The organism is Lacrimispora indolis DSM 755, assembly GCF_000526995.1.
GTDB lineage: Bacteria > Bacillota > Clostridia > Lachnospirales > Lachnospiraceae > Lacrimispora > Lacrimispora indolis.
Genome location: NZ_AZUI01000001.1, coordinates 807,400 through 922,742, shown reverse-complemented (window position 1 = coordinate 922,742; position 115,343 = coordinate 807,400). Strand labels below are relative to the sequence as shown.

Annotated in this window: 107 protein-coding genes, 3 tRNA genes and 3 rRNA genes (2 of these 113 only partly in view); 81 read left to right on the top strand and 32 right to left on the bottom strand. The window is 43.5% G+C overall.

What is annotated here, in order from left to right; genetic code table 11:
- The 4 genes in view from arcC to aguA are tightly spaced (at most 34 nt apart) and all read left to right on the top strand, a layout consistent with a single transcriptional unit that may run on beyond the window.
- On the top strand, window positions 1-436 hold the end of the coding sequence (gene arcC, locus K401_RS0104425) for a carbamate kinase (protein WP_024291825.1). It extends 509 nt beyond the left edge of the window; the window shows 436 of its 945 coding nt (coding positions 510-945); its start codon lies off the left edge, out of view; the stop codon is at window positions 434-436.
- A gap of 34 nt (window positions 437-470) precedes the next feature.
- The gene (gene ptcA, locus K401_RS0104420; RefSeq protein WP_024291824.1) at window positions 471-1,499 is read left to right on the top strand and encodes a putrescine carbamoyltransferase; all 1,029 of its coding nucleotides are present in this window, start codon (window positions 471-473) and stop codon (window positions 1,497-1,499) included.
- 10 nt (window positions 1,500-1,509) lie between these two features.
- Window positions 1,510-2,871, top strand: coding sequence for an APC family permease (locus K401_RS31010; RefSeq protein ID WP_051464008.1), 1,362 nt, complete (start codon window positions 1,510-1,512; stop codon window positions 2,869-2,871).
- A gap of 19 nt (window positions 2,872-2,890) precedes the next feature.
- The gene (gene aguA / locus K401_RS0104410; RefSeq protein ID WP_024291823.1) at window positions 2,891-3,991 is read left to right on the top strand and encodes an agmatine deiminase; all 1,101 of its coding nucleotides are present in this window, start codon (window positions 2,891-2,893) and stop codon (window positions 3,989-3,991) included.
- A 76-nt stretch (window positions 3,992-4,067) separates the two neighbouring features.
- Here the strand turns inward: aguA and K401_RS0104405 are convergent, their stop codons facing one another.
- A complete protein-coding gene (locus tag K401_RS0104405; RefSeq protein ID WP_027352188.1) occupies window positions 4,068-5,234 on the bottom strand; it encodes a M23 family metallopeptidase in 1,167 nt (388 codons plus the stop codon).
- A 309-nt stretch (window positions 5,235-5,543) separates the two neighbouring features.
- Here K401_RS0104405 and K401_RS0104395 point away from each other — a divergent pair, with 309 nt between their 5' ends.
- Entirely contained in the window at window positions 5,544-6,731 is a 1,188-nt protein-coding gene (locus tag K401_RS0104395; protein WP_024291821.1) for an iron-containing alcohol dehydrogenase, read from the top strand.
- Between the two features lie 332 nt (window positions 6,732-7,063).
- Here K401_RS0104395 and K401_RS0104390 read toward each other — a convergent pair whose 3' ends face one another.
- Window positions 7,064-7,360: a hypothetical protein gene (locus K401_RS0104390; RefSeq protein ID WP_024291820.1), complete on the bottom strand. Its 297-nt coding sequence runs from the start codon at window positions 7,358-7,360 to the stop codon at window positions 7,064-7,066.
- Window positions 7,361-7,952: 592 nt separating this feature from the next.
- On the opposite strand from K401_RS0104390, the gene K401_RS0104385 reads away from it, so the two are divergent.
- The 9 genes from K401_RS0104385 (at window position 7,953) to K401_RS0104345 (ending at window position 15,929) form a co-directional block, all read left to right on the top strand.
- Window positions 7,953-8,591, top strand: a complete 639-nt coding sequence (locus K401_RS0104385; protein ID WP_024291819.1) for a response regulator transcription factor — start codon at window positions 7,953-7,955, stop codon at window positions 8,589-8,591.
- A gap of 133 nt (window positions 8,592-8,724) precedes the next feature.
- On the top strand, window positions 8,725-9,153 hold the full coding sequence (locus K401_RS33135) for a hypothetical protein (protein ID WP_024291818.1): 429 nt from the start codon (window positions 8,725-8,727) through the stop codon (window positions 9,151-9,153).
- The gene (locus K401_RS0104375; RefSeq protein ID WP_024291817.1) at window positions 9,150-10,814 is read left to right on the top strand and encodes a sensor histidine kinase; all 1,665 of its coding nucleotides are present in this window, start codon (window positions 9,150-9,152) and stop codon (window positions 10,812-10,814) included. The genes K401_RS33135 and K401_RS0104375 overlap by 4 nt, the downstream gene beginning before the upstream one ends.
- On the top strand, window positions 10,795-11,490 hold the full coding sequence (locus K401_RS0104370; protein ID WP_024291816.1) for a LuxR C-terminal-related transcriptional regulator: 696 nt from the start codon (window positions 10,795-10,797) through the stop codon (window positions 11,488-11,490). The genes K401_RS0104375 and K401_RS0104370 overlap by 20 nt, the downstream gene beginning before the upstream one ends.
- Window positions 11,459-12,211, top strand: coding sequence for a SipW-dependent-type signal peptide-containing protein (locus K401_RS0104365; RefSeq protein ID WP_024291815.1), 753 nt, complete (start codon window positions 11,459-11,461; stop codon window positions 12,209-12,211). The genes K401_RS0104370 and K401_RS0104365 overlap by 32 nt, the downstream gene beginning before the upstream one ends.
- Before the next feature lies 1 nt (window position 12,212).
- Window positions 12,213-12,545 (top strand): hypothetical protein, encoded by a 333-nt coding sequence (locus tag K401_RS0104360; RefSeq protein WP_024291814.1) that lies wholly within the window; start codon window positions 12,213-12,215, stop codon window positions 12,543-12,545.
- Entirely contained in the window at window positions 12,497-13,699 is a 1,203-nt protein-coding gene (locus tag K401_RS0104355) for a signal peptidase I (protein ID WP_024291813.1), read from the top strand. Before K401_RS0104360 ends, K401_RS0104355 begins: the two co-directional genes overlap by 49 nt.
- Window positions 13,680-14,810, top strand: coding sequence for a DUF5305 family protein (locus K401_RS0104350; RefSeq protein WP_024291812.1), 1,131 nt, complete (start codon window positions 13,680-13,682; stop codon window positions 14,808-14,810). The genes K401_RS0104355 and K401_RS0104350 overlap by 20 nt, the downstream gene beginning before the upstream one ends.
- Window positions 14,811-14,912: 102 nt before the next feature.
- Window positions 14,913-15,929: a hypothetical protein gene (locus K401_RS0104345; RefSeq protein WP_024291811.1), complete on the top strand. Its 1,017-nt coding sequence runs from the start codon at window positions 14,913-14,915 to the stop codon at window positions 15,927-15,929.
- Window positions 15,930-16,120: 191 nt separating this feature from the next.
- On the opposite strand, the gene ygiD is transcribed toward K401_RS0104345, so the two are convergent.
- On the bottom strand, window positions 16,121-16,810 hold the full coding sequence (gene ygiD, locus K401_RS31005) for a 4,5-DOPA-extradiol-dioxygenase (protein WP_330363131.1): 690 nt from the start codon (window positions 16,808-16,810) through the stop codon (window positions 16,121-16,123).
- Between the two features lie 312 nt (window positions 16,811-17,122).
- Here ygiD and K401_RS0104330 point away from each other — a divergent pair, with 312 nt between their 5' ends.
- The 8 genes from K401_RS0104330 (at window position 17,123) to K401_RS0104290 (ending at window position 27,671) form a co-directional block, all read left to right on the top strand.
- Window positions 17,123-19,408 (top strand): helix-turn-helix domain-containing protein, encoded by a 2,286-nt coding sequence (locus K401_RS0104330; protein ID WP_024291809.1) that lies wholly within the window; start codon window positions 17,123-17,125, stop codon window positions 19,406-19,408.
- A gap of 164 nt (window positions 19,409-19,572) precedes the next feature.
- Window positions 19,573-21,246: a type 2 periplasmic-binding domain-containing protein gene (locus K401_RS0104325; RefSeq protein WP_024291808.1), complete on the top strand. Its 1,674-nt coding sequence runs from the start codon at window positions 19,573-19,575 to the stop codon at window positions 21,244-21,246.
- Between the two features lie 134 nt (window positions 21,247-21,380).
- A complete protein-coding gene (locus K401_RS0104320) occupies window positions 21,381-22,301 on the top strand; it encodes an ABC transporter permease (RefSeq protein WP_024291807.1) in 921 nt (306 codons plus the stop codon).
- Between the two features lie 12 nt (window positions 22,302-22,313).
- On the top strand, window positions 22,314-23,192 hold the full coding sequence (locus K401_RS0104315) for a carbohydrate ABC transporter permease (protein WP_024291806.1): 879 nt from the start codon (window positions 22,314-22,316) through the stop codon (window positions 23,190-23,192).
- A gap of 38 nt (window positions 23,193-23,230) precedes the next feature.
- Window positions 23,231-24,409 carry a glycoside hydrolase family 88 protein gene (locus tag K401_RS0104310; protein ID WP_024291805.1) on the top strand — a complete coding sequence of 393 codons (1,179 nt, stop codon included), beginning with the start codon at window positions 23,231-23,233 and terminating at the stop codon, window positions 24,407-24,409.
- Window positions 24,410-24,422: 13 nt separating this feature from the next.
- Window positions 24,423-26,447 carry a heparinase II/III family protein gene (locus tag K401_RS0104305; RefSeq protein ID WP_024291804.1) on the top strand — a complete coding sequence of 675 codons (2,025 nt, stop codon included), beginning with the start codon at window positions 24,423-24,425 and terminating at the stop codon, window positions 26,445-26,447.
- A 431-nt stretch (window positions 26,448-26,878) separates the two neighbouring features.
- On the top strand, window positions 26,879-27,346 hold the full coding sequence (locus K401_RS0104295; RefSeq protein WP_024291803.1) for a cupin domain-containing protein: 468 nt from the start codon (window positions 26,879-26,881) through the stop codon (window positions 27,344-27,346).
- A gap of 58 nt (window positions 27,347-27,404) precedes the next feature.
- Complete coding sequence (locus tag K401_RS0104290; RefSeq protein WP_024291802.1) at window positions 27,405-27,671, top strand: hypothetical protein; 267 nt, start codon at window positions 27,405-27,407, stop codon at window positions 27,669-27,671.
- Here K401_RS0104290 and K401_RS0104285 read toward each other — a convergent pair.
- From K401_RS0104285 to K401_RS0104255, 7 genes are all read right to left on the bottom strand, one after another.
- Complete coding sequence (locus tag K401_RS0104285) at window positions 27,664-28,602, bottom strand: UbiA family prenyltransferase (RefSeq protein ID WP_024291801.1); 939 nt, start codon at window positions 28,600-28,602, stop codon at window positions 27,664-27,666. The genes K401_RS0104290 and K401_RS0104285 overlap by 8 nt on opposite strands.
- A 308-nt stretch (window positions 28,603-28,910) precedes the next feature.
- Complete coding sequence (locus K401_RS0104280) at window positions 28,911-30,887, bottom strand: FtsX-like permease family protein (protein ID WP_024291800.1); 1,977 nt, start codon at window positions 30,885-30,887, stop codon at window positions 28,911-28,913.
- Window positions 30,877-31,641 (bottom strand): ABC transporter ATP-binding protein, encoded by a 765-nt coding sequence (locus tag K401_RS0104275; protein ID WP_024291799.1) that lies wholly within the window; start codon window positions 31,639-31,641, stop codon window positions 30,877-30,879. Before K401_RS0104275 ends, K401_RS0104280 begins: the two co-directional genes overlap by 11 nt.
- Window positions 31,642-31,658: 17 nt before the next feature.
- Entirely contained in the window at window positions 31,659-32,471 is an 813-nt protein-coding gene (locus K401_RS0104270) for a TraX family protein (RefSeq protein WP_024291798.1), read from the bottom strand.
- Window positions 32,472-32,505: 34 nt separating this feature from the next.
- On the bottom strand, window positions 32,506-33,135 hold the full coding sequence (locus K401_RS0104265; RefSeq protein ID WP_024291797.1) for a biosynthetic peptidoglycan transglycosylase: 630 nt from the start codon (window positions 33,133-33,135) through the stop codon (window positions 32,506-32,508).
- 131 nt (window positions 33,136-33,266) lie between these two features.
- Window positions 33,267-34,277 carry a sensor histidine kinase gene (locus K401_RS0104260; protein WP_024291796.1) on the bottom strand — a complete coding sequence of 337 codons (1,011 nt, stop codon included), beginning with the start codon at window positions 34,275-34,277 and terminating at the stop codon, window positions 33,267-33,269.
- On the bottom strand, window positions 34,274-34,942 hold the full coding sequence (locus K401_RS0104255; protein WP_334291486.1) for a response regulator transcription factor: 669 nt from the start codon (window positions 34,940-34,942) through the stop codon (window positions 34,274-34,276). Before K401_RS0104255 ends, K401_RS0104260 begins: the two co-directional genes overlap by 4 nt.
- Before the next feature lie 287 nt (window positions 34,943-35,229).
- Between K401_RS0104255 and K401_RS0104250 the strand changes: the two genes are divergently transcribed.
- Window positions 35,230-35,619 carry a RidA family protein gene (locus K401_RS0104250; protein WP_242842293.1) on the top strand — a complete coding sequence of 130 codons (390 nt, stop codon included), beginning with the start codon at window positions 35,230-35,232 and terminating at the stop codon, window positions 35,617-35,619.
- A gap of 427 nt (window positions 35,620-36,046) precedes the next feature.
- On the opposite strand, the gene K401_RS32265 is transcribed toward K401_RS0104250, so the two are convergent.
- Both K401_RS32265 and K401_RS0104240 read right to left on the bottom strand, forming a co-directional pair.
- Entirely contained in the window at window positions 36,047-38,371 is a 2,325-nt protein-coding gene (locus K401_RS32265) for an ABC transporter permease (RefSeq protein WP_024291793.1), read from the bottom strand.
- Complete coding sequence (locus K401_RS0104240) at window positions 38,365-39,066, bottom strand: ABC transporter ATP-binding protein (RefSeq protein ID WP_024291792.1); 702 nt, start codon at window positions 39,064-39,066, stop codon at window positions 38,365-38,367. The genes K401_RS32265 and K401_RS0104240 overlap by 7 nt, the downstream gene beginning before the upstream one ends.
- Before the next feature lie 143 nt (window positions 39,067-39,209).
- Here K401_RS0104240 and K401_RS0104235 point away from each other — a divergent pair, with 143 nt between their 5' ends.
- The 17 genes from K401_RS0104235 to K401_RS0104155 all read left to right on the top strand — a co-directional run bounded on the left by K401_RS0104235 (window position 39,210) and on the right by K401_RS0104155 (window position 55,359).
- Window positions 39,210-39,806: a TetR/AcrR family transcriptional regulator gene (locus K401_RS0104235; RefSeq protein ID WP_024291791.1), complete on the top strand. Its 597-nt coding sequence runs from the start codon at window positions 39,210-39,212 to the stop codon at window positions 39,804-39,806.
- 391 nt (window positions 39,807-40,197) lie between these two features.
- Window positions 40,198-40,818 carry a TetR/AcrR family transcriptional regulator gene (locus K401_RS31725; RefSeq protein ID WP_051464007.1) on the top strand — a complete coding sequence of 207 codons (621 nt, stop codon included), beginning with the start codon at window positions 40,198-40,200 and terminating at the stop codon, window positions 40,816-40,818.
- A 9-nt stretch (window positions 40,819-40,827) separates the two neighbouring features.
- Entirely contained in the window at window positions 40,828-42,342 is a 1,515-nt protein-coding gene (locus tag K401_RS0104225; RefSeq protein WP_024291790.1) for an ABC transporter ATP-binding protein, read from the top strand.
- Window positions 42,343-42,345: 3 nt separating this feature from the next.
- A complete protein-coding gene (locus K401_RS0104220; RefSeq protein ID WP_024291789.1) occupies window positions 42,346-43,407 on the top strand; it encodes an ABC transporter permease in 1,062 nt (353 codons plus the stop codon).
- Complete coding sequence (locus tag K401_RS0104215) at window positions 43,407-44,348, top strand: ABC transporter permease (protein WP_024348247.1); 942 nt, start codon at window positions 43,407-43,409, stop codon at window positions 44,346-44,348. Before K401_RS0104220 ends, K401_RS0104215 begins: the two co-directional genes overlap by 1 nt.
- Window positions 44,349-44,412: 64 nt before the next feature.
- Window positions 44,413-45,477 (top strand): BMP family protein, encoded by a 1,065-nt coding sequence (locus K401_RS0104210; RefSeq protein ID WP_024291787.1) that lies wholly within the window; start codon window positions 44,413-44,415, stop codon window positions 45,475-45,477.
- Window positions 45,478-45,781: 304 nt separating this feature from the next.
- Window positions 45,782-47,719 (top strand): fructose-bisphosphatase class III, encoded by a 1,938-nt coding sequence (locus tag K401_RS0104205; protein ID WP_024291786.1) that lies wholly within the window; start codon window positions 45,782-45,784, stop codon window positions 47,717-47,719.
- 109 nt (window positions 47,720-47,828) lie between these two features.
- Window positions 47,829-48,302 carry a DUF1700 domain-containing protein gene (locus K401_RS0104200; RefSeq protein ID WP_024291785.1) on the top strand — a complete coding sequence of 158 codons (474 nt, stop codon included), beginning with the start codon at window positions 47,829-47,831 and terminating at the stop codon, window positions 48,300-48,302.
- A gap of 196 nt (window positions 48,303-48,498) precedes the next feature.
- Window positions 48,499-49,191 carry a C40 family peptidase gene (locus K401_RS0104195; RefSeq protein WP_024291784.1) on the top strand — a complete coding sequence of 231 codons (693 nt, stop codon included), beginning with the start codon at window positions 48,499-48,501 and terminating at the stop codon, window positions 49,189-49,191.
- A gap of 132 nt (window positions 49,192-49,323) precedes the next feature.
- Window positions 49,324-50,055, top strand: coding sequence for a C40 family peptidase (locus tag K401_RS0104190; protein ID WP_024291783.1), 732 nt, complete (start codon window positions 49,324-49,326; stop codon window positions 50,053-50,055).
- 314 nt (window positions 50,056-50,369) lie between these two features.
- On the top strand, window positions 50,370-50,603 hold the full coding sequence (locus K401_RS0104185; RefSeq protein ID WP_198018317.1) for a hypothetical protein: 234 nt from the start codon (window positions 50,370-50,372) through the stop codon (window positions 50,601-50,603).
- Window positions 50,604-50,757: 154 nt separating this feature from the next.
- Window positions 50,758-51,066 carry a rhodanese-like domain-containing protein gene (locus K401_RS0104180; RefSeq protein WP_024291781.1) on the top strand — a complete coding sequence of 103 codons (309 nt, stop codon included), beginning with the start codon at window positions 50,758-50,760 and terminating at the stop codon, window positions 51,064-51,066.
- 72 nt (window positions 51,067-51,138) lie between these two features.
- Window positions 51,139-51,687: a phosphodiesterase gene (yfcE, locus tag K401_RS0104175; protein ID WP_024291780.1), complete on the top strand. Its 549-nt coding sequence runs from the start codon at window positions 51,139-51,141 to the stop codon at window positions 51,685-51,687.
- 1 nt (window position 51,688) lies between these two features.
- Window positions 51,689-52,858, top strand: a complete 1,170-nt coding sequence (locus K401_RS0104170; protein WP_024291779.1) for a THUMP domain-containing class I SAM-dependent RNA methyltransferase — start codon at window positions 51,689-51,691, stop codon at window positions 52,856-52,858.
- Entirely contained in the window at window positions 52,848-54,230 is a 1,383-nt protein-coding gene (locus K401_RS0104165) for a lectin like domain-containing protein (RefSeq protein WP_024291778.1), read from the top strand. Before K401_RS0104170 ends, K401_RS0104165 begins: the two co-directional genes overlap by 11 nt.
- 24 nt (window positions 54,231-54,254) lie before the next feature.
- On the top strand, window positions 54,255-54,890 hold the full coding sequence (gene rdgB, locus K401_RS0104160; protein ID WP_024291777.1) for an RdgB/HAM1 family non-canonical purine NTP pyrophosphatase: 636 nt from the start codon (window positions 54,255-54,257) through the stop codon (window positions 54,888-54,890).
- A complete protein-coding gene (locus K401_RS0104155) occupies window positions 54,868-55,359 on the top strand; it encodes a metallophosphoesterase family protein (protein ID WP_024291776.1) in 492 nt (163 codons plus the stop codon). The genes rdgB and K401_RS0104155 overlap by 23 nt, the downstream gene beginning before the upstream one ends.
- A 182-nt stretch (window positions 55,360-55,541) precedes the next feature.
- Here the strand turns inward: K401_RS0104155 and K401_RS0104150 are convergent, their stop codons facing one another.
- Window positions 55,542-56,939: an alpha-glucosidase/alpha-galactosidase gene (locus K401_RS0104150; protein ID WP_024291775.1), complete on the bottom strand. Its 1,398-nt coding sequence runs from the start codon at window positions 56,937-56,939 to the stop codon at window positions 55,542-55,544.
- Window positions 56,940-57,184: 245 nt separating this feature from the next.
- On the opposite strand from K401_RS0104150, the gene K401_RS0104145 reads away from it, so the two are divergent.
- The gene (locus tag K401_RS0104145; protein ID WP_024291774.1) at window positions 57,185-58,045 is read left to right on the top strand and encodes an AraC family transcriptional regulator; all 861 of its coding nucleotides are present in this window, start codon (window positions 57,185-57,187) and stop codon (window positions 58,043-58,045) included.
- Window positions 58,046-58,064: 19 nt separating this feature from the next.
- On the opposite strand, the gene K401_RS0104140 is transcribed toward K401_RS0104145, so the two are convergent.
- From K401_RS0104140 to K401_RS0104130, 3 genes are all read right to left on the bottom strand, one after another.
- A complete protein-coding gene (locus K401_RS0104140; RefSeq protein WP_084492784.1) occupies window positions 58,065-59,186 on the bottom strand; it encodes a glycoside hydrolase family 88/105 protein in 1,122 nt (373 codons plus the stop codon).
- A gap of 26 nt (window positions 59,187-59,212) precedes the next feature.
- Window positions 59,213-60,724 carry a response regulator transcription factor gene (locus K401_RS0104135; RefSeq protein ID WP_024291772.1) on the bottom strand — a complete coding sequence of 504 codons (1,512 nt, stop codon included), beginning with the start codon at window positions 60,722-60,724 and terminating at the stop codon, window positions 59,213-59,215.
- A 72-nt stretch (window positions 60,725-60,796) separates the two neighbouring features.
- Window positions 60,797-62,590, bottom strand: a complete 1,794-nt coding sequence (locus K401_RS0104130; RefSeq protein WP_024291771.1) for a sensor histidine kinase — start codon at window positions 62,588-62,590, stop codon at window positions 60,797-60,799.
- A 185-nt stretch (window positions 62,591-62,775) separates the two neighbouring features.
- Here K401_RS0104130 and K401_RS0104125 point away from each other — a divergent pair, with 185 nt between their 5' ends.
- The 6 genes from K401_RS0104125 to K401_RS0104090 all read left to right on the top strand — a co-directional run bounded on the left by K401_RS0104125 (window position 62,776) and on the right by K401_RS0104090 (window position 73,099).
- A complete protein-coding gene (locus tag K401_RS0104125) occupies window positions 62,776-64,125 on the top strand; it encodes an ABC transporter substrate-binding protein (RefSeq protein WP_024291770.1) in 1,350 nt (449 codons plus the stop codon).
- A gap of 27 nt (window positions 64,126-64,152) precedes the next feature.
- Window positions 64,153-65,082 carry a carbohydrate ABC transporter permease gene (locus K401_RS0104120; RefSeq protein ID WP_084492782.1) on the top strand — a complete coding sequence of 310 codons (930 nt, stop codon included), beginning with the start codon at window positions 64,153-64,155 and terminating at the stop codon, window positions 65,080-65,082.
- A 114-nt stretch (window positions 65,083-65,196) separates the two neighbouring features.
- Entirely contained in the window at window positions 65,197-66,051 is an 855-nt protein-coding gene (locus K401_RS0104110) for a carbohydrate ABC transporter permease (protein ID WP_024291768.1), read from the top strand.
- Window positions 66,052-66,229: 178 nt separating this feature from the next.
- Window positions 66,230-70,483: a hemoblobin-interacting domain-containing protein gene (locus K401_RS0104105; RefSeq protein ID WP_024291767.1), complete on the top strand. Its 4,254-nt coding sequence runs from the start codon at window positions 66,230-66,232 to the stop codon at window positions 70,481-70,483.
- A gap of 459 nt (window positions 70,484-70,942) precedes the next feature.
- Entirely contained in the window at window positions 70,943-72,616 is a 1,674-nt protein-coding gene (locus K401_RS0104095; protein ID WP_024291766.1) for a S8 family peptidase, read from the top strand.
- 189 nt (window positions 72,617-72,805) lie between these two features.
- Entirely contained in the window at window positions 72,806-73,099 is a 294-nt protein-coding gene (locus K401_RS0104090) for a phage holin family protein (protein WP_024291765.1), read from the top strand.
- Between the two features lie 96 nt (window positions 73,100-73,195).
- Here K401_RS0104090 and K401_RS0104085 read toward each other — a convergent pair whose 3' ends face one another.
- The 3 genes from K401_RS0104085 to K401_RS0104070 all read right to left on the bottom strand — a co-directional run bounded on the left by K401_RS0104085 (window position 73,196) and on the right by K401_RS0104070 (window position 75,969).
- Complete coding sequence (locus K401_RS0104085; RefSeq protein ID WP_024291764.1) at window positions 73,196-73,378, bottom strand: hypothetical protein; 183 nt, start codon at window positions 73,376-73,378, stop codon at window positions 73,196-73,198.
- A gap of 132 nt (window positions 73,379-73,510) precedes the next feature.
- A complete protein-coding gene (locus K401_RS0104080) occupies window positions 73,511-75,181 on the bottom strand; it encodes a S8 family peptidase (protein ID WP_024291763.1) in 1,671 nt (556 codons plus the stop codon).
- A 269-nt stretch (window positions 75,182-75,450) separates the two neighbouring features.
- Window positions 75,451-75,969 carry a 2'-5' RNA ligase family protein gene (locus K401_RS0104070; protein WP_029700643.1) on the bottom strand — a complete coding sequence of 173 codons (519 nt, stop codon included), beginning with the start codon at window positions 75,967-75,969 and terminating at the stop codon, window positions 75,451-75,453.
- 220 nt (window positions 75,970-76,189) lie between these two features.
- On the opposite strand from K401_RS0104070, the gene K401_RS0104065 reads away from it, so the two are divergent.
- Window positions 76,190-76,807: an NUDIX hydrolase N-terminal domain-containing protein gene (locus tag K401_RS0104065; protein ID WP_029700642.1), complete on the top strand. Its 618-nt coding sequence runs from the start codon at window positions 76,190-76,192 to the stop codon at window positions 76,805-76,807.
- A 16-nt stretch (window positions 76,808-76,823) separates the two neighbouring features.
- On the opposite strand, the gene K401_RS0104060 is transcribed toward K401_RS0104065, so the two are convergent.
- The 4 genes from K401_RS0104060 to K401_RS34395 form a co-directional block, all read right to left on the bottom strand.
- Window positions 76,824-77,804: a dimethylarginine dimethylaminohydrolase family protein gene (locus tag K401_RS0104060; protein WP_024291759.1), complete on the bottom strand. Its 981-nt coding sequence runs from the start codon at window positions 77,802-77,804 to the stop codon at window positions 76,824-76,826.
- Window positions 77,805-77,931: 127 nt separating this feature from the next.
- Window positions 77,932-78,801, bottom strand: coding sequence for an aminoglycoside 6-adenylyltransferase (locus K401_RS0104055; RefSeq protein ID WP_024291758.1), 870 nt, complete (start codon window positions 78,799-78,801; stop codon window positions 77,932-77,934).
- Between the two features lie 243 nt (window positions 78,802-79,044).
- On the bottom strand, window positions 79,045-80,649 hold the full coding sequence (locus K401_RS0104050; RefSeq protein WP_278246355.1) for a S8 family peptidase: 1,605 nt from the start codon (window positions 80,647-80,649) through the stop codon (window positions 79,045-79,047).
- A 557-nt stretch (window positions 80,650-81,206) separates the two neighbouring features.
- On the bottom strand, window positions 81,207-81,371 hold the full coding sequence (locus K401_RS34395) for a glycine zipper domain-containing protein (RefSeq protein ID WP_496196609.1): 165 nt from the start codon (window positions 81,369-81,371) through the stop codon (window positions 81,207-81,209).
- Between the two features lie 302 nt (window positions 81,372-81,673).
- Here K401_RS34395 and K401_RS0104035 point away from each other — a divergent pair, with 302 nt between their 5' ends.
- A complete protein-coding gene (locus tag K401_RS0104035) occupies window positions 81,674-82,201 on the top strand; it encodes a cysteine hydrolase family protein (RefSeq protein ID WP_024291756.1) in 528 nt (175 codons plus the stop codon).
- A gap of 133 nt (window positions 82,202-82,334) precedes the next feature.
- Here the strand turns inward: K401_RS0104035 and K401_RS34040 are convergent, their stop codons facing one another.
- The 5 genes from K401_RS34040 to K401_RS30985 all read right to left on the bottom strand — a co-directional run bounded on the left by K401_RS34040 (window position 82,335) and on the right by K401_RS30985 (window position 84,804).
- A complete protein-coding gene (locus tag K401_RS34040) occupies window positions 82,335-82,736 on the bottom strand; it encodes a tyrosine-type recombinase/integrase (protein WP_156945246.1) in 402 nt (133 codons plus the stop codon).
- Between the two features lie 561 nt (window positions 82,737-83,297).
- Entirely contained in the window at window positions 83,298-83,465 is a 168-nt protein-coding gene (locus tag K401_RS32730; protein WP_156945245.1) for a lipoprotein, read from the bottom strand.
- Between the two features lie 41 nt (window positions 83,466-83,506).
- Window positions 83,507-84,157: a hypothetical protein gene (locus K401_RS0104025; protein WP_024291755.1), complete on the bottom strand. Its 651-nt coding sequence runs from the start codon at window positions 84,155-84,157 to the stop codon at window positions 83,507-83,509.
- Window positions 84,158-84,204: 47 nt separating this feature from the next.
- A complete protein-coding gene (locus K401_RS0104020; protein ID WP_024291754.1) occupies window positions 84,205-84,423 on the bottom strand; it encodes a hypothetical protein in 219 nt (72 codons plus the stop codon).
- Window positions 84,424-84,450: 27 nt separating this feature from the next.
- Complete coding sequence (locus K401_RS30985; protein ID WP_024291753.1) at window positions 84,451-84,804, bottom strand: helix-turn-helix domain-containing protein; 354 nt, start codon at window positions 84,802-84,804, stop codon at window positions 84,451-84,453.
- Between the two features lie 663 nt (window positions 84,805-85,467).
- Here K401_RS30985 and K401_RS31720 point away from each other — a divergent pair.
- From K401_RS31720 to K401_RS33470, 13 genes are all read left to right on the top strand, one after another.
- Window positions 85,468-86,391: a hypothetical protein gene (locus tag K401_RS31720; RefSeq protein WP_024291752.1), complete on the top strand. Its 924-nt coding sequence runs from the start codon at window positions 85,468-85,470 to the stop codon at window positions 86,389-86,391.
- A complete protein-coding gene (locus K401_RS32260) occupies window positions 86,382-86,549 on the top strand; it encodes a hypothetical protein (protein WP_207641453.1) in 168 nt (55 codons plus the stop codon). The genes K401_RS31720 and K401_RS32260 overlap by 10 nt, the downstream gene beginning before the upstream one ends.
- A 217-nt stretch (window positions 86,550-86,766) precedes the next feature.
- A complete protein-coding gene (locus K401_RS32725; RefSeq protein WP_156945244.1) occupies window positions 86,767-86,928 on the top strand; it encodes a hypothetical protein in 162 nt (53 codons plus the stop codon).
- A 514-nt stretch (window positions 86,929-87,442) separates the two neighbouring features.
- On the top strand, window positions 87,443-87,964 hold the full coding sequence (locus tag K401_RS30975) for a histidine phosphatase family protein (RefSeq protein ID WP_034619960.1): 522 nt from the start codon (window positions 87,443-87,445) through the stop codon (window positions 87,962-87,964).
- 79 nt (window positions 87,965-88,043) lie between these two features.
- Entirely contained in the window at window positions 88,044-88,319 is a 276-nt protein-coding gene (locus tag K401_RS0103970; RefSeq protein WP_024291750.1) for a hypothetical protein, read from the top strand.
- 36 nt (window positions 88,320-88,355) lie between these two features.
- Window positions 88,356-88,598 (top strand): hypothetical protein, encoded by a 243-nt coding sequence (locus K401_RS0103965; protein ID WP_024291749.1) that lies wholly within the window; start codon window positions 88,356-88,358, stop codon window positions 88,596-88,598.
- 4 nt (window positions 88,599-88,602) lie between these two features.
- Complete coding sequence (locus K401_RS30970; RefSeq protein WP_242842292.1) at window positions 88,603-89,007, top strand: helix-turn-helix domain-containing protein; 405 nt, start codon at window positions 88,603-88,605, stop codon at window positions 89,005-89,007.
- 373 nt (window positions 89,008-89,380) lie between these two features.
- Window positions 89,381-89,866, top strand: coding sequence for a hypothetical protein (locus tag K401_RS31715; protein ID WP_024291748.1), 486 nt, complete (start codon window positions 89,381-89,383; stop codon window positions 89,864-89,866).
- Between the two features lie 102 nt (window positions 89,867-89,968).
- Window positions 89,969-90,487 (top strand): hypothetical protein, encoded by a 519-nt coding sequence (locus tag K401_RS0103950; RefSeq protein WP_024291747.1) that lies wholly within the window; start codon window positions 89,969-89,971, stop codon window positions 90,485-90,487.
- An 84-nt stretch (window positions 90,488-90,571) separates the two neighbouring features.
- Window positions 90,572-91,000 carry a phage terminase small subunit gene (gene terS, locus K401_RS32255; protein WP_024291746.1) on the top strand — a complete coding sequence of 143 codons (429 nt, stop codon included), beginning with the start codon at window positions 90,572-90,574 and terminating at the stop codon, window positions 90,998-91,000.
- 109 nt (window positions 91,001-91,109) lie between these two features.
- Window positions 91,110-91,244 (top strand): hypothetical protein, encoded by a 135-nt coding sequence (locus K401_RS33825; protein WP_278246354.1) that lies wholly within the window; start codon window positions 91,110-91,112, stop codon window positions 91,242-91,244.
- A 219-nt stretch (window positions 91,245-91,463) separates the two neighbouring features.
- Window positions 91,464-91,676, top strand: a complete 213-nt coding sequence (locus K401_RS33475; protein ID WP_278246387.1) for a phage portal protein — start codon at window positions 91,464-91,466, stop codon at window positions 91,674-91,676.
- A complete protein-coding gene (locus tag K401_RS33470; protein ID WP_330363197.1) occupies window positions 91,661-92,419 on the top strand; it encodes an Ig-like domain-containing protein in 759 nt (252 codons plus the stop codon). Before K401_RS33475 ends, K401_RS33470 begins: the two co-directional genes overlap by 16 nt.
- 272 nt (window positions 92,420-92,691) lie before the next feature.
- Here the strand turns inward: K401_RS33470 and K401_RS0103935 are convergent.
- Window positions 92,692-92,771, bottom strand: a tRNA-Leu gene (locus tag K401_RS0103935).
- Between the two features lie 1,106 nt (window positions 92,772-93,877).
- Here K401_RS0103935 and K401_RS0103920 point away from each other — a divergent pair.
- From K401_RS0103920 to K401_RS0103835, 17 genes are all read left to right on the top strand, one after another.
- Window positions 93,878-95,409, top strand: a 16S ribosomal RNA gene (locus tag K401_RS0103920).
- A 100-nt stretch (window positions 95,410-95,509) separates the two neighbouring features.
- Window positions 95,510-95,627: ribosomal RNA gene (rrf, locus tag K401_RS0103915) — 5S ribosomal RNA — on the top strand.
- A 7-nt stretch (window positions 95,628-95,634) separates the two neighbouring features.
- Window positions 95,635-95,707 (top strand) — tRNA-Ala (locus tag K401_RS0103910).
- A 376-nt stretch (window positions 95,708-96,083) separates the two neighbouring features.
- Window positions 96,084-98,977, top strand: a 23S ribosomal RNA gene (locus K401_RS0103905).
- The 16S, 23S and 5S rRNA genes sit together here with 2 tRNA genes alongside, the layout of an rRNA operon.
- 103 nt (window positions 98,978-99,080) lie before the next feature.
- Window positions 99,081-99,153, top strand: a tRNA-Gly gene (locus tag K401_RS0103900).
- A gap of 816 nt (window positions 99,154-99,969) precedes the next feature.
- Window positions 99,970-101,238, top strand: a complete 1,269-nt coding sequence (locus K401_RS0103890; RefSeq protein ID WP_024291743.1) for an L-cysteine desulfidase family protein — start codon at window positions 99,970-99,972, stop codon at window positions 101,236-101,238.
- Window positions 101,239-101,276: 38 nt separating this feature from the next.
- A complete protein-coding gene (locus K401_RS0103885; RefSeq protein WP_024291742.1) occupies window positions 101,277-102,473 on the top strand; it encodes an ABC transporter substrate-binding protein in 1,197 nt (398 codons plus the stop codon).
- A gap of 49 nt (window positions 102,474-102,522) precedes the next feature.
- Window positions 102,523-103,398 (top strand): branched-chain amino acid ABC transporter permease, encoded by an 876-nt coding sequence (locus K401_RS0103880; RefSeq protein ID WP_024291741.1) that lies wholly within the window; start codon window positions 102,523-102,525, stop codon window positions 103,396-103,398.
- A 3-nt stretch (window positions 103,399-103,401) separates the two neighbouring features.
- The gene (locus tag K401_RS0103875) at window positions 103,402-104,451 is read left to right on the top strand and encodes a branched-chain amino acid ABC transporter permease (protein ID WP_024291740.1); all 1,050 of its coding nucleotides are present in this window, start codon (window positions 103,402-103,404) and stop codon (window positions 104,449-104,451) included.
- Window positions 104,444-105,232 (top strand): ABC transporter ATP-binding protein, encoded by a 789-nt coding sequence (locus K401_RS0103870; protein ID WP_024291739.1) that lies wholly within the window; start codon window positions 104,444-104,446, stop codon window positions 105,230-105,232. The genes K401_RS0103875 and K401_RS0103870 overlap by 8 nt, the downstream gene beginning before the upstream one ends.
- Window positions 105,216-105,923 (top strand): ABC transporter ATP-binding protein, encoded by a 708-nt coding sequence (locus K401_RS0103865; RefSeq protein ID WP_024291738.1) that lies wholly within the window; start codon window positions 105,216-105,218, stop codon window positions 105,921-105,923. The genes K401_RS0103870 and K401_RS0103865 overlap by 17 nt, the downstream gene beginning before the upstream one ends.
- 10 nt (window positions 105,924-105,933) lie before the next feature.
- The gene (gene dhaK / locus K401_RS0103860) at window positions 105,934-106,920 is read left to right on the top strand and encodes a dihydroxyacetone kinase subunit DhaK (protein WP_024291737.1); all 987 of its coding nucleotides are present in this window, start codon (window positions 105,934-105,936) and stop codon (window positions 106,918-106,920) included.
- Window positions 106,921-106,931: 11 nt separating this feature from the next.
- Window positions 106,932-107,582: a dihydroxyacetone kinase subunit DhaL gene (gene dhaL, locus K401_RS0103855; protein WP_024291736.1), complete on the top strand. Its 651-nt coding sequence runs from the start codon at window positions 106,932-106,934 to the stop codon at window positions 107,580-107,582.
- Window positions 107,583-107,594: 12 nt separating this feature from the next.
- On the top strand, window positions 107,595-108,080 hold the full coding sequence (locus K401_RS0103850; protein WP_024291735.1) for an L-2-amino-thiazoline-4-carboxylic acid hydrolase: 486 nt from the start codon (window positions 107,595-107,597) through the stop codon (window positions 108,078-108,080).
- A 94-nt stretch (window positions 108,081-108,174) separates the two neighbouring features.
- The gene (locus tag K401_RS0103845) at window positions 108,175-109,857 is read left to right on the top strand and encodes a GAF domain-containing protein (RefSeq protein WP_024291734.1); all 1,683 of its coding nucleotides are present in this window, start codon (window positions 108,175-108,177) and stop codon (window positions 109,855-109,857) included.
- A 143-nt stretch (window positions 109,858-110,000) separates the two neighbouring features.
- Entirely contained in the window at window positions 110,001-110,285 is a 285-nt protein-coding gene (locus tag K401_RS34175) for an AraC family ligand binding domain-containing protein (protein WP_367401696.1), read from the top strand.
- Window positions 110,203-111,330 carry an ABC transporter substrate-binding protein gene (locus K401_RS0103835; protein ID WP_024291732.1) on the top strand — a complete coding sequence of 376 codons (1,128 nt, stop codon included), beginning with the start codon at window positions 110,203-110,205 and terminating at the stop codon, window positions 111,328-111,330. The genes K401_RS34175 and K401_RS0103835 overlap by 83 nt, the downstream gene beginning before the upstream one ends.
- A gap of 377 nt (window positions 111,331-111,707) precedes the next feature.
- Here the strand turns inward: K401_RS0103835 and K401_RS0103825 are convergent, their stop codons facing one another.
- The 3 genes from K401_RS0103825 to K401_RS0103815 are packed head-to-tail and all read right to left on the bottom strand — an operon-like array spanning window position 111,708 to window position 113,552.
- Window positions 111,708-112,328 (bottom strand): hypothetical protein, encoded by a 621-nt coding sequence (locus K401_RS0103825; protein ID WP_024291730.1) that lies wholly within the window; start codon window positions 112,326-112,328, stop codon window positions 111,708-111,710.
- Window positions 112,318-112,950, bottom strand: coding sequence for an RNA polymerase sigma factor (locus K401_RS0103820; RefSeq protein WP_024291729.1), 633 nt, complete (start codon window positions 112,948-112,950; stop codon window positions 112,318-112,320). The genes K401_RS0103825 and K401_RS0103820 overlap by 11 nt, the downstream gene beginning before the upstream one ends.
- A complete protein-coding gene (locus tag K401_RS0103815) occupies window positions 112,896-113,552 on the bottom strand; it encodes a hypothetical protein (protein ID WP_024291728.1) in 657 nt (218 codons plus the stop codon). The genes K401_RS0103820 and K401_RS0103815 overlap by 55 nt, the downstream gene beginning before the upstream one ends.
- A 265-nt stretch (window positions 113,553-113,817) precedes the next feature.
- Between K401_RS0103815 and K401_RS0103810 the strand changes: the two genes are divergently transcribed.
- Entirely contained in the window at window positions 113,818-114,633 is an 816-nt protein-coding gene (locus tag K401_RS0103810; protein WP_024291727.1) for a MerR family transcriptional regulator, read from the top strand.
- A 248-nt stretch (window positions 114,634-114,881) separates the two neighbouring features.
- Window positions 114,882-115,343: the 5' portion of an FtsH protease activity modulator HflK gene (hflK, locus tag K401_RS0103805; RefSeq protein WP_024291726.1), read on the top strand. 537 nt of this gene lie beyond the right edge of the window; only the first 462 of its 999 coding nucleotides appear in the window; its start codon is at window positions 114,882-114,884; its stop codon lies beyond the right edge, outside the window.

Sequence of the window (115,343 nt, the reverse complement as noted above, 5' to 3'; positions counted from 1 at the left end):
GATTGTGGAGATTGAGGCGGTAAAGGAGTTATGGCCAAAGGCAATTGTCATCACCTGCGGAGGAGGCGGAATTCCGGTCATTGAAGACGCAGCCGGTGCCCTCCATGGAACGGCAGCAGTGATTGATAAGGATTTTGCAGCAGAGCTTCTGGCAGAACAGGTGGAAGCAGATATCCTGCTGATTTTGACGGAAGTGGAAAAGGTGGCAGTCAATTACAAGAAACCGGATCAGAAGAATCTGGATCATCTAAGCCTTATGGAAGCAAAACGGTATTGTGAGGAAGGACAGTTTGCTCCGGGAAGCATGCTTCCAAAGGTTCAGGCAGCCATGAAGTTTGTAAGGTCCGATCCTTCAAAACGTGCGATCATCACCTCCCTTGACAATGCGGTAGAAGCGCTGGACGGAAGGACAGGAACCATATTCACTTTTAACTGATTTACAATAAAAATTTATATAAGGAGACTTTACCATGAAAGCAAACGGAATTACACATTTTATTGACACCAACGATTTCACCAAGGAGCAGTTATTAGACATCATTGAACTGTCTCTGGCAATTAAAAGAAGCATTAAGGCAGGCTATAACCCTCCGCTGTTAAAAGGAAAAACACTGGGAATGATTTTTCAGCAGTCCTCAACAAGGACCCGTGTTTCCTTTGAAACAGCTATGGAGCAGCTTGGCGGGCATGCCCAGTATTTAGGGCCTGGAATGATCCAGCTTGGCGGACATGAAACCATCGGTGATACAGGAAGAGTGCTTTCCCAGCTGATCGATGTGGTAATGGCCAGAGTGGTTGAACATAACACTGTGATGGAGTTAGCCAAAGCATGCACCATCCCTGTATTAAATGGTATGAGTGACTACAATCATCCGACTCAGGAAATCGGAGACCTTTGTACAATCGCAGAGCATCTTCCAAGGGGCAAAAAACTGGAAGACTGCAAGGTTGTTTTCGTAGGAGACGGAACCCAGGTATGTGCTTCTCTCGGATTTATCACAACAAAGCTTGGTATGCATTTTGTTCATTACGGCCCAAAGAACAATCAGCTTTTAGAAGAGCACAAGAAGATCATGGAAGAGAACTGCAGGATCTCCGGCGGTACATGGGAAGTAACCGATAACCGTGACAGCGTAAAGGGAGCAGATTTCATTTACACAGATGTGTGGTACGGACTGTATGAAAACGAGACTCCAAAGGAAGAGCGGGTTGCTACATTTAAGGATTATCAGGTAAACAGAGATTTAATGTCTCTGGGCAATATCGGCTGCAAATTCATGCACTGCCTGCCAGCTACCAGAGGGGAAGACGTGACTGATGAGGTTCTTGACAGCGACAGCTCCATTGCGTTCTTAGAGGCAGGAAACCGCTTAACAGCAATGAGAGGTCTGCTTGTTTATCTGACACAGTATCAGAGAGAGCAGGCGCCAAGCCCGCTTAAAGTTGCAGCAGCTAAGGAACAGTTGGAGAAATTCATGGACGATAGAAATATCAGATAGGGGGAGAATTATGTCTGATGCGCCAAAGAAGAAATTTCGGTTAATTGATGCCATAATGACGGTAATATGCGTTGTATTTGTGGCAGAAGCAGCAAGTCCGGTGGCAGCAATTGGTAATTCCCAGTATTTCTGGTGGATTTTCCTCTTAATAGCATTTTTGCTGCCATATGGCTTGATCTCCTCAGAATTAGGGACAACCTATGAGGGTGACGGTGGATTATATGACTGGGTGTCAAAAGCATTTGGTAAAAAATGGGGAGGAAGGGTGTCCTGGTACTACTGGATCAACTTTCCGCTTTGGATGGCTTCTTTGGCGCTTATGTTCCCTGAGGTCATTAATCTCTTGACAGGAGGAGAACTGGGATTTTTCCCGTCCTTGATCATAGAGCTTACCTTTGTATGGATCATTGTTTTTATCAGCTTTTTTTCGGTTTGTGACAGTGCCTGGATATTAAACGGAGCTGCAGTCATTAAGATTCTCATAGCAGTGATTCTGGGATGTCTTGGCATCTATGGTGCGCTTACTCATGGAGTTGCAAATGAATATACCCTGGCTTCCTTGATTCCAAACTTTAATTTAAACAGCTTATCCTACATATCGGTTATATTATTTAACTGCCTTGGATTTGAAGTTGTTTGTACCTTTGCAGATGATATGGAAAACCCCAAGAAGCAGATTCCCCAGGCCATTATAGCAGGCGGGATTGTCATTGCTGCTATCTATATCTTTATGGCATTCGGAATCGGAGTTGCAATTCCGGCCGACCAGATCAGCACCAGTACCGGGCTGGTTGCAAGTGTCCAGCTTTTGACCGGCAGCACCAGAGGAATCATCGTAACAGTGGTTGCCATTGGTTTTCTGCTCACACTTTTTGGAAATATGGTTTCCTGGTCACTGGGGGTGAACAATGTGGCGGCCTATTCGGCAGAAAATGGGGATATGCCGGCGGTATTTAAGATAAGAAGCAAGAAGAATGATATGCCCATTGGCGCCGCCATTATGAATGGAATCGTAGCCAGCACGGTTTTGATCATCGCTCCGCTCATACCCAATCAGGATTTGTTCTGGTGCTTCTTCGCGTTGAATCTGGTCATGTTTCTGCTTTCCTATATTCCTGTATTTCCGGCCTTTTTAAAGCTCAGGGAGATAGATCCGGATACAGAACGGCCCTTTAAGGTTCCGGGAAGCAATGGCTTTTTAAGGGTTCTGGCATTCGTCCCAATGACCCTGATCATCGTTGCGCTGGTCTTTACCGCAGTTCCATTAAGCTTTGATCCGGAGACCCTGGCGGGAGTCCTTCCCATCACCATCGGAGCAGTGATATTCCTCATACTTGGTGAGCTGATCGTAAACAGAAAAAGAGAAAAATAAGAAAGAGAAGGGATAAATTATGGCAAAGAGAATTGAAAATACAACTCCAAAGCAGGACGGATACCGTATGCCTGCAGAGTTTGAAGAGCAGGAACAGATTTGGATGCTATGGCCGGAAAGGCCGGATAACTGGAGAAACGGTGCAAAGCCTGCACAGTCTGTATTTACCCAGGTTGCGAAGGCAATCCTTCAGTTTGAGCCTGTTACCGTATGCGTTTCTCCGGCACAGTACCAGAACTGCCGTGCTCATCTTCCCGCTGAAATAAGAGTGGTTGAAATGACCAGCAATGACTCCTGGATCCGTGACTGCGGACCTACCTTTGTTATCAATGATAACGGTGGAATCAGGGGCTGTGACTGGACCTTTAATGCATGGGGCGGCCTGGTAGACGGACTTTATTTCCCCTGGGATCAGGATGATCTTGTGGCTCATAAGGTATGTGAGATAGAAGACATTGATTCCTACCGTACGGAAGGCTTTGTTCTGGAAGGAGGTTCCTTCCATGTAGATGGAGAAGGAACAGTGATCACCACGGAAATGTGCCTGTTAAGTGAAGGAAGAAATCCTCATATGACAAAAGAAGAGATCGAAGAGATGCTGGATGAATACTTAAACTGCCAGAAGGTCATCTGGATTAAGGATGGCATTGATCCTAACGAGACCAACGGACATGTTGACGATGTTGCACAGTATGTAAGACCGGGTGAAGTTGCCTGCATCTGGACGGAAGATAAAGATAATCCTTTTTATAGAGAAGCTCAGGAAGCCTATAGGACATTATCAGAGGCAGTGGACGCAAAGGGCCGTAAATTAAAGGTACATAAACTCTGCCTGACTAAGAAACCGGTTCTGCTCCATGGTGCAGAGGCAATTGATATGGTAGAAGGAACTCTTCCAAGAGAGGATGGGGAGGTTTCCATCGCTTCCTATATGAATTTCCTTGTAGTAAACGGGGGGGTGATCGTACCTCAGTATGGCGATGAAAACGATGCATTGGCCTTACAGCAGATCCAGGAAATGTATCCGGACCGCAAAGTGGTTGGGGTACGCACTGAAGAGGTTGCATTTGGCGGCGGAAATATCCACTGCATTACCCAGCAGCAGCCAAAAGCAAAATAAAGCGTTACCACAAATCTCCTCAAATGTATATAAGGGCTGTTGCACTTGCCGCAACAGCCCTTTTGCTGTGGAATGATCAATTTTCTTCCTTGGGAGGCTCCGGCGGAACGAAATTGTCAGGGATTCCAGGATCCCTCATGTCATACACCCGGTTATACTCCTTTGTTTCCTGGTTTTTAAGCGTCTGGGAACGGTTCATGGAAAGGAATTTAGTGAGCTCATAGCAGCTCACCCAGATCTCATTGTTTCCCTCTTTCTGGGACTCGTCAAAAATCAGCTGAAGCCCAAAGTGAAGATGAGGCTCATTGATATTGTTGGTATTTTCATTCCGGCTGTATCCGGTACGCCCCAGATAGCCGATCACATCTCCGGCCGTGACAATGCTGCCCTGGCTTAAGGATTTATGATAAGGATAATTTTTTCTTAAATGAGCGTAATAGTAATACCGTTTTCCATCAAAGCTGCGGATCCCCAAACGCCATCCGCCGTACTGGTTCCAGCCGATGGCCTCTACATAGCCGCTTTCCACCGCAATTACGGGAGTTCCCACCTGACCCATCATATCATGCCCCAGATGCTGCCTTCTGTAGCCATAAGAGCGGGCAACTCCAAAATCGTCGAAATCATTATAGGGAAACCCCTTGGCAATGGGGGAAAACCCTTTCAACCCATACTTTTTTACCCATACCCGGTCCGGATCCAGGCTGCCGTCAGGAAGGAGGGCAGGAGTAGCATAAAGGGGAGCATTTTCAGAGGAGATCTGAATTTCATACTGTCCCACAAGGCCATCCAATACAGCTCCATAGGCCTCTCTGTAATAGGAGTAATGAGTCATTTTTGCAGTCAGTTCTTCCATAGTCTTACCGGAAAGAAGCTGTTCAGCCAGCCCATCCAAGTCTTTGGTGGAATATCTGGAAAAGTCCCCTCCGTACTTGGCCCCAAGATAAGCCAGCAGCTCCACCCAGTTTAAATGAGGCTCAGACTGGCAGGTGTTGACATCATACCGGAAGGCTTCCTGCATGGCCTTTGCAGTCACGTCAAAATCCACCCATTTAATAAACTTTTTTGCTTCAGAGGGACTGGCGTTTTTGTCCTGATTAGCTACCGGAAATGAGAACTTCCCGCCTGGGGATACGAAAAATAAGGAGACCAGAAGAAATGTCAAAATGATAACTTCTATGTAAATGATGATATGATGTCTGGACACATGGGAAAATCTGATATCTTTTTTAAATAGGTTCATAAACGTTCTCCTTGTCATTCCATGGCATGATTTAATTCATAAAGGCAAGCCAGGCCCGGTCTGAATCAGTAAATCAGCCGTTCGATGAGCCGCCAGGTGAGTCGAACTCCCTAATTAATACATATGAAAAAGGAAAGCAGGTGTCTAAGGCTTTCCCTTATAAGATATGCAAAAGGAGTCAAAAATATGAAGAAAAATGTAGGAGAGAGTCTGTATTGGAAATAAGAAATGTTCATGGTATAATTCATCTTAAGAATAAAAATGATGCGGAACAGAAAGATCAGACCGCAGCGGAAAGTGAGGCTAGGAATGAATAATTTTGAATATTGTGTACCCACAAGAGTGATATTTGGCCGTGATACCCATAAGAAGGCAGGTGCCATCATTTCAGAATATGGATTTCGTAAGATCATGATTCATTATGGGGGATGCAGCGTAAAGAAAAGCGGACTTCTTGGACTGGTGGAGGAGTCCTTAAAGGAACACGGGATTGAATACGTACTTTTTGGAGGCGTGCAGCCAAATCCGGTCTTGTCCCTGGCAAAGGAAGGAATGGAACTATGCAGAAAGGAACATGTGGAGTTTATCCTGGCAGTGGGAGGGGGAAGTGTCATTGACTCGGCCAAGTGCATTGCTGACGGAGCGCCTAATCCTGAAATTGACCCTTGGAAATTCTTTTTAAAGGAAGTAGTTCCGGCAAAAGCCCTTCCCCACGGCAACATCCTCACCCTGTCTGCTTCAGGAAGTGAGACAAGCTTATCCTGTGTTATCACAAATGAAGAAGGAGATTTAAAACGGGGATTCAACAGTCCCACACACCGGCCCCTGTTTGCCATCTGCAATCCGGAGCTGACCTTTACCGTCAATAAATTCCAGACCGGCTGCGGAACCGTGGATATCATGATGCACACTCTGGAACGGTATCTGGGAGGAAACACAAAGGATACGCCTCTTACGGACCGGATTGCAGAAGGGCTTTTGACCTCTGTTATGGAAGCGGGAGCTGTGGCTGACAAAAATCCTGAGGATTACGGGGCGCGGGCAACCCTTATGTGGGCGGGAAGTCTCTCCCATAATGAGCTGACCGGTTTGGGAAGGGAATTCATGATGCAGGTTCACCAGCTGGAGCATGAGTTGTCCGGTATGTATCCGGCCATTGCCCACGGCGCCGGATTATCCGCCTTATTCTGTTCCTGGGCCAGGTACGTATGCGAAGACGATCCCATGAGATTTGCCCAGCTGGCTGTGCGGGTGATGAATGAGGAGATGAACTTTGAGAAACCATTAAAAACGGCTCTTAATGGGATCAGCGCCTTGGAAGGGTTTTTCAGGAGTATTGGAATGCCTGTCACCCTAAGAGAGCTGAATGCCGGAATAAAAGAAACAGACTTAGAAGTGCTTGCGGAAAAATGTTCCTTTTACGGAGCCAGGACCTTACCTGGAATCCGGTCATTAGGGAAAGCAGAAATGGTCGATGTGTACCGGCTGGCTTTTTAGGTTTTTTAAGGAGTTAACTGCCTGTTCTGATCAGATCAAAACGGTATTAATAAAGCTTTTTACCGCTTTATTAATACCGTTTTTATTGTGATCGGGCAGGCTGTTTCTTTATTTCAGCCTGGATTTTCGGACAGGTTTGGGGAGTAAGGCCGCTAATGAAAGAAAATCGGGACAGGATGACACCTGATCTCCGATTTATATTCCGGCTTTCCAGCTTACGTTTTTGTTATTTTTAAATGCAGTTTTCTATAGCTTATGAAATCGCGAAGTCTTTTTGTAAAACATTAAGACAAAGCGGAAATAATATTTTGATATTTTCTGCGAATCTTCTCTTAACCTTTATAGCAACCCATTTTACATATATCCGTTACAACTGCCCGTACCTTCTCCTTTTCCGGATCCTTGCAAAAGGGTATGAAGATGCATACCATGGTTATGGCATTCTGAGGCGGGCGGGTCATAATGAAGGAATTGCAGATAAAGCGGAAGTTGATTCCCCTGGCTTCCTGAATGGATACCAGATAGGGCTTGTAGGTTGCGCCCCGTAATTCCCTGGTGGCTTCATGGAAGATCGCCAGGTCTTTGCAGTTTACATCTCGGTAGGGGGTAAAATTGCCTGGGCAGCACATATAAGAAACTCCTTTGCCTTTTCTATTGTAATATCATATGCGCCTCCGGGGACGAGCGTGAGTCACTTTTAAAATTTACTTTGTAACAAGGTCATTGAGGTACTTATGTAACAATAATGTAATATATAATAATTGAAATGAAAAACAGTAATTGACAGACAAAAATATAGGACCTTGGAGGTGCAATTGAGTACCTGCAGGATATACTGGAAGGGGTCTGTAAAGTAAGATAAATGTTCTGACATAAGGGAAAAATATAGGTAACCGGTAGTAACTATTCTATATTTAGCCTGCAGAGTATAATTAAAACAGAATATACATGAAATTCCAAAATCAACAGGGTAAGTATCCCACATTATTTGAGGAGACATGCAGCTGTTACTCACCCCGGCAATGCTGAATGTGGGCATGGCTTTTTATGGCTGAACAGGAAATGATATGGCAAAAGTCAGACAGGAGCTATTCATTACCTGGTCAGTGCTGAAAATGCACATAAAACAGTAAGATGTCTGAAGAAGATCTGACAAAGGGTGGATGAATTTGGAATCAGGAGGAATAAGCTCTTCTGCTTCTTTAAGGGGAGGTGACACAAATGGAGAATAAAGATGCCATTTTGATTGTGGATGATGATCCAATACTTCTTAGAATGGCAGATGAAACCCTGCGGACAGATTATGCTGTAAGCTGTGTAAAATCTGGAAGAGACGCTCTTTCTTTGCTTACTTCAGATTATGTGCCAGATATTATTCTGCTGGATATATATATGCCGGAGTTGGACGGGTTTGATACGATGGCAGCGTTGAGGGAAATTGATGATGTCCAGGACGTCCCTGTTGTATTTATCAGCGGAATGGACAGGCCGGAGATTGAATTGAAAGGATTGTCTTTTGGTGCGGTGGATTATATTATAAAACCGTTTGTCAAGGAGATTTTACTGGCCAGGATCCGCGTGCATCTGGAAAACGGCAGGAGGCTTCGATTATTGAGAATGATGGAGAAAAGCGAGTACAGCGGATGGCTGGATGAAAATAAATTTGAAAGTGCGGCAATAGGACTGACAGAAACGGAAAAAAAGATCATGCGGCTGATCGCTCTGGGTTATACCAATCAGGAAATCGGTCAGGAATTGAATTATTCTTATAACTATGTAAAAAAGGTGGCTGGTATTATCTATGAAAAAAAATGCGTAAATAAACGCAGTGACTTGAAGAAACTGATCCAATCCTTTTAATCACTTGCCGGAGTCCTGTCGGGGAATTTTCCCGGCTTTTTCATGTGGCAGAGAAGATGGTAACTCATGGTAACTATGTAGTAAGTATTTACCATGATAGTCTTAGAGCAGGAAAAAGAAAGAAGGTGATGAAATGAGTTGGTCCTTTGAGTATGGGAGCGTACTGTATGGGGGCGTGCGTATTTTGCAGGTGACTTCGGATGAAGCCGGAGGAGAACTGGTTATCAGGACAGATTATCATGAAAAGAAAGAACTGGATATTGTATACGAAGGCATGTACTACAGCCAGTTGGATGAACAAACCGTCGGACAGCGCATAATCATGGCATCTGAAATTAAAATGTCCCAGCTAAAATGGGTGGAATACCGAAAGGCAGCTGACCGGTTGTATCAGGAATGCGGAATCAGCGACGGGTTTCTTTGGGAAATGCAGCATCGGGGCAGCCGCTTGTTTGCTCATCATACGGAAAATGGAAAATATATTGTGGTGGCAAAAAGGCTGACTTTTGGAGAAGCATTCTGGAAAAAAGCAGAGACACCAAACAGGAGACTCATAATATGAAAAATTCTGAACAGATGGGATACTTAAATATTTGTATCAGTTACAGAATTATCTCCATTACGTTTTTGACTGTTGTTTATCTGTTTCTGATACATCGCCATGAAAACAGCCTGGCAGGGCGGCTTGTGTTAAGCACAGGGATGCTGTGCGCATGCATGCTGGGAAATTTTCTGTATAAGAGGATGCTTTTGCAGGAATCCCCAATGATCTGGATCAGGATCACCGTGGGACTGGAACTATTTGCAAATGGAATCTTTATTTTATTAAGCGGTGGTTTTTCCAGTCCATATCTTTGGTATTATGTTGGCTGCCTGTTTCTTATGATGACATTGGAGCGCACCATGGTTCTGGTGGTCCCTGCGACTGTATGGTGTCTGTTGTGCGGGCTGATGAGAGGTGGACAGGGTTTGTCAAAGACGATTTCTTATCTGGAGTTAAATGTTTGTATTGGGATTATCATTGTCACAGGTGGTTTTCATGTACTGCTTCGTTATGTGCACAGGTTGGATCAGATTCATGAGGAACAGATGGTGCTGAACCAGAATCTGATCCTGGAAAAGGAAAAAACAGAGCAGGCACTGAAGCAGATTACAGATTTGTATGATATGTATAACTTGTTTGCCATGACCGGCCCTGAACGCATGATAGAGGAACTGGCAAAGTTTCTTCAGAAAACCATAGCCCCCAAAGGGTTGATTCTTGCAGAACTTGACGAAAGGGAAAAGGTAAAAAGAAAAATCAGCCTTCAGATGAATGACACCCTGTTTCAGAAGCTGTTCTGTAAAGCGGCCTGCATTCTTTCCAGTGAAGCGGATAGTCTTGATGTGGAATTGGAAGGACAAAGCTATGAAATCAACCGGATCGGTCAGGATATCCGGCCCTTTGGAATTCTTATAAGACCGGGGGGAAGATATATTGAAAAAGCCAGAGATCAGTATACTTTTTATCAAAGGATACTGGAAGCCATTTTCAGAAATATGGACATACAGGAACAGTTGGAAAAATACATCATCTCCGAAGAGCAGAACAGAATTGCCAATGAAATTCATGACACGGTAATACAACGGTTATTTGCTCTGGTATGCGGCATAAAAGTGCTGGAAGAGAATATTGGAAATCTTCATACGGCCCAGGCCCGGAAGCAGGCAGATCTGCTGAAGAATTCAGCGGAAATGATTATGAAGGAGCTGCGGGAAACAATTTATGGGAAACATTTTGAGGATCATGACGGACGTGCCTTTGTAAAGAAAGTCAAAAAATATATGGAAGAAATTGAGAAGCTTTGCGGTGCCCAAATTGATGTAAATATAGATGAAAAAGCGGCTTACATGACTACCGGCCAAAGCATCGCTTTGTACCGCACGGTCTGTGAGACCGTAAACAATGCCATCCGCCACGGTAAGGCAAATAAGGTGGAGGTCAGTGTTTTATTCAGGAAGGATGAAATATCGGTAGCCGTAAAGGATAACGGCTCTGGATTTGCAAAGGAAAAAACAGAGCGGCTGGGAGGCAACGGATTAAAGAACATATACCGGATGGTTTATTTGCTGAATGGGCGGATGGCCATTGAATCAAAAAGCGGAGAAGGTGCAAGTATTTGCATTTATTTTCCCAGAGGAATGAATAAGGAGGTACTGGAAAATGATGCTCATTCTGGATGATCATCCCTTATCCCGGCAGGGAATTGAATCAATTATAAGGATGATACGCCCGCAGGAAGTAATTAAGCAGGCGGGCAGTGTAAACGAAGCAATCAGATGTATGGAGCAAAATGAAATAGAAATGGCATTTATTGATGTGAACCTGGGAAAGGAAAGCGGATTTAATTTCTTGGAGTGGCTGGTATGCAAAAAATATGCCTGCAAGAAATTTTTCATCACATCGTCCTCATCACAAAATGACTTTTTATATGCAAGAGAGCTGGGAGCCGATGCGTATGTTCTGAAAGACGCGTTTATTGATGAAATTGTATACGCACTGAAGGTTGTGGAACGGGGAGGAAAATTTTATTCTCCGGCTTTGGTAGAAGTGATGAATCAGGTTTCGGAGGAAGAACGTATGCTTGGAAGCCTGACCCAAAGAGAACGGGAGGTCTTATCGCTTTTGAGCCGGGGTCTGAGCAATGCAAAAATCAGCCGGATTCTCTATATTTCAGAAGGAACCACGAAAAAGCACGTTACCAGTATATTAAACAAGCTGGAAATGAGCGGCAGAATGGAAGCAGTGGTTTTTGCCAGCAAAAACAGCTTTTTGTTTCATCATGAACCTGGCAGGTATGCCGGAAATGAAGTGAAGGGAGGATGCCATGAGAACAAAAAGGTTGGCTGTCATTTGTAAATTGCTGCTGGTCTGTATGATGGCTGTTAGCCTGGGATTTATGGGAGGAACCTATGCAGTCTGGACCGATTCTGTAACAGTGGCAGGAAATTTAACAACAGGTGTGTTTGATATGTTATTCCAGGATCAGGAACCGACCGTTCATCTGGTAGATGACAGCGGCTGCATAATAGAAATTCCGGATATTAGTATGAGGTATGATCTGGTGGATGGAAAAAAAAGGGTACGTATTTTTCTGGAAGGCAGCCTGCCGGCAGAATTGTTGGAGGGAAATTACATAAGAATCCAATTTTCCATGGAAAAAGATCAGAACAGCACCTTTGCAGATCCTGGAAACAGGGAAGCAGATTTCCAGTCCCCTGAATTCCAGGTATCCATGAAAGCCAAAAGCGTTTCTGTTGTTGCAGACGGAAACCTATATGAGAGGGCATACCTGCCGGAGGAATATGAGGAGCCGCTGGTTTTTAATGTATTCAGGGAGATCTTGAGGGAAGAGGAACAGCTGAATGGAAGCCTGTATCTGGGATTGACGGAAGAAAGCAGGAGCCTTGTTGCCCAGCTTACAGAATCCCCTCCATCTGTAGAAGTGAATTTGGAGGAACCAGGAAGGAAAAACGGTCAGGGGGACTGGGGGATATTGGCGGAGTATGAATGTGAGATTCCTTTTTATCTGGATCAGAGGGGTGCGGATTCAAAGCATCAGGAATGGGAGGTTGAGTGATATGAATAAGGGGTTGATCTTATTCCTGGCTCCTGCAATTCTTGTTATGGGTTTTTCCGGAATCTGCGCCTACGGGTACTGGACAGATAAGCTGGAGGTGGCTGTTCATGCAAACGTGCTTTATCCTGCCGAAATATTGGAGGAGACAGAAGAATCTGAGCCGGAGACCCAATGGGAGGAAACCGGTAATGAGGAGGATACAAGTAATAAGAAGGAAACCGGTAATGAGCAGGAAACCAGTAATGAGCAGGAAGAAAGTATCATAGGAAAGCAGGGAGAACATCCATGGGTTACAGCAGCAGATATGAGTATTATGCATGGATCTTATTTATGACCATGGGACTTTTGGAGTTTCTTCCGGTAAGCACAAGTGCAGGCCTGGCTGCTTATGTCAGGCCATTTTGCTGGAGTGTCCTTATTGCATGGGTGGTGTTTATGATTCCAAGAGTTTATGCGCCTGGACTTTTGCACGTCCAGGATATGATAATGGGGTATGCTGGTTCGGGTGCGGTCATTTATCTGGCCTTGTCCTTTCTTCTTGCGGCGTTTTTAAAGGAGCTGGCAGCAACTCCTTATGATCTTTCTCCTGCAGGCATTGTTCATAATCTCATCAGCATTCTTCCTGGTGTTGCAGCAAAAGAGCTCATTCGGGAGTATGGATTAGGGACGGCTTGGAGAAAACCCAGATTCCGGCATGTGTTTGCCGGGGCGATCACAATTTTTATGGCAGTGCTTGAGATCAATTACGGTAAGGCAGCCAGCGTATCCGATGCCAAAGCATGGTTTATCTTTTATGCAAAGGATGTGATCCCTTTGTTTTCCAAAAATATTCTATTATCAATTCTGGTGCTTTACGGCGGCGCAAGGGCCGGTATTCTGTATTCCGGGATCATTCAGGTATTTCAGCGGATATTCCCCTTTCTCCCCAACCTTCCCTGGCTTGCTGACAGCGCAATCGGGATTGCGTTTCCTGTTCTTTATTCTGTTTTTATTCATGAACGGTACTGCGGTATCACCGGATCAAAACCTTCAGACAGTAAAGAGGGGCTGGCCGGTTATCTGGCCACCCTGTTTTTTTCTGTAGGTTTTTGCTGGTTTTGCGTAGGAGTATTTTCTGTTTATCCATCAGTAGTCCTGACAGGAAGCATGGAACCTGGTATCAGACCAGGGGATGCTGTTCTTATAAGAAAAGTGCAATCTGAAAAGGAAATGTACCAATTGAAAACAGGAGATGTGATTACATTTACACGAGGAGGAATAACCATCACTCACAGAATCCTGGAGACGTTATACGATGAAGCAGGAAACGTATCGTTCCGGACAAAGGGGGATAACAACAAATCACCGGATAATGAGACCGTATTTCCCCAGGATATTAAAGGGATTGTAATCGGAAACGTACCAAAAGCAGGGATACCGGTTCTTTTGATTAAGAGCGGAGAAAAGATACCAGAAGGAGTTGTGGATCATGAGGAGGAAGATTATTAGAAAGAAGATTCCCGTGGAGAAAAGGACCAGATACTTTCTGACAGCAGCCGGCCTGTTTCTTGTGGGAATTTCTCTGGTTATGTCTATAAAGGAATGCAATCCAGGGACCAAAACCATTGAAAAACAGCTGTATTCATACGAAGTGACTGTGGATTCCTCCTACCGGGTTCATTTGATTGAAAATGAGCTGTATAAGGAAGAGTGGCTGGAAGAGGGAACCGTTTATGCGGAGAGTCTGACCGATTATATTGAAGTTGTTTTGAAAGGAAACTTAACAGGGGCAGGTAACGCAGATATCAGCGGGACTTATGAAGTGAAAGCGGTGATAGAAGGATACCAGGCCAATGGCGAAAGCAGAAAAAAGGTATATGAAAAGCAATTTTTACTTGGAAAGGGCAAGGCGTCCCAGAATGATTCCCGACAGGCTTCCATGGAGGAAGCCTGCAGGATCCAATTGCAGCCTTACCGGGATTTTGTACAATCAGCGGATCAAATATTAGGAACCGGACCGGCAAAAGAGTTCTATATTCTGTTTAGCGGCGGCTTTGCTGTTGATACTGAATTTGGCAGCGAAGAAAAGGAATTTACCCATAAAGTGTCTATCCCATTGGGAAATGGAACCAGCTTGTATGAGATCCAGAAACCGGGTAAGGAAGTGCAGGAAGGCGGTATAAAGGAAATAATAAGGGAAAAAGAACCGATTGATTTTTCTGCACTGTTTTTAGCGGCATTCCCTGGGGGCTTGGGGATTCTTTTTATTTTTTGTACCATTTTCGGGGTCAGGCAGCCGACGGAAGCAGAAAAACGTATCACAAAATTAAAAACCATACTAAGAAAATATGCAGGGAGAATGGTACAGATCGGACAAATGCCGGTATTAGACGGAAAAGACTGCATGGTAATTCAGGATATGGAGAATCTGCTGCTGGTGGCTGAGGAACTGCGCCGGCCTGTATTTTACAGTTTGGATGAAAATGGGTTTCCCAAAGGCGGAATGTTCTGTGTTACAGAAGGAGAGAACGCCTTTCTTTTCCTTGCAGAGATGGAGGATACTACTTTGGTAGTAGATCATGGGAAAGAAAGTGGTAAAGAAAATGCTGAACAAGGATAGTTTTTAAGGGCAGATAGTCGCAAGGAAAATCATACAAAGGAGGGATTCTTTTGGGGAAGATTCGGCTTATACTGTAGGAAATACAAAAAGGAGGGTAACTTAATGAGAAAATCAGGAAAGAAATCGTTGGCAGGAGGAATTGTAGCCCTGTCGTTAATTCTCACAGGAACCGGATATGCTTATTGGACGGATACATTGAATGTGACCACCAAGGCAACCACAGGAGAACTGGATGTGACGTTTGCCGATCTGGGACTGTATGCACAGTATAGCAATGAAGTTCTGAATGGAGGCTGGAGTATTGTTGACGGTATCGGTGATTCCGGATTTGTTGACGATGATTTTTTCACCAGAGGTACATCTTATAACAAAATTGCAAAGGACGGCAGCATTGAGGCTTATCAGGACCGTTCAAAAGGGTTGAATGAGGTTGAATTTGATGCGGAACTTGTTGATAAGGCAAAAATCAAAAAAACAGTAGGACCTTATGTAGAGGGACAGGTTGACGGAAGTGACAATATTCTTCTTACTGTCAAAAATATGTATCCGGGTTATGCCCAGGCATTCCGTACGGATATATTAAATGTTGGTTCCATTGCAGCAAAGCTGGGAAATTTAAAGGTTGATGTCAATGGCCTTGACGGTGCTGTAGTCAATGAAACCACCAAGGATATGCTGGGTATCGCTCTGATGATCGATCAGGAAGCTTATTCCTATGATACCTCTGATGATGGAAAGGAAATTTTTAAGCTGTGTTCTTCCTTTGCAAATGGAACAAACAGCTTTCGGGTAGGAAAGGTTGACTTCCTCCGCTTATCTGCTTTGGAAAACTTATCTGCAGATGAGATCAAGTCAGTGATTGAGGCCTCCAATCTTCTTTGTGCACCGGACAGTGACAACCGGATGGATTTATATATTGCAGTTGCAATGGATCCGGATGGGGAAGGTGTTTACACAACCGGAAGTACAGATAAGGCCGATTATGCAGAAGATGAGGAAAAGGATGCCTTAAGTCAGGACAAGGGTGTATCCATATCTGTTGATCTGCTTTGGGATCAGTTCAATGCAGGGAAAGATGGCGGAAATGGGAACTGGCTCAGCAAGCAGAATGTAAATTAATAACCATTCATATTATGGGATTAGCTTTCACGTTAACAAAAGGAGCTGCCGCTCCCCTGGCCCACAGCCAGCGGTGCGGCAGCTCTTTTAATGTCCGGAAAAATTTCCGTTGTTATTCAAACAGGTAACTGGTCATGGAAAGTGAGCCAAGCATACAGGAATCATTGAAGACGGTGACAAGGTCATTTCCGTCAGATGCCCCCCAAAACATACAGCAGCGGGGCAAAGTGATCCAATGCGGAAAATGCAAGGGAGGAAGATGCACCGGCCTGTTGATAGTGAATAACATTTTCAAGGTTTCCCTTCAGGATACTGTCTTTGATATAATTGTCAAATTCCTCTGCCCAGGGGTAGCCCCCATTCATATTCCAGTTCACTCTGGCAAGGTTATGGACAATATTTCCGCTTCCCAAAATCAGTACACCCTGCTGGCGAAGAGCGCGGAGCTTACGTCCCATTTCAAAATGAATTTTGGCGGGAGCCAGCCTGTCCACACTAAGCTGAAATACGGGGATATCGGCATGAGGATAGATCCGCCGCAGGACAGACCAGGAGCCATGATCCAGTCCCCAGGTATTATCAAACGGAATATTGTCATTGAGCAGTTCTTTTGTCAGAGCAGCAAAATGTGGTGAACCAGGCGCATTGTATGTAACCTGGTACAGCTCATCCGGAAAACCATACATGTCATAAACCATTTTCGGGGCAGGGGAATCCGTTACCCTGGTACCTGACGTAAACCAATGGGCTGAAACGGAAAGGATGGCCTGTGGTCTGGGAATCCGCGCAGGAAGCTTTTCCCACTGGGAAGAATACTGATTTTCCTCAATTGCGTTCATGGGTGATCCATGTCCAATAAATAATACCGGCATTTTTTGCATATAGCCACCTCCTTGAAGAGTATATGAATGACTTTATGCTGATTATATCAATATTTTGGAGAAAAATCCATCAAATATGGGAAAGTGTAAATCTCTCTTTCAATGATGTTTACGAGAAGGGGCAATGCCTGCCAGCTGTGGAAATCCGGTAGTTGGTCTTTTTTTTGCATGAAAGGAGCAGCATCCCCCTTGATTCTTTCGATTGCAGGATTTGCTGTGTTATTTATAAAAAACAACGAAAACATCTGTATTCGGTGATGATTTTATGATAAGATACACCATAAGAAGATACGATCAAAGGAAGTAAAAGGTATGAAAAATAAGGGGAAAGCTTATCGAAAGCTGTATTTATCTTATGGCTTTATTTTTTTAATCCCAATTTTCATGGGAATTTTATTTTATTTTTATGCTTATTATATTGCCAAGGAACAGGCGGATACCTCTAACCGAAGCTTGATCCAGACAGTGAAAAATACCTGTGACAGGGAGCTGGGGAATTATGAGAATATTTTGACACAATTGGCTCTTAATAAGAACGTGCAGCAATTGTCCGTGGTGAAGGGGGAGTTTCGGCCTGACAATTCCTACCAGCTTTATACGATCCAGAATGAAATTATGGATCTTAAAGTAACGATCAATAAAAACGGAGATTATTGCAAAGATATCATGGTTTATTTTAAGAACTGTGACAAAGTGGTTTCTTCCTTTGGAAACATGGATTTTTCCATGTATAGTGATCTTTATTGTTTTGGAGAGGAAGATAGAAAATCAGCTGAAGTCTTAAAAGAACATCTGTCAGAATATCATTTTCGTGATGCAATCCAAATGAATTCCAAATGGACTCAGGGAAGACCTACCCTTCTTTTGACAATGAACAATTTAAAAGGGGAATTTGGAGAATCCTCTGCAATGATCGTAATCTGGCTGGATATGGATGCTTTAAACAGCAGCATTGAACAGGCGTCCTGGGAATCAGGTCTGGATTGGCTGATTATAAACGAGAAAAATCAGATCATGAACAGATCGGAAGATTATTCAGGCATTGGAATCCGATATGACCATCTGAATGAGGATGGGGATCAGAAAATAACGTGGAATGGGGAAAATTATATTATACGCACTGTATTTTCCCGTGTATTTAATTGGAAATATGTTCTGCTCATGCCTGAGAGAATGATAAGCGGCTCAGCAGGGAAAATGCAGAATATTTTCGTGATTGGCATATTTATCTGTCTGTTTACCGGTTATTGGGCGGCATCCAGGATGATGAAAATTAACTACAATCCCTTAAAGGTTCTGATGGAGGTGTTCCGGAAACACGACGATACCCAGGAAGTATTTGTTGACAATGAATATTTGTATCTGGAGAAAAAGGCTATTTCACTGCTGGCAGAACGGTCAGATTTTAAGCAGATGGTGAGCAGGAGCCAGGAAGTGGTAAAACAGTATTATTTAACGGATCTGATGATAAACTCCTATGAACAAAGTAAAGAAACACCGGATCGTGAAGCAATTATCAGGAGATTCCGGGAAGAAAGCAACCTTGTACTGCTTTTCACAGTAAAGGGCACTTCCATGCGGGAGGGAAGCCAGGCAGAATACATACAAATTAACAGTCTGAGAAAATTCATTATTGGAAATGTATTTGGAGAAGGAATTGCAGGCAGCTTTTCTTATGAAAAGGTGGAGCTGGGTGATACCGTTGCAATGATTGTCAATATACCTGACACTGCTGCCGGATATGATGAGAGTCTGGAGGAAATCATAGATGCAATGCAGAAATATATTTATGAGAATTTTGGATTTATGACGGTGGTATTGGCGGGAGAAGCTCATAGGGGACTGGAGGGAATTCATTTATCTTATATGGAAGCAAGAGAAGCAGAGGAATTTGTGACTGTTCTGGATCCTGAATATATCAGTTATCGGGAAATTAAAAACAGTTCCCATAAAAAATACGATTATCCAACGGACCAGGAACTGCGAATCATTGCAGCGATCAAAAACCGTAACAGCGTTTTGGCTTCTTCCTATATCAATAAAATTCTGGATGCCAATTATCTGGAAAATAAAGCATCTCTGGATATGTTAAAATGCCTTCTCTATGATTTAATGGGAACCATTATGAAAGGAGCCCAGGAAACAGGGGAAATTTCCGGTGATGATTTAGGATTAAAGGGTATTTCTGTAAAAATGCCTCTTGAGAAAATCAAGGAAACATTTGGGGAAGCAATTGAGAAATTGTGTAAGTCTTCTGGAAATTCCAGAGAATACGGACAGAACCAACAATTGTGTGAAAAGATTCAAAAGTATATTCAGGAGAATTTCAGTGATCCTGATTTAAATATTTCTCAGACAGGACTGCATTTCCATATGACTCCTGCTTATCTTTCCTCCATTTATAAAAAACACACAGGCGAAAGCCTCTTAAAGGCCATCAATCAGAAACGGACCGATGAGGCTGAGAAATTGCTGGCAGAGGGAATTAACGTGGTTGAGGTAGCTGAGAGAGTAGGCTTTCGGGACTGCTCCACATTTATCAGAACTTTCAAGAAATTTACGGGAGCAACGCCTGGGCAATTAAAAAGCGGGCGGTAGGGATTCGATAAATTGTAAATAAATTTTAGTTTTAGTCAAGAAAGGTTGATGAAATCGTGCGATTTTGTCAACCTTTTTAAATATTTGAATATATAAAATGCCCATTGAACCATGTAGAATGTAAAAAGCAAATGCAATGCGAATAAAAAGAAGGAGGAAGATTTATGAGGAAATGTTTTAGAAAACCGGTTGCTGTATTGGCAGCCATGGCGACTGTTGCCTCTCTGCTGGCAGGATGCGGAAGCAAAACAGGGGGGACTTCAAGTACAGGCGGGGAGACAAAGGAAACATCAAAAGCTGCAGAAGGCAGTTCTAATGCCAATGCAGGAGGTGAGGTGTCTTATCCCCTGGCTGACGGAGGGGAGCTTACCTATTGGCTTCAGCTGAATACCAACGCATCAGCTAACTTTACTAATTTAGGTGAAACGGAATTAGGAAAGGCTTTACAGGAGCAGACTGGTATTACAATCAAGTTCCAGCATCCTGCGGCAGGCGCAGACCAGGCAAAGGAACAGTTTAATTTGATTGTTGCTGACGGAAATCTTCCTGATATTATGGAATGGCAATGGGTAAAAATGTATCCGGGCGGTCCGGAAAAAGCGATCAAGGATGGAGTGATCATTCCTTTAAATGATATTATTGACCAGTATTGTCCCAATCTTAAAAAATATCTGACAGAAAACCCTGATGTAGATAAGATGATCAAGACAGATGACGGGAACTATTTTGCATTCCCATTCATTCGCGGCGAAGATAAGCTGCGTTATACGGTAGGTGGGTTCATTCGTAAGGATTGGCTTGATGAACTGGGGCTTGAGGTGCCGAAAACCGTTGATGAGTGGCATACCGTATTGACTGCATTTAAGGAAAAGAAGGGCACTGAGGCTCCTATCAGCTTTGACTGGGCCAATTTCAAACAGTCCAATCCAATTGCATTTGCCTATAAGGTCGGCGCTGCTAACTCCACATGGTTTATATTGGATGATGGGGGAAAGGTCGCTTTTGCACCAGCTCAGGCTGAATATAAGGATTATTTAATGACAATGAACCAGTGGTATCAGGAGGGACTGATCGATAAGGATATTGCAACCCTTAATGGTGATCAGGTAACGGCAAAGATGACCAGTGATAAATCAGGTGCTTCCGTAGGCTGGGCAGCAAGCCGTATGCAGGTGTTTATGACAAGTGCACAGAAGACCAATCCTGATTATCTGCTGGTTCCCACACCAATTCCAACTTTAGAAAAGGGGGCCGCACCTGAATACGGATATATGGAAAATAAGTTCCCTGATGTGGCAGCAGCCATTACCTCCAGCTGTAAAAATGTAGAACTGGCAGCCAGGTTATTGGATTACGGTTATTCTGATGCAGGGCACAATTTGTTTAACTATGGCATTGAAGGTGTTTCTTATGAGATGAAGGATGGAAAAGCCGTTTATTCGGATTTGGTTATGAATAATCCGGACGGCTGGCCTCTGGCACAGTCCTTGTCAAAATACATACGTGCGAATTATAATGGACCATTTGTACAGGATTTAAACTATCTTGAGCAGTATTTACAGCTTCCCACTGTTAAGGATTGTCCAAGTGTATGGGAAGTTCCAAATGCAGGCAAACATACTGTTCCCAACATCACTCCAACCCAGGAGGAGTCCAAGGAACTGGCCACTATTACAAATGAGCTTAATACTTATGTAGATGAAATGACCCTTAAATTCATCTTTGGTACAGAAAGCTTTGATAAATGGGATCATTATATCCAGACTTTAAAGGATATGAAACTGGACCGTGCACTTGAGATTGAGAACGCAGCTTTAGCGCGTTATGAAGCCAGATAATTTGGTTGATTTTCAATTCAAGCGGATATTCGCAATCCGCAAATACGGCCGGGCGATTGCATAGTCAGTCCCCGGCTGTTTTCGGATCAAAGTTTTCGGGTCAGGTATTCAGATGAAAGGAAGGGATGGAAGGAATGAGGGGAAATTCGTTAAGCTATAGGATCAGGAAAGATTTACAGAGAAACTGGACTTTATATCTGCTGGTGCTTCCTGTCCTTATTTTTTATGCTGTTTTTATGTATAAACCTATGTATGGTGCAATGATTGCATTTAAAGATTTTACTCCTGCCAAGGGAGTCTTTGGCAGTGAATGGGTGGGGTTTGAAAACTTCACCAGATTTTTTACAAGTCCTTATTTTGGAAGGCTTTTGAAAAACACGCTGCTGTTAAGTATTTATAGTATTATTTTTGGGTTCCCGGCTCCTATTATTCTGGCCCTTTTGCTGAATGAAGTGAAAAACGGAAAGTTTAAGAAGGTTTCCCAGACAATTACCTATTTGCCCCATTTTATTTCGCTGGTAGTTGCCTGCGGTATGATCAAGGACTTCTGTCTGACGACCGGTCTTTTTAATGATATTATCGCGCTGTTTGGAGGAACGCGGAATCCTCTTCTTCAGGATCCTGCAAATTTCCGTACAATATATACAGCTTCCAGTATCTGGCAGGAGATCGGCTGGGGATCGATTATTTATCTTTCGGCTTTATCCGGTGTAGACAGCCAGCTATATGAAGCTGCATCCATTGATGGTGCAGGAAAATGGAAACAGCTTCTCAACGTAACCTTGCCTGGAATAGCACCTACTATTATCATCATGCTGATCTTAAGAATGGGTTCTCTGATGAGCATGGGATATGAAAAGACGATTCTCTTATATAATCCGTCTACTTATGATACTGCAGATATTATTTCTTCCTATGTATACCGTGCAGGTCTGATTGAACAGGATTGGAGTTATTCGACTGCAATTGGTCTGTTTAATTCTGTGATCAACTGTGTTCTGTTGTATGTTACCAATAAAATCTCTAAAAAGACAACGGAAAACAGCCTGTGGTAAAGGAGGAGAAAGATGAAAGTTAAAATTTCCCGCGGAGAGAGAATATTTCATGTTATTAATTATATTGTTTTGACCATCATTGCATTGATCTGCTTATATCCCATGTGGTTTGTGGCTATGGCTTCCTTCAGCAACAGCAGCCGGCTGATGTCGCATTCGGGATTTTTATTAAAGCCTTTGGGCTTTAATCTTCAGGCATATATGAAGGTATTTGAAAACCCTATGATTTTGAAGGGTTATGTAAATACCCTGTTTATTTTGGTAGCAGGTGTTGCCCTGGATTTGGTAATGACTTCGCTGGCCGCTTATTTCTTTTCCAGAAAGGGTGTGATGTTTAAAAAGCCTTTGATGCTGTTTGTGCTGTTTACTATGTTTTTCTCAGGAGGTATGATCCCGTTTTATCTGAATTTAAAGGATTTGCATTTGATCAACAGCAGATGGGGACTCATCATTCCTTTTATGATCAATACTTATAATATGATTATTCTAAGAACATCCTTTGAATCCATTCCTGACAGCTTAACAGAAGCAGCCAGAATTGACGGGGCCGGTCATATTACCATTCTGTTTAAAATCATCTTGCCCCTGTCTAAAGCAATTATGGCGGTTATGGTTTTATATTACGGCGTTTCCATATGGAATGCATGGTTCTGGGCGTCTGCGATTTTAAGAGACCGGGAATTATATCCCCTCCAGGTTATTTTAAGGGAAATCCTCATATCCAATGATTTACAGGCGATGAACGGAGGCGCGGGAGCTGATGCGGAGGCTATTGCACAGAGCATTAAGTATGCCACGATCATGGTGGCTACTGTTCCGATTCTGTTCGTATATCCATTTTTACAGAAATACTTTACAAAGGGAGTTATGATTGGAGCTGTGAAGGAATAAAGAAAACAAATATTTGACGGTGTGAGGAGGAACGGTATATGCAAACAATAGAAGAGCTGTTACAACACAAGGAAATAGATGATGGAATGCTGGAAGCTGCCTATGATAAGGCAGCAGAACTGATTAAAAAAGCGACGGAGCAGTTTACGGAACAATTTCCTCAGGAAGCCAGTGTGAATAATTTTTACCAGAAGGGAACCAACTACGAATGGACACCTGGCTTCTGGACCGGTGAAGTATGGCTGGCTTATGAGAAAACAGGGGATGAAGTTTTACGAAATACAGCTGAAATTGAAGTAAAGGATTTTTACAGAAGAATCAGGGAAAAGGAAGGTGTGGACCACCATGACATGGGATTTTTATATTGTCCCTCCTGTGTGGCTGCATACAAACTTACAGGAAATATAACAGGTAAGGAAGCTGCCATTATGGCAGCAGATAATCTGATGACAAGATTTAATGAAAAAGGTCAGTTTTTTCAGGCCTGGGGAAAGCTTGGGGAAGAGAACAATTACCGTTTGATTATAGACTGTCTGCTTAATATGCCTCTGCTTTTCTGGGCAGGTGAGGTGACCGGAGAGGAAAACTACATAAAAAAAGCGGAAGCGCATATTAAAACAGCAATGAAAAATATTATTAGGGAAGATCATTCCACTTATCATACCTTTTTCTTTGATATTGAAACAGGAGAGCCTAAAAAGGGAGTCACTCACCAGGGCTATCGGGATGGTTCTGCCTGGGCAAGAGGGCAGGCATGGGGAATTTACGGAACTGCACTTGCTTATAAATTTCTTAGAGATGAGGAATATGCTGATATTTTCTGCAAAATAACGGATTATTTTCTGGAGCATTTGCCTGAGGATATGGTTCCTTACTGGGATTTTGACTTCAGTGACGGAAGTGATGAGCCGAGGGATTCTTCTGCAGCGGCAATTGCAGCCTGCGGTATGCTTGAAATGAGCAAATTTCTTCCAAAGGAAAAAACAGAATATTATACAGGGATGGCGAAAAGGCTTTTGTATGCACTGATCAGGGAATGTGCGGTGACGGATCCGGCTGTATCCAACGGACTTCTGCTCCATGGGACCTATGCAAAAAGTTCTCCATATAACACATGCCCAAACCACGGAGTTGATGAGTGCGTACTTTGGGGCGACTACTTTTATATGGAGGCATTGACCCGGCTTTCAACAGATTGGGAGCCATACTGGTATTAATGGAGAATAGGAAATGACAATCGGACAATATTTTGACAGACCGGATACTCATTATTTTGTACCTGATCCGGAGAATTCAGCCTGTTACTGCAAAGAACACTGGAAGGAAGATGTAGAGCATATTTTACGGATTGCAGATGAGGTATGTGAAAATACATTTCTGTTTGATTTAAACTGGGATATGGAACGTACCTATGAGCCTGTGGTATTTTCCGGGGAAATTGACTGGGGTTATATGCCTTCCGGTGATCCGGAATTTGTCTGGCAGTTTAACAGACACCGTTTTTTTATTTGTCTGGGGCAGGCCTGGCAGCTGACCGGAGAAGAAAAATATGTAACATGCTTTTTGCGGCTGACTGATGACTGGATGGGAAGGGTTTTGCTGGAGGATAAGACAGAGATGGGACCGTGGCGCCTGTTGGAGACAGGACTGCGGGGGGAGACCTGGACGAAAGCGATCCGATATTTTAAAGACAGCAGCTTAATTACAGAGGACTTTTTAGACAGGTTTGCAGGATCACTGCGGCTTCATGGAAAAAGGCTGGTGGAAAAGGGCGGAGACGAAAGACTGCAGAGCAATTGGTGTATTCTGGAGAACAGCGGGCTTTTTGAGATTGCAATGGGACTTCCTCAAAACGATGAAACAAGGGAGTGGGCTTCCATTGCTTTGGAGCGAATTTATAAGTCAATTAAGGTACAGATTTATAAAGACGGCAGCCAGTGGGAGCAATCCCCTATGTATCACAATGAAGTATATCACTGTCTGTGCTGTGTAATTTTTCTTGCAAGAGCCAATGGGATATTATTGGAGCCGGAATTAGAGGAAACTGTCCATTCCATGGCAATGGCAAATGTTATCTGGAAAAAACCAAACGGTCATCAATTCACTCATGGAGATTCTGATGACACGGATTTACGGGATAAGATCACCATGGGAGCCTGGTTATTCCAGGATCCTGTCTTAAAATGGTGCGGTTTTAAGCTTATGGATTATGAAGGATCCTGGGATTTCGGAAGGGGTGCCTGTGCTGGTTATGCCCTTCTTCCTGCAAGAGAACCGGATTTTATATCAGCATATCTGGAGAACAGTGGAAATTATTATTTAAGGGAAAGCTGGGAAAGGAATGCAAACCTTCTTCATTTTACATGCGGTGCAATGAGTACAGGTCATTGCCATGGGGATAAAATGCATGTGGATCTAGTGATCAATGGAGAAGATGTGCTGGTTGACGGCGGCAGAGCGACTTATATGAACGTTCCGCTTCGTTTTACTTTAAAGGATAATCCGGGCCATAATACCACGACGGTAGATGGGGAATCCTTTACTGCGTTTAAAGATTCCTGGTATACGGATAAGCTTTCTCTGCCTGTAAACAGAACATACAGGGCCGGGGAGACTGCAGAATTTGTGCAGGGAGGTCATCTTGGATTCATAAAAAAGGGTATCTTTGTGAATCGGCGCATTATCTGGATTAAACCAGATATTTATCTGATCAACGATCAGTTTTATGGAGAAGGAGTACATGAATACAGGCAGTATTTCCATTTTGCACCGGAAGGAGAGGTTTTCACAGAAACAAATCTGGTGACTTTCCGGGGAAAAGAGACCAGTGTATTTCTGAATTTTTTAACAAAAGATGCCGTACTTGAAAAAAACAGGGGGGTGACCTCAAGACATTACAATCAGTGGGAAGAAAATGATACAGTTACCGCAGTTTTGAAAAAGGAAGGGTTTGCCAGTATGATTACAGTCATAAATGGAGGGAGTTCTTCTGGGGCAGAACCTGCTGAAGTGAAGTTTGTGGATACAACCAGTCACACCCTTCATAAACCACTGGAAGAAAGCGAAGCCCAGTCAGTAAAAATCACTGTGGGAAAACGAAGCTATGTTGTAATTCTCTGCAATGATGAGGTCTTCCATACTTCAGATGCAGTGATTGCAGATGAATGCTTTGCTGTGGGGAATGTCTGTGTTTTTAACGTCAGTGACAGGAAAAAAGGGGAAAGGCTTTATGCAGGGGAAGTACTCCATGTATAAATAAACTGGATAATCGGAAGTGTGGGAAAAGCATAAAAATGAAGCTGTTGCTCCGGCAGATCATGAAATCTGCCGGAGCAACAACCCCCTTTTGTAAAAAATTATTTGCAGAACTGAGAAATTAAATCTAATAAATCGCTTAAGTTACATGAGCTGAAATCAAAAAACATATACGTAACCTCCTCATTTATTTACTTTTTTTGGAACAAGATCATTGTAACACTTATGTAACAGAAATGTAATATATAATAAATGGAATCAAAAGCAGTAATTGGCAGATTAAACGGAGTGGATTTGCAGGGGGAACCGGTCAGTGATCAGGCTAATGTATTATAAATGCTTGTATATTTGAAAGCTTGATGTTGATAGTTGACAGGATATATAGTATTCTGTTCATAAAGATTAATTGTAAATGGGAAGGGAGAATTTAATTGGATATCAATAATACAGATCAATTACCTGAACAGTATATTTGGAAGGACGCTGTTGGTTTGATTACAAAGTCTTTGGGGGAGGCCGCGGGAAGTCAAAAGATTTATGTGAATATTGACTATGTTCCACCCAGGGCATACAGCACAAAATATCACAGTCACTCACAGCAGGAAGAGTTTTTTATGATCCTCTCCGGAACAGGAACTTTACGTATTAATGAGGAGGAGAAGACTGTTAACCAGGGAGATTTCATAGCAAAACCGGCAGGGGAAAATATCGCCCACACATTTTATAATTCCGGCGGTGAGACCCTGGTTATTCTGGACATTGGGACGAATGAAAAGGAAGATACTTGTTATTATCCTGATGATGATATGTATATGCAGAAATCTAATGGGTCAAGGCGGATATTTAAAGGAACGGATCTGGATACTTCATGGCTTCCGGAGCCGAATCCGAAAGGCTGAGGTTTAGCCTGGATCTGAAAAGCTGAATTGGGGATAAGCTGGAAAGGAAGGAGTAAAAATGATCACAATATTCAATCGAAAAGAATTGATAATGACTTTTGAGATGAAAAAGCAGGCTGAGGTTCGGGAACTGTTGGCCCGGAATCATATTCCTTATTCCATCAGGGTGATCAACAGAAAAAGCCCCTCCCTTTTTGGTGCAGGTTCCAGGGCACGAACCGGGACGTTTGGGGAAAACCTGCAGCTGGAGTATGAATATACTATTTTTGTCAAAAAGGCAGATTATGAAAAGGCAAATGCCATTTTGAACGGAAAAATCAAGTGATTAAACCGCTTAAAAAGATTACCAGTGTTTGTGATCCAACAATGATAATATAATTCTGGACTGAAAGGGCAAAGGTCTTTTCCTTGATCTGTTCCTTTTTAAAGCGGCGGATATTTTTATGAACAGGAATAAAGGTGAGCAGTGCCGCCAGGCAGACCGGAGACAAAAGCTTCATCGCTACAGACGCCGCCCATGTCAAATAAGTAACATAGTATAGCCCGGCAAAAACAAACAGCGCTTTTTTGCCTAAAAAATAAGAAAGGGTATACCGCCTTACTGCAATATCCTTTTCCAGATCGCAGATATTGTTCGCCAGCATAATGTTGGCTGTGGCGCAGATTGGACCTGCTGAAAACAAAAGCAGGAAAAACGCGGGCGCAAGGTTTAGATTCAATTGAATTGTATGCCAATCCACCGTCAAAGTCACAAAGGTTCCGGACGGCATGTTCATGTAAAGCATCAGAAAAGGAATGAACAGACCATAAAACAGCCCTGAAAAAATCTCTCCCAGGGGTAAACGGGAAATGGGAACCGGCCCCCAGGTGTAGAACACGCCGCAGAGAAAGCACAACCCGCCCAGCAGCAGGACGACAAGATCCGTACGGTACGCCAGGGTAAGGCCTAAAACAGTGCTTACGCCAAACAGCAGATAAATGATGTGTTTTGCCATGCTCCTGGGAAAAGGAAGCTTCTGGCCGTTGGTTTTGGTGTCAATATAGTTATTGATCGCGGTCGTAGTCAGGTCGAACAGAAACATGGAGCCAAAAAACAGAAGTGTGCGCTCTGCATTTACCGGCTGCCTGCGGTAAAACAGGTAAGCCAGAGACATGAGAAACGGAAGCAGGCTTGTAATTTTAGTGCGTATTTCAACAAATTCAAGAAATTTTTTTACATTGGAATGTTGGTTCACTTCCATAGTTTTTGTTTGCATAACTTTCCTCTTTCATTTATTCATTTAAACGGGTATGGTGAGAGCGTTCTTACCTCAACAGACAGTTTCCGGAGCAGCTATTTTTATAAAAAGTCAAAAAATTATCCTACCCAATACAAAAGAAATTATGTCCGGATAGGGTAGACCTTGATTCAATCGTGGATACAGTTGTGCTTGACAATATTATAACAATGCTGGCAGGAATAGTCAAATTCATTTTCCAATTCAAAAACAGATCCGCGTTTTTCAATATACGAAAAATACGGACCTGTTTTTGAACTATCTGTTTTTTAATAGGAAAAACACATTTAATAATGATCCTTTCTTAAAATATGTTTGCACCCCATATAAGTCAGTCCAAAATATACGCCGTAAATGACAACAATAAATAATGCCGGAATTAGAACGGTATCCATCACATTCACACGCCCCAAGGCCTTCATTACATCATTTACAGCCGTAAGCCCAACAATGGAATGAGCAATGCCAAGTATAAAGGGCAGTAAAAAATAACAGAGTATTTGTACAAACAATGCATTGTCCAGCATTTTCTTTTCGGCACCCAGCTTCCTTAACAGCGCATAACGTTCCTTGTTATCCGCTGCCTGGGCAAGCTGCTGTATTGCAAGGATCGCTGCGCAGGCAACCATAAACACAATGCCAAGATAAATGGCTAAAAAGGATATGATGGCTTTCATGGCAATGGATGAGGCATAGATATCTTCTCTGCTTGAATAGTACCAAAAGCTCCTTTCCTGGTAATCCTCACTGTTACTATACTCATTTAATTTTTCCTGCAGCTCCTTTGATCCTTCCCCAAATCTGCATACCATGTTAAGTACATGATCCGGCGACTGATCAAGAATTTCAGCAAACGCGTCATTTACAACGAATGTGATACCGGAATCACTGTTGGAAAGTTTTATGTTTTGTACCTCCCCCTTTGACTGGAGTGTTTTATCCCCAAGAGAAATTGTTACTTTTTTGTCAAGGAATTGCTGTGCAATATCCTGGTAAATGTCACCGGAAGCAATGATGAAATACTCATTTCCAGGAAGATCGTTTTTTTCTTTTTCCTGCATTTCTAAAAACTTCTGGTAATCAGAAAACATAACAAAATCAAGTACACGCTTCCCTAAATCAAAAGACAGGGAAGAATATTCTATGGGGAAATCCTTGTAACGAAGGTCCCCGCGGTAAATGCTGTATTCATGGCTTATGGCATCAATGCTTTTGATTGACAAAGGCAGGCTTTCGTATATGGTTCCATGACTTCCCTCCTCATTACTTCCATAAAAGCTGACATCATAGGGAGCTGTCTTCTTTAAATCGGCTGACAGAATATTTTTCATGCTGTAACCGGTTGAAAAAATACCGATTACCAAAAGCAGCACAATGCTTATCACGGATATGGATATAAAATTTGTGTTGATCTTACTGGTGAGCTGGCGGGTTACAAACATGGTCAGGTTTTTATAATACAGCTTTTTATTTGATTGTACCAGCTTGGTCAGTATTCCTGAAAGAGAAAAGAAAAACAGTAACGAACCAACCGTTCCTAAAACAATGGAACAGAGGAAGATCTGATTGATGTTAATGATTCCATTTTTCAAAACCAATACATATGCGGTTCCTAAGAAAATAATGGATATCAGGAAAATCAGTACAGATAATCTGGTGCTCCTGATTTTTAAGCTTTCATTTTTCCGGCCTCCATAAATTAAATCAATCAGTTTATAATTGCTGATAGCAATTGTATTAAAAATAATCACTGTCAAAAAAATAACTGCGAAATAAAAGATACTTTTTACCGCTGCATCTGGAGAAAATATGAATTTATAAGCTGTCATATCCGCCTCAAATATTTTGGCAGTGAACACAGACATAAACTGGGAGCCAAAAACACCGGTTACCAGACCTGCAATTAAAGCAAGGAGGCCCATGAGAAATGTTTCAAGTACAAGAATGGCAGAAATTTTGCCTTTACTCATCCCCAGAGTCATGTAAATCCCCATTTCTTTTTTTCGCCGCCTGATAAAAAAACTATTTGCATAAATGATCAAAAAGCCCAGGATCACCGCAACGAATACGGATATGACCGATAATATCTTCTTAAGGGCGATCATGGAATCGCTGACTATTTCCGTCACCACCATGATGTCCTGCTGCGCGTAGATGGAGTTGAACATATAGAAAATAGAAACACCAAACACAAGAGTAAAAAAATATACCGTGTAGTCCTGCATGCTTTTTCCGACATTTTTAAATACAAGCTTAGTCAGCACTTAAATCACCTCCAAGAAGGGCCATAACCTCCATAATCCGGTCAAAGAATTCCTTACGTGATTCCTCTCCCCGGATAAGCTCATTAAACAGCCTGCCGTCTTTGATGAACAAGATGCGTCTGCAATAGCTGGCAGTAAAAGCATCATGGGTTACCATCAGAATGGCAGCATGAATCTGTTCGTTTAGGTTTTTAAAGCTTTCCAGAAGCATCTTTGCAGACTTGGAGTCCAAGGCCCCGGTAGGTTCATCAGCTAGAATCAGGCTGGGATTTGTAATGATGGCTCTTGCTGCGGCCACACGCTGCTTTTGACCGCCTGACATCTGATACGGATACTTATTCAATACCTCCGTGATGTTTAAAAGAGAGGCAGCCTGGTGGATCCGCTCATCCATATCCTCTGCAGGAGCTTTCATAATTGCCAAAGCCAGGGCAATATTTTCATGGGCAGTGAGGGTATCAAGCAGGTTAAAGTCCTGAAAAATAAAGCCAAGCTTTTCACGTCTGAACTTTGATAAGGCCTCTGCTTTCATCTCAGTGACATCAGTTCCGTCAATATAGATATGCCCGGAAGTCGCATCATCAATGGTGGAAACGCAATTGAGAATGGTAGTCTTTCCGCTGCCTGATGCCCCCATGATCCCGATATATTCTCCTTCTGAAACATTAAAGCTGATATTGTCAACAGCCTTTGTTACATTCCCTTTGTTACCGTAATATTTCTGAAGGTTCTGAACCTTTAAGATTGTATTCATGGTGTCCATCCTCTCCTCTAATATTTAGAAATAATATAGGCTAAAATCGTAAAAATATAAATATGGGCCGGATAAAAAGCATAAAAGAAATATTTCATTCCACGGCCCTTCTGCTTATTGTAAAGCAGCATAATTGGTAAGGCAAATACCATACACCACTGAATATTATGCAAAAACATGCTCTCCACACCGACCTCGGGGTTATAACCCATTGCAAAGACCAAAAGGCTGAGCAGAAAATAAAATATACCTATTTTCTTTTTATCCTGGTTGCATAAATATAATCCAACGCCTAAAGCAACCAGTACAATGCCGCCTTCACAGAATAAGAGGGAGGGAACAAAGAGCATGATTCCTCTTGTTATAATAAATAATCCGGGATCAGACATGGCTGATAATAGGATAATACTGCTGAAAACAGGAATAAGCATTAAAATTATATACTGGAGAAACGGACGGTTCTCTTTCCTGCATATGGAAATCCGCTGAATACTGAAAATAATCAGGCATATGATAAATAACGTAGAAAAAATATTATTTATGATAATTCCACCATTAGGCAACGGGAAGTAACTGTTAATCAGATCATTGCCAAAGCCCATAAATACAGATCCGATCCATAAACGCATTAAGTATTTTACCGGATTTCTGGTATATCTCATGCCATTAGCCGTAGCAAAGATGAATAGAGGAGCCGATAGTCTGCCCAGTATTGTAAACCACAGCGGAATTGGGAAAACACCTGTAAAAGCATAGTGAATGTGATCGAATACCATAAGCACCAAAGCTATTATTTTAATCTGAAAACTATTGAATCCTTTTTGTATCATTTATGATCTCCTTTTCTTTACTAACTTATATCTGCTACGCCGGAATTACTTTATAAGCATTGGGATTATATTTATTCGGACTCTTAATTGTCCATACAAGCGCCTTGATCTGCGTGATTGTCAGCTCTAAAGGCTCAACACCGTAATAGTGATTCGCCGCCTGTTTCAGTCCATAGCATCCTTCCCCGTAGTAAGCAATATTACAATAGAGCTCCAGTATTTCATCCTTTGTAAGATCTTTTTCCAGGTGAAAAGCAACAAATAATTCTGCCACCTTCCGCTCATATTTCTTTTCAAAAGAAAAGTACATATTTTTTGCAAGCTGCTGGGTGATCGTGCTCCCCCCTTGCACAAAGCTTCCCGCAATCACATTGTTAACCATGGCTCTTGCTGTAGCAATGGGATCAAAGCCAAAATGATAATAAAAACGTTTGTCTTCTGATTTTAACACCTGCTCTTTATATCCATCCGGTATGTCTTCAAATGTAATATAACTTTTTTGTTGTTTAAGCTCCTCAATTCTATCCGGCACGCTTATGGCTTCTGTTGCAGTCTTATACATTTCATATCCGGCAGAAACCATAGGAGATATTTTTACAATACCCATGAGGAAGCTGATGACAGCAAGTAACAACATACTGATACCGATTGTTTTATTTTTCATCAAAATTACTCCTTTCGTGGTTTGCTTCCTCAGTATACCAGGGAACGAATCATGGAACCATAGATTTTACTTACGGCAAACGAACAAATTTGTAAGATAAAAGGGCTCCGCTTTAAAATAAGCGGAACCCTTTACTGCAGGAATGACTGCCTGTCTTTTGGAAATGTTATTTTAATTGTAGTACCATGGCCCATGGAGGACTGGACTTCTAATCCCAGATACATCTTATTGCAGAGTTCTTTGCAAAGGTATAAACCGATCCCCGTGGATTTGGCAAAAGCTCTTCCGTTTTCTCCCGTAAATCCCTTTTCAAACACTCGCCCCAGGTCTCCTTCAGAAATTCCAATTCCATTATCCCGAATAAAAAGAATCATATTTTCCTGGTTTTCTGAAGCAAAAAACCATAGGGTCAAAGCCTCTTTTTTATATTTGATACTGTTTGCAATGATTTGTCCAATAATAAAATCAAGCCACTTTTCATCGGCATAAACCGAATAATCAAGATCATCCAGTTTCACTATAGCACCGCACCCTATGAGCTGTTTTGAATGTTTCTTTACAGCGGCCTTCACCAGGCTGTTAAGAGAAAGCCTTCTGATGCTGTAGTCAGCTGCTACATTTTTGCTTCGGGCATAATAAAGAGCCTGTTCAATATAAGAATCCACCCGTACTGTTTCCTCGGATATTCTCTTTGTGATGTCATTGCGGTTATTCCGACAGATAAGATCGATACAGGATATAGGGATCTTTATCTCGTGGATCCATGTTTCAATATATTCCTGGTATTCATCCTGGGATATTTTATAGGAGGCAATTTCATCGTTCATGGCTTTTGTAACCTGCTTAAGAACCTCACATAAAACCTCCGCTTCGGCAAAATCAGGATCTTCTAATAAGGAAGCAATATACTGCTTTTGATCCATTGACGCCAAGGTTTTATTTAATCGATTATAATATCTGCTGCGTAACAGGTATTCGTGTGCCAGCGCAACAAAAGATGTTATGACAATGGTCATGCAAATAAGTATCATTGCATAGCGGCTGATATGATAGACATCTAACAGCACAACTAAAAAGAAAATGATAAAGCCCTGCGCCAATAAAAACAGAGTTTTATCTTTTAAAAAGCTGGAAAACTTCATATCATATACCCTTGCCCACGTTTGGTCTTTATAAAGTCTGCTGCACCGATTTCTTCAAGTTTCTTACGCAGACGGTTGACATTAACGGTCAGTGTATTGTCATCGACGAATTCGTCCGACTGCCAAAGCTCATCCATTAATTCATCACGGGAAACGATGCTGTTTGCATTTTGCATTAAAACAGAAAGGATGCGCAATTCATTTTTAGTGAGCTCAGCCTCTTTGCTTTCGTAATATACCGTGCTTTTTGCCATGGATAATGTTAAGCCCTTATATTCTGCTTCTGATAAATAATTCTTCTGGTTGGTGCGTTTGAGTATGGCTCCGATCCTGGCAAGCAGGATCTGAATGTTATAGGGCTTTGTTATAAAATCATCTGCGCCCAGGTTCATGCTCATCAGCTCATCCATATCATTGTTGCGGCTTGTCACAACCATGATCGGCACATCCGATATCCTGCGGATCTCCCGGCATACGTGATATCCGTCATAATAAGGAAGATTAATATCAAGCAAAATCAAATCTGCGTTTGAATCCGTTGCTTCTGATATAATATTTTTAAAGTTATCACTTGTTTCACAAGAATAATTATAGCTTTCAAGCAGCGAGATCAATTCTGTTCTCAGAACGATATCGTCTTCAATGATAAATAGCTTCAAATTAATAATACCTCCTGCCATTTTTCTGTTGTAGGGCTTATGTATTGATTATATATTGGGGGTGGGGGGATTGCAAGTGAATTGGTGTGGCTGTAAAACCGGTGCTGCTTGCTATTGGTACTAAAATGGTACTAAAAAGTATGCGGATAATTTGTGATGTTCCGTTTCTGCAAAAAGCAATTTAGCAATAAATATTGCCGATTTTTATTTTATAGCCATATTCATATAAGACATACTGATGTCATAATTCATATGATATACTGATTTTACCAAACAATACAGGAGGGAATGGGATGGAAGAATTTTATGCAGGAGAAAGAGAAAAGGTGTTTAGAAGAATGCCGACTCATTGCGGAGATGATACTTGTTCATCCTGTGTGATAGCAGGAGATTATATTTATTTAGCTCATCACGGAGGGGGTCAGGACAAGGAAGACATTGAATATCAGATGAGAAAAACATTTGAAAGTATGCAAAATACACTGGCAGCTGCTGGTGCAACCCTTGATGACATGGTAAAGGTGAATTTGTACTTAAAAAATATAGCGGATTTCCGCAAAGCAGCTGATGTGTTCAGGGAATATTTTAAGAATGGCGCACCTGCAAGAATGACAACCACAACAGAGTTTGTCGGAGAGACATGTTTATGCCAGATGGACGGCGTCGCATATAAGAGGGAATAATTATTAATTAGGAACATGTAACAAATGATCAGCATTTGGTTCAATTAATTATTTGAAGCGTCAGGTTCAGAAGGCCATTATCTGAAGCTTACAGGTTAATGATAAAGAGCAATGATATAGGGGGAACAGGGCGAAAATTTAACCGAATCAAGTAAGTCCCCCACTTCAAATGCGAAAAGCATTAAGTGGTGGGTGGGGATTTGCTTGTGTCAGGTGGAGTACAAGATCCACCTGACAGGCAGAGACAGCTGCTATTCGGTTATGCCCGATAAAGCGGGGCAGGGCCTCCCCCACACTATCGGGGACGCCGTGAGCAATTAGCGAAGCGGATTGCGAATATCCGCTTGACATCACACAAGACAGTATCACCTGCTCAAGCTGCAGACACTTGCTTAAATGCTGTAATGGAAGCGCTTATTTCGTATGATTATTCCACGCTTTTAAGCGATGAAACCATATCAATACTTTTGAATTTTCGGCCCATCACATAATTCACAAGCATGGTAAACCCAAGAATAAAGGCAAAGCCTGCCACAGTGCTGGGCATGGTAATCATTGGCATGATTTCCAAGTCCGGCGTGGTTGCCTGGGAAAGAATAATACGCAGCAGCAAGGAACCCACAACATAGCCAAAGGGCAATCCAAATAAGGTGATCCAAACATTTTCGCGCAAGACCAGGCGTTTCATTTCCTTTCTATAAAACCCTAAGACTTTCAGCGTTGCAAGTTCGCGGTTTCTCTCGTAGTAGTTCATTCGTCCAAGCACCATCATAACGGCAAAAGCCAGTAAGCCGGAAAACAAGATTAAGATCATTTGAAAAGATTGCAGCGTTTCCAAAACAATGAGCATATTGCTGCGCATTTCTTCCCTGGTTTCAACCAGGGAAATCCTGGGGTCGTCTTTCAGCTTGTTAAGGTCAAGATCCTGCCCGCTGATCAGCAAAGTTCTCACAAGAAAAGGCAGATCGGATACTTTTTCAAAGGCCTTTTTGCCTATATAAATCTCATTGCCCACAGGAAAATTCACAATGTCTGCCACTGTAAGTGTAAGTACCGTTCCATCAAGCCGTTCGGCAGCGAGTTTGTCTCCGGCCTCCACGGACAGTGCCTGGGCCATTCTGGGAGTAATCAACACTCCATTTTCCGGCAAGTACATTTTGTATCCTTCCATATCTCTAAAATCAAGGCTTTTTTGCCCTTCATCCATAACAACAAGATAAGGATTCTGCATACTGCCGTTTTTTCCAGACAGATAGACGCCGAATGCCATTGTTTCATCAACATTTTCTGCCCTGTCTAAAACAGAATAAATATCGGAAAGCTGTTCCGGTGCCAAAGAGGTTCGCAGTTTTATCTCCACATGATACCGTACCGTTTCGTTAAATGCTTTATTGAGCATAGCATTTATAGAATTCATCAGTCCAAAGCCGCATAGAATCAAAGCTGTTGAGCCGATGATGCCGGCAAGGCCCATAACCATCCTTGCTTTATTACGAAACAGGTTTCTTGTGACGATTTTTCCGCTGAAACTCAGTCTGCGCCAAAAGGGTGAAACTCGTTCCAGCAAGATACGGTGACCCTGAGCCGGAGGTCTGGGACGCATTAATTCCGATGGCATAGACTTTAATGATTTGTGGCAGGAGAGTACCGCCGCACCGCCAGTAACCGCTGCCACACAAACTACTGACAGAAAAAAGTGAGGTGTAAAGGCCTTTACTCCGGTTGGCTCTATCGAGTAATAGGTAATTCCCACACCATAGAGAAATTGTGCAATCATATACCGTGCAAGAACCCATCCTAACCCCATGCTGGAAATGGTGATCAGCCCTCCAAACAGCGCATATCTGCCCATGATCTCCTCTTTGGAGAAGCCTAAAGAGCGCAGCACCCCTAAATGCTGGCGCTGGTTCTCCATCATGCGGGAAACAGTGATCCAAGTGACAAGAGCCGCCGTCAGAAAAAAGGCAATGGAAAACAGCAGTCCGATTTGTTTTACCCCGGTCATTGCATCAGCCACTTTACGGTAACTTGTCTGATGGTGGCGGCTGAGAATATTGGCTCCTTCCATTACTTCGTGTACCTGATTTGAAATTTTCTCTTGTGAAGGAGGGGTCTCCTTATCAACAGTGAAAATAACTTCATTATAAGCCGAATTCGGAAAAGAAGCTGCGTTTGTATAAGCAAACCCATATTTGTGATAGTCCGGAACCGTCAGACCTTCCGGCGCGTAATATACATATTCCGCATCCCGTACAATCCCTTTGATCAGCCATTGCATTTGCCCCTGGCTGCCTTCGGTTACTATCGTATCGCCCACCCATAAGTTGTGGGCTTCTGCAAAACGGGTGTCAAGCAAAAGAGTATTTGTTTCATCACTGTCAAGAAGACTTCCGTCCAGCAGCTCCGGGACATTAATAGCTGCGGCTTCACCGGTGGCATGAATGTGCAGAATTGCATCCGAAACGCCGGACAAGGTTAAGTCAGCCGTTTTGCGCCGTTGGGCCTCCTGGATCTGATCCAGAGACCGTATGTTATTAAGGTCGGCATCAGAAACTTCGGTTTTGTAAATCCAATAATCAGCGAGCTTGGAGCGTTCGTAATATTGGGAAACTTCTCCTTCAACCGTACTGACATATAGATGAATTCCGCTGAAGAGAGCAATTCCTAGAGAACAGATACATACAATGGCAAGAAATGACCAGCGATTCGCCCCAATATCCCGGAAGATCTTTTTTTGCAGCATCGTTACCATTTGATTCCCTCCAGATCCCCAGGATTTTCCTCAGTTGTTTCCCGGATGACTCTGCCATTTTTCATTTCAATCAGTCGGTCTGCGATAGGAGCCAGCAGAGAGTTATGGGTGACAATCAACACTGTTTTCCCCATCTTCCGGCTGATATCGGACAAAACCCTGAGAACAGTTTTTCCTGTTTCAGTATCCAATGCGCCGGTCGGCTCATCACAAAGAAGCAGATCCGGGTTTTTACAGATTGCTCTGGCAATGGCGACACGCTGTTGTTCACCGCCGGAAAGCTGGGCGGGGAAATTATGGATTCTGTCCTTCAGCCCCACAATCCGCAAAGCTTCCTCCGGTTCGAGGGGGGATTTGCACACCTGCCTGGCAAGCTCAACATTTTCTGCGGCAGTCAGATTTGGTATCAGATTATAAAACTGAAAAACAAACCCGATTTTATAGCGCCGGTAATCAGTAAGTTCCAAATCATTCATTGTTGTGATATCATTGTCCGCAAAAAGAATTTTTCCGGATGTAGCGGTATCCATACCGCCCAATAAATTAAGCACAGTGGTCTTTCCTGCGCCTGAAGGTCCGAGCAGAATGCAAAGCTCACCGTTCTTAACCTGAAATGACACATCATTTGCTGCATAAATAGTGACATCTCCCATTTGATATTCCTTTTTTACGTTTTCAAAACGAATGTCTGCCATTGCTGATACTCCCTTCAAATTATGAACTTTGATTATGATTATAGTTCATATATTACCGCCTCTTGTTTGACTTGTCAAGCAGCTTGTGATATATTATTTACGAATAAGGTTTATATAGTTCATATGTTAGGGAGGGAAATCCTTTGGACGGTTTTGAGAAAAGAAGAAATGATAAGAAAAAAGCCATTATGCAAATGGCTTTGGAATTGTTTGATCAATATGGATTCAATAAGGTGACAATGACAGAAATTGCTGATAAGGCTCATGTGTCCAAAGTATCCATTTACAATTTCTTTGAAAGTAAGGATAATTTACGGCGTATCATCATAAAAAATATGCTGAATGAAAGCATAGAGAAGATCAAGGATTTAATTGATAAGGATGAAAGTTTTTCCGATAAAATTGAAGAGTATATCCAAATACGAACATGGTATTATGGCAAATACAGCCTGCAGTTCTTTTTTGAGGCCATAGAAAACGATCCGGAACTTGAGGTATATTTAAGTGAATTTAACTCCACCAGCAAACAGCTATTATTGGATTTTATTGAAAAGGGAAAGCATTCCGGTGTTTTTTCACAGAATGTTTCCAATGCCGCTATTGAAATTTATATTGATATGATTCAGACCTATTTGATGCACAACAAAGAAATCCGCAACAGAATAGAGCGCAATCCCGAATTGGTGAGAGAAATCAATATGCTGTTTTTGGATGGTTTAATTCGGGGGAGAAACATCTAGAAGATCGTTTTTCATGCTTTGTTTAAGATTAGTATCAAGGCAGATGAGGAAAAATGGCAGTGATATAAGTTAGATCATCTGGAGCTTGTTCAGAAGCCTCGTAATGGGCATGCTGAATAAGCTCTTTTTTTGATTATATAAAATGATTTCATTGCCGGCATATTAGTTTTTACTTCCTCCAAACCGTATTTTTTTTCTTGTACCAATCTTTTGAAAATATACTTTTTTCTTATTATTTTCTTGAAATTTCCCTTGGTTTGAATTGATTTATATCATAATATTAATCAATGGCTTAACATTTACAGCTATTCCTTTTTATCGTTGACACCCCAAGGTCATTTCCGTATAATGCAAGAAATTGATCACCTGACCAAAAAAGGGGAGAATGCTTATGAAGACAACTAATCGGGAATCAAAAGAATGCAGGGGCCTTTCCACCGAAGAAAGGATACTGGATGCCGCGCTTGATATCATTCAGGAAAAAACAATAGGTGGGCTGAGAATCAGACAGGTGGCAGAAAAAGCCGATGTGGTTCAGTCCAATATCCAATATTATTTCATCAGCAAAAAAGGTCTTCTCCTTGCTGTCCAGAAAAAAGTCTTAAACCGCTACCGTGAAATTCGTCAGCATTCCATCAGCCTTCTAAAAGCCGAATCCCAATTGTCTCTTGAAGATCACTTAGGCATCTTCATAAATCAAAAGATATATACCATCCGAAAAGAAAAGAAATATGATGTTGCAGAGTTGGATTTCTGGAACCAGTCCCGTCTGGAACCTGACATGCACCGGGAATTCTGCCGTTCCTTCGAAAGCTGGCGCCAGGAAATCCGCGATATGATCAGTCATTATGCGCCAGAAATGCCTCCCATAAAACAGAAGCTGCTTTCCGGCATTACAGTCTCCCTGCTGGAAGGAGCTGCGATTCAGATTCTGGCAGATAAGCAGGCGTTTGATCTGGATTTATATTTTGCATACTGCAAGGAAATCCTGATAAAGGAAATCAAAGGATAGGAGGATTCCATGAAAGAGCTGCTGAAAATGGAACATATTACCAAGCATTTTGGTGAGGTATATGCAAACCGCAATATCAATCTCTCGGTACAGGGAGGAGAGGTACATACGCTGCTAGGCGAAAACGGGGCCGGAAAAAGCACCCTGATGAATATTCTCATCGGCTTATACCAGCCCACCGGCGGAGAAATCTATCTGCGCGGGGAGAAAGTAAAGATCGAATCTCCCAAGGCTGCCGTCCGGCTGGGAATTGGTATGGTACATCAGCACTTTATGCTGGTTGAAGCCATGACTGTCTTTGAAAACATTATTTTAGGCAGCAAAAAAGATTCTTCTATATTTATTAATAAGGAGCAGCTGAAAAAAGATATTCTTGAACTTTCCGGAAAATATGGCCTGGATGTGGAGCTGGACAAGCCTGTTACGGAAATTTCCGTCGGAGCCCAGCAAAGGGTTGAAATTTTAAAAGCCCTGTACCGGGGAGCAGAACTGCTCATCCTGGATGAACCTACGGCTGCACTCACTGACATTGAGGCAGAGGGACTCTTTGCAATTATCCGAAAGCTGACAGAAGAAAACAAATCTGTTATCTTTATTTCCCATAAAATGCGTGAAGTACTTGCAATCAGTGACCGCATCACCATACTCCGGGCAGGAGAAACAGTTACCACTCTGGATAAAGATAAGACGGATGGAACTCAGCTGGCTAATTTAATGATCGGCCGGGAAATGATCCCAAGCCACTACCGGAAGGTTACAGCCTCCGGGGCTGAAGTGCTGAACCTGGAGCATGTGGATTACCAGAAACAGCACAAGCACAGCGGTTTAAATGGCATCAGCCTTACCGTAAAAAAGGGGGAGGTCCTGGGCATTGCCGGTGTAGATGGGAACGGACAGTCCCAGCTGGCCCAGCTGGCTGCAGGAGTTATTTCACCGGATGCCGGCACCGTAACGCTGAAAGCAGACCGGATCTCCAAATTTGCTCCAAACGGATTTATCCTTTCCCATGTTTCCCACGTACCCGAGGACAGGAACAAAATGGGCCTGATAGGCAATATGACCGTAAGGGAGAATCTGGTATTAAAGTCAACGGAAGAAAAACGTTTCTCTTATGGACGTGGTGCTCTGTTAAAAAGAAAGTCCATCACAGCCTATGCTCTTGATATGCAGGAGAAAAATGACATCCGCTGCGCTTCCATTGAACAGGAGGTCCGCAATCTGTCAGGCGGAAACCAGCAGAAGATCATTCTGGCAAGAGAACTGGAAAATGACCCGGAGCTTCTTGTGGCTGTCCATCCCACCAGAGGACTGGATATCGGAGCTGCCAGATATGTTCACGACACCATGATCTCTGCTAGAGACAAAGGCTGCGGCATCCTTTTAATCAGTGCGGACTTTGATGAGATCTTAAATCTCTCCGACCGGATCATCGTTATGTTTGAAGGCCAGGTCATGGGTGTTTATGCCGGAGCCAACCCGCCCATTGAAGAAATCTCACTGGCTATGGCCGGAAAGGGGAAATAGGACATGAAACGAAGAGATAACCTGACTAAAATCATTGTGCCAGTCATTTCCATTCTGGTCGCATTTGTCATTGGCGGTATTATCATCCTGTGCCTTGGGAAGAACCCTTTCCAGGCATACGGTTACCTGTTCTCCGGCGCTTTCGGGAGCAGCAGAAAAGTTGCTCAGACGCTGGTCATCGCCTGTCCGCTGATCTTCACAGGTCTGACCGCTGCTTTCTCCTATAAATGCGGTGTTTTTAATCTGGGAGGAGAAGGGCAGTTTATCATAGGTGCCGTTGCCAGCATATTCTTTGTCACCAAATCAGGTATGGAGGGAATACCGGGAATTCTTATGAGCCTTCTTATGGGTATGGCAAGCGGTGCCATATGGGGAGCAATTCCAGGAATCCTGAAAATCACCAGGGGGTTAAACGAGATGATCGTCAGCATTATGCTGAACTATGTGGCAACGCTGTTCATGGGTTATGTATACACTACCCTGCTGCGGGACGGAAGTGTCCCTCAGACTTATGCCATTCCGGACAGTACGAAAATTGCCGTTATTTCCAAAAGTTTTCCTGTACACTGGGGAATCGGAATTGCGCTTTTCCTGGCTGTCGCAGGCTATTACTTTCTTTTTCACACCTCCAAAGGTTTTAAGCTGCGGGCGGTGGGGCTGAATGCAACCGCCGCATTTTTTAACGGATTTCCTGTAAACCGGTACATCCTTTTTTCCTTTATCATATCCGGGGCAGTGGCAGGCCTTGGCGGCAGTGTAGAGCTTCACGGAAAGCAGCTCCGTCTGATGAGCGGCTTTGGCCAGGGATATGGCTTTGACGGCGTGGCAATTGCACTCATTGCTCAGTTAAATCCCATCGGATCGGCAGCCGTGGCATTTATCTTTGCTGTCCTAAGAAAGGGAGCAAGCACCCTGCAGACCGGAATGCAGGTGCCTACCGCAATTGTTGACATCATTCAGGCACTTGTCATTATATTTGCTGTTGCCGGTACCGCACTCCTAAAATTGCCGTCTATAAAACAGTACCTTAACAGGCAGCTGGTAAGAAAGGAGGAAACCGACTGATGGAAGCTTTTTTCAACTTGAATTTTTTTGTGGAACTGCTGTTATCCACGGTACGTATGGCAACGCCTATTCTGTTTGTGGCACTGGCGGAAACTTATTCCGAACGGGCAGGCCTGGTTAACATCGGCCTGGATGGCATCATGTCATTTGGTGCCCTGGTAGGCTTTCTCATCGGTTTCCGTACGGGAAGTCCAATGGCAGGAATTGCAGCCGGCGCTTTATCCGGAATAGCCATCAATATGATCTATGCCTTTTGTACCATTAAGCTTTGTGCTCCCCAGATCGTATACGGTATGGCCCTAAATATCTTTGCTCCGGCTCTGGCCTCCTTTATTTACCGCCTGTCTTTTTCCGATACTTCCACGCTGATTCAGGGCGTATCCATGAAAGCAGTGCCGATTCCGGTGCTCAGCAAGATTCCTGTTGCAGGACCTGTTTTTTTCAACCATATTCCGCTGATATATTTAGCTTATCTTCTGGTTCCGGCCACTGCTGTTTTCTTAAACCGGACAAAGGCCGGTCTGAATTATAAGGCAGTGGGGGAATTTCCAAAGGCAGCGGAGACTCTGGGAATCAATGTAATCCTTCAAAAATACATTGCCTGCGTCATCTGCGGAGCGCTTGCAGGCATAGGAGGGGCATACTTAACCGTCTGCTATACCAGCACCTATTCGGAAGGAATTGTTGCGGGGCGGGGGTTCATCGCATTATCCGCCGTTATTTTCGGCCGTTGGATGCCTGGGGGCGTAATGCTTGCCTGCCTGCTCTTTGGATTCTGCGATGCCCTGCAGATCCGCCTGCAGCTTTTAAGCCCCTCCACCCCTTACCAGATCCTTCAGATGATTCCTTATCTATGCACCCTGTTCGTCCTGGCTTTCTTTGGAATAAAAAAGAGCGGTCCAAAAGCAAATGGACAGCCTTATTACCGGGAAGAGCGATAAAAGTAATTTCAGGATTCTTTCCTGCAGTTATATACTATTTCAAACATAAAAGGAGGATATAATTATGAAAAAAACTATGAAAACTGCTTCTTTGTTTTTGGCAGCTGCCCTGACGGTCATGAGCCTGTCGGCATGCGGCAGTTCCGCTGCTCCATCATCTTCTGCCGAGACAACTACGGCGGGTACCACTGCGGCCGGCGCGCCTGCCGCTGAAACAACTGCAGCTCCGGCTGAAACCGAAAAAACCAAGGATTTTAAGGTGGCCATGGTCCTGGACTCCTCTGTTTCTGACGGAGGGTGGGGGGCGAGCTGTTACCAGGCAATGGTTGGCGCTGCCAAGGAAAGCAGCTGGGAAACTGTGTACACCGATAATGTGGCAACTGCAGATTTCGCAACGGTTATGACTGATTATGCAGAGCTGGGCTATAACCTTATCTTTGCTCCCGGAAACCAATATACCGACGCAGTCAAGCAGGTTGCAGCAGAATATCCGGAAATTAAATTCGCTCTGTTAAATGGGACGGTAGAAACCGATAATATTACCTCCATCCTTCCTGATGCAAAACAAATCGGCTATATGGCGGGCGCTTTAGCAGGCCTTATGAGCAAAACAGGCAGCATCGGCTTCATCGGTGGCATGGAACTTGACACAACCAAAGCAAAGCTGGAATGCTACGAAAAGGCCGCTCAAAAGGTAAATCCGGATATCAAGGTTTCTTCTGCTTACGCCGGCTCCTTCAGTGATACGGCCAAAGGAAAGGAAATCGCCTCTTCCATGATTTCTACCTATGATGTTGATGTAATGTTTGGTGATGCATCTGCAGTTGACACCGGAGCCCGGGAAGCCCTGGCAGCTTCCGAAGGCAGATACGATATCGGGCAGCCGGGAAATTTAGGTTCTTCCGACGACAAAGTCATCATCTGTTCCGTGGTTACTGACAACGCGGCCCTGCTCAAAGCCTGTATGAATGATGTGGAATCCGATTCCTTCGGCAACAAAACCATTTACGGAGATTTAAGCAACGGCTGTCTAAGTGTGGGAACCTTCTCAAATCTTGTGCCGGACGATATTCAGACTCAGTATAAAGAAATCGTTGACCAGATCAAGTCCGGAGACTTTATCCAGTAATGCAAAAAATCATGCCGGCGCCTGACCTGCAGGTGCCGGCATGATCGGAAGGACCGGTAAGAATGTTCTTTGATATTGGCAGTTCTTTTTACACCGTGTTCTTTCATCGCTAAATTCAGAATCGCAGGATATAAGAATAGGGAGATTATTCCCTATTCTTATTTTTTATCATGATAAAGGGAAAAATTCTGGCCGCCCCGATCCATAAGGAACGCCTTGTTAAAAAGGGTTTTAAATTGATATCTTTTATGATACTATAGCTCTATAGAAATGCAGCATCGCTTCATGAGAAGGGGAGGGTATTATGAGAGGTTTGGCATATCTGAAACTGATGGCAAGGGAGTATCCCACGATTAAGGCTGCTTCCAGCGAGATCATCAACCTTACTGCCATTCAGGGATTACCAAAGGGAACGGAATATTTTTTCAGTGACCTGCATGGCGAGTACGAGGCATTTGTTCATTTATTAAAAAGTGCCTCAGGCGTTATCCGCGAAAAGATCACGGAAACCTTCAGCCACATTATACCAGAGAAAGAAGAAGTGGAGTTAGCAAACTTGATTTACTATCCGGAGAGAGTCATGAATCAGCTGGAGCTTAAAGGCCTTGCAGACGGTGACTGGCAGAGAGTGACCATTTACCGGCTGGTACAGATCTGCAAAGTGGTTTCATCAAAGTACACCAGATCCAAGGTAAGGAAGAAAATGCCCCCGGAGTTTGCCTACATCATTGATGAGCTGCTTCATGTGGATTATAATGATGACAATAAGCGTGTATACTATAACGAGATCATACGGTCCATCATTGACATCCGGGTGGGAGATAAGTTCATCATAGCCTTATGCGAGCTGATCCAGAATCTGACCATTGACAGCCTGCATATTATCGGAGATATTTTCGACCGTGGTCCAAGGGCAGATATTATTATGGATGAACTGCTGCGGTTTCATGATGTGGATATACAATGGGGCAATCATGACATTTCCTGGATGGGAGCTGCCACCGGAAATCTGGCATGTATCTGCAATGTGCTGAGGATCGCAATCAGCTATAACAGCTTTGATGTGCTGGAGGATGGATACGGCATTAACCTGCGTCCATTGTCCATGTTTGCGGCCAGGGTTTACCGGGATGATCCCTGTGAACGGTTCACTCCCCAGATCCTTGACCAAAACATATACGATGCGGTGGATCCGGGACTGGCGGCCAAGATGCACAAAGCCATTGCGGTCATCCAGTTTAAGGTGGAGGGTCAGATCATAAAACGCCATCCGGAATACGAGATGAGTGACAGGATTCTGATCGAAGCCATTGATTTTGAACGGGGTGTTGTAAACGTGGAAGGCAAGGAATACCCAATGCTTGATATGTTTTTTCCGACGATAGACCCTAAGGAGCCTTTAAAGCTCAGCAAAGAGGAAGAAGAGCTCCTTCATACCCTGCAGCTTTCCTTCATGCATAACGAGCTTCTTCACAAGCATGTCCGTTTCCTGTACTCTCATGGAAGCATGTATAAATGCTATAATTCAAACCTTTTATACCATGGCTGCATTCCCATGAAAGAGGACGGTTCTTTTGAGGAGATCGTAGTGGGACCCCACGCTTATTCTGGAAAGGCGCTCATGGATTACGTGGACCGGAAGGTCCAAAATGCATATTTTATGCCTGAGGACTCCATGGAAAGCGAGGATGCCAGGGATTTTATGTGGTATTTATGGTGCGGAGCCAAATCTCCGGTATACGGCAAGGGAAAAATGACGACCTTTGAGCATTATTTTATCGGAGACAAGGCCGCCCACAAGGAGTCTATGAATCCTTATTACAGGCTCAGCGTGAAAGAAGAATACTGTGATAAGATACTGGAAGAATTCGGCCTTTCCAAAAACGGCTCCCATATCATCAACGGCCACGTTCCGGTGAAAATAAAGGAAGGGGAATCCCCGGTGAAGGCAGGCGGCAAGCTGTTCCTTATTGATGGAGGGCTGTCAAAGGCTTACCAGACCAAGACAGGGATCGCAGGCTATACCTTGATTTACAATTCCAACCATCTGGCGCTTGCGGAGCACAAACCCTTTGACCCTAATAAGGAAAGCACGCCAAAGGTTTCCGTAGTTGAGAATATGAAGAACCGGGTCATGGTGGCTGATACGGATAAGGGCGCAGAGCTGGCCGAGCGGATCGCGGATTTAATGGAACTGGTGGCGGCATACCGGGATGGCGTAATCAAGGAGAAAGTAGAGTAGTCCAACCGATTATGAAATTTTAAGAATTTATTCAGAGAAGGTTTCTTTACGAAGTCCCTGTCGGATGATACAATAATCAAAGCTATTTACTTAATTGAAGGAGGCTCAGATGAGCAGACAGGAGTTTTTACAGCGCTTGAGGGAGACTTTATCAGGTGAAGTTCCTGGGAGCGTGATCGAAGAAAATATCAGGTATTATGAAGAATACATCACCACGGAAGTGAGAAATGGTTCTACGGAAGAGGCGGTAATAGCCTCTATCGGCGATCCAAGGCTGATTGCCAGGACGATTTTAGAAGCCAGCGAAAATGCAAAGGACAGCGGATCAGGCAGAACTTACTATGAATCCTATTCCAACGCAGATCAGGATGTGTATGAGGATCCGGGTAATTTCGGACGCCATATGCATTACATTGACTTGAATAAATGGTACTGGAAGCTTTTGGGAGTCGCGGTACTTATCTTGTTTTTCTTTTTGATCGCCGGCATTGTGACAGGGATTTTCAGCCTTCTGATGCCTATTATGGGCCCCTTGCTTTTGGTATTTCTCATTGTCTGGATCGTAAGAGGAACGAAACGATAAAGTCATATATATTTAATAATTAAAAACAAATGTTACAGAAGTGTGACGGCATTCATGACGCAAAAAGTGTCATGAATGCCGTTTTTGCTTGACAAATACGGGGAATAAGTATATAATTCGAATTGTAACATTTATGTAACATTTTGGCTGAGTTTTGCAGGAATGACAGAAAAACGTAAAAAACAGGAGATTTGATATGAAAAATAAAATGTGGAAGGCAATGGGGTTTTTAGGGCTTTTAGCGAGCTTAAGCTGGGTTTCCCCTGCAGAGGCGAAAGCAGCGGAGATCGCTGTTGAAACCAGCACGACACTTTATGCAAAGATGGACATGCCTGTATCTGTCAGGGAAGCTGCAAATACGGCAGGAACAGTACTTTCCCAGGCCGGGGAGGGCCAGACTTATGAAGTGGTGGAATCTCCCAAGGATGGCTGGATTAAAATAAAGACTCCCTCAGGAGATGGATACATACAAAGCAGTTCTGCGACACTGATTGAAAAAAACCAGGAAAAGGTGGACAAGTCTGTTCTTCAGCGCCAGCAGATCGTGGATTATGCCCTTCAGTTTGTGGGCGGACGCTATGTCTACGGAGGAGTCAATCCCAAAACAGGAGTGGATTGTTCCGGTTTTACCAGATATGTGCTTGCGAATACGGCCGGTGTCAATTTAAGCCACAGTTCAAAGTCGCAGTCAAGGGAGGGCCGCAGTTTGAGCTACGAGGAAGCCCGGGCAGGTGATCTGGTATTTTATGGAAAAAATGGATCCATTAACCATGTTGCCCTTTATATGGGAGACGGCCGGGTAGTCCACGCTTCCACAGAAAAGACCGGAATTATCGTAACAAACGTCATGTATCGCAAACCTGTGAAATTTGTCCGGGTTTTAAACTAAAATATTTTGAATTTCGTGCAGTTTTAAATAATACTTGACGAAAAGATAAAATAAATGTATAATAACCGTAATGAATTTAATATTTACGTAACATTTGAAACTCAAAAAGTAAAATTAGGAGCAGATTTCCCGATGATAAACAAAGCATGGAAAACGTTAGGCCTTATGGCTTTTTGCGGAGCAATGATAATTGCAGATCCTTCAGATGTAAGAGCAGATGAAATTTCAGGTCCAGGACTCAGTTATGGGAACTATATGGTGACCGTTGATGCAGATAATGTAACGATCAGCAAGGATGAAGCTGGTCAGGAAGCGTTGATGACCGCTTCCAAAGGATCTTCCTTTGAAGTTGTAGAGGATATGGGCGACGGAAAAATTAAGGTCAAGATCAATGATACATATGGCTTTCTGCCAGCAGAGGGGAATGCCACCATATCATCGACAGATGAGGAAACACTGGCAGCCCTGGAGGTAAAAACTCAGGCACAGGTGGCAGTGGATTTCAGACAAAGCATTGTTAATTACGCACTTCAGTTTGTAGGCGGGCGTTATTCCTATGGCGGCAGCGACCCGCACACCGGAGTAGACTGTTCCGGATTTACCAGATATGTGATGCAGCACGCAGCGGGCCTTACCATAAACCGTTCATCAGGGGGACAGGCTTCTCAGGGAAGGGCAGTTGGCGCTGACCAGATGCGTCCCGGCGATTTGATCTTTTATGGTAGCGGATCTTCCATAAATCATGTTGCCATGTATATCGGCAATGGACAAGTAGTTCATTCATCAACTTACAGTACAGGCATTAAGACTTCTCCGTGGAACTATCGGGCGCCTGTAAAAATCGTCAATGTTCTTGGCGATTAATGAAATAGCGGATTACCGGATTTTGGAAAGGGATATAGGGCCTTCGGCATGGGATTGCCGAAGGTCTTTTGTTTGATTTGATGTAAAAAAGGACAAAGAGAAACAGACGGACAGGGGAGCCATCCGGCTGTTTCTGAGGGGAGTATAAATAATTAATAAGGATGAGGAAATAAATTCCTCATTTTGATTATAATATAGTCTTGATGAAAATGCAAAGTTATTTTTAAATTTTAAAATAAAAATGATAGTATAATCTGTCGGAAATTCGCCATACTAGACCATGTAACGTAAAACGCCGACAGGAGGTATTTATTATGTCTAAGAATAATTACAATGATATGGACAATTCTTCCAGGAATTCCCATAACAACAATCAAAACAACAGCCAGAATAACAACCAGAACAACAGCCAGAATAACAACCAGAACAACAATCAGAACAACAGCCAGAACAACAACCAGAACAACAATCAGAACAACAACCGCAACTCCAGCAAGGACAGCAGCCGCGATTCCAGCAGAGACAGCAGCCGCAACAGATTCAACTAATTAGGTCTGGCCGAACCGATTATTAAAAAAGGCGTGGGAAAGAGACAAAGGGGTCCTTTCCCGCGTTTTTTTGTTGGGACTGGCCTGCTTTTGCATGATTTTCGCAATCCGGAAATTATGGAATATATTATTACTAGAAAGGACGGGTGATAATATGTTCAGGACCATTCCGATTTGGGAAGTCGATCATTATATCAATTATAACAACAACATTATGATTATAGATCTTCGCAGTGAGACGTCCTATAGGCAATCCCATATTAGGGGAGCAGTGAATCTGCCATATGAAGATATGGATCAATGGGTGAGCAGTTTGCCAAAGGATAAACTTTTGATATTTTACTGTTCCAGGGGCGGACAAAGCATGATCGTCTGCAGAAATCTGGAGCAGGCCGGATACAATGTGGTCAATATAGCCAATGGAATTGCGTATTACAGAGGAAAATATATGGTTCGCGGATAGGTAATTTCATTGACAGAAATACCCCGCTAGCCTTAAAATATACCTATTAAATACAAAAGGAGAAAACGACTTATGAGATATATGATTGCTTCCGACATTCATGGTTCTGCCTATTTTTGCAGGAAGCTGTTAGATGCATATAAAACTTCCGGAGCAGGCAGGCTGATCCTGTTAGGAGATATTCTTTATCATGGCCCAAGAAATGATCTTCCAAGAGAATATGCTCCTAAAGAGGTGATTTCCATGTTAAATGAGTGCAAGGACCAGATCTATTGTGTGCGGGGAAACTGTGACACTGAAGTGGATCAGATGGTGCTTGAATTTCCTATCCTTGGGGATTATGCCCTGCTTGCTGTCCATGGGCTGACAATTTATGCCACTCATGGGCATATTTACAATAAGGAGAATTTGCCCCCAATACAAAAAGGTGATATCCTGCTTCATGGGCATACTCATATCCTGACTGCAGAGCGCTTTGGTGATATTACCATATTAAATCCAGGTTCCGTGTCCATTCCAAAGGGCGGCAATCCTCCTACTTATGGAATGCTGGAGGATAAAATATTCCGCATTATGGACTTTGACGGGAATGTGATAAAAGAAATGAACTTAGGAGAATAAGGTGAAAAAAACATTTGAGTTGATTGCACCCTGTCACTTTGGCATGGAAGCAGTCTTAAAAAGAGAAATTATTGATCTGGGTTATGATATTGCATCGGTAGAAGACGGAAGAGTCACCTTTGTCGGAGATGATGAGGCGATCTGCCGGGCCAATGTGTTTCTGCGTACGGCAGAAAGGGTTTTGTTGAAGGTGGGAAGCTTTCACGGGGAATCCTTTGAAGAACTTTTTCAGGGAACCAGGGCGATCTGCTGGGAGGATTATATCCCTCAGGATGGAAAATTCTGGGTCGCAAAGGCTTCTTCCATAAAAAGTAAATTGTTCAGCCCCTCTGATATCCAATCCATCATGAAAAAGGCCATGGTGGAGCGGTTAAAAGGGGCTTATGGTGTTGAATGGTTTCCGGAGACTGGAAGCAGCTATCCTTTACGGGTATTCCTCCACAAGGATCAGGTGACTGTTGGAATTGATACCACAGGAGATTCCCTCCACAAGAGAGGGTACCGTACATTAACCAGTAAAGCGCCTATTACGGAGACCCTTGCTGCTGCCCTTATTATGCTGACCCCCTGGAACAAGGACAGAATTCTGGTAGATCCTTTCTGCGGAAGCGGGACATTTGTGATTGAGGCGGCCATGATGGCAGCCAATATGGCTCCCGGCATGAACCGTTCCTTTCTTGCGGAGGAGTGGAAAAACCTGATTCCAAGAAAGTGCTGGTATGAAACCATGGATGAGGCAGGCGATCTTGTGGATACCGATGTCAAAGTGGACATACAGGGGTATGATATAGACGGTGAGATCGTAAAGGCTGCCAGAGCCAATGCAGAGTCAGCGGGAGTGGACCATATGATCCATTTCCAGCAAAGACCCCTTGCCGCTTTAAGCCATCCTAAAAAATACGGTTTTATCATTACAAATCCGCCTTATGGGGAACGAATTGAAGATAAGAAGAACTTACCGGAGCTTTATCGGCAGATCGGGGAACGGTATAAGGTCCTTGATGCCTGGTCCCTGTACATGATCACAGCCTATGAGGAGGCGGAGAAGTACATCGGCAGAAAGGCAGATAAGAACCGGAAGATTTATAATGGTATGATGAAAACCTATTTCTATCAGTTCATGGGGCCAAAGCCCCCAAAAAGAAAAGTGGGAGATTCGGTTGAAGAATAAAAGATGGTTTTCCCTACTTCTGATAATCGCCTGTTTTGCAGCAGGATTCCGGATTTCCGGTGAGGAAGCGCATCCGGTAAACGGAACAGGCCAAAACTACTTGAAGGAGTCAGAAAGCGGGGAGACACATGGCCGGACAGAGTCCCGGAAAGAGGAAATTTTAGACGGAAAGCTCCCGTCTTCCTATGACGGGAGAAAGGAAGGCCGGGTTCCTTCTGTGAAAAATCAGGGTTCCATTGGCACCTGCTGGGCCTTTGCATCGCTCCAGGCCCTGGAAGCCGGGCTTCTGCCTGAGGAAAGTCATGATTTTTCGGAAGACCATATGTCCTTAAATAATGGCTTTTGTATTCCCCAGGAAGAGGGCGGGGAATACACCATGTCCATGGCCTATCTGCTGTCCTGGAGAGGCCCTGTATCAGAAGCAGATGATCCTTACGGTGACGGCATTTCGCCGGATGGCTTAAAAGCAGAAAAGCACGTTCAGGAGATTCAAATCCTTCCTGAGAAGGATTATGAGAAGATCAAGAGGGCTGTTTTAATGTATGGCGGGGTGCAAAGCTCCCTTTATACTTCCCTGACCGGCGAAGACAGCCGGTCTGTTTCCTACAATGAGGAGGAGTTTGCCTACTGCTACATAGGCCCGGAGCTTCCCAACCATGATTCCGTGATCATTGGCTGGGATGATGCGTATTCTAAGGAAAACTTTCGTGAGGATGTTCAGGGAAATGGGGCATTTATCTGCATGAACAGCTGGGGAGACGGATTCGGGGACCAGGGATATTTTTATGTCTCCTATTATGATTCCAATATCGGAAGGAATAATATTGTTTATACCCTTGTGGAAGATACAGATAATTATGACCATATTTATCAGTCGGATTTAAGAGGCTGGGTAGGCCAGTTAGGATATGGGGAAGATACCCTGTGGCTTTCCAATGTATACGAAGCAGGGACTCTTGAAAGTCTTGCAGCGGCAGGCTTCTATGCCACGGGCCCCGGAAGCTCCTATGAGGTTTATGTAGTACGTCATGCAGGGGAAGAATCTGATATTGTGGAAGGCCGGGATTTCGACCGGAAAATTCTCCTGGCTAAGGGGAGCTTTGATTATGGAGGATATTATACGGTTCCGCTTATGGGAAATCAGCAGGAGGATCTTAGGCTCACTCCTGGGGAACGGTTTGCGGTGATCGTTAAAATCACCACCCCGGATGCGGTCCATCCCGCGGCCATTGAGTATGATGCAGGGGACGGCCGTACGTTTGTTAATATCTCAGACGGGGAAGGTTATATCAGCGCCAATGGCAGTGCATGGGAACGTGCTGAGAGCCAGAACTGCAACTTATGCTTAAAGGCTTACACAAAAGACCGGTAAAAAACATGATGGAGGAAGGAAAAGATGAACGATAAAAAGATCGTATTTGCCACAGGGAATGATGGGAAAATGCGGGAGATCAGGGAGATCCTTAAGGACCTGGGAATGGAAGTCCTCTCCATGAAAGAGGCCGGAGTAACCTTGGATATTGTGGAAGACGGAAATACATTTGGGGATAACGCCGAGCTAAAAGCCAGGGCAGTGTGGAAAGAAACCGGAGGGATCGTGCTTGCGGATGATTCCGGCCTGGTTGTGGACTGCTTAAACGGGGAGCCTGGAATCCTTTCTGCCAGATATATGGGGGAGGATACCTCCTATGAAATTAAGAATCAGAATATCCTTGACAGAGCCTCTCACGCAAAGGGCAGTGAAAGAAGCGCCCGTTTTATTTGCAATATCGCTGCGGTGCTTCCTGATGGACAGGTGCTTCATACGGAAGAGTCCATGGAAGGGCTGCTGGCTGATCGGCCTGCCGGAGAGGAGGGCTTTGGTTATGATCCTATCCTCTATATACCGGAATTCGGAGCAACCAGCGCCCAGCTTACCCTGGATCAGAAGAATAAGATCAGCCACCGGGGAAAGGCTTTGGAGGCCATGAAGGGCCGGCTTATAGAAATTTTTACAGGAGGGGAGAATCATGAAAGTACTGATTGTCAGTGATACGCACCGCAAAGATGAAAGTTTAAAGAAAATCATTGCAGAGACTAAGCCGCTTGACATGCTGATCCATCTGGGAGATTCGGAAGGCAGTGAAGAAAAGATAGCTGGCTGGATTCCCGCTGGCTGTGAGCTTCAGATGGTCCTTGGAAACAATGATTTTTTCTCGGATCTGGACCGGGAAAGGGAAGTAAAGATAGGGAAATACCGGGCTTTACTGACCCATGGGCATTATTATAATGTGTCTCTTGGGGTGGAGCGCCTGGAGCAGGAGGCGGCGGATAGAGGTCTTGACATGGCTATGTACGGCCATACCCACAAGCCTTTTTATGAGGTACATAATGGGATCACGATTTTAAATCCGGGCAGCCTTTCTTATCCGCGGCAGGAAGGCAGAAAGCCATCCTACATGATTATGGAGATCGATGAGCAGGGGGAGGCTCATTTTACCCTGAAATTTCTGGACAAATAGGCGTTTTTTTTAGAAAAAATTGGGCCGTTTACCAGAAAACAGATAAAAGGACCGTTTCTAGCCCATCCATCCGATTATAGGAAGTGCTTTTTACTTCCCATAATATAAATAAGAAGCGGCTGCAAAAAAGAGTATCTGTATTTGATCTCCTTTTTGCAGCCGCTTCTTATTTTTTTACATCATTATTTCCAGCCTTCCGGCAAATAAGCCATGGTGTTTTCTATCATGTCGTCTGCCAGCTTTTTGATCTCTTTTTCCCCTGCGCGTCCTTTTACCAGAGGATCGCTTAAGAACGCTTCATATACCAGGGAGCGGTCATAAGTGAGGGCAGCCTCCAGAATACGCTGATGGTTGGCAATGTGAGGCATGATCAGTTCAAGAACATTTTCTGGTATGGAGCCTGCTACAACAGGCTTAATGCTGTCCCTGCTGAACAGGGCGTTGGTCTCAACAACAGCGTCTGCGGGCAGGTTTGGAATCTGTAAGAAGGAATTAGGGATATTGACATTGCTGACGGTCCTTTCAAGGCCGCATATGGCTTTGATGAGCAGGATCCCTTCTTCTCCCGACGGCTTTAAATCAATTTCCTCTTCTCCGCTTACAAGACGGTGGCTCTTTGCCAAACGGTTTTTCAAATCCTCTTTTCTCCAGGCAACGGTGGTGAGGCCGAATTTCCAGCTCTTTACGGTTTCAGGGTCTTTTAAGTAATCGGTTCCGGGCATAAATTCTGCAAGGTGGCGGTCACCGGCAGCAGCAATCAGGCCATAGCGGCGGAAAAGATCAAATTTTACTCTGTGGGCGCATTCAAAGCTGTTGTTTGCCCAGTTCTTGTCAGGCTCATTGTAACCTTCCTCATAATGGGCATCAATGTAATCACGGTAAACAGGGAACAAGTCGATTCCCTTGTAGGAAGCCTGGTCAAACCAGGTGAAATGGTTGATTCCCAGAACGTTTACATGGATGTCGCGGCGGTCCACATGTTCAAAACCAAAGGTTTCTTCACAGATTCCCTTTAAAACTTTCTGGGTGCCGAACACCTCATGGCAGCAGCCAAAAGCCTTGATCCGGGGGAATACATGATAAAGAGTCTTCACACACAAGGACATGGGATTCGTGTAGTTGATGACCCAGGCATCGGGAGCGTATTTTTTAACTGCTTCAGCGATGGTTACGAACATGGGAATGGTGCGGAGGGCGCGGATCATTCCTCCCGGTCCAGCGGTATCGCCTACGGACTGGTAGATACCAAGCCTCTCCGGAAGGTGGACATCGGAATCCATTTCATCAAAGGTTCCGGGGAGTATGGAGATGACTATAAAATCACAGCCTGTCAGGGCATCCTCTAAGGAAGATGCGGTAATGTAATTCCATTTTCCGGTGGTATCTTCCCTGCTTGTCAGTTTATTGCCAATGTTCTCATTGTTTTTTGCGGCTGCCTCGTCAATGTCATACAAACGGATGGTCCCGCTTAAAGAATCATCCATGGAAAGATCCGTCATAAAGGTCCAGGCCCAGCCTCTGGAGCCGCCGCCGATGTAGGCGATATTAATATCGCTGACTTTGTTGTTTGCGTATTTCATAGGGTATCCTCCTGTTAAAAGAATTTGTTTTATAAAATGTTTTTTAGGCTCTCTATTACATATTGCTGAAAGTAATAAACGCTTTCGATAATTGGATGGACGGGGCAAAGAATACCCCTTATATCTTCCATTGCATTGCAAGTGAAGATAAGTTATATTATAATGGATTATAGTATTATAAATCTAATATAATTGGGACTTTTTTTGACAGAATCATACTTTTGGCTACTATTTTGGAGGTTGAGATGGAAAAAACCATATTTTCAGAAATCATGGAAGGAATTACAATGGACCGGGTGGTCAGGGATCAGGAATATTCCATGCCAATGAAGCATTTTCACGACACCTATGAGCTTTATTTTCTCCTGGAAGGAGAGCGCCATTATTTTATAGAGAAACAAACCTATTATGTGAAAACAGGGGATGTGGTCCTGATAAACCGGGAACAGGTTCATAAGACAAGCCAGGCGGGAAGTAAAAAGCATGACAGGATCCTTCTCCAGCTAAGCGGGAGAGTTTTGGAGCCATGGCTTAAGAGTGCAGGGCTGTATTCCCTTGAGAGGATATTTGACGATTATTATGGGGTGACCAGGCTTACTGAAAAAGAATGGGATGAGATAAAAGAGCTTTTGCTGGGGATTTCAGAGGAAATGATCCACAGGAGGGAGAGGTATGAGGTGATGGTAAGGCTGAAGCTCTCCCAGATTTTACTGATGGTCTGCCGCAGCAGGAAGAAAAACCTGCTTAAAGAAATGCCTCAGACGGTGCAGACCGCAAAGCATGGAAAGGTCCACGAAGTGGCGGAATATTTGACTCTCCACTGCGAGACAGGGGAGAGTCTGGAGGAGCTTTCAGAAAGCTTTTTCATCAGCAAATCCTATTTAAGCAGAATATTCCGGGAGGTCACCGGATTTTCCGTAAATGAATACCGGAACCTGGCCAGAGTGAGAAAGGCGAGAGAGCTTCTGGCAGGCAGCGGGTATTCTATTACGGAAATATCGGAGATTCTTGGATTTGAAAGCGTTACCTATTTTGAACGGGTATTTAAAAAGCATACGGATATGACGCCTCTGAAATATAGAAAGGATGCGGGTGGAGTCCATTGATACAAGCGGCACCGCAGGATCATTCCTTTTGCAGAGCCTCGTATAAAGCAGTCAGGGTAAGGGCTTGTCCGTAGGCCATGGGCATAAGGGAGATGTTCTTATAATGATCGGAATTCATGCCGATTCCGGTTCCTGCTGACACGTTTAATACGGTTCCATCCTCAGAAATATTGGCACAGATGGCGTCAATGGCCCGGTCAGCTGCTGCCTTATACCTACTGTCAAGGATCCCTGATTTCACACCCCTTAAAAGCCCTGCGGCAATGGCTGCGGAGCCGGAGACTTCATCATAGCTGGAGGCGTCGGTGAGAACGGTGTGCCACAGTCCGGAGACCGACTGGAGGCGTAAAAGGGCGGCTGCCTGGGATTTGAAGGTGTCTGTTAAGAAGGCCCTCACCCCTTCGTTTAAATCGTCCCCGCAGGTATCTAAGTATTCCATGATGCCGTAGGTAAACCAGGAGTTTCCTCTGCACCAGAAGATGCCTCCGAAATTATCCATGCGCTCAAAGCTGAAGCCGTGATGGAAGAGGCCGGTCTGCTTATCAAAAAGATATTTAATATGGACCAGAAACTGGTGAAGGGCTTCGTCCTTCCAAAGAGCATTTTTGGATATGTATCCCATATTGTTTAAGAAAAGTATGGACATAAACAGAGTATCAACCCAGATCTGCCCGTCATTTAAGCTCACTCCATCCCGGTTTCCAATGGCGCTGGTCACGTGCTGGAATCCGTTGTCCTGAGTTTTTGGAAGGTCATTGATGAGCCAGTCCGCCCTCTGGACGCACAGATCATAAAATTCTACCGGATTGCCAAGACTTCCATATAAAAAGGACAGGGGAAGAAAGGGTGCTGTGGTGTTAATATTTTTGGAGGGAAGTCCTTTTTTCCGGTGGCCGCTGTACCATTTCTCAAAGAAGGGAAGATACCTTTCGTCTCCGTAAAACTCCTGGAGCTTATATAAGCCGTACAGCCCCACACCCTGGGGCCAGTCCCATTCCTCTATTCCGAAATCCCTTTGGATGAGTCCCTTTTTTGTGTCAGTGCTGCTGACGGTCTTGTCTTTATCGTAGTCATATCCTCCAAGATTCATCAGTTTCTCCACAACCAGATGGATTTTTTCAAGCAGCTGTTCGTTTGTCATTACTATGTTCTCCTTTTTCATTTTAATTAAAGCTTGTTTTTCAGTTTTTCTATATATTCGGTCGGCGGAAGGCCGGTATACCGCTTAAATACCTGGCTGAAGTACTGGGGATTGCTGCCGAATCCAACCTGTCGTGCAATGTGTTTAATGTTATCATTATGATAGTAGGCCATCAGCCGGATGGATTCCTCCATTCGTTCCTTGTTTAAGTAATCGGAAAAACGCATCCCTTCCTCCTTGATAAACTGCTTGCTTAAATATCCCACGCTTACGAAAAGATAATTCTCGGCCAGCCACTTTAGGGAAAGATTTTCAGAGTATAAATGTTCTCTGATGTAGGCCTTTAAAAGGGCGATGTTGGAGCCTGTCTTATGGGCCCCGGGCATTGTGTCTTTCTGTACCAGCACAACACGAAGGAGCTCCCGGATTCCGTAAACCGTATCACAGGAATAGAGGCGCCGGAAAAAGTCACAGGCAGCATCCACAGGAAGTTTTTCCTCTGGCCCGGCCTGAAGGAATAAGCCTAATGCAAGGTTTCTTGCGGTGGCTAAGGGGATGGAGTCCATGAAAACAGAATCAAGTAGCTCTGCGGCTTGCACCGTATCTGCCGCTGAGGTGATGGAATCCTCCAGCCGGCTGATCATCCAGGGGGAAGCGATGTGGTTTCTGATCTCATGAACCTCTCCCCCTTCGCCTATGAGAAGGATCCGTTCAAAGCGTGAAATTTTCTGAACGATCTCCTGGAAAAGCTTTTCGGCGGAATCCCTGTGAAGAAAGTCTGCTTCAAAGGTGACGGACTGGCCGGGATACTTAAGCCGGGTAATGGCATTTTGGATCCGTTCCTGAATTGCCAGAGTAAAGGCCGGGAATATGAGGACCGCAGAGTTTTTCACATAAAGGATGGAAAACTGCAAGGGAACCTTGGAGGCATCCAAAAGCTTTCTCACATCACAGATAAAGCTTTTCAAATAGCTTTCTTCCACAAAGGAACAGATGCAGGCATAAACGCAGTCCTTTGGAAGGGATAATAGGACCTGGTATTTGCGGAACACGGCGGAAAAGGAGTCCTGGTGCTCCAGGGCTTCCATAATAAAGCTCTGCTCCAGGGGGAAATGAAGGCTTCTTAGGAAATCCTGCTGCTGCATTTTTCTGCTTTCCTTTTCCTCAAGGCGTTCCTTTCTTATGGAGAGCAAAGATTCGATCAGCTCATTTTTATCGGTTGGCTTTAATAGGTAATACCGGACTCCGTATTTCATGGCCTGTTTGGCATATTCAAAATCATTGTAGCCGGAAAGAAGGATAAAGGTGATATTGGAATCCGATTTTATGGAACGCTCAATTAAGTCCAGGCCATTTAGGATGGGCATCCGGATATCAGTAATCACCACATCCGGATAATCGTCACAGATGATATCGTAGGCCTCCATCCCGTTTTTCGCAGTGGCGATGAGCTCATAGCCTATGGACTCATAGTCGATCATTTGGGAAAGTGCCTCTCTTATAATCTGTTCATCATCTACAATCATCAGTCTCAGCATATCAAATCTCCTTTTCCTTATTACTGTCCACGCTTTCTGGACATAGAGGTATCCCCGCAGGGGGCTTCCTTATTACTGTCCACGCTTTTTGGATATAGAGGTATCCCCGCAGGGGGGGTCCTTAGGAATGGACAGCATTACTACTGCCATATCTTTTTCGTTATAAAATTTCAGGCCATAATGTTCCCCATAGAGCAGCTTTAACCGGGAATGAATGTTGGTCAGACCAACACCTGAACCCTGGGGTCTGATCTCTTTGTGCCTGATTTTTTCTAAAAGGTCTGATTCGAACCGGGATCCGGTGTTGGACACCCGGATTTCATAATCTTTCTCCATTTCCTCTATGACCACCTGTATCCTGCACATCTCATCAGTATCCTCCATGGCATGCTTTAAAGCGTTTTCAACCAGGGGCTGAATACAGAGCTTTGGAACGGAAATATGGGCAATGTTCTCCGGAACTTTAAGCTCAAAATGAAGCCTGTCCTTAAAACGAATCTCCTGGATGCGGATGTAATTATCCAGTACCTCCAACTCATCTTCCAGGGGGATAATGTCCTTTTGTCCTGCAATGGAGGCCCGAAACAGGTTCCCAAGGGAACGGACCATAACGGAGATGTCATCGGCTCCGTATTTCTGCGCCATCCAGTTGATTGTATCCAGGGTATTGTATAAAAAGTGAGGATTGATCTGCTGCTGGAGCATTTTAATGGTGGAATCCCTAAGCAGAAGCTTCTTATCATAATTTTCATCACGAAGAACCTTTACGCTGTGGGTCATTTCATCAAAGCTCCTGTGAAGCTGGCCGATTTCGTCCTGTCGGTTTTCATAGTCATAGCATTTTACATCACAGGTCAGAGATTCCCCGCTTCCGAACTTCTGGATCTTTTCAATCAAATAGTCCAGGTGACGGAAAATATGGCGGAAAATCAGGTTAACATAGGTTGCGGTGATAAATATGACAAAGACGGTAAATATAATGATCTGAAGGCTCACAAGCTGGATCCTGTAAAAAAGCGGATCATAATCCCTGAAATAAATATAATCCCAGTCCACATAGGGAACATGGCCGGAAATGATAAATTCCTTTTTATTGTCCAGTGTGGAAATGAGGTAGGCGTTCTCCTGCTGCTTTCTGCCTGCAATGATTTCCGCGCAGTACGCATCGTGAAAGGCAGTTGCAGGGTAAATCCTTTTATCCCCTGACATCAGAATGAAATTGGAGTCTTCCACAAGGCTGCCGGCACTTTTTAAACCGTCCTCAATCATGCGCTCCATGTTCACCGTAATGTATAGCCCAGCCAGCTTTTTTAAGCTTAAATATTTCATCTTTAATATCTGCCTGGCGCATACCGTATCGTTTCCCGGTTCTATGCCAGGGGACCAGGTTACTTTTCCCTTTAGGTCACTGGTTGTCTTGTCAAGCTCCTTTAGGTCGAATTTAAGGATCTCGTCAGAGCTTCCCATACAGATATTTGTTCCGTCAGCCAGGATAATGTTAATGGATTTTATATATTTGCTGCGGTAAACATAGGAATAAAGCTGCTGATAAATATCCTGACGTGCCTGGGCCCGGCGGTTGCTGAAAGGCTTCTCAGCCAAAAACACCAGATTATCCTGAATGACGGGATCACCGATCATGTTGTAAGATATGGTTTGGATCAGCTGTGTCTCCGATTCCAGATAAGTGGTCACACGATTTAAGGAATTGGCATTGGTGCGGTACAGCTCCTCATTATAGCGGGAGGTGAGAATCCTGATGCTGATAAGGAAGGTAATACAAACCGCCAGCAGGGCCAGAAGGAAAATGGTCAGTATTTTTTTGTATAATGACAGGTTGTTAAACCAGAACGTACATCGCTTCATAATCAATTATCCTTTCCCAAGTAATCGTATTATATAGTAAAAGTATAAAAAAAGAAATTGTAAAACAGTCTATTATTACAGAAAGCCGTTTTTTTAATCATAAAAAGCCATATTTTAACTTTACCGTTGTGCATATTTGCCATAAAATGTGCTTATCACAAAAAACTTAAAGGGAGGTTTTACAATTGAGAAAGAGATTATTAGCAACATCACTTGCTGCACTTCTTGCGGCAACATCTTTGACTGCCTGCGGTTCCAAGACAGAAAGTCCGGATACCACCACAGCAGGAGCAGCTACAACAGCAGCGTCAACCGCAAAGGCTGATGGTGAAACACAGGCCGCATCAGGAGACAAGGTGACCTTAAACGTTTGCTGGTGGGGAAATCAGACCAGAAACGACGTAACAAAAAAAGCTGCGGATTTATACATGAGTCAGAATCCAAACGTAGAAATCAAGGTGGAGTTTACCGACTGGGGCGGTTACTGGGATAAACTTTCCGCCATGGCAGCAGGAGGTAATTTACCGGACATCATCCAAATGGATTACTCCTATCTGAATCAGTATCAGAAGAGCGGCCAGCTGGCTAATTTATCAGAATTCATTTCCAGCGGAGTCATTGATACTTCCAAGATCCCGGAGAGCGTCATTGAGAGCGGTTCTATTGATGGAAAATGTTATGCCCTCAGCCTTGGAAGCAACGCTCCTTTAATGGTTTATGATAAGGCCATTGTTGAAAAGGCCGGAGTGACCATTCCCGAGCAGATGACCTTTGATGAATTATATGATATTTCAAAAACCATTTACGAGAAAACTGGGGTAAAGACCGTTTTTGACGGCTGGATCAACATGCTTCAGATGACGGCAAGAACAAATGGTTCCCATATATTCGATGAGTTAATTGCAGGCAACGAAGATTCCACGAAAATACATTTTGCCAATGTGGAGAAATTCCAGAAAGCAGAGTTTTCCATTGCACCAGATATTCTGGTTGAAAAGAACCCGGATAACATTGAAACAAAGCCGATTGTAGATGAAACCACTTGGAATGACTTCCCATATTCTAATCAGTTTATCAGCCTTTCCAATGCAGCCGGAAGAGAGTTAGAAGTAACGATGAACCCTATTCTTCCAAATGGTACGCAGAATATGTATTTAAAGCCAAGCCAGTTCTTCTCCATTGCTGAAACCTCCAAGAACAAAGAGGAAGCAGCAAAGTTCATTGACTGGTTCACCAACAGTGTGGAATGTAATGAAATCCTTATGGCAGAAAGAGGAATCCCGGTTAATACTGAGGTAGCAGAAGCGATTAAACCAAAGGTAGATGCTGTTGCACAGAAGGTATTTGACTATGTAGCAAAGGTTTCAGAGATTGCGGTTCCGATTGATGAGCCAGATCCGGCCGGTAAGGGCGAAGTGGAGGCTTTGACCAAGAGTGTGGTAGAAGCAATCCGCTATGGTGATACAACCGCTGAGGATGCGGCAGCCAGCTTTGTGCCTGAAGCGAAAAAGATTTTGGAAGAAGCAGCAAAATAGTGACAGAAAAGTCTGGAGGGAATTAAGATGAAGAACAATCAAATGATCCCCAAAAGAAAAAAATCATTTTCCCAGGTAATGAACACACCGAAGGTTGCAGGATATGTATTTATCCTGCCCTTCATTATAGGCTTTCTTGCCTTCTTGGCTGTTCCCATGATTTTTTCTTTAGGGTTTTCGTTTACCAGATACAATATTTTAAAATCACCGGTTTTTATAGGTCTGGAAAATTACAAGGCCATGTTTACAGCGGATCCAAAGTTTTGGAAAGTATTTGGCGTGACCATGTACTATGTTCTGTTTTCGGTTCCTCTCCGGCTTTTAATGGCTCTGCTTGTAGCTATGCTGCTTGTAAAAACAACCAAATTGTCCGGCTTTTACAGAGCTGTTTATTATCTTCCTTCCATCATTGGATCCAGTGTGGCTGTTGCCATTCTCTGGAAGCGGATGTTTGCCAGTGATGGTGTAATAAATGCAATTTTAAATGTTATTGGATTACCGTCCGACACTGCATGGCTGGGAAGAGCGGATACCGCTATCTGGACCCTGATTATCCTTGCTGTCTGGCAGTTCGGTTCCTCTATGCTCATATTTCTATCCGGGTTAAAGCAGATTCCCATAAGTCTTTACGAGGCAGCTACCGTAGATGGGGCAAATGGCATTCAGCGTTTCTTTAAGATCACGATCCCAATGCTGACACCAACCATTTTCTTTAATCTGATTAACCAGCTGATCAACGGCTTTATGGCATTTACTCAAAGCTATATTATCACCCAGGGAAAACCCAAGGACTCTACACTGTTTTATACAGTATATATGTACCAGAATTCCTTTACGTATAACAAGCTGGGCTATGGCTGTGCAATGGCATGGTTCATGGTGCTCGTAGTTGGGCTTTTGACCTTCATACTTTTCAAGACGCAGAAGAAATGGGTATATTATGAATCAGAAGGGTGAAAAGGTTGAAAGAAAAACGCCTTTCAGCATTGAGTTTATGAACAGCGTGCCCCGTTTTACCGGGTATCAACTGGATATGCAAGCATATCCGTTTGATTTATTAGGAGACAAAATATGAAAACAGGATATAGAGAAAAAAGAATAGCCGCCACAGTGGTTTATCATGTATTCACCTTCTTACTTGCATGTGTTATGATATACCCCCTTGTGTGGATGGTGATGAGTTCCTTTAAGAACTCCAATGAAATATTCCGGACAGCTGCCAAACTGCTGCCTGATAAATTCTCTTTTGAAAACTATCGAATAGGCTGGCAGGGCTTTGCCGGTTATGGTTTTGGCACGTTTTTTAAAAATTCATTTATCATTTCAGGCCTTTCCACGGTTGGGGCGGTTGTTTCTTCTGCCATTGTAGGCTATGGATTTGCCCGTATTGATTTCAAGTTTAAAGACTTCTGGTTTGCATGTATGCTGCTTGCCATGATGCTTCCGTTTCAGATCATCATGATTCCCCAGTATATTATTTTTAACAAAATGGGCTGGGTAGGAAGCTATCTTCCCATCATTGTACCTCAGTTTTTTGGTCAGGGCTTTTTCATTTTCTTAAATGTACAGTTTATAAAGGGGATCCCCATTGATTTAGATGAGGCCGCCAGAATGGATGGATGCACCATATACTCCATATTCATAAGGATCATCCTTCCGCTCATTAAGCCCTCTCTGGTGACCAGTGCTATATTCTCCTTTATGTGGAGATGGGATGATTTTATGACGGCTCTGCTTTTCTTAAGCGATCCCCTTAAATATCCGGTCAGCTATGCATTAAAGATGTTCTCTGACCCAACGGCCGGCTCTGACTGGGGCGCAATGTTTGCAATGGCAACCTTTTCCCTGGTTCCTATTTTTCTGATTTTCTTAACCATGCAGAAATATCTGGTGGAAGGTATTGCTTCTACAGGAATAAAGGGCTGAAACAGACTTTTAAGCAGGAAAACCGCTTCGCGGCTTTCCTGTTTTTTAATGGTGATTAATTATCATTCGGCATTAATTGAACATTTTTCTCGTTTACCAGCTTGCCCAATGGTTACAGGATATTATATAATTTCCTGGTTAGCTAAAACTAACTTCAATCATATGCAAGGAGGAATATATGAGAGGCAGAAATAAGGTTAGGTTCATAGCGGCTATGACCGCCATGAATCTGGTGTTTACCATCCAGCCATTTGCGGGGGAGTGGAGGCAAGATGGAGATAAGTGGCGCTATATTCTGGAAAATGGCCTTGATCAGAAAAATTCGTGGCTGAAAACAGATGACGGCAAATGGTATCATTTCGATGAGAACGGAAACATGAGAACAGGCTGGTACCAGGACACGGATCAGAAGTGGTATTATCTGGAGCCGGACGGTTCTATGTCCTCCGGCTGGAAGGAGATCAACGGAAAGTGGTATTACCTGGAACCGGACGGCTCCATGGCCTCCGGCTGGAAGGAGATCAACGGGAAGTGGTATTATCTTGACAAGAAGTCAGGAGAAGCGATCGTAAATGGCTACACGCCTGATGGATACTATGTGGACGGCAGCGGGGCATGGAACGGCGGTTCATCACGGAATAATCAGGATGACAGCAGTTCAGACGACGAGCCCCCAAGGAATAACAATACAGGGGAAAACGGAAACAACCAGCCGGGAGAAGAAAATAATCAGCCTGGAGGAGGAAACAATCAGCCAGGGGGAGGAAACAACGGAAATGAGAATCCCGGAAATAATGGAAACGAGGGCGGCGAAAATCCCTGGGAAAACAAAAGTCCTGTTATCCTGGAACAAACCGGAATCGTATCTGTTATGGGGCTTCCTTATGCAGTCATATCGTTTTCCGATCAGGCAGAGGGTATGGAGGGATTCCGTTATTCCATAGCAGGGAAAGATGCCACATCCTCCGTCACTCCTGTGACAAGCTCAGGCAGGATTGTAAAAATACCTTTGCCGGATGAAAATACCCATACACTGGCCATAACCTCCGGTAAATGGACGGTATCCGTGATTGCGCTGGGAGAGCGGGGAAAGAGCGCTGTGGCGGAGAAAGAGCTTATGGAAGCAGACCTTTTCCTTCCATCAGATATTCCATATGTGGTACTTACAAAGGCAACCATTCCTCTTACCCAGTACGTGAAATTTATCCGGCAGGGTGATGACCTCTTCATAAAGCCCGATGTAACTACGGTAGATACTGCAGAGGTACAAGCTCTGGCAAGCGTGCAGAGTCCAAGCCAGGAAGAGGAAGAAAGCTACATCCTGATAGAGGAAGATAACCGGGCAACAACCGGTCTTATGAGCTTTGCTTCGGATGCAGTGGCAAGTGCGACGGCCGCACCTCCTGCAAGCCTGGAGGGAAAGGAAGAGATAGCCACAATTGCCGTATTGTTTGATTTGGCAGCCAATAATATCATTGCGGACAGTCTGGAAATTGAGACCTCGTCTGTAGAGGCGTTTCTGTCTAAATGGGAGCCCTCGGAGAAATTGACTGCGTTAAATGAGAGCCTGACCCTGAGTACAGAGGCGAAAGATCTTAAAACAAGAACCTGGAAAAAAGCTGAGGAGCTGCCCCGATATGTGAAGTATTTAACAGACAAAGGCGGTTACGGAACAAAAGTTGAGCTGTTAACAGGAAAAACGGATAATACCAATCCGCCTGAGATGACCATTGCCCCTTCATTAAAAGGAAAGAGTGCGGCCATACAGCTCAGTGAGGAAAATGAATCCTGGTACCGTTCAATTACTGAAATTGAAATTCCTTACAGTGAAACCAAGACCCATTATTATCAGGAAAACAATACCTTGTCCGCAGATGGGAAAACTGTGACACTGGGAGTGGATGCCATCAGCGGCCCCATGAATTACGCCGGGACTTATGAGGTTACGATTCATTCCTTTGGGTTTGATGATGTGAAAGGCACTCTTTCTGTAGTAGAGCAGGCTCCAAACTTTACGCCCACATGGGATGACAGCAACAGCCGTTTAAGATTAAAAGCGGATTTTGCATACTATGCAGATCGGGTAAAGACAGTCACTGTAAACGGAAACCGGCTGGAAACCGGCAGTTTTACAAATGACATCAACAGTCTTTATATTTCTTACCGCTATCTGGTAAACGGGAAAAATACCTTTGAAATTCAGGCAGACGGGTATGAAAATACCAGCTTTGAGATTGAATCCCCGGCAGGGTTTGTCACTCCTAAGAAAGCAGCGTCTGTTACAGTGAGAGAAGTTATTGACGGTTCTTCCGCTATGGTATTTGATATCGGCTCCTATCAGGAGGGAAGCGATGAGATGGAATGGTTCCAGGCTTTGGAAGACGGCCATCTTAAGCTGACATATTCATCATATGGAAGTGTATCAGGCCTATCTCTTACAAAAGAAGGCAGCAGCTTTACGGTCACTGCAAAAAGCACTGCAATGTCTTATTACAATAATTACACCATGCAGATCACCGTACCGGGATACGACATAGTAACCGTAACCTTTACTCCCGTAAAAGCACCGCCTGTTGTAACACAGCAATGGAACTTAGAAAATTACAGTCTGAATCTTACCAGCTCTTCCAATGCCATGTACTTAAGCTCCTATGTAACAAAGGTGATTTTAAATGGAATGGAGCTGAAAAAAGGAGAAAGCGCTGATTATACGGTTTCCTATGACCGTGGGATCGAGATTTTTGCCCACAACTTTACAGCCGGAACGCCATATAAAATTGAGCTTTATGCCTCCTCCTATGCTTTGAATGTATTGGAAGGAACAACTCCCGCAGAGTTAATAACTCCTATGGAAGCCCCGGCGCTTAAAGCGGAAGCCGTGCCAAGGGGAAGTGATGTAACGGTGACGGTATCAGGAGAAGCAGCCGAATGGCTGGATAAGATCAGTTCAATAACTGTGGCAAGCTCCTCCGGTTCTTCCGGCAGTGCAGCCAGCTATACAAAAACATCCCATGGATTGATTTTAAATTCCAGCAATTTTTCCTATTCCGGAACTTATATCATCACAGTAAAAGCCGATGGCTACCGGACGGCTCAGACAGAAGTGAAGATCTTAAGTACGGTTGTGGTTACGGGCGCAGTGAATTATGACGAAGAACGCCTGGAGCTGTCAGCCGGTGATTCCTACTTTTATGACAATGTGACCGTATCCTTAAATGGAACCCAACTGGTAAAGGGCACAGGATATACAACAAGCGGAAGCAAAATAATTTATATTCCCGCCGCTCTGCTCACGGAAGAAGAGAATCATCTGGTTTTACATAATGAGACCTACCAAAAGGTGGAAATGAGTTTTGGAAGGTACATTGCCGCTAAATCGGCGCCAAAGCTGGAAATAGAAATGGGAAGCTCCTTGGATAAGGAAAATGCAATTGTTCTGATCGCCGCTGATGGGGATCAGGAATGGTGGGATTCTCTGGACCAGTCCCACATTTCTGTAAAACGTTCTTCCACCAGTCAGACGGTTACCGGATTTGATGCAAGTTCAGCAGATCAGCTGACGATTCAATTAAAGGATTCATTATCATATTACTATAGCTATACCGTAACAATTTCAGTGCCGGGATACCGTACCTGCAGCCTTACCTTCACTCCTTACCAGAAAGCGCCGGAGATAGAAGATGAGTGGCTGGAAAACGGGGATCTGCAGCTTTCCACTGGTACATCCGGCTATTTCAGCAGCACCTACATTAATGTTTATCTGGATGGCGAAAAGCTGGTCCGAACTACGGATTATAGCTTGGATACATATAGTTCGCCTTACAGCCTGACTATTTTTGCAGAGAAGTTTACTTCCGGAGAGCATACGGTAAGGCTTGTTCATACAGGGTATTCCAATTATGCGCCATATGAAATCACAGTAACAGCTGAGGAAAGAGAAAGTAGTCTGGCAATGGAAGTAATGGAATTAGTCCTGGAAAAACCGGCAGCAGAAGCAGCAAAGAATCCTGAGGGAGAAGAAGAGAATAAGCCTTCAGAAGAAAATGCGGAAGAGAATCTGCCAGAAAAAAATCTGCCAGAAGAAAATTCAGAAGAAGAAAATCTGCCAGAAGAAAATTCAGAAGAAGAAAACCTGCCAGAAGAGAATCAGGAGAAAGAAAACCCGGCAGAGGAGAATCAGGAAAAAGAAAATCCGGCAGAGGAAAATCCGGCAGAAGAAAGTTCGGAAGATGATCCAACAGAAGAGACCCCGGCAGAGGAAACGAAGACGGATGGTGCCCAGGAACAAAATGGAGAGGAAGCATCTGAGGAAAATCTGACTGAGGAAGAAGGCGGATCTCTGGATGATAACGGTGCAGAGGATTCTGTACAGGAACAGGACAATGCGGTCAAAGAGGAAGATGATCTGCATCAGCTGCCTGAAAATGAGTAAGGATAGTCTTTTTTAATGTTATAAAAATGGAGAAAGCCGGCAGGAGGGGATCCTGCCGGCTTAGTATAAAAAAATGTATATAAAAGGGCTCTCTGGCCTGTTTACAGGTATTAATATAGGAGGGAAATGTGTTGGAAAAGTGAAGAATCTGTGAAAGACGGGAAAAAATAAAAAATGGAGCACCGCAGGATTGGGGAAATACGGCACTCCTAAGAAGAGTTATATAAATTATAGCGCAATTAATCGATTAAGTAAAGGGAAATAAGTAATTTTTTATGGATTTGCCGTTAATTTTTTGTAAATATATTGGGGTTTATGACTATATAATATAAATAAACATGTTATAGTTCTATTGCTGCTTTATTCTGAAACTCATAGCTGATTCTTCTGCTCATATTGGAAACCCTACTGCATAAAATATATCATATGCTTCATTTGAAACAGGCAGGAGGCCGCAATATGGAAAAAATACTGGATAATCGGTATTATGATCTGATCATAAGTAATACCCTGGTTCCATCCTATAATACTGGTGATAATATTACGATGCTGAATGAATTCAATTCCCTGCTGCATATACCAAAGGATCGGATGGAGGCCTGTGATCTGGGCATCAATGCCTATCATTCCTTTCCGACCTTATATACCTTGGAATCATCGGTCAGCATTGAGAGGTCCGGGATCGGAGCTGTTCAACGGACTCCTGCTCTTGGTATGCATGGAAGAGGAGTAATCATTGGTATTGTGGATTCTGGTATCGATTACCGTCATCCGGCATTTAAGTATAATGACAGAACAACCAGAATCCTGTCTATATGGGATCAGACCCAGGTGGGAAGTACGCCTCCCAGAGGGTTTACTTTTGGCGCGGAATATACCAAAGAACTGATAAATTTCGCATTAATATCTGAAACGCCCTTTTCCATTGTTCCTGAGGTTGATACCGTCCGCCATGGAACCGCCATTGCAAGCATCATTGCCGGCCGGCCCAACGATGATTATAATTTCAGCGGTGTTGTTCCGGATGCAGATATGGTGGTTGTAAAACTGAAAGAGGCAAAGGAAAACCTAAAAAGGCTGTTTTTTGTTCCGCAAGGCACTTTGTGCTACCAGGAATCAGACATCATCCTTGGAATCCGGTACTTAGTCGCCACTGCTCAAAGGCTGAACCGTCCTCTTGTGATATGCATTGCTCTTGGAAGCAGTCAGGGAGGGCATGATGGGAGGGGAGCCTCCAGCATTTATCTTGATTATCTGGTGCAGACACCTAAGCTGGGAGTGGTTGTTGCCGCGGGAAATGAAGGGAGCAGCAGAAGGCATTATTTCAATGATACCCGGTCAGTCCCCTATTTGAGCAACTTTCGGTTGAATGTGGGAATCAATGATAAGGGATTTTCCATGGAAATCTGGCCTTATATCCCTTCAAGGCTTTTTATTGAGGTCACTGCTCCCACCTTTGAATCATCACGTACCATTTATCCTTCATTCGCGAATTGTGAAAGAATTGTTTTTCAGTCCGTTGATACCGTAGTCTGGGTAAATAATAATATTTTTGAGGTGGAAAGCGGGGATCAGCTGATCCTGGTCCGTTTTGAGAATGTTGCTCCGGGGACCTGGTATTTCAGGGTCGGCAGCGTGGAGAATGAACCGTTCTCATTCCATTGCTGGCTGCCGTCTGGAAATATCATATCCAATGAGACCTTTTTCCTGGATTCCAGTCCGGATACGACCATAACATCCCAGGGAGATGCCGTCCATCCTTTGACGGTTGCGGCCTATAATCAGAATGATGGAACAATCCTTAATGAGTCAAGCAGAGGATATACCAGACTGGGGCTGGTGAAACCGGATGTAAGCGCTCCCGGCTATCTGCTTCCCTGTGCGCTTCCGGATTTTCAATACGGAACCGCTACAGGCACCGGAGCGGCCGCCGCCCATGCGGCAGGGGTTGCAGCCATGGTGATGGAGTGGGGGTACAATAAAGGAAACTATACGGCTGTTACCGGATATCAGGTCAACCGGGTGATTATACGCGGAGCAAAGCGGGATCCTGTCAATATTTATCCCAACAATGTATGGGGATACGGACAGGTGGATGCGGAAAATATGTTCAGGCAGCTGACTACCTATTAAGATATAAACCTTCAGGCAGAGCGGGATCTCCGGCAGTCTGGAGGTTTTTGCTTTGATAAGCCTGCCATGCTTTGGAAGAAGGAGTTGGGAACCTTTGAAGAGAGAAATGCATCAACTAAAATAGGTGATCATCACCTGACAGAAAGGCTTTAAAGATGTATTTCTGAATTGAGAAAAGAAGGTGTTATTATGGAAGAGATCATGAACTACGTAAAACCGGAACTGGTGATAGTGGCAGTGGCCCTCTACCTATTGGGGCAATGGATCAAGCAAAGCCAGACGATTAAGGACAAATACATCCCGCTGATTAACGGAATTGTGGGCATAGTTTTAAGCGGTGTCTACATCATGTCCGTTTGTGAGGTACACACCATCCAACAGATTTCTACGGCAGCATTTACGGCAATTACTCAGGGGATCCTGGTGGCCGGACTGAGCACGTACGTGGATCAGCTGATTAAACAATCCGGTAAAAACGAATAGCGGGAGATTGTCTGTGGCAGGGGTCTGGGAGTTTCCCGGGCCCTTTTCCCATGAAGCGCAGGTCAGAAATGGCGGGTTTACGGAAACCCGGCCCGCCTATTTTCTTTTTTTTAATTCCTTTCTGATCCTGGGTTCAATCCCTCTGCGCTCCATTTCCGCCATAATACTTTCAAATTCTCCGGGAGGCGCAGAAGGGGGAATGACATCCCTGCTGGCAGCCTCTAACCGGTCAAATTCTTTTTCCAGCCTTTTTTCACATTTCTTATTCCAGTGTCTCAAACTATCACCTCCCAGAAAATTATATAACAGTTGTAAAGAACCTTTTATGTAAGTTTCCGGACAAATGACTGAAAATTGATTTTTGAGACAATTATAACTGTTTTTAAAGCGGCGGGTGGGCCTTTTTTTTCGCTAAATGCTGGTAAGCTGCCGAAACAGATTGTTCACATTCACCTGACCGTATCCCCATATGTTATTTGGGTAGGTATAGGTGCTGGTCCGCACTGCCCCCCTCATCATCAGACGGCTGACATCGATTCCGTTCATGGTACTGTAATGTCCTCTGACAATTGCCCATTCAAAAACCATGGCAGTGATGCCGGCTGCATGGGCTGCCGCCGCTCCTGTACCTGTTACGGAACCATACCCCCCTCCCGGAACTGCACAGGTGAGCTGATAGCCGGGAGAGGCTATGTCCGGTTTGACAATACCAATCCTTGTGTAGCCTCTGCTTGATTCGCCGAGAATCGAGTTGTTCAGCTGATTGTAGGCGGTCACAGTAAGCTGGCGCCTGCCGTTTCCAGGAGAAGTAATGGTGGTATCCGGAGAGGAGTTAATAAAAAAAGTCTGGTTGGATATGAGATTGCCCGAAGGAAGCCAGGAATGAAAGGATAAGGGTTCATCTTCAATAGCCCGGATCCGTATACGCCAGATTCCGGGAGTGGTGTCTTGAAAACGTACTAATATGAGCTGGTCCCCGGTCTCTTCCTCAAAAACATAATTATTGACATAAATGGTGGTGGGGGAAAATACAAAATTAAAAATCCTGCAGTCACCGATTGATGGATAAATCTGCTGGGTGGATTCTCTGTTTGGAGAAGAAATGTCAATGGAAACCCGTCCAAGGGAGTATGACCAGACTTCCATGGAAAACATTTTGTCATCTTCTCCTATTCTTAATTCAAAGTCATTGTAATAAGGTTCAACAAGTGTGGAATTAAAATAATGTCTTTGACTGTTTCCCTCATTACCGGCTGAGACGGATAATCCAATGCCGGGCTGCAGCGCTAAATCATTTAAGTAACCGCTTAAGGCCCCCCTCCCGTCATGGCCCCCCTGGTTGCTTCCGAGGGCAATGCAAGTGACTACAGGGCGGCTGAATCTTGCAGATATGGTGAGAGCATAACGGAATCCAAGCATAATATCCGATTCCTGAAAACATAAGATATCATCGGGAATAAAAAAAAATCTTCTTAAATTCTCCTTTGCTTCCTTCAGCTTTACCATTACGATATCGGATTGGGGAACCACGCCGCTAAAGGTTTCCAATACATTGGGAGTACCGGCGATAACGCTTGCAATGGCTGTTCCGTGTCCGTTGGTGTCCGTGGAGGGTACAACGGATAAGGGATCATCAGAATTCAATGCGGCATTGATTTCTTCCCTGCTGTATTCTGTACCAAAGGTAAACGCCTCAGGCGGAGTTCCTTCCTGCTGTGTCTGGTCCCATATGGTGAGAATGCGGGTGGAGCCGTCGCTGTTACGGAAGGCGGGATGCTGATAATCGATTCCCGTATCAATCATTAAAACAATTACACCCTCTCCGAACAAGGCTAATGCAGGATTGCGCTGGATATCTCCAACACCGGTCTGTTCAAGGCTGACGGTGGAAGTGGGGGTATATATTGCAGGAAAGGTGTGAGAGGGATACATTACCAAATCACAAATGTTTATGTTGGCAACCGGGATATGCAGCAAGGAATGCCGATTATTTAAATAGGTAATGTTTTCATCGTTCATGGTTGGAGATACTGGGTTGGTAATGATTAGGTCGTAAAAGTTGTTATCCAAAATTTTTTTCACAGATAAGTCTCCTTGCTGTTACTGACAGTACCCATTATGCCATAAGCAAAATAATAGCGGCTGTCTAAAATTGGGATGTACCGGCAGCGCTGCCGGGCCGTTATGCATGTTAAATGATATGGAATAAAATGAAAAAATATGAAGAATAGGCATGAGGATATTTTACAAAATAAAAAAACACCGGGAATCCTTATATTTACAAGAAGTTCCAGTGTTTTTACCAGGTTAGGAGCAGAGAACAGAAAAATAGGGAAACCTTCCATGCCGGCTTAATCCGGCAATTTATATTCACTTATGATAATGGATTCCCCTGACCTTCCTATCATTTCTGTTGAAATTATGTTTACCGTGGCTTTGAATGTTTCACTGCACGCAGATGCATCCAAATAGGCATTTTCCAGTTCTTTAATTGAGGCGGTATTTCCAAGGGTTAAATGGGGGCAATAAGGATCTCCGTTAAAGAACTCCTTCAATGCACCGGAATATAGCTTATCATGGATCAGACGGATTGATTCCGTGCCCTTTACTACGTTTAAAAACAAGTAATTTCCTGATTCACCGGGATGTCTGGAAACTCCCTGCAAAGTAATCTCAAAGGGCTTGATATTTATGAGCTGACTGTCTAAATGACTGTTTAATTCATCATTGCTGATGCCGCTTTGGAATGGAAAGACCAAGGTAATGTGCGGTTTTACAAGGTCTGATAAAGGATCATATTTATTTCTATAGAAATTAATTACTTCCATATTATGAAACTCTGGAAATATCATGATAGTTCTTGTAATCATACTCATTCTCCCCGCTGAGATCATCATTGTTTGCTGCTGAATCAAATGAAAAACCATGGCTGGTTAATACATCGGCTGATTATCAAAAAAAGTTAATATAGGCGGCAGTCAGGACCTTGTTTTCCAGGATACAGCTGCAAGATGTCCTGAAAATAATCTTGATACTTCTCCATATGTGAGATAAGATACTATTAAGTAAGATCTCAGAAAGGAAAACATTATGTCTGATAAAAAGTGGCTTGAATGGGCTGTTGAATTGCAGGCGATCGCCCAGGCCGGACTGCATTATGGAAAGGATTGTTTTGATCAGGAGCGGTATGAAAGAATCCGGGAGATTTCGGCGGAAATGATCAGCAATCAATCGGAAATCCCTGTGGAAAAGGTCAGGGGCTTATTTTGCTGTGAAACAGGGTATCAAACTCCCAAGATTGATTCCAGAGCTGCTGTTTTTAAAGACAACAGGATCCTCCTTGTAAAAGAAGCAGATGGAAACTGGTCCCTGCCCGGAGGCTGGGTCGATGTAAATCTGTCTGTAAAAGAGAATATCATAAAAGAAGTCAGGGAGGAGTCCGGCCTTGATGTCAGGGTTGACAAGGTCATCGCCGTACAGGACAGAGAAAAACACAATCTTCCGGTTTATGCCTACAAGATTTGCAAGATCTTTATGCAGTGTTCTGTTATTGGCGGTTCATTTCAAGTAAATAATGAAACCACGGACAGTCGGTACTTTTCACTGGAAGAATTACCTCCCCTTGCGGAAGAAAAATGTAATGAAGAACAGATCAGGATGTGTTTTCAGGCCTTCTCTGATGAAATGTGGGAAACTGTGCTGGATTAGGTAGGGGCAGTACTGTTTATTCCCTTACAAGGGGCTGTGTACTGCACCGGAAAGAGCCGCCTAAGCTTCGGGAAATCTTGAAGTCAATCAATTCAACCGTAATCCCGTTGTCTTTTAACTGTTCTGCAATGTATTCAAATTGAGGATCCATAATGTAAACCGATTCATTTACCGGAAGTCCGTTTATTGCTAAATGAGCAATGTCCTTATAGGGAACAGAAATTTTATCCCAGTTTTTTAAGGCCTCAGGAATTCCCTTCAGAAAGGCTTCCTCGCAGACGATCATCAGACCGTCTCTTACAAGGCTTAATGCACAATCCAAGTGGAGCACATCGCTTTTTAAAGGCACCTGAACCACGTCATATTCCCAGTGGGATAAATATGACTTAAGCCACAGGTAGCCATTCTGGTTAGAGGCCAGTCCGGAATTCCCCACAAAAACAGTCTTGTCTAAGACCAGAACATCTCCTCCCTCTAAAAATGGACCCAATTCGGCATCAAAGCCCTGGGAAATATCCGGTCTTGGTACGGATACATAAAACGCGCTGCTATGATAAGCCTCTTTTACAAGAATATCCCTGATTGGAAGGATTTCGTTTCTCCGGTGAAAGAAGCGCAGAGAACCTTCGATCATGGAAGAGCCAACGGTGAAAAAAGGATCCCGGGCAAAGAAATTACAGCAGCCGTATTCCTTGCCCATTTCTTTTTCATACTCAGTCAGAAGCCGGGGACGAAGAACCTCCACACCATATTTTTCAAGTACATTTTTTAAGTTTTCCCGTTCTTTTTCCCATTGTTCCTGACGCTGGGGGAAGACGTCCTTATAATCCTTTCCTGCGGTATCAACACCGAAATATAAATCCAGACTTTCTTCAGTGAGAAAAGTGGTATCATTATTGATCTCCTCAAGCTGGGGAAAGATAAATTCCGATTGGGTCAGCACAACCTTCTTTAAGGGTGCAAATTCACTTTTCACCAGTATCGTTTCTTTTTTCATTACAAATTTATTCCTTTCAAAAAAATCTTTGCCTTCTCAATGATATGGTTTATTCAACATTCTTACTTACCGCCCGGAAGGCCCATAAATTACAGCGAGACAGGTAAGGCAGCAGGAGCTGTTTTCATTATGTTCCATGGACCGTATTTTTAACATGGGTGATATAGTTTACCATATTTTCATCGTCCTGCTTGCAGTAAGTATATCCCAAATGATGGGAAACCTGCAGCGCAAGAGTGCGAAACAGACCGCAGGCCGTGAAAACAGCTTTCCAGAAATTTTCAGAACTGCCGTCAGAGTATGTTTTTAAATAGGATTCATAAAAATCAGAAGGCAGGTATTTTTTATAATATTTTCCCCACATTCCTGTTGAAACAGAAAATTCATGGTTCATGGCGATGTACCATTCTACCATTTTATCAAGCTGAACATGTACAACTTCCGTATACATCCTCATGGCATAGGGAATCTGATCCCTTTTAATTCCTTTTGCAACGTTGTTTAAGCACCACCAGAACTCATTGCAGCACCCGTCAAACATTTTCTTTGTAGGAGCTTTGATCCAGTAACCGGTATCACATGACCGGGGGATTTGGGGCAGGAGACGATCCTTGTCCAGCAAGGGTACCGTAAGGCTGTCAGAGAGAAAATGTTCCATAGCTTTTTCCCTGATCATAATACGCAGATCGATCCTGTTTCCATCTTTAAATAAGATAAGCCAGCCATATGATTTGGTAAAGTCACAGCCTTTGCCCCAACCAAAGTCATTAGAGTCCGGTTCCTGTACTACAGCAATCTCTCCAAAGATATTGATCCATGATTTGTTCTGTAAGAATGATTGTGTTTCCGTAACAACATAAACAATATCATAATCCTGATAAATATCCTTTTCAACATTAGGATTTGCACGGGAGCCATTCATGTACACGGCTCTGACACGTTCATCTGCTCCTGCGACCCTTAATATTATATCAAACATTTCTTTTTCACTGCGCATGCCGATTTACCCCATATAATATAATAATAGGAACCTTTGATATGCTTATTCTAACACGGTACTATGGGGAAGTAAAGAACACCCCCGATTCAAGGACTATCCTGCTTTTGCTTCTTCATCCTTTTGGATGGTATGAGTGCAGCAGCATTTGCAAAAAAAGAGCGGAAGATAAAAAGAAGAAGCATTGCTTTATAACCTCATTGGCTTTAGGCAGTGCTTCTTTGCTCATTCACAGCTGTTTATTTAAAGGCTCAGCCGGTGAAAACTCAATTGGCTGAAGGATCCCATAACATTGACTTGTCCGTACCCCCATATTGGATTTGGATATACAAGAAGATTGTTTCGGTAGGCGCCTCTTATCAGAAGATTATTAACATCCTTTCCTGTAATAGTAGTATAATTACCGCGGAGAATGGCCCACTCCATGATCATAGCCTGTATTCCGGCAACGTGTGCGGCGGCTGCCCCGGTACCGGTAGCACTCCCATAGGCCTGATCCGGCAATGGACATGTAAGCTGAAACCCGGGAGCAGCAATATCTGGAATAGGGAGCCCGGAGGCGGAAAACCCCCTGCTGGCTTCAATGAGAATGCTGTCATTAAACTGATTGTACGCGGTCACAGTAAGCGGATGGTTAGCATTCCCTGGATTTGTAACAGTAATTTCCGCTGTTGCTTCAAGAAAGTATGTATTGGTTGTTATGATTGGACCGGAAGGCAGCCATACGTTGAAGGCAGATTCGTGCTTATCCATGCTTGTAACCTTGATGTTCCATAGTCCGCTGATTGCATTTTTAAAACGTACCAGTATAAGCTGCATGCCGCTTTCTTCTTCCAGTATAATGTTGTTGATATATAAGGTGGTAGCTCCATAAATAAACTTGAATTCCCGGCACTCATCAAGTTTGGGATGGATGATCTGGGTATTTTCCCCAAGCGGCGATGAAATGGAAATGGCCAGACGGTATGGAGAATGGTTCCATAGCTCAAAAAAGAAATCCGGATCTGACTGGTCAATCCGCAGTTCAAAACTTTTATTATAATCCGTAGTATCAAAGGATCCATAATAATGTCTGTGGTGGTTGCCTTCATTTCCGGCAGCAATGCATATTGACATGCCGTGGTAGGAGGCCAGGTTGTTTAAATAAGCAGGAAGCCCCCCCATTCCGTTGTGTTCGCCCTGGCTGGATCCCACTCCAATGCATATAACAATAGGACGGTCCAATTTTAAGGCTACGGAACGGAGGTATTCGATGCCAAGCATGATATCGGTTTCAAGATAGCAGTCAATGTCATTTCTGACACAAAAGATTTGGCGGTTGTATGGTTTGGCCTGCTTCAGCTTGACGATCACCAGCTCTGCTTTAGAGGCCACCCCGCTGAAATCCTCTCCTAAGTCAGGAGATCCGGCGGCAATACCGGCCAGCATAGTGCCATGTCCATTGTCATCACGGGTCGGAACAATGGAAAAAGGGTCATTGTCAATTAATGCCATGTTAATGGAGTCCTTTTTATATTCGCTGCCAAATGTAAAATTTTCCGGAGGTGTGCCATCTGTCATGGTTTGATCCCATATGGAGTGAATCCGCGTGGAACCATCATTATAAAGAAAAGCAGGATGCTGATAATCAATTCCAGTGTCAACAAATCCAATGAGAACACCCTGGCCAAACAAAGAAAAATTAGGATTATATTGAAATGATTTTACGCTGGACTTTTCCAAACTAAAGGTAGAGTTAAGGGTGTAAATATGGGGAAATATGGAGTAAGGCTGTTTTCCAAGGAGACACATAAGGAATTCGTTGGCAGGTGCATGAAGAACGGAGTATCTGTCGTTTATAAAAGTCAAATCATATGTTTCCTGCAAGCCTTTTGCAAATTCATTGTTTATCAACAGATCAAGATAATTTTCGTCTGATATTTTAATATTAAGCCTCCGTATGCAGCAAGTCTCAGTTTTAGCTATTATATGATTGTGCGTAAAGGAAAATGCCAGTTGCAGCGTCTGGATTTGAAGAAATGGCTGTATAAAAGAGTTTTGAAATTTGTGCAATAAAAGAGGAAGCCGGCAAGATCGGGGGAATCCTGCCGGCGGTTATGAAAAAAGTATTATACTAAGGTTATTGGCTTTTACAATTACTAATATACCGTGGAATTGTGACGGAAATTTGATGGAACTGTGAAGAGTCTGTGAAAGAAGAAAAGGTTTGCAGGATGAAGAGATCTCTGTGGATGAAGGGAACATGGTATCAGTGATTGATGAAAAAGATATTTTTAGGCTGAAGGTAAGATGAGAGACCGGGTAGAGCGAGGTACAGCCTGCTGGGATGGAAATGTTATGAATGAACTTTGAACTGATGGTGGAAACGGGTTTGGTTAAGTGAAGTATAAAATAATATGTAATATTTAATGGATTTTGAAGTACCCTTTATTGAGCAATAGGCTTAAAGCCATTCCCATTATTAATCCCATTCCCAGATTGTTTATTATTGCGCCGAATAATAGGCCCAAACTGAGTCCAAGAGCTAAACAGTCCTGGTATGAATCGTTTTTGTTATTTGAATTCAGCATGTATGTACCCCTTTTGTATTTTTAAATATCTTACATCAGTTGCCGGATTAAGTACACTGGTATTTTCTGAGAATGAAAGGGAAAAGGCCATCAAGAACGTTGATGGTGTGGAAAAATACAATGGGTTATGACTTTTATTAAATAAAGACCGGCTGCGTAAGCTTTAAGCCTTGAAAGTTAATATTGATAGTTGGCAGTTTTTTAGATAAGACGATGTTATGATTTAAAAGGTTGAATTACGTGTTATTTATCTAATACAAGGAGAAACAAAAATTTGCGAAAGACCCGGAGGAGGCCAACAAATGGTATTATTGGTTGTTGATGTACAACATCTGATTGTTACGCCTGATCTTTATCATTACGATTTATTTGTAAATAGTGTCAGGCAATTGCTTCATTCTGCACGAAAGAATAATACTGAGATTATCTATATCCGCCATGATGATGGTGTGGAATTGACAAAGGGAGCAGATGGATTTGATATTTTTGATGACTTTGCTCCATTGCCTGGTGATGAGATTTTTGACAAACACTTTAACAGTGCATTTAAAGGCACTGAACTGACAGCGTATTTACATTCTAAAAACGAAAATCAGATTATGATTGTGGGGCTGCAAACGGATTACTGCATTGATGCAACAATTAAATGCGGCTTTGAACATGGCTTTGAAATGATCGTTCCCGCCGATTGCAACACAACCGTTGCGAATGAGTATCTATCAGGGGAACAGTCTTACCGATATTATAATGATAAAATGTGGAACAAGCGGTATGCAAAATGTCTGAGCTTTGATGATGCGCTTTCTATGCTTAATGGCAGTGTTCATTAATGGAGTTATGGAAGAGATGAAAAAAACACCGGAAAACCTTGGATTTACAAGGAGTTTCGGTGTTTTTAACTTTTATTATTCCTGCGGGTAACAGGACTTGAACCTGAAAAGAACCACGTAGTTACAAGGAAAATTAGCCGTTGTGTGATATTTCGTGTGATATCCCCTCAAAATAGCCTATCACTTTTTTGTTCTGCTTTGCTGGTTCAATATCAATGACATTCCTGTAAACGCTCTTCATTACGTTATCGGTTTGCCATCCGCCTCTTTGCATTATGTATTGATCCGGTACGCCGGTTGCGTGCATGATGGAGGCTGAATAGTGGCGCAGATCATGAAAGCGAAAGTGTGGAAGTTTCAATGTCTGGATAGCTCTCTCAAAACGATTCGTTATCTGAGACGGTTTGGCCTTGACAATTCTTCCGTCTATTCCCTTTATTTTTGATATCACAAAGTCCGGAAAGACAATCTGACGATAACTGCTATAAGTTTTTGGTTGCTTGGTGTGCCACAGGCCATCAGGCCCCAGAACCATACTCTTATTAACATCTACAGTGTTCCCCTTTGATGTCATCCGATGTAAGGGCGCATATCTCTCCCCGGCGCAAAGGTCCGAATGCCCATTGCGAGTGCTGGGCGGTTTTTGCTATTTATTTATGACTTCTCCCAGTTAAAAAGACTTTTACTTCATCATATTGTTCGTAACAATCTAATTGAGTTGAAAGAGTGGCACCTGCCTTTAACTCGCTGTCATCGTCAACTACGTAAGTTGTATTATTACGGATTAATATATCGTCCTTAAAAAATAAAGCAATTACTTCAACAAATTCAGCAGCAGAGTCTCCATTATTTGTACATGTGACGATTGCCTTATCTGGTTGTTGTGATACATCAACGGCTATGTCTTTAATGACTGATTTGTAATTTTCGTCTTCTTTAACGGATAATGTATACTTGTACTTACTAACTCCAGTAACTCCATTATAATAATCAACGGTACATGACGTACAGCCACTTCCTAGCGCATATAATTCGGAGGTGTCAGCACCGATTATTTCTCCAGAAGAATTTAATGCAGTAGTATTGAAACTGATTTTTACAGTCTTATCAGAATTGTTTTTAGCAACGTAAAAATAAAAGTATCGCCGATAGAATTTTCATAGCTATATTCTGCGACTACACTTTCATATTGCGATTGAGATATGCCAGAAGAACATCCAGTTAATACTAAACCCACTCCAAGAGTTAATAGTATTTTTTTCATGATTACCGCCTAATGCAGATATTGATAGAGCATTTATAAAATTATTCACCCATGTCTTTAGAATTTGAAGTTGAAATTATGTCCCCACTATCAGCGTTGATAAATTTTACAGAAACATTATCAACAGAGGTGCCATTAAAGATATTATACGTCCCTCCGTACATATAAAATGCCAGTGTTGAAAAGGATTCCGCTAAGCTTAAATCTGTGGATTTTGTGGTAATCTCAAATTCAGTATAATTGTCATTAGTTTTTATGTTTATAAGATTGGGGTAATCTTCTGAGCCGATCATGTCTTCCAATGCTGATTCAATACTGGCGTTCAGTTCTTCCATCATTTGTTTGTGTTGCTGTTTAGTCATTACATATGTAGCGCTTCCGTCATCGTGTAAGGTGATTGATTTATACCCTTTTTCTTTGCTTGACTCATCCAATTCCTCTTGCGTTTTTTCTTCCATAAATTCAGCTGGAATATCAAGCTCCACGTTAAACAATCCTTTTTCCACATTTACATCGCTGATAGCTTCTAATGCCCCTTGGATTTCACTATCTGATGAAGATGTTTCAACAGCTTGCGCAGCTGAAGCCTCAGTAGTCAGTTCATTATTAGGTTTATCGCCGCTGTTGCCACAAGCTGATATACCAATAATTATAGAACCACATAGTACAGGTAGAAATAATTCTTTTTTCACACTCATTCCCTCTTTTCTTTGTTTTTATTAAAAAGCCATAAGCTATTTTAATTGTGCGCATCAAATTTTATCACATCAGCACCATCCTTATCGTTATAGAAATCATCTCCTACAATATGCTCAATTTCGTGTTGATAAGACTTTATTAGCTGCTCGTGGTTATGCCTGGAGTTTAGCATGATTGTGTATGTATCATCATCATTATGCACTGTATAGGCCTTTATTGTGCGTGGCATATTAACATATTTTGTATTTACCTGTTCCACTCACATTCCCCTTCCTTGCATACACTTTTACTTATTTGACATTCTATCTATCATTTCTTTTACAAACTGTATATCTTCCTTCTTTACCTTGCGAGAAGCGTCAAAAAGGATCTTATATTCAGGATTTTCAAACATAAATTGTGCCATTTCCCTGGCATCATCATTTATATAGTATACTTCTTCATTTTCTTTATCTTCACCATAAAAATAAGACATTGGAACATTAAAGTATTCGCATATTTTCTCTATCTTATCTCTCTTTGGTTCACTTTTCCCGTTTTTCCAATCAGATAGGGTGGCAGTGGATATTCCGGTTTCTTTATGGACCCTATACGGGGTAACGCCTTTTTCTTCTAATAACTTTTCAAATTTCTTATACATAATGACCTCCGATAGTATCACATAAATATTTCTCAAAAAGATATTGGATATGAAAGAAAACCGTGATAAAAGTGGGGTTCGTATCTCGGAAATGTGTTTTGTTTTGCTGGTAACTTGACTATAACATATTTCCGATATAATTTCAAAACTTTTGCAGATTATTTAACAATGTTTTATAAAAAATGTCTCGCGTGTAAGGAAACCTAAAAAAGTGGGTTACTGGGTTACCGTAGCCAGAAAACCTTCATTCTATGCGGGTTTGAGCGGTAACCTATGCAAATAGAAAACAGGGTTACTGTAACCTAAAATCCGGTTACTGAGGTGATGTTATGACGAAAGAAGTGAGAAAATATGCGGAAAAACGCATTCTGGAGAGCAATATCAGAATGGTTCCCGGACATTATCCTAAATTTGAGAGTAAAGAGCAAGTGGACAGCTGCGAGAGATCGTTCACCGGATTGCGAAAGGGTGTGAGGAAAATGCCTGCTAAAAGAAAAGACAGTGCTCCCCAACAGGAAAAGACTTATCTCTGCCATATATGTGGCAAGGAGATCCAAGGGGAGCATGTGTACATACAAACCAAGAGAAAGAGTAAGCTGCATATACATTTTGAGTGTATGCCAGGAAAGGAAAGTAAAACATAAAAAGCAGGGAGGTGCTGCTATGGATAAAGTGCGATATTATAATTCCTCTATGACTTTGGAGGAGGCGGAGCAATACATACAGAGTGGTCTGATCACAGCGGCCAGGGCCTATGTGGCAAACGGGTATTATCTTCGGAGGATCCGGGATGACAAACTGTTTGAGGAATCCGGGTATCAGAATTTTGAAGAATATGTCCGCGGAAAATATAACAAGGATAAAGGCTGGGCTTCCAAGTGCATTAAGGTTAATCAGCAGCTATCTGAAGGAGGGAATTCCCCTATTCTCAGTAAGCAGTATCTGGAATATAGCACTTATCAGCTGGTGGAGTTGGCCTACATGTCAGAGGTACAGCGGGAGGAAGCAGATCCGGACATGACGGTCAATCAGCTGAAACAGATCCGGAAGCCGGATGAAGTTGTGGAGCTGAAAAAAAGTTGTGACGTCACAACTTCTGAGCCGGAAGAAGATCAGGATCCGGAGCCTGTTGAGACAGATACAACCTTGGAGGAGTTAGAGAAAAAACGTAAAGCGGAATGGCTTATCCGGTGCGAAGTTCTTAAAGAAATGTGTGATGCTCTTTGCGATATGCATTCCTATGGACTTGAAAAAGACCGATACAGCATGGCAGCAATCCAAAGGATATCAAACGGAAACTATGGTTTTGGATTCGGTGATGATGATTCCGGTCATTTAAAATACAGTGCAGATTTTAAGAATTCCCGGTATTATGTGGAGGAATTTTGCGGAGATAGAAACTGGGTGTTTGAATCCGAAGAGATAGATCAGTATATCTGGAACTTTAATGGCCGTGAATGGCATAATGCACATCTAGAGGAGCAGAAGCAGGAAGCTTCTTCACAACTGAAATCAGCTTCAAGCTTCAGCGGAAGCAGTACCGGCACGAAATGTCAGATCAGGATCATGAGGAATTGTTGGATATAAGTATTCACAGCAAAGCTAAGATCATGCTTTCCGGATATGATTGCGGGCTATACGAAAGGTATTTGAAGGACTGGCGTAAGTTGCAGATGCCGGCCAGGGCGCAGAACAACCTGCGGAGAGTTGAAACGTTGTGGCTGAACTTTGAGTCAAAGGCGTGATTATTCCTTTAGATACTTGATACAGCACAGAAAAACCATAACGTAAACAACATACTTAAATATTTCAAGTATTGGAATAATCAAAGCTAAAAAACTGAACATGGGAGGCCTCCTGAAATTTTCTTTAATACAATTATATAATAACAAATTTTAAAAAGATAGCAGGCAATTCATTAAGATTGTTTACAAAATTAAGATTTTCAAAAGGAGTGATACCATGAGATTTTACAGCTTGGCAAAAACAAATGCGGAGCAGTTTGTAAAAGATGGAAAGAAGAATGTGCGCATTGCAAAGGCTAAGAGAAAGAACAGCCATGTTGTTCTTCTTGAAGATGAAAAGCCAACAAAAAACTTTGAGGTGTTAGAAAAGTTAAATTAGAACTTGAGGAGGAACAATGAACTGTTATAGTTGTTATTTTTATGATATGAACGATCAATATAATTCTTCTGGTACCTGTGAGCCACAAGATGAGGGGTTCCATTGCAGTCATGAGTGCAATCTATCCAAAGAGGAGGTAGTGGAAGTAGAATCACTCACAAAGCATAAGCAGACCGATAAGCGGTCGTATTAAGATTTTTATAAGGAGGTACTATGAAATGTGGCGAATATGAATATGGACAGTATCTGCCGCATTCATGTGTTTTTACATGTAGGCATCCTGAATGCAAAGATGTACCCATATTCAAAGGTAAAACAAAACCGCATTGTTGTCCATTAACTGGCGGTAGGAAATATTTTAGCCATGGAAACAGAAAACCTATTGTAGAGGTTCGGATTCCTCTGCGTGGGTAATTAAGATTTTACGAATTACTGTACATTGAAAACTTAATATTGATAGTTAGTAAGTAAGGTGGTACTCTATAAAAAAAGATATAGTGAAAGGAGTAAAATTATGATATACCTTGTTCGTCATGGTCAAACCGATTGGAATTTATTAAAAAGATTCAACGGTATTACAGATACTGAATTAAATCAAACAGGAATAAGCTTGGCAAGATCGCAAAATGTAAAATTGAAAAATTTAAGTTTGGATTTGTGTTTTAGTAGTCCCCAAAAAAGAGCACGGCAAGCCTGCGAGATAATATACAAAGGAATTACTATATTTGATGAACGGCTTTCTGAAATAAACTGTGGCGAGTTTGAAGGTATAACAGAAACTTTGGAGACAACAAAGTTATTTTGGAAAGCAGTGACGAGCGGTGATAAGGGTACAGAAAGTTTCAAGCATTTTTTGAATCGGAATTGTGATTTTTGCGGTATGATTACGGAAGAATATAAGGGAAAAAATATCTTAATTGTAACCCATGCTGCAAACGCAAGAGTAATAAACTATTATTTTACTGGTAAGTCCCCCGATTATGATTTCAGTAAAGCAGTTGCGGCAAATGGGGAAATACTTAGATATGAAAATTAAAAGATGAAAACTACTAACTATCAGTATTAAGCTGGTAGTTTTTTAATGCAGAAATTTAATCAATAAAACTGATATTTTCGTGAGGAAGGTACAGATTGAGAAAATTACCAAAAGAACGCCGGATACAGTACGTGCAAGCGCAGGGATCACCATGGTAGAGGCAGCCATTGCTATGAAGGCGCCTCCTGCCAAGACCTTCTCTGCAACACATCCGGCTTATACATATACAAGCCTTTGTCCGGATCCTGCGTTACGGGAACCACCAAAGCGAAAGAGGGAGGAAGAAAGTGGAATCCTTCCAATTCTAAAAGGACAAGCTGCAACTGTAAGGATCATGGGCGGTTGTTCGCTGTAGGTACATATTATCAGCCGAAGGCAGGGGGTGGAGCAGGTGGCAACAAAAAAACTATATACGATATATGACAATGGAAAGTTGATAGGAGAATACAGTTCTCTGGAAGTTGCGGAGCTGTTACACCTGCCATGTGCCACTATTTCGTATTATGCCGGTTCAGGAGCCAAGGCATTGGGGAGGTATACCTTTGAGGTTGCCAGAGAGTTGGTGTTTTGCGAGGATCCGTTATTCGCAGAGTGGGACAAGGTAAGAAAGCAGATATTGACGACAGGGAGGTGATAGGGTGAATAAAGAAACAGCAGATCAGTTAGCAAGGGCGGCAGCCTTGGAGACCGTAAAGGAATTTGAGAAGTCTCAGAAGAAAAACAGAAAGGTCAGGGTATTCCAGAACGCCAAGAAGCTGATGGAGAATTACAACCGGATATGCCAGAGCGTCCAGGAGGGTGTGTCGGAGCTGTCTGATGTGGACGATGGGGAGGAGCTGGAGGCGTTGCCGGCAGAGGATATCTACATAAACAGTATCATAAAAAGCAAGCTCCGGAGCATTGTTATGATTGCACATATTGATAAATGCCTGGGTCTTCTGGAGGAGGAGATGATCAGGAAAGATTGGCCGGAGAGATACGATGCATTTAAACATTTTTATCTTGATGATATGACTTATGAGCAGATGGCGGAAGAATATTGATATGCAGAGCGGACGGCAAGGCGTTGGATTGCAGACTGTACGGTGATTTTAAGCGTATACTTGTTTGGATCAGATGCAATTGTACTTGAATAGACTTGGCAGAGGTTTGGCAAAATCGTGGCCTTGTGTTGGCCGTATGGCCGATTTATAATAGTATTATCCAAAGTTGTATAAATTTGGTAATCCCCCTGCGGCTGCCGGGTGTAACAGTCTGGCGGCTGATTGATTCCTGACTTTCTCCTAATGAAAACGCCTGTGGAAATTTGGTTGATGGGTGTTTTCTTTTTCCAGAATATGGTGTATAATGCAATAGATGGCTTAGGTAAGGTAGATTAATGATTAAATTATTTGTGTTAAAAATGGAGGGGATTGTATGAAGCAAATAAGAAGAATATTTTATATGACAGCGATAATATCAACTAGTTTCACCATAACATCATTTGCAAATCGTTATAACCCAGAAACTCAAGTTGGACCACTGACAGAAGAAGATATACAAGATATTAATGCAGATCTGGCAGAACAGGATTATTTAGATAATCTGCCATCTATAGAATATGATGAGAATACGGATAGTTATTATGAAGACATTTATACAAAAGCAAAGCCGGGAAGCTGGATGAGTAATGATATTGGAAAATGGTACCAGTTGGAAAACGGAAATTATTATAAAAATGGCTGGGTTAGAATTGACGGAAAACGATATTTTTTTGATGAAAACGGCTATATGAAAATTGGTTGGATTCAAGTAGGAAACAACTGGTACTATACTGATAATACAGGAGCCATGGTAACAGGAGAGCGCCGGATAGATGGTGTGACTTATTATTTTAATGCATATGGAATCATGAAAAATTAATGGATAGATTTGATTATACACAGAGGCGGCTCAATCCCGTCTCTTTTCTTTTGGCAAGTTTTGGTGTATGATAGAAGAAAATGTAAAGTCAGGATGAAAAAAATGGCAAAGGTAGGAATAGTAATAATAACATTTATTTTTTGTGTACTTTTTTTAATTCTATTGGGCTTACTTGTGAGCGCTATTTTTATTAAAGGATCAAATTCATTAAAGCAGAGAAAAAAGGATAAAAGGGAAGGAATAATTAGGTTTAATTCAATTGTACACATTGGAGGGTTGGATACACCTAAGGGTTGTATGTGCCAGGTTTATCTTAATGCACAGCATTTATCAATCACTTGTGGCGGGAGTGAATTTATATTAAAATTGGATAAAATTAAAAATGCAGAGTGTCAATGTGATGTAAGTTGGAAACCACGTATAAAAACTAAAAATGAAAAATTGGTCACTGAAACCAATAGAGTGGTATCATGCTTTGCAATTATATCTTATGAAGGCACATATGGTGATTTTTCTAATATCATTTTGCGCGATGAGTATACGAATACGTATGAATGCAGAAGGTTAGTGGATAAAATTAAGCCTCATTTGGATCCCAAGATTAGGAAGGTTGAGTTGTAATATACATAGATTTTTAGATAGCACAGAGGCGGCCAACCCCGTCTCTTTTTAATACCCAAAACAACACAAGTGAGGTGGTGAGGCTTGGCAAGAGCTCCAGATGAAAGAATAAAACAGGCAAAAGCTATGTATCTGAAAGGCTTGAAATTAGTTGAGATTGCAAGTCAACTAAATCTCCCGGAGGGGACTGCCCGAAGATGGAAGTCTACTCATAAGTGGGATAACGAACGTTCGGATAAAAATAGCGAGCGTTCGCATAAGAAAGGTCCGCCGATCGTGAATAAGAATGCAGTAGGAAATGATGGCGGAGCCCCGGAAAAGAATAAGAATGCAGTTAAGACAGGAGAGTTTGAAACTCTCTTTTTTGATGCCCTGGAAGAGGACGAAAAACGGCTCATTAGTTTGGTTCGGTTAGACAAGGAGCAGCTTCTACTTCAGAAGATTCAGCTTCTTACGGTCCGGGAGCGGCGAATGCTGAAACGAATTGAAGATCTTAAACAGGCCGCAGCATGACCATGCCATGGACGCAGTCAGATACTTTTGCTATACGATACTCAAGAACAAAACAATCAAGATCCGGAGCAAATCTGCTTATAGATTGTATTAGAAGGAGGTGAGAAACATGTATGTGTACACGATGCCCCGGGAATCCTGGGACGAACTGAATCCGGATAAACAGGCGATCCGCACTCTGATCACGAAACACAGAAAGGAAGCCTCCAGGCTCAGGAAACTCATGGAATATTATGAGGGGTAGCATAAGATCCTGACAGAAAGCCGTAAAACAAAGCTGGTATGTAATCATGCGAAGGATATCGCAGATACAGCCAGCTCTTACTTTATCGGAAACACCGTATCCTATAAAAGCAAAGCGGATATTACGGCTATAACTGAAGCATTCGAATAGGCCGGGGCTGATGAAGCCGATGGAGACAATGGCCTAGATTTATCCGTATATGGCCGGACTTATGAATATATCTACCCAGGGGAATGGGAAACGGATCTTACTATAAAGAGCCTGTCACCGGAAAATACTTTTATGGTCTATGATGATACCATTGAACAGAAAGAACTGTTTGCTGCTTATTATTATGCCAGAAAGGACGATTCGGACAAAAAGAGGACCGTTTATATTGCCACAATCCTGACGGAGCATATAAGTACGTCCGGAACATTGAAGACATTATAGGTCATCAGGGTCTTTTAGAAGAACCGGATCCTTATTTCTTTGAGGAAATACCAGTGGTGGAGTACTTAAACAATAAGCTGGCAATCGGAGATTACGAGCTTCAAATCCCATTGATTGATGCTTACAATGCTTTAATGTCGGACCGTATCACGGATACAGATACTGATGTCACAAGTGGCACCACCTATTATTATATAGTAAGTGCGGTTAATGCAGGCACAGAAATAAGTGATTCCAATGAAGCTTCCGCAGAACCTATCGCGGATCAAACGCCTCCCGCAACCGAAGCTAAATTAAAAGTAGTTCTAGAGGTATCTGAAGCACTACGATTAAGTGTAGATGATGATTTAAATGTAAATACACAAATGGCCTGGACATCTTCAGATCAGACAGTCGCTACAGTAAATGAAAAGGGTATTGTGACAGCTTTAGCACCTGGTAATACTATCATAACAGTAAAAAGTGTAGACGGCTCATATACAGATTATATAAACGTATTAGTTGTAGAAAATGCAGATGACTACAGACTTGCAATTGACTTAAATGTTGGAGGCACAGCTAGATTAACAGCAGATGACTTCACGAATCCAACCAATGTTACATGGGCTCCTATGGATTCATCGATAGCCAATGTAACCAGCAAAGGTAAGGTTACTGCACTTAGTAAAGGATTAGTTTTAATCACTGTAAAAGATAATGAAGGGAATATTATCGGCAGGGTATACGTAAGAGTAAGGGAATAGTTTGTTTTAGATACAGAAAATGCATTTTATAAAGGCGGGATATCCGGTATTCCGGGCCCGCCTTTTTTGAAAGTGAATTATATCATTTCTGTTCGTGTGATAAAATTTTATTTCTGGTCTGAAAACCTTAGTTAATATAAGGATTTTCGTGTGATACTTGAGTGTAAATAAGTGCTTTTCAACGCAAAATGCTGCTTTTTAGTGCAATCATAAAATAACAAAGACCCCAGTGTTTACAAGGATTTCTTGTATTCACTAGGGTCTTTAGGCAATGCGGGTAACAGGACTTGAACCTGCACGGTCTCCCACCAGAACCTAAATCTGGCGCGTCTGCCAATTCCGCCATACCCGCTGACGACAACATTGATGATACCATTTGAGGGTAGAAATGTCAAGAAAAAGGAGGCATTTTTCCCTGGCAAATATGAAACAAAGGACAATAGATCAATTGTTGGAAATACTGCTGAAATGTTCCTCTTCTAATTAATATATGATTTAAGAAATTATAATGGGAGGGATTAAAGGAAAGGAACCTTTGCTGGAAAAATGAATGCTTTTTGGCTGATGTCTTCCTTATATATAGAAAGCTTCTTTGATTGGATAAGAATCTGTGCCGATGTGACAGGTGTCCGGAAATACTTTAAAGACATATTATGAATGAGTAAAGAGCGCGACATTAGTGTAACTTTCAAGGGCTGGATAAGCGGCTTCGCACCGGCCGGTATAAAGGGATATGGAATGAAAGCAGACAAATGGCAGGGGAACAACATCGATAATGGTTTGTTTAGAAATAATAGTAATGAAATAATAGGGAGTGTCAGCTGCTGGATGACCACAATTAAGGGGAAAAATTATTGGTTTACGACATATTGTGTTGGATATAGACTTTTCAATGTAATGTTTTAAAACATTAATTTTAAAATATGAAAAATAATTGTTGACTTTTATCGGATGCTTTGGTATGATATAACTCGCCGCTGAAAACGGCGGCAAATTTTCTTCTAAAACACATCGATGATCGATGAAAAAGCTTTGAAGAAAATGAAAAAAATGGTTGACAAAAATAGACAGCCATGATATCCTATAAAAGTTGCTGCTGCGACAGTAACAAACAAAATGCACTTTGAAAACAGAAGATTGAACAGTATGTAAAACCCTGAAAATTCTAATAAAATAAGCCATTGTTTGATGGCTTTGAATGAGAAAATTCAGAACGAATACAAGTAATTGTATACGAACCAAACAACAAGTAAAACGGGAAAAAAATTAGCTAGTTAGTTGATTTTGACCCCGGATTGAACCGAATGGCAGGTCTAAGCGGTACGCTCATGAAGCTTTGCTTCATTCGCTACCATTTGCTTCGCAAATGTTCATAGATTTGCAAAAAAGTCCTTATGAAAGCGAGCTTTCAACAGACTTTTCTACCAATCTCTGACCGCTTTCAAAGACTATCTGCTTAAATTTGAGAGTTCGATCCTGGCTCAGGATGAACGCTGGCGGCGTGCTTAACACATGCAAGTCGAGCGAAGCGATTTAAATGAAGTTTTCGGATGGAATTTAAATTGACTGAGCGGCGGACGGGTGAGTAACGCGTGGGTAACCTGCCTCATACAGGGGGATAACAGTTGGAAACGACTGCTAATACCGCATAAGCACACAGTGCCGCATGGTACGGTGTGAAAAACTCCGGTGGTATGAGATGGACCCGCGTCTGATTAGGTAGTTGGTGAGGTAACGGCCCACCAAGCCGACGATCAGTAGCCGACCTGAGAGGGTGACCGGCCACATTGGGACTGAGACACGGCCCAAACTCCTACGGGAGGCAGCAGTGGGGAATATTGGACAATGGGGGAAACCCTGATCCAGCGACGCCGCGTGAGTGAAGAAGTGTTTCGGCATGTAAAGCTCTATCAGCAGGGAAGAAAATGACGGTACCTGACTAAGAAGCCCCGGCTAACTACGTGCCAGCAGCCGCGGTAATACGTAGGGGGCAAGCGTTATCCGGATTTACTGGGTGTAAAGGGAGCGTAGACGGCGATGCAAGTCTGGAGTGAAAGCCCGGGGCTCAACCCCGGGACTGCTTTGGAAACTGTGTTGCTGGAGTGCAGGAGAGGTAAGTGGAATTCCTAGTGTAGCGGTGAAATGCGTAGATATTAGGAGGAACACCAGTGGCGAAGGCGGCTTACTGGACTGTAACTGACGTTGAGGCTCGAAAGCGTGGGGAGCAAACAGGATTAGATACCCTGGTAGTCCACGCCGTAAACGATGAATACTAGGTGTTGGGGAGCAAAGCTCTTCGGTGCCGCCGCTAACGCAATAAGTATTCCACCTGGGGAGTACGTTCGCAAGAATGAAACTCAAAGGAATTGACGGGGACCCGCACAAGCGGTGGAGCATGTGGTTTAATTCGAAGCAACGCGAAGAACCTTACCAAGTCTTGACATCGGAATGACCGGTCCGTAACGGGGCCTTCCCTTCGGGGCATTCCAGACAGGTGGTGCATGGTTGTCGTCAGCTCGTGTCGTGAGATGTTGGGTTAAGTCCCGCAACGAGCGCAACCCTTATCCTTAGTAGCCAGCAAGTCAAGTTGGGCACTCTGGGGAGACTGCCAGGGATAACCTGGAGGAAGGTGGGGATGACGTCAAATCATCATGCCCCTTATGATTTGGGCTACACACGTGCTACAATGGCGTAAACAAAGGGAAGCAAAGGAGTGATCCGGAGCAAACCCCAAAAATAACGTCTCAGTTCGGATTGTAGTCTGCAACTCGACTACATGAAGCTGGAATCGCTAGTAATCGCGGATCAGAATGCCGCGGTGAATACGTTCCCGGGTCTTGTACACACCGCCCGTCACACCATGGGAGTTGGTAACGCCCGAAGTCAGTGACCCAACCGCAAGGAGGGAGCTGCCGAAGGCGGGACTGATAACTGGGGTGAAGTCGTAACAAGGTAGCCGTATCGGAAGGTGCGGCTGGATCACCTCCTTTCTAAGGAAGAAGAAGTAAGGGTTTTATATACTGTTGAGTCTTTGGTTTTCAAAAGAAGTAAAAAAGAATAATAAGGAAACACTAAGAAAGACGTAAAATTTCTGGTGCCGATGCGCTTAAGGGAGACACCCGTTCCCATCCCGAACACGATGGTTAAGACTTAAGCGGCCGATGGTACTATGCTGGAGACGGCATGGGAGAGCAGGTGGGTGCCAGATTATTTATGGGGGTGTAGCTCAGTTGGGAGAGCACCTGCCTTGCAAGCAGGGGGTCAAGAGTTCGAATCTCTCCATCTCCATTTGATGTAGTTACGAAGGTGCACTTCGAAAAGCTGACGCTTTTCTCAGTCACGGCGTTCCACGCCTATACAATCACATAAAAAACTGCTTATGAACACAAGTGTTCAACACAGTTTTCCATATGATTGTGCACGCTTCTGATTACATCGCGCATGTACCTTGAAAACCACATATTGAAATATATCTAGATAGAGTTTTTATACGTCAAAGTATAAAGACGACATCAAGACATCCGAGGTGTTACATCGCAAGATGTAACCAAACAAAACTCGTTAAAGTAACCGTAACGTACGGTGAAATAACAAACCTAAGACCAGAGATACAACGCTATGTATCTTAGATGAGTCACCCGCACCCGCAGGTGAACATCGAATTGGTTAAGCTAATAAGAGCGCAGGGTGGATGCCTTGGCACTAAGAGCCGATGAAAGACGTGATAAGCTGCGAAAAGCTTCGGGGAGGAGCAAATATCCTTTGATCCGGAGATATCTGAATGGGGAAACCCAGCTGAGCAAACCTCAGTTGTCGTATGGTGAATCCATAGCCATACGTCGGGAACCCGGGGAACTGAAACATCTAAGTACCCGGAGGAAAAGAAAGAAAACTCGATTTCCAAAGTAGCGGCGAGCGAAATGGAAAGAGCCTAAACCGGTATGCGTGCATACCGGGGTTACGGACTGCAATAAGTGAGACGATTTGTTACCAGAACGGTCCTGGAAAGACCGGCCATAGAAAGTGAAAGCCTTGTATGGGAAAGCAATAGTCAGCGAGCAGGATCCAAAGTACCACGAGACACGAGAAACCTTGTGGGAATTCGGGGGGACCACCCCCCAAGGCTAAATACTACTTAGTGACCGATAGCGCATAGTACTGTGAAGGAAAGGTGAAAAGGACCCCGGGAGGGGAGTGAAAGAGAACCTGAAACCCTGTGTTTACAAGCTGTGGAACCACATTTTAAGTGGAACCGCGTACTTTTTGTAGAACGGTCCGGCGAGTTACCGTTACTGGCAAGGTTAAGCACTTATAGGTGCGGAGCCGAAGGGAAACCAAGTCTTAATAGGGCGAATGAGTCAGTAAAGGTAGACCCGAAACCGGGTGATCTACCCATGTCCAGGTTGAAGTTTCCGTAAAAGGAAATGGAGGACCGAACGCACATCCGTTGAAAAGGGTGGCGATGAGGTGTGGGTAGGGGAGAAATTCCAATCGAACCCGGAGATAGCTGGTTCTCCTCGAAATAGCTTTAGGGCTAGCCTCGTATTAGTCTGCCGGAGGTAGAGCACTGAATTTCCTAGGGGGCGTCAAAGCTTACCAAAGAATATCAAACTCCGAATGCCGGCCAGATGATGTACGGGAGTCAGACTGCACGAGATAAGTTGGGCAGTCAAAAGGGAAAGAGCCCAGACCACCAGCTAAGGTCCCAAAGTGCGTGTTAAGTGGAAAAGGATGTGGGATTTCAGAGACAACTAGGATGTTGGCTTAGAAGCAGCCACACATTCAAAGAGTGCGTAATAGCTCACTAGTCGAGAGGTCCTGCGCCGAAAATGTCCGGGGCTAAAACACGACACCGAAGCTGTGGAATGTGTATTCATACACATTGGTAGAGGAGCATTCTTAACGCACAGAAGCATTACCGTAAGGAGATGTGGAGTGTTAAGAAGAGAGAATGCCGGAATGAGTAGCGAGATGGAGGTGAGAATCCTCCAGGCCGAATATCTAAGGTTTCCAGAGTAAAGCTGATCTGCTCTGGGTAAGTCGGGGCCTAAGGCGAGGTCGAAAGACGTAGTCGATGGACAACAGGTTGAAATTCCTGTACCGCATATCATCAGAACTGTGGGGACACAGAACCGAGGAAGAACCCGGGAATGAAAAGACCGGGGCAAGCATTTTACTGGCTGAGATGGAAAATCCGCTCAGCAACAGGAAGGTGTGACGCGTACCGAACACAAGTAGGGAAGTCTTCGTAGGGGCTGTCAAGAAAAGCCGCTATTGTGTGATATGTGCCCGTACCGTAAACCGACACAGGTGGATGAGGAGAGAATCCTAAGGCCGGCGGGAGAAGCATTGTTAAGGAACTCGGCAAAATGACCCCGTAACTTCGGGATAAGGGGTGCCTGAGAAATCAGGCCGCAGAGAATAGGCTCAAGCAACTGTTTAGCAAAAACACAGGTCTATGCAAAACCGAAAGGTGAGGTATATGGGCTGACGCCTGCCCGGTGCTGGAAGGTTACGAGGAGGGGTTAGCGGCAACGCGAAGCTCTGAATTTAAGCCCCAGTAAACGGCGGCCGTAACTATAACGGTCCTAAGGTAGCGAAATTCCTTGTCGGGTAAGTTCCGACCCGCACGAAAGGCGTAATGATTTGAGCGCTGTCTCGACAATGCACCCGGTGAAATTGAAGTACCAGTGAAGATGCTGGTTACCTGCGCCAGGACGGAAAGACCCCATGGAGCTTTACTCCAGCTTGATACTGGGATTCGGTACTGCATGTACAGGATAGGTGGGAGGCTAAGAAGATAGGACGCCAGTCTTATCAGAGCCGATGTTGGGATACCACCCTTGCGGTATTGGGTTTCTAACCTGCAGCCATGACCTGGCTGGGGGACAATGTCAGGCGGGGAGTTTGACTGGGGCGGTCGCCTCCGAAAGGGTATCGGAGGCGCTCAAAGGTTCCCTCAGAATGGACGGAAACCATTCGAAGAGTGCAAAGGCATAAGGGAGCTTGACTGCGACACCGACGGGTGGAGCAGGTAGGAAACTAGGACTTAGTGATCCGGTGGTATAAAGTGGGATTGCCATCGCTCAACGGATAAAAGCTACCCTGGGGATAACAGGCTTATCACTCCCAAGAGTTCACATCGACGGAGTGGTTTGGCACCTCGATGTCGGCTCATCGCATCCTGGGGCTGTAGTAGGTCCCAAGGGTTGGGCTGTTCGCCCATTAAAGCGGTACGCGAGCTGGGTTCAGAACGTCGTGAGACAGTTCGGTCCCTATCCGGCGTGGGCGTAGGATATTTGAGAGGAGCTGTCCTTAGTACGAGAGGACCGGGATGGACTGACCTCTGGTGTATCTGTTGGTGATCAACACCATGGCAGAGTAGCCAAGTCGGGAAGGGATAAACGCTGAAGGCATCTAAGCGTGAAGCCCCCCTCAAGATGAGATATCCCATCGCAAGAGTAAGACCCCTTGAAGACGACGAGGTAGATAGGGCAGAGGTGGAAGCATGGCAACATGTGCAGCTGACTGTCACTAATAGGTCGAGGGCTTAACCAGGTTGGTTTAGGTAAGAGGAAAGAAGAACGGATGAAGATAGATATGTAACAATGTGTGGTTTTGAGGGTATATGCCTCAAAAGAGAAAAGTTAAAAAGAGATAAGCGCGAGTGGCTCAGTTGGTGGAGTACGACCTTGCCAAGGTCGGGGTCGCGGGTTCGAGTCCCGTCTCGCGCTTTTTTTATTTGTAGCGAAAGCCTTGTTTTACTAAGGTTTCCGCTATTTTTTTATGTTTGATTTCCTGTAGACGTTTGATTACTTGCAGCCAGTTAAAGAAATTCTAAGAGCCTTTGGGATGAGGTCTTGGATTGTGCATGAACAGGCCTTCACTTCACTTGAGACAGTTTGGTCCTTATCCGGCGTGGTCGTAGGATACTTGAGAGGAGTTGCCCTTAGTACGGGTGATCAGGCTGACTGACCGTTGGTCTCATCTGCCAGACTAACAAAATATATTTATTAATCATTCCTTTCTGCCTTTCCGAAAATCTGATTGAATACAAAATAGATTCCCAGTTTCCGGGAAAAGTTTTGCTGCTTTCTTCTATATTTTTTCCTCTTATTCCTCAACAATATTTTCATTGCTTCTACATGCTTCAAAAGCAAGTCCTTCCTTTCACAGGCTGTATGGCTCTTATATAAAAACCATACATTCTTCAGCCAATTAGAAAGTTTGTATCAACTCAAAATCTGTTATTCCTTCACTGCGTCATTCAATGATCGGCACCTTTTCCTATTCATACTTAATAAAAATAAGTGTGTCAAAATGACACATTTTAGTGCAGATATCTATTGAAAACTAATAAAATAAACAAAAGAAATGTATAAAATAACCAATAAAAGCGCTGAAAATATCAAAAATTAGTTAAATTACACAAAAATGAATTGCAATGTGTAAGGTCAAATGATATACTTTAACCATAAAAGCGAAACAAAATCAGACCATTAAAAATGAAATATCAACTGTTTGCTGGCGGCACAGTAGATAGGAGGAACATGCAGAAAGTAACAGAGAAGCAGCTGATTCACATTTTAGAAACTGAGTTGGTAAAAGCACTGGGCTGTACCGAGCCCATAGCAATTGCATATGCAAGTGCAACAGCAAAAAAGCATCTGGGGGCTGTCCCTGAAAAAATTATAATATCCTGCAGCGGAAATATCATTAAAAATGCAAAAGCAGTCGTGGTTCCCATGACCGGCGGTATGAGGGGAATTGAGGCCGCAGCCGCTGTGGGGGCAGTGGGAGGGAATCCGGACAAAGGGCTGGAAGTCCTGACAACGGTAACAGAACAAGATTTGCAGATGGCGAAGCTGATGCTTCAGGAAAAGAAGTGCCAGGTGGAAATTCTGGATACAAGGGAAAAGCTGCATATTGTTGTCACTATGAGACAGGAAAAGGACCAGGTCAGGGTGGAGCTGCTGCGGACCCATCTAGGTATTATCAGAATTGAGAAAAACGGGCAGGTTCTTTTTGAAGAGATGCTTGCAGTTGAGGAAGAGCAGGCAGATTACAGCTGTTTGGATATGGATTCCATATTTGAATTTACAGAACAGGTCAACATTCAAAAAATAAGGAGGCTGATAGAGGAACAGATTGAGTGCAATACCAATATAGCACGTGACGGGCTTTCCAATTGTTACGGAGCCCAGATTGGAAAGACACTTCTTGAAGTGTATGGAGATGACGTGAAGATCAGAGCAAAGGCAGTGGCAGCTGCCGGGTCTGATGCCCGTATGAATGGTTGTGAATTACCGGTAGTCATTAACTCCGGCAGTGGGAATCAGGGAATGACGGTATCTCTTCCGGTCATAGAATATGCGAAAACGCTCAGAAGCAGTGAAGAAGAGCTATATCGCGCGCTGGTGCTCAGCAACCTGATTGCTATTTATCAGAAATACCGTATGGGCAGATTATCGGCTTATTGCGGAGCGGTCAGTGCGGCAGCGGGAGCAGGGGCCGGGATCACCTATTTAATGGGAGGAGCAAGGGAACAGATCGAGCATACGATTATCAATACTCTGGCAAATACTTCAGGAATCGTATGTGATGGAGCGAGTGCTTCCTGTGCGGCCAAGATCGCTTCCAGTGTGGACGCGGCAATTATGGCCAGCTATTTATCCATGAACGGACATGTTTTTCTTCCGGGAGAAGGAATTGTAAAAGAGAACGTTCAAAAGACAGTGGATGGGGTCGTTACACTGGCTAAGGATGGGATGAAAGAAACGGATGAGGTAATCCTTAACATTATGGTTCAGGGTTCATAAAAACAACTCAGATAAGAGAAAGGAAGGTAGTTTCAGTTATGAAAAAGGGGTTTATCAGGTATTCATTGGCTATGATGATGTTGGCAGGTGTGTTGGCTGGCTGCAACCAGGGAAGTGGGCAGAGTGCTGGGGGAACCCAGAATACTTCTGATGCACAATCAGGAGGAGTAAAGGCTCAGGAAGGGGAAGAGGCCATAAAGATTGCAGTGGCAGCGCCTATGACAGGGGATAATTCCGAATATGGAATCGGTTTTACCAATGCGGCGAAGCTTATGGCTGACCAGTGGAATGAGCAGGGGGGAGTTCTGGGAAAGAAAATTGAAATCGTCCCCTATGATGATAAAAATACTTCCGAAGAGGCGACGACCATTGCCCAGAAGATTGTTTCCGACGGTGATATCAGCGGTGTTATCGGACACTTTTCTTCCGGAGTCTGTATGACGGCGGCTCCCATTTACGAGGAAAATAAAATCATTGAGATTTCTCCGTCAGCTTCCCACCCGGATTATTCCAAAATAGGAAACTATATCTTCAGAAATAATACCATCATATCCAAGGAAGGAGCAGCTTCTGTTGATATAGCCGTCCATGACCTTGGAAAGAAAAATATCGGCATTATTTCTATTATGACAGACTGGGGAACCAATACATCAGGTATCATCAAGGACCTGATTGCAGACCTAAATGATCCTAATGTAAAAGTAGTCGCCCATGAAGAAGTAATGGAAGGGTCTGATGACTATACACCGGCAATCACCAAGCTGAACGAGGCAGGAGCAGATGTGGTGATCTGCTGCGGCATGTATAATCTGGTGGCTCCGGTTGCGAAGCAGTATAAGAACATTAATCCTGATATTGCCATCGTGGGATTTTCCAATGCTTACAGCCAGCAGCTGATCCAGCTGGGCGGGGAAGCCGTAGAGGGAGTCTGTTTCCCGGTTATTTTCTTCTCGGAATCTGATGACCCGGATGTAAAGGCTTATGTTGATAAGTTCACACAAGCCTATGGCAGCGCACCGTCTGCTCTTACTTCCCAGGCCTATGACTCTGTGGGAATCCTTCTCACAGCCATAAAAGAGGCTGGTACCACGGATTCTGAAGCAGTAAGGGGCAAGCTTAATGAAATCACCTATAAGGGCGTTACCGGCGATACCAAGTTCGACGAGCAGGGAGATGTTGACAAGCAGTTTAACAAGGTTACGATCAAGGACGGGAAATTTGTGAAGATGAACTAGTTTAAGCGGCGGGAATGGTGATTTGCTGTTCCCGCAGAAAGGTGAATATATGATTGCACAACAGATATTTAACGGACTGGCACTGGGAATGGGATATGCTCTCATTGCAGTCGGATATTCATTGGTATTCGGAATTCTCAGACTGGTCAACTTTTCCCATGGTTCTGTCTATGCATTTGGCGCTCAGATGGCAATGATTTTCATTGGACTCCGGTTCGGAATCATTCCAGGGCTCATTGCCAGCATGGTGCTGACAGGGGTTCTGGGTGTGGCAATTGACAAGCTTGCTCTGGAACCTCTCAGAAAGAAGAAATCCATTCCCATTGCCTCATTGATTACGACCATTGGAATTTCCAACATTGTGACTAACCTTCTCATTGCAATTTTCGGAAGTGAAAAAAGAGCATTTCCTGCCCTGTTTGACTTCGGGACCCTGCAGATTGGAAAAATTGTCATTTCCTCTACCCAGATCGGGATGTGTGCGGTTTCCCTGATCCTGATGCTGGTTTTGGTTGGCATTGTATTTTATACAAAAATCGGCCTGGCAATGAGGGCGGCAGAGCAGAATCCCAAGGCTGCCAATCTAATGGGCATCAATGTAAATTTTGTAATTTCATTTACTTTCTTCTTAAGCGGCATATCAGCTGCGATTGCAGGCTCCCTGGTTGGAAGCTATTACCAGATCGTCTACCCCAATATGGGATTTATGGCAGGATTAAAGGCATTTGCGGCAGCGGTGCTTGGAGGGATCGGAAGCCTTCCGGGGGCGATTATAGGAGGTCTGATAGTTGGAGTGTCGGAATCAATGGCTGCCACCGTTCTGGGATCCACTTATCGGGATTCCATGGCATTTATCATATTGATTATTGTTCTGATCGTAAGGCCCAATGGTTTGTTCGGAAAGAAAGGGATCACGAAGGTATAAAATATGACAAATACAACAATTGAAAAACACAGCTTTTTATTTCAGTTAGAAAGCTTTGTGAGAAAATATCAGAAAATACTTTTGATCCTGCTGGCGGTATTTTTGTGCTTGCTTCCAAAGGGAGTGAACAATCAGTATTTCCTGACTGTGATTGTAAAAATGGCGGTATATGCCATGTTTGGTCTTGGTCTTAACATTCTGACCGGTTACACCGGCCTGGTTTCTCTGGGACATGCGGGATTTGTTGCCATCGGGGCATATACGGCTTCTTTATGCGCGGTAAAGCTGGGCTGGAGTTTTTTTCCGTCCATGCTGCTTGGCATGGTGACCGCGGGACTGGTAGGAATCCTTCTGGGGCTTCCCACCCTTCGCCTGACAGGAACCTACCTTTCTATTGTTACCCTGGGGTTTGGGGAAATTATTAAAATGATTGCCATGAACTGGTCAGCCGTTACCAATGGGACCCTTGGAGTAAAGAATATTCCCAAACCCGCCATATTTGGCGTGAAGCTCACCATAGCAAATCATGGGCTGTATTATCTGGTCATGGTCATACTGATCATCTGTACGGTTTTCTGTCTTGTTCTCATTAAGTCCAAAACCGGCAGGGCGCTTCAGGCGATCAAGGGGGACGAGCTGGCCAGCATTATGATGGGAATCAACACCACCTACTATAAAATCCTGGCTTTTGTATTATCGGCATGTATCTGTGCTGCGGCAGGAGCGCTGTATGCGACGCTCATCGGATATGTGGATCCCAATACCTTTAATTTTGACGTATCAACTCTGATTCTTTCCATTGTGATTCTGGGAGGTATGGGAACCATCAGAGGAATGTTTCTTGGGGCAGCCATTCTTATCGCGCTTCCGGAGGTGTCCCGGTTCCTAATGGTTTACCGGTTCGTTTTATACGGCGTGATCCTGGTTGTCATGATGCGCTTCCGGCCTCAGGGAATCCTTGGGTGGAAATCCCAGCTTCCTTATAAATTATCAAAGAAGGTATTGGAAAAGCTTAAGACAGCGGATACAGAGGAGGCGGGAACCAATGGCTGAAAATGGATATTTATCCGTAAAGGGAATTACGAAGCGGTTTGGCGGTATCGTTGCGGTGGAAGAAGTGAGCTTTGAGGTAAATAAAGGGGAAGTGGTTTCCATCATCGGGCCTAACGGCGCCGGAAAGACAACGGTATTCAACATGCTGACAGGTGTGTACCCGGTGGATGAAGGAACAATTGTATTTGATGGAGATGAGATACAGAATAAAAAGCCAAAGCATATCGTGATGGCGGGAATGTCCCGGACCTTCCAGAATATCCGCCTGTTTCAGGACATGCGTGTGATAGAAAATGTATTGATTGGAGCCCACATAAAAACCTCATACAGCTTTTTTGACTCCACATTCCGTACGGCCAGATACCGGGAAGAGGAGGATGAAAAGGTACTTGAGGCCATAGAGCTTTTACGGTCCATAGGCCTGGAAGGCAGAAAGGATGATTATGCATCCAATTTACCCTATGGAGACCAGAGAAAACTGGAAATCGCAAGAGCCATTGCCACCGGCGCCAGGCTGCTTTTGCTGGATGAGCCGGCGGCAGGCATGAATCCCAGGGAATCTGAGGAGCTGATGCTGTTTATCCGCTCTCTGAAACAAAAGGGATACACCGTATTGCTGATTGAACATGATATGAGCGTAGTGATGAATATTTCTGACAGGATCTACGTGATCGACCACGGCAAACCCATTGCCCAGGGGCTTCCGATGGAAATTGCAAACAATGAACGGGTAATTGAGGCTTATTTGGGAGGTGTACATAAGGATGCTGAAGATAACTGATTTAAATACTTATTACGGTCCCATACATGCGCTCAAGGGTGTTGATATGGAGATAGACAAAGGGGAAGTCGTATCTCTCATCGGAAGCAATGGAGCCGGGAAATCCACCCTGTTAAATACGATTGTGGGAATCACCAGGTCTTCCCGGGGACGGGTTGAGTTTATGGGAAAGGAAATTACCAACAGTCCGCCCTATTTCATGACAAAGCTGGGGATCAGCATTTCTCCGGAAGGCAGAGAAGTATTTCCGGCGCTTACGGTGGAAGAAAATCTCCGCCTTGGCGCCTACACAGTAAAGGATAAAAGTAAAATAACCGACAGTTATGAACGGGTCTATGAGATATTCCCCAGGCTGAAGGAGCGGATTAAACAGACGGCAGGAACTCTTTCCGGAGGGGAGCAGCAGATGCTTGCCATTGGAAGAGCCTTGATGTGCAACCCGGAACTGCTTTTGTTAGATGAGCCTTCCCTGGGACTTGCTCCCAACTTTGTACTGCTGATTTTTGATCTGATCAAAGAGATAAATAAGCAGGGCGTGACCATTCTTCTCATTGAACAGAACGCCAACATGGCTTTGAGCGCTTCCCACAGGGCGTATGTGCTGGAAAATGGGAAGGTCACCATGTCAGGGAATGCAAAGGAGATTGCGTCTGATCCAAGAATTAAAAAAGCGTATTTGGGCTTAGGATAAAGGAGGTAACATGAAAAAGATAATAAACAAACCGATGGATGTAGTGGCAGAGGCATTGCGGGGAATGGAGCTTGCCCATCCGGAGCTTCGGTATACGCCGGGCTATGAAGTGGTTTCCCGCAGGGAAAAGGCAGATAAGGTGGCTGTCATATCAGGAGGCGGTGCCGGACATGAGCCGGCTCATGCAGGATATGTAGGAAAAGGCATGCTGGATGCGGCTGTATCCGGGAATGTATTTTCCTCACCAAGCCCGGACCGGATCGGTGAGGCCATCAATCAGATGGATTCCGGGAAAGGAGTCCTTCTGATCATAAAAAATTATTCCGGGGATATTATGAACTTCGGTCTTGCCTCCGACCTTGCAGAAGCAGAGGATATAGAAGTGGATAGCGTAGTTGTTAAGGATGATGTGGCTGTTCCCGACAGCACCTACTCCACCGGAAGAAGAGGGATCGCGGGTACTGTATTCGTACATAAAATTGCTGGAGCAAGGGCGGAGCTTGGAGGAAGCTTACAGGAAGTAAAGGCGGCGGCTGAGAAAGCCATTTCCAATATAAGAAGTATGGGCATGGCCATGAGTCCGTGTATTCTTCCTGCAGTGGGAAAGCCTGGATTTATTTTGAAAGAAGATGAAATTGAGATCGGAATGGGCATCCACGGAGAGCCGGGAGTGGAAAGAACCAGGATTAAAACAGCAAAGGAGACCTCTGAAATTCTTCTTGAGAAGATTCTTGAAGATTATGATTATACGGGCAGCGAAGTGGCGGTGCTGGTAAACGGCTTAGGCGGGACCCCTCTTATGGAGCTTTATATCCTGAACATGGAAATCCAGAAGCTGTTGGAAGAAAAGAAGATCAGCGCTTATAAGACATTTGTGGGGAATTATATGACGGCCCTTGACATGACCGGCTGTTCCCTGACGCTCATGAAACTGGATGACGAGCTAAAGGAGCTGCTTGACACACCCTGCGATACTCCGGCTCTGAAAATCAAATAAGGCGGTGGAATATGGGATTTGAATTAACAGGTAAGGACTACGCAGAGTACATAAAAAAAGCATATGACCTGATCCATGAAAATGGAGAATATGTGACTGAACTGGATCTGGCTACCGGCGACGGCGACCACTGGTCAAACATTAACATGGGCTTTGAAAAGCTGGTCGAAAAAGCTGATGAGCTGGGGGAAATGTCCATCAGTGATGAATTAAAGGAGATCGGTAAGATCATGATGGCCGTGATCGGGGGATCCTCCGGTGTGCTTTACGGCTCCGCATATCTTGGGGCAGCCAAGGCACTTAAGGGAAGGGAGGTCCTGGACTGCCAGGGAGTATGCGACATGCTGGAGGCTATGCTGGAAGCGATCATGTCCAGGGGACAGGCAAAGGAAGGCTTTAAAACCATGATAGACAGCCTTTCTCCGGCGGTAAATGCATATAAGAAAGGGATTTCTGAAGGGAAAGGCGAGCTGGAAATCTGCGAAATGGTGAAACGGGCAGCTATTGACGGAGCCGAGAACACAAAGAACATGGAGGCAGTAAGAGGCAGGGCCACCTATCAGGCCAACAAAGGCCTGGGACATCTGGACCCGGGAGCCGTTACCATGTCTTATCAGATCGGCACGTTAATGAATTGCATAAAAGAAAAAATCAATATTTAAGGAGGTACAGTGATGTACAGCAACATACCGGAAGACAGAGGTCAGCACATCAAGGATTTGAGGGATGGGATCGAGCACAGAGCCACATGGTTCTACTACATGTTTATGGAAGCGAAAAAGAGAGGCCTTGACAGTGACTTTGCCCACGAAGCCATTAGAAAATGCGGATGCTTCCATGGAGAGAACAAATATACCCAGACCAGTGACTTAAAGGTTTTTGAAAAGGAATTCATCAGTGACAATGTAAGAAATATCTTTCAGATGGATACGGAATGTACCGATGAACAGCTGGATATTACATTCCACTACTGTCCGCTGGTGGCTGCATGGAGAAAGCTAACGGATGATGAGGAACTGATCGCTGAAATGTGCGAAATCGCCATGGATGGGGACAGGGGGATATGCTCCCAGTTTAAGGACTTTAACTTCCACCTTGGAAAAACCATTGCAAAAGGGGATTTCATCTGTGAAGTGACCTTTAAAAAGAACCAGGAATAAAGAAACGGATTTACTTTCCGGACCAAAAGGGTTGTTGTATCAATGCAGCATCCCTGTTTGGCGTTTAAAAAACGGATATTGTGGGGTGTGGGAGATGGAAAAAAGCCTGTTAGGATTAATCGAAAGCTATACCAATCATTTTGCAAGGATCATTTCGGATACATTGGACACAGACATTCTTATTATCGATACAAATATGAAAATTGTGGGCAGCGCCTTTAAATATTTAAATCTTTATACGGATATAAAAATCGGTACCATTATTTCCACCATCCTTTTGGAAAACAGAAATGTGATCGTGGAAGACAAGTCCCGCCTGCCCGGCTGCCGCCGGTGCGATCAGTTCAGGGAGTGCAAGATGAGCAGTTTTGTAGGGGTGCCCATAAGGGTTGAAAACCAGGTTGTGGGTGCGCTTGCTTTAATTTTAACCAGGCACAGGGCGAAATTCCTGTTTGAAAGCCTGGATTCTACTGTCTCGTTTTTAGAAAATTTTGCCGAACTTCTGTCCGGAAAAATTGAAAATGAGACAAAAACAATTGGACTTCAAAACCGCCTGAAAGAAATAGAAGCTATTATGGATAAGATGTTTGAGGCGGTCATTTATACGGACTATTACGGAAATATCATTCATGTAAACCAGCGTTTTTGCGATATCATTCATTTTGACAGAGGATTGACCGGCAGAAACATGAAGGAGCTGTTTCCGTTTCAATTAATAGAGGATTATTTTCAGTCTTATGAAGATATCAGCAATGAAAGGCTGATCTTTGAGATGAAGGATTATTTATTTCATGGAGTGGTATCCAGTAAGAAGATATACTTAAGTGATACGGAATTCAGTACCTTGTTTTATTTCAGGCCTCAAAGTGATTTTGTGAAAAGGATCAACATTTCCGAACAAGGCTCTCTTGTGACTTTGGAATGGCTTAAAAAATATTTTTCAAGGCAGGAACTGGATCGGGCCAGGACGCTGGCTAAAACGGATCACCATATTCTGATCCAGAGTTCTGATAACGAGCTGAATCTCCTTCTTGCCAAAGCAGTATTTAATACTTCGGAAAGAAATCTCCATGATCTGTATGTGGTTTATGCGGATAATTTATACAGGGATTTATTTGAAATATATATGATGGATGAATACGGTCTCTTAAAAAATGCCGATAACTGTACCATAGTCATTGTACAGCCGGAAAACATGCCGATCTACATTCAGAATTATCTGTCAGATTTCATAAAAACAGGCAAGTTTAAATCCCATAACAAGCTGATCCGTTCCAATGTAAGGTTTCTGTTCTGTACTGACAGGGAGCTGGAGCCTTTGGTGGAACAAAAGCTGTTTTCCCCGGAATTATATCGCCTTATGGTTTTACATAAAATCACAGTGGAAGGAATGGAAATGGATTTGGTGAAGTTCCGGTACTATGTGAATTCAGGGCTGGTTTATTATAAGAGTCTCTATAATAACAGAACGGTTGAACTGTCAGGAGAAGTTATAACATATTTCAGGAACCATTATTCGGAAATAGGGAAGCATAATATGGAACTCATTCTTGAACGGATCGCCGGGGAGTGTTCCGGGAGAGTGAGTGTTGAGGAACTGAAGGAAAAGAATCTGCTCAGGCAGAAAGATGAGGTGTTTTGCGGGCTTGGAGAAACTGCGAGAGAACGGATAAAGGCAATGCTTGACAGGGGATATTCCAAAACAGATATTGCAGATGTGCTTGGGATTTCCCGTTCCACCTTATACCGGAAGATAAAAGAGTATGGTGTGGAGTGAACTTACTATTGTTTCCCTTTTTTCTTGTCTATTGATTGAAACTATGGTATGATGCACTTGGTTAGCGTAAACTAACTTGCTGCGGCCTTCATGGGTATTGAGAAATATGTTGACATCCCTTTAATTCTTTGAGGTAAAAAACGATGAGTATACAAAAAATTTTAGATTTTTATAATCATTCCTCTGTTAAGGTTCATGATGTACTGCATATAAGCCACGAACCGGGGACTCATTACGCCGGACCAACGACGGAAGGTCATTATGGCCTGATATTCACCGTGGCCGGAAACGGAAAGATGCAGTTTAATGAAGCAAAGGGAGTCGCAGGAAATAATTCGGTTTTTCATGGAGGGCCTGACTGCTTACATAGAGGCGCACTGCATTCAGGACCTGGATGTACGTTCCATTGCCAGACTCTTTGGCATTAAAGAAAGCAGACTGTACTATTTATTCCGCAAATTTTCTGATATGGGTCCGGCAGGTTACCAACAGACCTGCAGGTTAAAGCAGGCTGCTGCACTGCTTACCCTTATGATGCTGACTGTTATACTGTCTGGCTGCGGGAAACAATCCCCCGGCAATACGCCTGCCGTGACACAAGAAGATAGAAGCAGTTCATCTTCTGATTTAAGATCCCGGAATACACAAATTACAGATACAAAAACATATATTGATCTGGCAGGCAGAACTGTGGATATACCGGTTCAGCCGGAACGAATTGTTGCGGTAAATATGGCCGGAGAGTTAATTGCACTGGGAATAACCCCCGTGGCGGTATCAGATGGCTGGCTTCAATATCTGGACAATGAGCAAAAAAAGAACATTGAATCAATCGGCGCCGTTGGAAGCCTTAATCTGGAAAAGATTGTGGAACTTGATCCGGATCTGATTATTACACCACAAAAGGTGACGGCAGATGAAACTTTGGCTGCATTGGAAAAAATTGCTCCCACAGTGGTAGGCCCATTTTTTGGAGATGCACTGAATAATTTAAGGATGATGGGAGATGTTGTGGGCAGATCATATGAGGCGGAGGCTTGGCTGGAAGAGTTTGAATTCAATTTAAAAGCAATTAATGAAACACTGGCAAGTGTTGTGAATAACGGCGAAACAGCCATGGTTATTCAGTTTACTCAGAAAAACATGTATACCTATCCTGTCAGCACCTTTCCTGTGGTCTATGAATATCTTGGACTGAGTGTACCGTCAAAAGATATTTCTGAATTAACCAAATCCATGCAGCTATCCCTGGAAGTCCTGCCGGAGTATGACCCGGATTACATATTTGTCACAAAGGTAACCGATGAGGACGACGAATATATTCAGGCAATATTTGAAAATTCTGTATGGAAGCAATTACGTGCAGTCCAAAATGGACATGTGTATGTGCTTGGCTCTCGTTTATCGTCTGGTGATGTGTTGTCTGTAAAATGGTCCTTAGAAGAGATTCAGCGTTTGATGGCAGCAGAATGAGACCCAATAAAGCTATTATAAAAGATGGAGGCAAGCCAACGAAAAGGGTCCGATGAGTGATAAGGCCGGCTATTACTTAGAGCCTGGCTGCCCGTTTTGCCGATTTTATGATCGCTGTCCGCTGCGGAGCTATTATCAGATACGGGACGCCGGAGCAGGTTATGACACCGGAGGTTTTGCGGGATACCTTCCGCATTAACGCAGAAATTGTGAAGGAACCCCGCACCGGACGTCCCACCTGCATTTCCTACAACCTTATTCCGGAGATATCAAGCAAGTGTGACATTTGAGAAAGAGTGTATTGACACATAACATATTTTATTCGAAAAGAAGGAATAACAGCAAAGCCCTGACCGTATCCATGCCAGCCGTGCCGGTTATTCCACATTTTGTAAGGTGATGATCATTTCCTGTTCAGAAACCGCCTCAGTAAACTGCACGGAGTAGGAATACCCTTCAGCCTGCCAAACCGCAATTTTATACTTACTGGCATCCCCTTTCAATGTGAAAAGGGTGCCATTGACCGTTACGTTTTTTATATCGGTGTATACGGAATAATCTCCGCTGACATCCTCACTTCGGGCAGCCATTCTGAACACAAGGGTATTGTTCCGGCCAATGGATCGTATTTCAGCCAGCTCTTTCCAGTAAGCGGTATATTGTACTGTCTCCACTTCAAAGGGAATATTCTGTATTTCCTTTACGGTAAATCCAACGGCTTTTGACAGCTCGTTGGCAGAATGGTATTCCACAATATCCGGTATTGCCTGCTGTGTAGGTTCCCTGGTCCAATTGATCCTGTTTTGAACGAGAAAAGAACCAACCAATAGTATGACGAAACAAGCGGCAATGGAAAGGTACTTTTTGTAATTGGGAAAAGGCATGATTTTATCTGGAATTTGATTCAAATCAAGCCTGTTAATATTGTTTAAGATCCGATCACGCATATCCGTGGTGACTTCAATGTGATTCATCACTTTGCCATACCTATTCTTCAAAATCGTACACCTCCTTCAGTACCTCTTTAAGCTTTATTCTGGCCCTCAGGAGCAAGGAACGAACCGTTGCTTCCTTCTTTGACAACAGCGAAGCTATTTGAGCTGTAGAATATCCCTCGTAATAAAAAAGATGAACAACTTCTCTGTATTTTGATGGCAGCAGCTTCACTGCATCCCACACAAAACTCAGATCCTCCGTCTCATTTGCCGCTAAAGTATCGCTTAGTTCATCGGTTTTCCGGATCTTATTATAGGTGATTTTATTTTTGCTGATATTTATTGCGACACGCAGAACCCATGCCTTTTCGTGGTTAACCGTCTCAAACCTGGGCTGTTTTTTGATAAATTGTATGAGTGTATCCTGCAATACATCCTCTGCATCACTCATATTATGCAGATAAGAGTATGCCAGGCGCAGAACGTTGTTCCCATAGTCGGTCATGATTCGCCCGGCTTGCTGGCTGATCTGCGCAGAAGGCAGTGCCTTCTCCCTGGATGCTGCTTTTTTCCTGCTTTCCGGTGCCTCTCCGTAAAGGACAAAGCACAGCAGCAAATTCATAAGCTTTTTTAAAAAACTGAAACATTCCCACAGCCTGTTTGGCAGCATATATATTTCAAACATACAGTCCCTCCTTGGATAGGGATTTGGTGATATTTATCGAAGACCGCTGCCTGTTCGTCAATGTCACCCTCTGCTTTTACACTGCTAATCATATCGCTGATTTCCTGATTGTCAAGACCTTCTCCCCCGGGATTTACAGAAACAGCAAAGGTGTATGGACCTTCAATCCAGGTGGCAACATTTACCTTTCCGTCACTGCCTTTGGTTGATACTGCCAGGCTGCCTACAATCATAGTGTTGCTTTCATCGTATTCGTTGTAATCACCGCTGATATCTTCACTGCCTTTTCTCTGGCGAAAGGTTATCTCATTTTCACCTTTTGTATAAATGAGCTGCACCATTCCGCCCTTTACTGCCTGGATTTTATCCAGGGAATAGTCGGCGGGAATGCTGGAAGGAATCCTTGGGGTGAAACCGGCAATTTTCCCGGCTTCTGCAATGGTCTTACAGTCTATAAAAGGATTGGGAATTTGCAGGTTATTGTCTTTGGCAGACTGACCGCCTGTCTGCCAGGCGTTATCCTTTGCGGGAGTATTGTTTGCGCAGGCACAAAAGGATAATGCCGTGACGGCGCAGAGTGTAATTGCAATAAGTTTTTTCATAATGATTCTTCCTTTCTGTTTTCATGGCTTGTCAGGGCCTGTGTAGTAACCGCTTTTTATGCGGCTGTAATATATACAGACTGGAACAGGATAATGTTGCATGAAAAAAATCACGACTTTTTGGGAAATCCATGGAGAGATATCCGTAAATCAAGGGAATTGAAAAAGATTGCTGCATTGTATGTTATAAGAGAAAGGAAGAATGCATAATATTTGCAGTTTAAACCTGCTTACGATATAATCAATCAATATAGAGGTGATGTGTATGTTTAAAATAGGGGAGTTTTCCAAATTGACTCAGGTATCCATCCGAATGTTAAGATATTACGATGAAACCGGGCTGTTAAAGCCAGCGGAAACAGACAAATTTACAAGCTACAGGCTCTATTCCATAGAACAAATTCCTGTTTTGAATAAAATCATATTCTTACGGGATTTAGGATTTTCTGTTTCTGAGATCACGGATGCCCTTGATCATTGGGATGATGAATTTATAGCAAACCGGCTTGACAATAAACGGCTGGAGATTGAGGAGGCGATAAAAGCTGAGTTGGACAGGCTGTCTAAAATTGAACTGGCAAAAAGAGATATTTTACAGGAAAAGATCGGGATCCATTATAATGTTACCATTAAATCAATACCCAGCTGTCAGGTGTTTTCTTTAAGGCGGGTCGTTCCGGATTATTATGCCGAGGGCAGGCTGTGGCAGGAAATGTCGTCCTTTGCAGAGGAAAATAATATTCCGGTTTCAACCAATACCTTTGCAGTTTATCATGACACAGATTATAAGGAAAGGGACGTTGATATTGAAATATGCGCTCCCGTAACCCGCATGGGAAAGGATATGTGCGGTTTTACCTATAGAAATACAGAACCTGTTCCAATCATGGCATGTACTATGGTATATGGGCCTTTTCATAACATAAAGGGTGCATATCTTGCTTTTGCAGGCTGGCTGCAGGCCCATAACCAATACAAAATGAGGGGACAGAGCAGGCAGATTGTCCATCGCGGCCCCTGGAATGAGGGCTGTCCTGACAACTATCTGACTGAAATTCAAATACCATTGGAGAAAATATGAGCTGACAAGCGTTCTGGGGAGTTTGCAGGACGCTTTTTACTTTATAAGAAGTTCCATAAAAGCCCAAAATAGTGTATAATAGAAGGTGAAATAAAGATTTGCATGACAAAAGAGCGAATGAAGATTCGCCATGGCTTTGTACATGAAGTCAGACCAGGAAAGCAGGCAGAAATAAAATAGTAAAGAAAAGCCATTGTTACAAGTATCCCTAAGATAAAAAGCTGCCGTCAGAAAGAAAGGAGAAATGTATGGATAAAAGATTTGGAGGCCAAGAGGATTCGAGCAATCGAAAACCGGAAAATTTCGAAAAACTTCCAAGAAAAAAGCAGATAAAGATGATTTTAAGAGGCATATACCTTATGATAGGAGTGGTACTGGCTGCTTTCTTATTTTCCAACAGCTTTTATACGTTGACCGAGGATAAGGTTGCTGTAGTATGTACCTTTGGTACCCCTGTCAGCGTGACAAAGACGGGACCTCATTTTAAGATTCCATTTATACAGACAGTTTACAAGATGTCAAAAGAAATCAAAGGCATGAGGATCGGCTATGACGAAGAAAATCAATCAACCATCAGTGAATCCGAAATGATCACAAAAGATTTTAATTTTGTTAATGTTGACTTCTATATAGAATATCAGGTGGTTGATCCGGTCAGAGCGTATATTTACCGTGACAATGCTGTGGATATCTTAAAAAATCTTTCCCAG

What these genes read in the sequence shown, in the direction of transcription:
- K401_RS0104135 (WP_024291772.1), bottom strand. Translation starts at nt 60,724, where the DNA reads ATGCTGAGACTGATGATTGTAGATGATGAACAGATTATAAGAGAGGCA.
- K401_RS0104035 (WP_024291756.1), top strand. Translation starts at nt 81,674, where the DNA reads ATGGTATTATTGGTTGTTGATGTACAACATCTGATTGTTACGCCTGAT.
- K401_RS0104360 (WP_024291814.1), top strand. Translation starts at nt 12,213, where the DNA reads ATGAATAAGGGGTTGATCTTATTCCTGGCTCCTGCAATTCTTGTTATG.
- K401_RS0104290 (WP_024291802.1), top strand. Translation starts at nt 27,405, where the DNA reads ATGATCACAATATTCAATCGAAAAGAATTGATAATGACTTTTGAGATG.
- K401_RS0104345 (WP_024291811.1), top strand. Translation starts at nt 14,913, where the DNA reads ATGAGAAAATCAGGAAAGAAATCGTTGGCAGGAGGAATTGTAGCCCTG.
- yfcE (WP_024291780.1), top strand. Translation starts at nt 51,139, where the DNA reads ATGAGATATATGATTGCTTCCGACATTCATGGTTCTGCCTATTTTTGC.
- K401_RS0104320 (WP_024291807.1), top strand. Translation starts at nt 21,381, where the DNA reads ATGAGGGGAAATTCGTTAAGCTATAGGATCAGGAAAGATTTACAGAGA.
- K401_RS0104090 (WP_024291765.1), top strand. Translation starts at nt 72,806, where the DNA reads ATGGAAGAGATCATGAACTACGTAAAACCGGAACTGGTGATAGTGGCA.
- K401_RS0103815 (WP_024291728.1), bottom strand. Translation starts at nt 113,552, where the DNA reads ATGAAAAAACTTATTGCAATTACACTCTGCGCCGTCACGGCATTATCC.
- K401_RS0104105 (WP_024291767.1), top strand. Translation starts at nt 66,230, where the DNA reads ATGAGAGGCAGAAATAAGGTTAGGTTCATAGCGGCTATGACCGCCATG.
- K401_RS33135 (WP_024291818.1), top strand. Translation starts at nt 8,725, where the DNA reads ATGAGTTGGTCCTTTGAGTATGGGAGCGTACTGTATGGGGGCGTGCGT.
- ygiD (WP_330363131.1), bottom strand. Translation starts at nt 16,810, where the DNA reads ATGCAAAAAATGCCGGTATTATTTATTGGACATGGATCACCCATGAAC.
- K401_RS0104130 (WP_024291771.1), bottom strand. Translation starts at nt 62,590, where the DNA reads ATGAAGCGATGTACGTTCTGGTTTAACAACCTGTCATTATACAAAAAA.
- K401_RS0103950 (WP_024291747.1), top strand. Translation starts at nt 89,969, where the DNA reads ATGGCAAAGGTAGGAATAGTAATAATAACATTTATTTTTTGTGTACTT.
- K401_RS0104260 (WP_024291796.1), bottom strand. Translation starts at nt 34,277, where the DNA reads ATGAAGTTTTCCAGCTTTTTAAAAGATAAAACTCTGTTTTTATTGGCG.
- K401_RS0104155 (WP_024291776.1), top strand. Translation starts at nt 54,868, where the DNA reads ATGAAAGTACTGATTGTCAGTGATACGCACCGCAAAGATGAAAGTTTA.
- K401_RS30975 (WP_034619960.1), top strand. Translation starts at nt 87,443, where the DNA reads ATGATATACCTTGTTCGTCATGGTCAAACCGATTGGAATTTATTAAAA.
- K401_RS0104385 (WP_024291819.1), top strand. Translation starts at nt 7,953, where the DNA reads ATGGAGAATAAAGATGCCATTTTGATTGTGGATGATGATCCAATACTT.
- K401_RS0104285 (WP_024291801.1), bottom strand. Translation starts at nt 28,602, where the DNA reads ATGCAAACAAAAACTATGGAAGTGAACCAACATTCCAATGTAAAAAAA.
- K401_RS0104350 (WP_024291812.1), top strand. Translation starts at nt 13,680, where the DNA reads ATGAGGAGGAAGATTATTAGAAAGAAGATTCCCGTGGAGAAAAGGACC.
- K401_RS32265 (WP_024291793.1), bottom strand. Translation starts at nt 38,371, where the DNA reads ATGGTAACGATGCTGCAAAAAAAGATCTTCCGGGATATTGGGGCGAAT.
- K401_RS0104150 (WP_024291775.1), bottom strand. Translation starts at nt 56,939, where the DNA reads ATGAAATACGCAAACAACAAAGTCAGCGATATTAATATCGCCTACATC.
- K401_RS0103885 (WP_024291742.1), top strand. Translation starts at nt 101,277, where the DNA reads ATGAAAAAGGGGTTTATCAGGTATTCATTGGCTATGATGATGTTGGCA.
- K401_RS0104180 (WP_024291781.1), top strand. Translation starts at nt 50,758, where the DNA reads ATGTTCAGGACCATTCCGATTTGGGAAGTCGATCATTATATCAATTAT.
- aguA (WP_024291823.1), top strand. Translation starts at nt 2,891, where the DNA reads ATGGCAAAGAGAATTGAAAATACAACTCCAAAGCAGGACGGATACCGT.
- K401_RS0103845 (WP_024291734.1), top strand. Translation starts at nt 108,175, where the DNA reads ATGGAAAAAAGCCTGTTAGGATTAATCGAAAGCTATACCAATCATTTT.
- K401_RS0104110 (WP_024291768.1), top strand. Translation starts at nt 65,197, where the DNA reads ATGAAAACAGGATATAGAGAAAAAAGAATAGCCGCCACAGTGGTTTAT.
- ptcA (WP_024291824.1), top strand. Translation starts at nt 471, where the DNA reads ATGAAAGCAAACGGAATTACACATTTTATTGACACCAACGATTTCACC.
- K401_RS0104395 (WP_024291821.1), top strand. Translation starts at nt 5,544, where the DNA reads ATGAATAATTTTGAATATTGTGTACCCACAAGAGTGATATTTGGCCGT.
- K401_RS0104240 (WP_024291792.1), bottom strand. Translation starts at nt 39,066, where the DNA reads ATGGCAGACATTCGTTTTGAAAACGTAAAAAAGGAATATCAAATGGGA.
- K401_RS30985 (WP_024291753.1), bottom strand. Translation starts at nt 84,804, where the DNA reads ATGTATAAGAAATTTGAAAAGTTATTAGAAGAAAAAGGCGTTACCCCG.
- K401_RS0104145 (WP_024291774.1), top strand. Translation starts at nt 57,185, where the DNA reads ATGGAAAAAACCATATTTTCAGAAATCATGGAAGGAATTACAATGGAC.
- K401_RS0104065 (WP_029700642.1), top strand. Translation starts at nt 76,190, where the DNA reads ATGTCTGATAAAAAGTGGCTTGAATGGGCTGTTGAATTGCAGGCGATC.
- K401_RS0103850 (WP_024291735.1), top strand. Translation starts at nt 107,595, where the DNA reads ATGTACAGCAACATACCGGAAGACAGAGGTCAGCACATCAAGGATTTG.
- K401_RS31010 (WP_051464008.1), top strand. Translation starts at nt 1,510, where the DNA reads ATGTCTGATGCGCCAAAGAAGAAATTTCGGTTAATTGATGCCATAATG.
- K401_RS0104330 (WP_024291809.1), top strand. Translation starts at nt 17,123, where the DNA reads ATGAAAAATAAGGGGAAAGCTTATCGAAAGCTGTATTTATCTTATGGC.
- K401_RS0104315 (WP_024291806.1), top strand. Translation starts at nt 22,314, where the DNA reads ATGAAAGTTAAAATTTCCCGCGGAGAGAGAATATTTCATGTTATTAAT.
- K401_RS31720 (WP_024291752.1), top strand. Translation starts at nt 85,468, where the DNA reads ATGGATAAAGTGCGATATTATAATTCCTCTATGACTTTGGAGGAGGCG.
- K401_RS0104225 (WP_024291790.1), top strand. Translation starts at nt 40,828, where the DNA reads ATGAAAGAGCTGCTGAAAATGGAACATATTACCAAGCATTTTGGTGAG.
- K401_RS0104250 (WP_242842293.1), top strand. Translation starts at nt 35,230, where the DNA reads ATGGAAGAATTTTATGCAGGAGAAAGAGAAAAGGTGTTTAGAAGAATG.
- K401_RS0104140 (WP_084492784.1), bottom strand. Translation starts at nt 59,186, where the DNA reads ATGACAAACGAACAGCTGCTTGAAAAAATCCATCTGGTTGTGGAGAAA.
- dhaK (WP_024291737.1), top strand. Translation starts at nt 105,934, where the DNA reads ATGAAAAAGATAATAAACAAACCGATGGATGTAGTGGCAGAGGCATTG.
- K401_RS0103870 (WP_024291739.1), top strand. Translation starts at nt 104,444, where the DNA reads ATGGCTGAAAATGGATATTTATCCGTAAAGGGAATTACGAAGCGGTTT.
- K401_RS33825 (WP_278246354.1), top strand. Translation starts at nt 91,110, where the DNA reads ATGTATGTGTACACGATGCCCCGGGAATCCTGGGACGAACTGAATCCG.
- K401_RS0104120 (WP_084492782.1), top strand. Translation starts at nt 64,153, where the DNA reads ATGAAGAACAATCAAATGATCCCCAAAAGAAAAAAATCATTTTCCCAG.
- K401_RS0103835 (WP_024291732.1), top strand. Translation starts at nt 110,203, where the DNA reads ATGGAGGGCCTGACTGCTTACATAGAGGCGCACTGCATTCAGGACCTG.
- K401_RS0103880 (WP_024291741.1), top strand. Translation starts at nt 102,523, where the DNA reads ATGATTGCACAACAGATATTTAACGGACTGGCACTGGGAATGGGATAT.
- K401_RS0104370 (WP_024291816.1), top strand. Translation starts at nt 10,795, where the DNA reads ATGATGCTCATTCTGGATGATCATCCCTTATCCCGGCAGGGAATTGAA.
- K401_RS32725 (WP_156945244.1), top strand. Translation starts at nt 86,767, where the DNA reads ATGAGATTTTACAGCTTGGCAAAAACAAATGCGGAGCAGTTTGTAAAA.
- K401_RS0103890 (WP_024291743.1), top strand. Translation starts at nt 99,970, where the DNA reads ATGCAGAAAGTAACAGAGAAGCAGCTGATTCACATTTTAGAAACTGAG.
- K401_RS31715 (WP_024291748.1), top strand. Translation starts at nt 89,381, where the DNA reads ATGAAGCAAATAAGAAGAATATTTTATATGACAGCGATAATATCAACT.
- rdgB (WP_024291777.1), top strand. Translation starts at nt 54,255, where the DNA reads ATGAACGATAAAAAGATCGTATTTGCCACAGGGAATGATGGGAAAATG.
- K401_RS0104275 (WP_024291799.1), bottom strand. Translation starts at nt 31,641, where the DNA reads ATGAATACAATCTTAAAGGTTCAGAACCTTCAGAAATATTACGGTAAC.
- K401_RS0104195 (WP_024291784.1), top strand. Translation starts at nt 48,499, where the DNA reads ATGAAAAATAAAATGTGGAAGGCAATGGGGTTTTTAGGGCTTTTAGCG.
- K401_RS0104325 (WP_024291808.1), top strand. Translation starts at nt 19,573, where the DNA reads ATGAGGAAATGTTTTAGAAAACCGGTTGCTGTATTGGCAGCCATGGCG.
- K401_RS31725 (WP_051464007.1), top strand. Translation starts at nt 40,198, where the DNA reads ATGAAGACAACTAATCGGGAATCAAAAGAATGCAGGGGCCTTTCCACC.
- K401_RS0104220 (WP_024291789.1), top strand. Translation starts at nt 42,346, where the DNA reads ATGAAACGAAGAGATAACCTGACTAAAATCATTGTGCCAGTCATTTCC.
- K401_RS0104055 (WP_024291758.1), bottom strand. Translation starts at nt 78,801, where the DNA reads ATGCGCAGTGAAAAAGAAATGTTTGATATAATATTAAGGGTCGCAGGA.
- K401_RS0104185 (WP_198018317.1), top strand. Translation starts at nt 50,370, where the DNA reads ATGTCTAAGAATAATTACAATGATATGGACAATTCTTCCAGGAATTCC.
- K401_RS0104215 (WP_024348247.1), top strand. Translation starts at nt 43,407, where the DNA reads ATGGAAGCTTTTTTCAACTTGAATTTTTTTGTGGAACTGCTGTTATCC.
- K401_RS0104270 (WP_024291798.1), bottom strand. Translation starts at nt 32,471, where the DNA reads ATGATACAAAAAGGATTCAATAGTTTTCAGATTAAAATAATAGCTTTG.
- K401_RS0104205 (WP_024291786.1), top strand. Translation starts at nt 45,782, where the DNA reads ATGAGAGGTTTGGCATATCTGAAACTGATGGCAAGGGAGTATCCCACG.
- K401_RS34175 (WP_367401696.1), top strand. Translation starts at nt 110,001, where the DNA reads ATGAGTATACAAAAAATTTTAGATTTTTATAATCATTCCTCTGTTAAG.
- K401_RS34040 (WP_156945246.1), bottom strand. Translation starts at nt 82,736, where the DNA reads ATGGTTCTGGGGCCTGATGGCCTGTGGCACACCAAGCAACCAAAAACT.
- K401_RS0103865 (WP_024291738.1), top strand. Translation starts at nt 105,216, where the DNA reads ATGCTGAAGATAACTGATTTAAATACTTATTACGGTCCCATACATGCG.
- K401_RS0104210 (WP_024291787.1), top strand. Translation starts at nt 44,413, where the DNA reads ATGAAAAAAACTATGAAAACTGCTTCTTTGTTTTTGGCAGCTGCCCTG.
- K401_RS0104060 (WP_024291759.1), bottom strand. Translation starts at nt 77,804, where the DNA reads ATGAAAAAAGAAACGATACTGGTGAAAAGTGAATTTGCACCCTTAAAG.
- K401_RS0104390 (WP_024291820.1), bottom strand. Translation starts at nt 7,360, where the DNA reads ATGTGCTGCCCAGGCAATTTTACCCCCTACCGAGATGTAAACTGCAAA.
- K401_RS0104355 (WP_024291813.1), top strand. Translation starts at nt 12,497, where the DNA reads ATGGGTTACAGCAGCAGATATGAGTATTATGCATGGATCTTATTTATG.
- K401_RS0104365 (WP_024291815.1), top strand. Translation starts at nt 11,459, where the DNA reads ATGAGAACAAAAAGGTTGGCTGTCATTTGTAAATTGCTGCTGGTCTGT.
- K401_RS0104305 (WP_024291804.1), top strand. Translation starts at nt 24,423, where the DNA reads ATGACAATCGGACAATATTTTGACAGACCGGATACTCATTATTTTGTA.
- K401_RS0103875 (WP_024291740.1), top strand. Translation starts at nt 103,402, where the DNA reads ATGACAAATACAACAATTGAAAAACACAGCTTTTTATTTCAGTTAGAA.
- K401_RS0104200 (WP_024291785.1), top strand. Translation starts at nt 47,829, where the DNA reads ATGAGCAGACAGGAGTTTTTACAGCGCTTGAGGGAGACTTTATCAGGT.
- K401_RS34395 (WP_496196609.1), bottom strand. Translation starts at nt 81,371, where the DNA reads ATGCTGAATTCAAATAACAAAAACGATTCATACCAGGACTGTTTAGCT.
- K401_RS0104095 (WP_024291766.1), top strand. Translation starts at nt 70,943, where the DNA reads ATGGAAAAAATACTGGATAATCGGTATTATGATCTGATCATAAGTAAT.
- K401_RS0104070 (WP_029700643.1), bottom strand. Translation starts at nt 75,969, where the DNA reads ATGATTACAAGAACTATCATGATATTTCCAGAGTTTCATAATATGGAA.
- dhaL (WP_024291736.1), top strand. Translation starts at nt 106,932, where the DNA reads ATGGGATTTGAATTAACAGGTAAGGACTACGCAGAGTACATAAAAAAA.
- K401_RS0103820 (WP_024291729.1), bottom strand. Translation starts at nt 112,950, where the DNA reads ATGTTTGAAATATATATGCTGCCAAACAGGCTGTGGGAATGTTTCAGT.
- K401_RS0104375 (WP_024291817.1), top strand. Translation starts at nt 9,150, where the DNA reads ATGAAAAATTCTGAACAGATGGGATACTTAAATATTTGTATCAGTTAC.
- K401_RS32730 (WP_156945245.1), bottom strand. Translation starts at nt 83,465, where the DNA reads ATGAAAAAAATACTATTAACTCTTGGAGTGGGTTTAGTATTAACTGGA.
- K401_RS0104190 (WP_024291783.1), top strand. Translation starts at nt 49,324, where the DNA reads ATGATAAACAAAGCATGGAAAACGTTAGGCCTTATGGCTTTTTGCGGA.
- K401_RS0104265 (WP_024291797.1), bottom strand. Translation starts at nt 33,135, where the DNA reads ATGAAAAATAAAACAATCGGTATCAGTATGTTGTTACTTGCTGTCATC.
- K401_RS0104405 (WP_027352188.1), bottom strand. Translation starts at nt 5,234, where the DNA reads ATGAACCTATTTAAAAAAGATATCAGATTTTCCCATGTGTCCAGACAT.
- K401_RS0103810 (WP_024291727.1), top strand. Translation starts at nt 113,818, where the DNA reads ATGTTTAAAATAGGGGAGTTTTCCAAATTGACTCAGGTATCCATCCGA.
- K401_RS0104310 (WP_024291805.1), top strand. Translation starts at nt 23,231, where the DNA reads ATGCAAACAATAGAAGAGCTGTTACAACACAAGGAAATAGATGATGGA.